This window comes from Oceaniradius stylonematis, assembly GCF_965223445.1.
GTDB classification, from domain to species: Bacteria; Pseudomonadota; Alphaproteobacteria; order Rhizobiales; family Rhizobiaceae; genus Roseitalea; species Roseitalea stylonematis.
The window spans coordinates 904,356-1,015,742 of the sequence record NZ_OZ244994.1 but is presented as its reverse complement, the minus strand read 5'-3'; the positions used below and the strand labels follow the sequence as shown (position 1 = coordinate 1,015,742).

The window sequence follows — 111,387 nt, the reverse complement described above, 5'->3', positions numbered from 1 at the left end:
TTTGCCCTTCATATGGGGAGCGCGCGGCGCGGGGCAACGATCGGCTGGTGCGAACGCGCCGAACCGGTCAGTTGGTCGAGATGGTGCCGCGCACGCAGTTTTCCGGCTCGGCGCCGTCGGGCAGGGGCGGCGCTCCGGGCGCGCCCGGCGTTTGGTTGATCTGCCGGCATTCCTCGACGCTCGTGCCGGCCTGACCGGTGATCGTCGGCGCGGCGGGATCGCCGGGCAGCGCGGCGGGGTTGGTGGTGCCGATGCGGGTTGCCAGCGTGCGGCTCGACGAGGTGGCGATCACATTGCCCTGGACGGGCGGCAGCGGTTCGGTCGACCCGCGATCGAACGGATTGAGATCGGAAACGGCGTTGCAGCCCGCGGGCAGCGCGAGTGCGGCGATCAGGATGGCCGTCCGGCCGGTTCTGGCAAGCATGGTCAATTCCGGTTTGTCTCGTGCTTCCGACGTTAATCGGCAAAGGGCGGGCGATCAATGCGGCGCAGCGTGCAGGCGCCTTGCCGCACTGGTGCCGTCAGTCATAATAGATTTCGTTGTCGTCCAGATAGATATTGCTCGCCGCGCAAATGTCGATGCTGATCGGCTCGTCGAGCACCTCGCCCCCGTCGGTGCCAAGCCAGCCGACCTGGAAAACCTGGTCGCACGGACCGGTGTCGGCGGTGAACCTTGCCGTGGCGCTTTGGCCGGGGTCGACGGCATCCTGCAGCCAGTTGTCGCTCCAGCCGGATCCGTCATTGGTGTAAAAGCCGACGACGACGTTGCCGCCGGTGTTGTTGTAGACCTCGAAATAGCCTTCCGAGCCGGTGCCCTGGGCGAGGGCGAGCGATGCCGTACCCGCCATGATGGCGGCGAAAACCGTTGTCCGAAGAAGCATTTGACTGGTTCCTTGTGTCGCAATGAGATGTCGCGCGCGCCCCAATGTCGACCACGATATGGAACTTTCGGGCCGTTGGCGACTTCTTCCTGCACCACCGCATGCGGTGTGACCAAGCGCACAAGCCCGCGCCGGCAGCGGCGATAGGGTGATCGCAAGGAGGCGGAAGACATGATGACTTCCGGAAAGCACATGATGTACAATGGCTCGCACATTTCGGGTTCGCCCGTTTCGCGGACGACGCCCCTGACGGAACTGGCCATGCAGACGCGGCGGGCACCGCGCCGCCGCGACGCCATCGCAGTCCTCGCCGCCCAACTGGCCGCCGTCGCCGCCCTCATCTGGCTGGTCGCCGGAACCGTGACGGCCCAGGCGGGCGATCTGGATGCGCTGGACAGTGGCGAGCCGGCCGTCCTTGCCTATGCCGAGCCGGCGCCCGAGCGCTTCGCGGACCCGTTCGCCGGGCAGCGCGGCCTCGAAAACCATGACGCCCATGACGGCCACCCGCTGAACGATGCGTGGATGGGCCTGAACGCGGTGACCGCCGATGGCGTGGTCGCCGGCTATGTCAGCGACGCTTTCGTCAATCCCGACGGTTCGATCGACGAGGTGATCATCACGCCCGCGCCGGGAACCGCGCTGGCCCACCCGGTCTATGTGCCGGTCGATGCAGTCCAATTCGACGGTGCCGAGGTCGGCCTGACGATGACGATGGCGGTCCTGGCCACGCAGGAGCCGGTGACCGAGGATTTCGCCGCCTACGCGGAATAAGCGCACCCCTCCAGTCAATCGATGCGCGCGAAGACACGGTGCCCCTTCTCAGGGCGCCGTGTCTTTGACAATGCGGCCGTCTTCCATGGTCACGATCCTGTCGGCCAGTTCCAGGATGCGGTTGTCATGGGTGACCATCATGGTGGTCGTGCCGCGCTGGCGGCCCAGTTCCTTGAGCATCCGCACCACGGTCATGCCGCTTTCCTTGTCGAGCGCGGCGGTCGGCTCGTCGGCGAAGACGACCGCCGGATTGCCGACAAGCGCGCGGGCGACGGCGACGCGCTGTTTCTGGCCGCCCGACAGATTGCCGGGCAGATAGTCGAGCCGGTCGCCCAGGCCCAGCGCGCCCAGAATGTGCGCGGCAGCCTTGCGCTGGGTGGCTTCGTCCCTGTGGCCGTGCACCTGCAGCCCCATCATGACGTTCTGCCGCGCCGTCAGGCTGCCATGCAGATTGTGGGCCTGGAAGATGAAGCCCAGCCGGCGGCGATAGAGCACGAGATCGGCCTCGCGTGCGCCGTTCAGTTCATGACCCAGAAGTTCGACCGAGCCGTCCTGCACCTCGCGCAGGCAGCCCATCAGCGTCAGCACCGTCGTCTTGCCCGAGCCGGACGGCCCCATCAGCACGGTCAGGCTGCCAGGGCGCACCGTCAGGTCGACGTCGAACAGGGCCTGCTTGCGCGCTTCGCCCTCGCCGAACCAGTGGTTCAGCCCGGCAACGCGGATCGCCGGCACTTCGGCAACGGCGGGCAGGGCGGGATTTCTGGCCGGCGCATTCATCTCAGAAAAGGTCCGCCGGATCCGCGGCCGCCAGGCGGCGCGTGGCGATGGCGCCCGAGACCAGACAGGCGATGATGGTCCCGACGAACACGGCGGCGGTGGTCGCAAAGGTCAGTTCGACCGGCAGGCCGGTCATCGCGCCAAGCATTTCGTAAAGCAGCCAGGAGACGGCGATGCCGGGCACGAAGCCCAGAATGCCGAGGATCACCGCCTGCTCCAGCACGATTCCCAGGAACATGGACTGGCCGTATCCCATCGCCTTGAAGGTGGCATATTCGGCCAGATGGTCCGCCACGTCGGTCGACAGGATCTGGTAGACGATGACGATGCCGACGAGCACGCCGATGACGACGCCGAAGCCGAAGATGAGGCCGGTCGGGCGTTCGGTGGTCTGGTAATCCTGATCCTCGAGCGCGGCGTCCGCGAAGCTGCGCACGCGCAGGCCGGTGCCGTCGAATTGCGCCTGAAGCGCGGCGAGCACGACACCGGGGTCGGCGTCCGGGGCGATCTTGATCAGGATGTGGTCGGGCGCGCCGGTGGAGCGGTTGGGGAAGATGCGGTGGAAGGTCTGGTCGGAGACCAGCATGTAGCCGTCGCCGGCAAATCCGCCGCCCGCGGCGAAGCTGTCGATGGCACTCAGGGTCACGCCGCGCACCTCGAACCGCAGCGGATCGTCCGGCCCCAGCGTTTCGAGCGCCGAGGCATCCATGTTGCGGGCGAGGCGGTCGACCACGGCGCTGTCGCGCAGCCTGAGGCGCGGGGCGAAGGGCGCAAGCCCGGCATCGAGATAGTCGCCCTTTTCGGGGTCGATGCCGAAGGTGACGAACGCCGTCGAAGTCCCGTCGGCGCGCTCCCAGTCGGCGGTCGCGACATAGAACGGCATGGCGCTCTGGACGCCGGGCACGCCGAGCGCCTGGAACATGCGCTGGCGGGCGACATTGTCGCCTTCGGTCAGCGTGTTGGCGTTTTCGGCCGAGATCATGATGTCGGCGTTCAAAAGCCCGTAGGAGATCAGGATCGAATTGTTGAGCGAGCCCATGATGCCGAGCTGGACCAGCACCAATATGTTGGCGAAGGCGACGCCCGCCATCGCCGCCGCAAGGCGCGTTCTGGAGTGGATCAGCTGCAGCCAGCCGATCGGCAGACGGCCGATGAGCGCGCCCAGAAGAGCGGTCATGGCGTGGCCCGCGCGTCCGTTTCGATGCGCGCCAGCACCTCTAGATTGATGAAGCGGGCGGCGATCTGCGAGGATTCCTCGTCGAGATCGACATTGACGGTGATGACGCGCGCATCGGTGTTCGCCGCCGGATCGTCGCCGACGATGGTCTGGCGACCGACTTCGAGGCCGATGTCGGCGACCGTGCCGGTCAGTTCGCCTTCGAACGCGTCGGCGGTCACGATGACGCTTTGACCAAGGCTGACGCGGCGGATGTCGGACTGGTAGATCTCGACCTCTGCCGTCATGGCGGAAATGTCGCCCAGATCGAGCACGCCCGACGTGCCCGGCTTTTCGCCCTCGCGCACATGGATGGCGATGACCGTGCCGTCGGCGGGCGCGCGGATGAACGCCTTTTCGAGATCGGCGCGGGCGCGCTCGAGATCGGCCAGCGCGGCGTCCAGATTGCGCTTGGCGACGGCGACATCAACCTGATCGTCGGTGCCGTTGCGCTCGTAGCGGCTTGCCGTGGCGGCCGCGCGCTCGACCTCCTGTGTCGCCTGATCGAGTGTAGACCGGCGCTGGTCAAGCGCTGCGCGCGTGACGATGCCGCGTTCGAACAGGGTCTGGTAGCGGTCGAACTCGGCCTGCGCATTGGTCAGCGCGGCCTGCGCCTTTTGCAGGCCCGCCTCGGCTTCGGCGGCTGCGCTTTCGGTGTTGCGCCGGGTCTGGGCGAGCGTCGCCGTGCGCACCTCGACATTGGCGCGGGCGGTGGCGACCGCCTGTTCGAGCGCGCCGCGATTGTCGAGCACGGCCAGAACGTCGCCGCTCGCCACCTGGTCGCCTTCGCGCACATTGAGTTCGGCAATGCGCGCATCGCCGGCGCCGAATGGCGGCGCCAGCGTGCGGATGTCGGTCTGCGGTACCAGCCGGCCAAGCCCGACGACCATCGGCACCGGCGCTGCCGCGTCACCTTCGGGCGGGCGCTCGACCGCGATCGCGATCGGCGTTTCGGTGCCGCCGCCGGGCGTCAGGCCGAAGGTCTGGAAGAAGCGCTGCAGGCCGGTCGGCTGGAAATACATGCCTAGAACGCCACCCGTCGGGATCAGCAGCAGGACGAGCGGCAAAAGGAAAATGGGGCGGAAGCGGCGTCGGGGCCGTTTCCTGTCCGCGTCCGGCGCCCGGTCGATCACTTCGAGCGGCAGAATGATTTCACCTGCCGGGGCGTCCGCCGGCTTTTTCGTGTCGGTGTCGGCCATCGGTCTCGTCTTGACTTCGATCCTGGCGGCCGGGGACGTGCCGCGAGGCATTCGCCCGTGCCGCCGATTTGTACGACCCGGTACCACGGCTCACAAGGCCGGGCACGTTAAATCTGGGTCATGTTGGCCGTCGCGTCCGTTTACCGGCGCTTAACCACTTCTCCGAACGGCCCGTTCACCTTGCCGGCGTAGCCTCGCTGCGGGAGCGGACGTCCGAGGACGGAGTGGTGCGATGAGCGACAAACACGAACCAATTGGCGGATCGGCGCCTTGGCGCACCGGCGTGCGGCTGGCGGCCGTGGTTGCCGGCGGCCTGGCTTTGGCGTCGTGCAGCTTTCTCGACTGGGGCTTCATGGGCGGCGGGTCGAAAGCGCCGCCGACCGCCGTCGATCCCTCGCCGACGCGCTCGGTTTTCTCGCTGCCGCGGATGGGCTTTCCCGGCCTCGGGCTCGGCGGGCGCGGCGGCGTGATGTCGGCGAGCGAACGCCAGTGCCGGGCCGCGCTCAGGCGGCGCGGCGTCGAATTCACCGATCTGGCGCCGATCCGCGATTCGGCCGCCTGCGGCATCGACCATCCGGTGCGCGTGTCGACGCTGGCGCGCGGGGTCGCGCTCAAGCCGGCGGCGACGTTGAACTGCCAGACGGCGCTGGCCGCCGCCGAATGGCTGCAAAAGGATGTGGGCCCTGCCGCGCGCAAGCGCTATCTGACCGGCATCGCCGAAGTGAACAACATGTCGTCCTATTCGTGCCGGCGGATACGCGGGACCAGCCGCTGGTCCGAGCATTCCAGGGGCAATGCGCTCGATATCGGCTCGTTCACGCTGAAGAACGGCCATGTGATCGACGTGTCGCGGCAGAGCCTTTTCGCGATGCGGGCGCGCGGCTTCCTGCATGCGGCGCGGGCTGGCGCGTGCGACGAGTTCTCGACGGTGCTCGGGCCGGGCAGCGATGCCGACCATGCCGATCATTTCCATTTCGATTTGCGCCAGCGCCGCACCGGCTATCGCCACTGCGACTGATCGCGATCAGGTCTCGGGCGGGATGGCGGTCGGCTTTCCGCTGCCGTCGAGCGCGACCATGGTGAAGCGCGCAAAGGTGACGCGCTCCATGTCCTCGCTCAGATAGCGCTGCGCCCAAGCCTCGATATAGAGCACCATGGAGGTGCGCCGGACGCTTTCCACGCGGGCGTGGATCGACAGCGTGTCGCCGATCCGCACCGGGCTCCTGAACGCCATCTCGTTGACGGCCGCGGTGACCACACGCCCGCGCGCGCGTTCGGCGGCGGCGATGCCGGCGGCCAGATCCATCTGCGCCATCACCCAGCCGCCGAAAATGTCGCCCGCCGCATTGGCATCGCCCGGCATGGCCAGCGTCCTGAGCGTCGGCGTGCCCGCCGGCGCGGACAGATCGGTGTCATTCATCGAAAGGTCCCCATCGCCATCAGGGGCTCTGGTTGCCGTGAACGGCCCTGTCCGTCAACCCGCCGCTGCAAGGTCCGGGGCTTCTGCCGGCCAGACCGGAACCGGCAGCCGCTCGAGCTCCGGACGGGCGAACAGATAGCCCTGCATCAGGGTCACGCCGAGATCGCGAAGCACGCGATATTCCGCCTCCGTCTCGATCCCCTCGCAGACCAGCTCCACGCCCAGATCGGCCAGCATGCGTATCATGTGGCGCACGATGCCGCGTTTGACCGGCTCGCTGTCGATGTCGCGGATCAGCGCCATGTCCAGCTTGACGAAGTCGGGCTGAAATCGCGACAGCAGCTCAAGACCGGCATAGCCGGCGCCGAAGTCGTCGATCGCGGTGTGAAACCCGAGCGAGCGATAGGCGCGCAGAATGCCCAGAAGATGCTCGGCATCGAGCCGCTCGACTTCGGTGAACTCGAACATGATCTTGTCGAGGGGAAAGCCTGAGCGCTCCGCCGTTTCCAGCGTCATGCGGATGCAGGCGCGCGGCTCATAGACCGCGTTGGGCAGGAAGTTGATCGAAAGCAGGGCGTCGGTTGCCGCAAGCCCGGCCGCCGTTGCCACCTCGATGGCCGTTCTCCGGCAGGTCTGGTCGAACACGTAGCGATTGTCGTCGGAGACCTGCGCAAGTATCCATCCGGCGCCGGCGCCGTCCTTGCCGCGCAACAATGCTTCCTGCGCCAGAACGATTCCCGTTTGCACATTGACGATCGGCTGAAACGCCATGGTCAACGGTATGTCGAATGTTGCCCCGTTTTTGCATGCATCACATTTCATGCTGGATTTCATTGGTGTCGCCCGCAGCTTATGTTCGGGTTGCGGATTGTAGATTTCCGGACTTAACAATTTGTTTTGCGAGCGGCCGCGGTTGCAGGATGGTCCGTTTTCGGGCAGTCGGCCCGTCTTTTCAAAAAGCCGACGCGGCATGTCGCATCGGCAGAATTTTCCGCGGCCGGAGGCGCGTTTAGATGGCGGCCTGATGCCATGCCGGGGGAGGGCAGGCCATGCCGCAGACAATCCGTGCCGCCGTCTGCCGCGCCTTCGGCGAACCGATGCGCATCGAAGATGTCACGCTCGCCGATCCGGGGCCGGACGAGGTGCTGGTCGCCGTCAAGGCGTGCGCCATCTGCCATTCCGACATCACCTATGCCGACGGGGGCTGGGGCGGCGATCTGCCTCTGGTGCTCGGCCATGAGGCGGCGGGTCTGGTCGAGGCCGTGGGCGACAATGTCAGCCATGTCAGGCCGGGCGATACGGTGGTCGTCACGCTGATCCGCGCCTGCGGCGCCTGCCATTATTGCAGCGCCGGCCGGGACTATCTGTGCGAGACGGTCTTCGATCTCGACCGGCGTTCGCCGTTGACCGACGCATCGGGCGCACCGCTCGGCCATGGCCTGCGCACCGGTGCGTTCGCCGAAAAGCTCGTCGTCGAGAAAAGCCAGCTGGCGCGCGTCGATCCGGCCATTCCCTTCGAGTCGGCGAGCCTTCTTGCCTGCGGTGCGATTACCGGCGTCGGCGCGGTGACCAATACCGCGAAGATGCCCCGGGGCGCCCATGCGGTGGTGATCGGCTGCGGCGGGGTGGGGCTGAACGCGGTGCAGGGCGCGCGCATCGCCGGTGCCGCCTCGATCATCGCCATCGACCTGTCGCGCGAGAAACTCGATGCCGCAGAACGGCTTGGCGCGACGGCCACCATCGACCCGATCCACGAGGATGCCGTCGACAAGGTGCTGGCGGCGACCGGCGGGCGCGGCGCCGACTTCGTGTTCGTCGCCTCGGGCGCGCCCGCCGCGCTTTCAAGCGCGGCCAGCTATGTCGGCAAGGCGGGCACTGTGGTGATCGTCGGCATGCCCCACAGCGATGTCACGATCGGCTACAACCCCTCCAATGTGGCAAGCTGGGGCCAGCGCATCCTCGGCTCGAAAATGGGCTCGGCCTGCGTGTGCCGCGACGTGCCGCATCTGGCCGGGCTTTATGGCGACGGGGTGCTGCAACTCGATTGGCTGGTTACCGCCCGCTACACGCTCGATCAGATCAACGAGGCGATCGCGGCGACCAGGGCTGGCCAGGGCCTGCGAAATGTGATCGTGTTCTGACCATGCCAACGATCACCGACATCGAGACCTTCATCGTCGGTACGCCGGAGGGCACGCCGGGCGGGCGCTACTTCATCTTCGTCAAGCTGACCGATTCGGACGGCGGCGTCGGCTACGGCGAAGCCTATGGCGCGACCTTCGGCCCCAAGACCATGGCGGCGATGATCGCCGACGCCGCCGAACGGCATCTGGTGGGCCGCGATCCGCACAATATCGAGGCGCTGTTCCGGCGCTGCTATTCGTCCGGCTTCACGCAGCGGCCGGACGTGTCGATGATGGGCTGCTTCTCGGCGCTGGAGATGGCCTGCTGGGACATTGTCGGCAAGCATGCCGGCCAGCCCGTGCACCGGCTGATCGGCGGTGCGGTGCAGACCCGGCTGCGCTCCTACACCTATCTTTATCCCGCCACCGGCTCGATCTATCCGGCCGAGACGGACGGCCGGAACGTCTACAACGATCCCGACATGGCCGCCGAGGCGGCGCTGCAATGGGTCGAGCGCGGCTTCACCGCGGTCAAGTTCGACCCGGCCGGGCCCTATACGATCCACGATCCGCACCAGCCGCTTCTGGCCGACATAGAGCGCTCGGCGGCGATGGTGGCCGCGGTGCGCGAAGCGGTCGGCACGCGGGCGGACATCTTGTTCGGCACGCACGGCCAGTTCACGCCTTCGGGCGCGGCACGCATGGCGAAAGCCATCGAACCCTATGATCCGCTGTGGTTCGAGGAACCCGTGCCGCCCGACATGCCCGAGGCGATGGCGCAGTTTGCGGCGAAAACCACGATCCCGGTCGCCACAGGCGAACGGCTGACGACCAAATACGAGTTCGCGCGGCTGCTGGCGCTCGGGGCCGCGCAGATCGTCCAGCCCGACCTCGGCCGTTCGGGCGGCATTCTGGAGACCAAGAAGATCGCGGCGATCGCCGAAACACATCACGCGCTGGTCGCGCCGCATTGCTATTGCGGGCCGATCGCGGCGGCAGCCAACATCCAGCTTGCCGCGACGCTGCCGAATTTCCTCATTCTCGAAGCGATCAGGGACTGGACCGGCTTTCACGCCGATCTTCTGGACCGGCCCCTGGTGTTCGACGATGGCGATACGCTGGTGCCGACCGAGCCGGGCCTCGGCGTGGCCCTGAACGAGGATGTGGCCCGCGCGCACCCCTATGAGGGGCCGGACCTGCATCTGGTGATGGAGGATGCACCGGTGCGCCCGTGACGGACGTTCAGGGACGGCGCGGCGGAGGCATGCTCCGCCGCGCGCTCATGACTTACTGGACGACGATCTCGGTGATCTCGTTGGTTGCATCATCGACGGTGATCATCACCGCTGCGCCTTCTTCAAGCGCGCTCAGATCGACGCCTTCGGCCACGGTCAGTTCCGAATCGTCCTCCAGGACAACGAGCCGGCTGTCGGCATCGACGCTCTGGATCACGGCTTCCATCTGAGCGGCGAAGGCGCCGGCAGTCGCGGCCAGACCGGCCGCAAGGGCAATGAAGAGTTTCTTCATGTTCATGACTTCCATTGGTGCACCCGGTCTCAGGAGGCTGCGGCGCAAACCGTCAGCGCTGCCGGGCCATGAATCAGTATGCGGGCAAATGTGGCGGAGCAAGCGGATTCGACGCCGTATGCGACGACGCAAGTCTCTGAAATCATTCATTGAAATTTGCCGTCCCCGAATCCCGCCCGGCGATTGTGGCGGACCGGTTCTGCCAGCTCTCCGGCGATGGCGCGGCGTGGCGCCAAGCCCATCGCGCCGGCGCGGTCGCCGCGGCTCCGGACGGGCTTTTTGCCGCCCGTCCGGAGCCGTCCCTTGGCCCGTCCGGCCTTACTCGACCCTGGTGACCTCGGTCAGCGTGGTGGTGCCGTCGGTGTAGACGACGCTGATCGTGTCGCCGGGCGCAAGGCCCGCCAGTTCGACCTCGTCGGCGGCGAGCCAGCTCGAACCGTCCTCCAGGACGATCATCCGGGTTTCCGGATCGATCGAGGCGATCACGCCCTGTCCCTCGCCGGCGATGGCGAAGATGGTCGAGGCGAGCAGGGCGCCACCTGCCAGTGCTGCGGTCAGTTTGTTGGTCATGGATCGTATCCCTTTCTGTCTCCCGTTGGTGCCACCGGCGCCGGCGGGGAAGGTGCCGTTTGCGCGGCGTGCCGGCGCTGGTGACGGGCTGAAACTGGCGAGCCGGCGGCGGCGGCGCAATTCACGTTCGGTTGCCAAAAGTCAGCAAAAACAACGACATAATTCGGCCATGATCGGCCGACGCATGCCACAATTGGCTTCGGGCGCAATCCAAGTTGCGGTTCGGCCAATCTTTTTCGAACCCGCTGCGGACATCGAATGGGGCAGGCCGTGCGACGCGTCGCGACGGGCGCGGTAACGCGGGGCGGGCCGGGATGCGAATTTGATCGCTGTCAGGGTTCGTGAGCGGCGGTTCTATGCGCCGGGCGCAGCATCGGCACCAGTTCGACGGCAAGGATCGCCACGAAGATCAGCGCACAGCCGAAAATGCCGATCGCCGGAATGCGCTCGGCGAGGAACAACGCGCCGAAGAGGGCCGCAAAAGGCGCTTCCGTCGACATGAAGATCGCCGCTTGGGGCGCGGTGGTGTGGCGCTGGGCGACGGCCTGGATGGTGAAGGCGATGCCGCCCGAGACGATGCCGGCAAAGGCGATCTCGGGTGCGGCGGCAACGATCAGGTCCAACGATACGGGCTCGATGAACGGTGCGATGGTGCAGCCGATCACGCCGCAGACCGCAAATTGCGTAAAGGCCAGCGTGAAGGGACGCGGCGCGCCCTTGACGAAGCGGCCCAGAGCGATGACGTGGCAGGCCCACAGGACCGCGCACAAAAGCGTCCACAGATCGCCCTCGGTGAGCCCGGACAGCGCGCCGCCCGACAGGAGCCAGATGCCGCCGAGCGTCAGCGCGGCGGCGGGCCAGACCACCGGATGGGGAAACTCGCGCAGCGCCAGCACGGCCAGCACCGGCACCAAGACCACATAGGTGCCGGTCAGAAACCCCGAATTGGTGACCGTCGTCGTCAGGAGCCCGATCTGCTGGGCGGCGAGCGAGGCGAACAGAAGACAGCCGAGGATGGCAAAGCTGCGCCATTGCCGGGGCGTCAGCGGCGGCGTGCCGGCGGCTTTGGCACGCCGTGCCTCCCACAAGGCCAGAGGCGCGACAGCCAGCGCAGCGGCGAAAAAGCGCACGCCGGTGAAGAAGACCGGCCCGATCGCGTCCATCGCCGTCGACTGGGCGACGAAGCCCATGCCCCAAACGGCACCGGTGACGAGCAAAAGGGCGTTGGCGGTCGCGCGCTGCATGGTGCGCCCGTGCCACGGCGGCGCCGGCCGGGCAAGCGGCAAACATGTCACCGTGACAAGCTTGCCAACGCCCCGGGCGCGCGGCACATTCGCGCCGATCACGGGATTGCGCAGACGGGCACCCTTATCATGGCCGGTGGACAGCCTATGTTAAGCCCAGGAAAATCGAACGGGAGTTCCCCCTTGCGTCAGCAGTCTTTCCGATCGCCGTTCGGCGCTCTTGCCTGCCTTTGCATGGCCCTGGCCGGCCTTCTGGCAACCGCCATGCCGCTGCCGGCGGACGCCAGCCAGTTCAAGCGCATCCGCGACGTCAACGTATCGTGCAACGATGCACTGCGTTGCGACCTGTTCATCACCAATGCGCGCGTCACGCTGTTCACCGTCGGCTTCCGCCGGGCCGCGGCATTCGATGCGCCGGTCGCGCTTTACATGACGATGCGCGAGCCGCTGGCCGCCGGATCGGACGTGCGCTTTTCGATCGACGGCGCCGAGGTGCTGACGGTGCCTTCAGGCGCCTTTTCCTATCGCGCCGCGATCTCCGAATATTCCTATGCCAACCAGGACGAGGTGCGCGCGCTGTTCGGGGCCACCAAGGCCGGCGAGCGGCTTCAGGTGACGTTCCGCACCCGCTCGGGCCAGTCGACCGCGCCCTATTCGCTTTCGGGCGTCGTCGCCGGGGCGATCTTCATGGACGAGGTGCAGGGCCGGGTCGGCCGCGAGGACGCGCTGGCTGCGATCGGCGCGGTGCCGGCGCCGGCCGACGAAGGCCAGATGGCGGCGATGGATGCCGTGCCCGCCGGGTTGCGCCGCTATTATGAGGGCGAAGGCGCGCCATGCGCGGATTTCGACGGCACCGTGCCCGATCCGCTGGGCGGCTTTTCCGCCGATATCGACGACGAGGTGCGGCTTGTCGGCCTGCGCTGCGGCTCTGGCGGGGCCTACAACGCGCCGTTCGCCTTCTGGACCGAGATCGACGGGACCTATTACAGGCTGCCGCTGCCGGTGATGACCGATGACGGCCCCGGCGCGGTGATGGTCGCCTGGAACGCGATCTGGGACGCCGAGGCGCGGCAGGTCACATCCTTCTTCAAGGGACGCGGCATCGGCGATTGCGGCACCGTCACCAGTTGGAACGTCGGCGAGGTCGGCTTCGGCTATGGCTTCGTGCTCGCCGAAATGCGCGTCAAGGACGAGTGCGACGGCGTCTTCGACGAGACGCTGGAAAGCTGGGAGCGCGTCTGGCCGGCGGCCGGCGACAAGTCGTGACAGGCGACATCGGCGCGCGGCTGGCGTTCGTGCGCGAGGTGGAGCGGATCAAGGACACGCTGCGCTCGGGCATCACGGCATCGGGGCGCGCCGAGAGCGTTGCCGAGCATTCCTGGCGGCTGTGCGTGACGATCCTTTCCTTCGCCGATCTGCTGCCGGCGGAGATCGACCGGCTCAAACTGCTCAAGCTGGCCATCATTCACGATCTGGGCGAGATCTATGAGGGCGATGTGCCGGCGATCCACCAGAATGCGGACGATGGGCGCGATGCGCGCGAGCGGGCCGATTTCCACAAGCTGACGGCCGTGCTGCCGGCCGCGCTGCGCGACGAGTTCCGCGCGCTCTACGACGAATATGCCGCCGCCGCGACGCCCGAGGCGGTGCTCGCCAAGGGGTTCGACAAGCTCGAGACGATCCTGCAGCACACGCAAGGCGCCAACGCGCCCGATTTCGACTACCGGTTCAATCTCGCCTACGGCAAGGCGCGGACGGATGCCCATCCGCTGCTCGCCGAAATCCGGGCGCTGATCGATGCGGAGACCGAGGCCCTGGCCGACGGCCGCAAGGCGTGGACGGGGTAGGAGGTCAACCCTCTCCCCGCTTGTGGGGACAGGGAAAAGCGCTCACTCGATCGCGCCGGTCCAGCGGGTGAGGCGTGCGCGGTTGTTGCCGGCATCGGAATAGCCGACCTGCGCGCGGGCATAGGCGACAAGGCCGCTGGTGCCGTCGCCGAGATCGACGGCCAGGAACTGGTTGGTGTCGGGAAAGCGCATCGTGTCGGTCCAGGTGACATAGCGCAGCGCGCGCGGGTCGGCGCCGTCATCGACGCGCTCTTTGCGCTCGGGCTGCGTCTCGATGGCGGTGCCCAGCGCTGCGATCAACGCCTCGGGCGTCATGGCATAGACCGGCAGTTCGCCGTCGGTCTTGACGCCGTCGCACAGGCCGGGCGAGCACAGGAGCGCGTCGTTGGGCCGGCCGGCGCGCTGCGGCGCGGCCAGGTCGAACGGGCCCAGATCGGGATCGCCGGCGACCATCTGCCAGGTCTGCTCGCGACCGATCAGGAGGAATGCGCCGGTCGCCACGATGGCGAGCGCGACGATCAGCAGCAAAAGGCCGACGAACCAGTTCATGGCAAATTGTCCGGGATCGGGAGTGATTAGGATGCGGGATCGCGCACGATCCTTACGATCCGGCCGGGATCGGCGTCAATGGCCACCAGCAGCGAGCCGTCCGGTGCGATCTCGACGTCGCGGATGCGCCCAAGATCACCCTCGAACAGCTGCTCCTCGCCGATGATCGCGCCGCTTTCGTCGCGGTCGAGCCGCGACAGAAGCTGGGCCCGCAATGCGCCGACCAGAAGGTCGCCCTCCCATTCGGGAAACATTTCGCCCCGATAGACGGCGAGGCCCGACGGTGCGATCGACGGGTCCCAATAATGGAGCGGCTGCTCGAAGCCCGGCGCCGCGGTGCCCTGGCCGATGCGCATGCCCGAATAGTGGCGGCCATAGGAGATTTCCGGCCAGCCATAATTGAGCCCGGCTTCGGGCCGGTTGATCTCATCGCCGCCGCGCGCGCCGTGTTCGACCGTCCACAAAAGGCCGGTCTCGGGATCGATGTCGGCGCCCTGAATGTTGCGATGGCCCTTGGACCAGAGTTCGGGCGCAGCGCCCGGCTGGCCGACGAACGGATTGTCGGCGGGAATGGTGCCGTCGCGATTGATGCGGATCACCGCGCCGGCATGATCGCCCATCACCTGGGCGCGGGGCCGTTCGCCGCGGTCGCCGGTCGTCACATAGACCGTGCCGTCGGGCCAGAAGCCGGTGCGCGAGCCGAAATGGCGTCCGCCCGAGGATTTGACGTTCATCGAAAAGATCGTCTCGGTGCCCTCGAGCGCCGGGTTGCCCGTCGTCTCGCCGGTCAGGACGCCCCTGGCGAGAGCCGTGCCCGAACCGCCCGGACCGGGTTCGGAGAAAGTGAAGAAGACCTCGCGCGTTTCGGCGAAATCGGGCGCCAGCGCCACATCGAGCAGCCCGCCTTGGCCGCCGGCGGCGATCTCGGGCAGGCCGGAGACGGGTGCGGACAGGGTGCCGTCGCGGACGATGCGCATCGTGCCGGGCCGTTCGGTGACCAGAAGCGCGCCGTCGGGCATGATCTCGACAGCCCATGGGCTCGAAAGCCCGGTTGCGAGGGTTTCGGTGCGAAGCGATATGCCGTCGGCGGTGGTGGCGGTGCGTTCCTGCGCGGCGGCGGCAGTGGCCGTCAGCGCGGTCGCGGCGGCGAGGAGGGCGGCGGACAAGAGGTTCGGGCGCATGATTTCTCCGGGCGTTGAGGCTCTGCCGATCATGTAGGCCGCATGCCTGCCCGACCAAGGGCGGCAGCCCGGAAAAAGGGTGCGTGGCAGCCTTGCGTCAGCGGGTGCGGCGGACCGGCGCGTTCTGCCAATCGGCGGAGAGCCCGCGCCAGAAGGCGAACGCGCCAGCGCTCATGCCGACCAGGCCGAGGCTCATCAGGGCCAGCAAGGCCTCGCGGCCGAAGAGCGGGGCGGGCAGGGTCAGTTGCGGCGCGGCCAGCATGGTCGCCAGCGCCGCTGCGTCGAGCGACGAGGTGTAGGTGGCGGCGTGTGCCGCCGACGACAGGCCGAACAGGGCGATCACGGTCGCGAACGCAAAGACGCCGGCGATCGCGGCGAACGCCTTGGCGCTCGATTGGCGCCATTGGGCGCGCCGTGCGGTGTAGTCCATGAACATGGTCCGTGCTCCCGGCGGGGCGTTGTCCGAAACTGCTATGGTCACGGATAGTTGCGCTTTGGGGCACGATGTGGATCGGATTGGGCCGCGCACGGGGAAAAAGTGCGGCGATTTCGTGGCAACACGCCTGTTTTTGCGCTCAGACCGCGTCCGGCAGCCACTCCAGCGGCACATGGCCCGGTTCGGCCGCAACCCGCTCGATCCAGCGGTTGACCGCCGGGAAACGCTCCATCTCGAACCCGCCCTTGTCGCCGGCCGAATGGGTGTAGGCGTAAAGGCAGATATCGGCGACCGACAGGGGGTCCCCGGCAAGAAATGGCGTGGCTTCCAGTTGCCGCTCCATCAGGCCGAGCGCCGCATGGCCCTTTTCGAGAAGCGGGTCGAGCACGTCCGGCGTGCGCAGATGAGCGCGGTCGTCATAGGTCAGGATGCCGGCGCGCACGGCAATCGCCGGCTCGTGGCTGTATTGCTCGAAGAACATCCATTGATGGACGAGCGCGCGGGCGTAGCGGTCGTCCGGCACGAAGCGCGTGCCGTCGCCGAGATAAAGCAGGATGGCGTTCGATTCGCGGATCGTCCGGCCGTCTTCCAGAACCAGCAGCGGCACCTTGCCGGCCGGGTTGATCGCACGGAATTCGGCGCTCGTGGTCACGCCCGAGCCCTGTTCGGCCGGCACATGGCGGAACGGCAGGCCCAGATGCGCCAGAAGCAGGCGCACCTTGTAGGAGTTGCCGGAGGAGGGCATCGACCAGAGAGTCAGCATGCGCGTTGCGTAGTCGCGGGCGGCGACCCTGTCAAAGCAGTTTTGGTGAAGCGGCGTTCAACCGCGTTGAACCGGCGCGCTCAGTTCCAGGCGGCGATGCGTCCGGTGTACGGTTCGTTGCGGCTGGCGGCGATCAGCGCGGTGAAGTCGCCGGGCGCGGCCTGCGGCGGGGCCAGTGCGAACCCTTGCAGGAAATGCGCGCCGGTGCGCCGGGCCAGGTCCACCTGGCGCATCGTCTCCAGGCCCTCGATGACGCAGCGAATGCCCTGGCGGCGGAACGTATCGACAATGCGCGACAGTTCATTGAAGCCGTCCTCTGAGTCCAGATGGCGGCGGGCGAGCGCGCCGTCCAGCTTGACGATGTCGGGCGTCAGCCGGGCGATGCGGTCGGGATCGGAAAAGGCGGCGCCGAAATCGTCGACCGCGATCAGAAAGCCGCGGGCCCGCAGCGCATAAACGAAATGGCGCAACGCGTCGGGCGCGGTCGCTTCATGCTCGGTGAACTCACAGACCAGATCGCGCGGCGAGATGTCCGCCTGGCGCAGATCTTCGCCAAGGGCGGCGAGCGCGGGCTCGAACGTGGCCGGCGCGTTGACGGCGGCCGGATGGAAATTGAGGAACAGGCGCTTGGCGCCATGCGGCAGGGATTTGGCGTTCTGGACGTGGATGTGGCGGATGAGCGCCTCGACGCTGCGCAACTCGCCCGGCGCGATCTGGCCGAAATAGCTCTCCGGCAGCAGCGGAACGTCGCCGCGAAACGGGCGCGCCAGCGCCTCGAAAGCGACGGGGACGATGCGCTCGCCCTGACAGCGGAAGACGGGCTGAAACGCCGAGCGGACAAGCACCATGCCGTCGACGGCGCTGAGCGTGCCGTCCTCATTGCGAACCGAACGGCGTCCGCCGGCGGTGCCGTCCCTGTCTGTCATGATCATGTGTGCCGTCTCCGGGGCGCTGTCGCGTCAAGGTAACGATTATTAACCATCGTGGTTAATGGATTGTTGCGCGATCTGGCCACATGGTTAACGCCACGGTGCCGTCCGACCGTCTTGCGCATGGGCGCCGATGGCGCAATAACGGCGCCGCCGGCGCCACGGTCGCGCCGGGCTGCCCAACGGAGTGATGACATGGCCTTTCTTTCCGATACGCTTGCACGGGTGAAACCATCGGCGACGATCGCCGTCACCGCCAAGGCACGCGAACTCAAGGCCGCCGGCCGTGACGTGATCGGCCTGGGCGCCGGAGAGCCCGACTTCGACACGCCCGACACCATCAAGATGGCCGCGATCGAGGCAATCAACCGGGGCGAGACCAAATACACCGCCGTGCCCGGCATCATCGAGCTGCGCGAGGCGATTTCGGCCAAGTACAAGCGCGAGAACGGGCTGGACTATGCGCCCGACCAGATCATCGTCGGAACCGGCGGCAAGCAGGTGCTCTACAACGCGTTCGCGGCGACACTAAACCCGGGCGACGAGGTGCTGATCCCGGCGCCCTACTGGGTCAGCTATCCCGACATGGTGCTGCTCAACGGCGGCGAGCCGGTGTTCGTCGAAACCGCGCTCGAGGACGGCTTCAAGCTGACCGCCGAGGCGCTGGACGCGGCGATCACGCCGAAGACCAAATGGCTGATCTTCAACTCGCCGTCCAACCCGTCGGGCGCCGCCTATACGCGCGACGAACTCAAGGCGCTGACCGACGTCCTGTTGAAGCATCCCCATGTGTGGGTGCTGACCGACGACATGTACGAGCATCTTTGTTACGGCGACTTCACCTTCACGACGCCGGCGCAGGTCGAGCCGTCGCTATACGAGCGCACGCTGACGATGAACGGCGTGTCGAAAGCCTATGCGATGACCGGCTGGCGGATCGGCTATGCCGGCGGCCCGGTCGAGCTGATCAAGGCGATGACCAAGGTGCAGGGCCAGCAGACGTCCGGCACATGCTCGATCGCGCAATGGGCGGCGGTCGAGGCGCTGAACGGGCCGCAGGACTTCATCGCCGAACGGCGCGCGGTGTTCGAGGAGCGGCGCGATCTGGTCGTCTCGATGCTCAACCAGGCGAACGGCATCCAATGCCCGATGCCCGAGGGCGCGTTCTATGTCTATCCGTCCTGCGCCGGGCTGATGGGCAAGACCGCGCCGAACGGCACAAAGATGGAAACCGACGAGGACTTCGTCACCGCGCTTCTGGAGGCCGAGGGCGTGGCGGTGGTGCACGGTTCGGCGTTCGGGCTGGGGCCGAACTTCCGCATCTCCTATGCGACCTCGACCGAGGCGCTGACGGAAGCCTGCGAGCGCATCCAGCGTTTTTGCGCGGCCTGCACCTGATCGGGCAGGACGCATTCACAGCGCTTTGGAACGAGGAACGGCAGCGTGCGGCGAGCACGCTGCCGTTCGGTCTTTTTTATGTTGTGATTGGCGCGGCTGGCTGAGAGGATCAGCGCCCCATCGATCATGGTGATCCCCCGCCGCGCGTCTTCCTGTTACTGGCTGGCGGGCCGCATGGTCAGGTATCAGCAGGTTACAACCGGTTACACGACACCTGTTACGCGGGCCGAATGCGGCCAGTGTTGCCGGCCTGCACTGGCATGACCGCGCCGGGCCGGTCTAAGGTCGGACGGGCTAATACGTTGGCACAGACGGGCGCATTGAAGATGGTCGGTACAGCGATGACAGCGCGTGCACTGGCGGCGTTTGCCGTGTTCATCGTGCTGGCCGGTTTCGCGCCGGCGCGGGCCGACAGCCTCTACGACCGCGCCTTTAAGGCCCGCCTGACCGACTATGCCGACCCGGCAACGCTGGGCGCCTTCGTCGGCCAAGCCGTCCGCACCGGCCAGTACGACCAGGCGATCTCGACGCTCGAACAGGTCATATTCCAGGACCCGGGCGATGCCGGCGCGCGGCTGACGCTGGCGCGCCTTTATTTCCATGTCGGCTCGTTCGATCTGGCGATGGGCCATGTCAACGAGGCGCTGGCGCTGGGCGTGCCGTCGCTGGAGGTCTCGCTCCGACAGCTCAAGGCACGCATCGAACGGGCCCGCCAGCCGGTGCGCGCCCATCTGGACGTGACCGCCGGCGGGCAGATCGTGCATCGGCGCGCGGCCTTCCCGACCGGCTTTGCGGCCGGCACGAGCCAGACCAATGTCGGCGGCTATGCGATGATCGACGGGCGGGTCGTCTTCGATCCGGACACGGCGACCCGCGACCTCGTCCTGCTGGATGCGGGAATATCGGTCGACCGGCCGTTTCTCGACACCGATTTCAACGGCACGGGCGACGGCTTCACCGCGCTTGCCGGCCATGGCGCGCTGACCCTGTCCAAGGGGCTGCCGGACGTCATCGACACGCTGCGCGCCGATCTGACGCTGTTCGGCGACTATGAGGATCTGGGCGGCGGCCGCGACAAGCGCGAACTGGGCGTGCGCACGCGCATCGGCTTCAGGCCGAGCGTCGAGACGCAGATCTATCTGGATGCGTCCTATGGCTGGCTCGGCGAATCGCGCGCGCTGTTCGCCGACGGCCAATGGTCGGTGGGGGTCGGCGCGCGCTATCGCATCGCGCCGGGCTGGACGGCGGACGGGTTCGTGCGCCACTACCAGCGGCGCGGCACGGTGCCGGCGGCGGTGCTGGGCGGAACGGCGTTCGGCTATCGTACCCAAGGCACAGAAGGCGGGGCGGCGCTGACCCATCTTCTGCATGTGTTCGAGGACGGGCGCGCCTGGTTCCAGACGCTTGCGGCCAGCTATGCCGACGACACGATCCTCGATTATGGCGCGGTCGGCGCCGGGCGCGGCGCGCTGGTCAAGGGCCGGCAGGTCTGGCGCGTCGATTGGGATCACACTGTGCAATTGAGCGCACAGGGGCGCCTGCGTTTCGGGGTAGGCTATCATCACGAACGCATCGGGCCGGGCGGCACCAGTTCCCGGACAGACGCATGGACCGGCCGGCTGCGCTACACGTACCGGTTCGACTAGGATGCCCGCCATGAGACCACATTCGCGCACGATTGCCGCCGGCCTCGCCGCCCTGGCAGCGTGCGCGGCGATGCCCGCGGCGGCGCAGACGGTCGGCACGATGACCGCCGAACGCGCGGCGGTGACCCGCGATGGCGGACGGGTGCGGGCGGGCGATCCGATCGCGCTGGGCGACCGGCTGCGCAGCAATGCGTCGGGTGAGGGGATCATCGTCTTCCAGGACGAATCGAGCGCCCGGCTCGGCCCCAATGCCGACCTGACGATCGACAGTTTCGTCTACGATACGCAGCGCCGGAACGGCACGGTGCGCCTGTTGCAGCGCGGCGGCACGGCGCGCATCTTCGGCGGCCAGATATCCAAGCGCGGCCGGTCCGAGGTGCGCACGCCGCATATCGTGCTCGGTCTGCGCGGCGGCATCGCCGACGTGACCGTCGGGCCCGGCGGCTCGTCGGGCACGCTGCTCGCCGGTACGATGACGTGCGAAGCGGGCGGCGAGCGGCGTACGGTGACCAATCCGGGCTTTTCGTGCGTGTCGGACGGATCGGGCGTGCAGACCGTCCGGCTTGGCGGCGGCGATAGCCGGTTCGTCGATCCGGCGGGCGGGCAGGGCGGTAGCGGGTCGCGGACGGTGTCGAACCATTGCGCCTCTGAGGCGGGCATGGGTTCGCCGGCCTGCGCGACGCGGGACGGCCGACTTCCCGGCCCGCAATCGGGTTTCGGCGCATCGCCGGCCGGCGGCGCGCCGGGCGGGTCTCCGCCCCCGCCGCCCGAGCCCCCGCCACCTCCGCCGGAGCCGGACCAGCCCGATCCGCCGCCCCCGCCACCTCCTCCGCCGCCGCCCCCGCCGCCGGGGCAAACGACCGCCGATCCGGTTGCCGACTGCATCGCGGCGGGCGGGTTCTGGGATACCCAGACGGCGACCTGCGGTCCCTGAGCGGAGATGGGGTCAGTCCGGCTGAGCCATCCCGTTGCGGTCGCCGCGCTCGCCCTGGCGGTCGTCCTCGCCGCCATGGCGCCGTTCGGTGCGCTGCGCGAGCGCGGGTTCGATCTCTACCAGACGCTGTGGCCGGGCGACGTGCCGCTCGACCGGGTGGCGATCGTCGCCATCGACGAGGCGAGCCTTGCCGCCGAGGGGCGCTGGCCGTGGCCGCGCGCGCGGATCGGCATGTTGGTCGAGACCATTGCCGAAAGCGGTGCGGCGGCGATCGGGCTCGATCTCTTGTTCCCCGAGCCGGACGCTTCTGCCGATGGCGCTGCCAGCGATGCGGCGTTCGCCCAAGCCCTGACGCGGACACCATCCGTCCTGGCGATGACGCTCGCCGCCGATGCGCCGCCGGTGCGCGCCGAACCCAAGGCGGGCTTTTCGTTCATCGGCGCGGGCGCGGACGCGTTCGATCGGGGCTATGGCGGCGGCGTTGCACCGATCGCGCCGCTCGCGGACGCCGCAGGCGGCCTCGGCGTCATACGCTCCTTTGCCGATGCGGACGGGCGGATGCGGGCTATCCCGCTCGTCTGGGCCGAACAGGGGCCGGGGGCGCCGTTGCGCCATTGGCCGGCCTTTTCGGTGGAGATGCTGCGCGTCGCGCAGGGCGAAGCGGGCCTTGCGGTGCGCCTGCGCGGGCTTGGCGATGACGCGCTGCGGGTCGGCGCGGCCATCGTGCCGCTGGGAGACGGGCGGCTGCGGCTGATCGACGTGCCGGCTTCGCCGATGCGCGTGTCGGCCGCCGACCTTCTCGCCAATGGCGCCGACGCTGCATTGGACGGCCGGATCGTCGTGCTGGCGGTCGATGCGGCCGGGCTCGACCGCTACCATCTGACCGCGCGCGGCGAGTTGCGCCTTGGCGCCGATCTTCATGCCATCGCGGTCAGCCAGATGCTGGCGGGCCGGTTCCTGCTCGAAATGCCCGGCGCGCGGCTGGCCGAGTTCGCGCTTCTGGCGGTTGGCGGGCTCGCCATTTTGCTGGCATTGGCGTTTCTCGCGCGACGGCCTGCGCTGGCCGCCCTGACCGCGCTGGGCATGATTGCCCTGCCGCCGGCGATCGGTTTCGCCGCCTATGCGAACGGGCTGCTGATCGATTGGACCCAGCCGTCGGCGGGGCTTTTTTTCGTCGCGCTGGCCGGTGGATACGGGCTCTACCGGCAGGCCGAGCGCCGCCGCCGGACGCTGCAGACCCAGTTCGCGCAGTTCCTGTCGCCGGAGATCGTGCGGCGGCTGGCCGAAACCGACGCGCGCGCCGCGCTGGCCGTCGAGGACCGGCCGATCACGGTGATGATGGTCGACATTCGCGGCTTCACCGCGCTCACCGGGAGCTGGCCGGCGGACAAGACGGTCGCCGCGCTCAACCATTTCCTCGCCATCGCCAATGCGGAGATCTTCGCGCGCAACGGAACGATCGACAAATATCTCGGCGACGCGGTGCTCGCCTTCTGGAACGCGCCGGTCGAACAGCCCGGCCATGCCGATCTGGCGATTGAGGCGGCGCAGGCCATCGTCGCGCGGGTCGAACGCGAGAACGCATCACTCACCACAAAGGGCCTGCCGGCGCTGTCGGTGGTCGCCGCGGTCGAGACCGGCACCTGCTCGGTCGGCAATATGGGCACCGCCGACCGCGTCGATTTCACCGCCATCGGGCCGGCGGTCAACATCGTGTCGCGGCTCGAACAGCAGTGCAAGCAGCTTGGCGAACCGGTGCTGGCCGGGCCGGCCTGCGCGGCGGCGGCGAGCGGGGCCTTGCGGCGGGTCGCAACGGTGAAGCTGCGCGGCATTGACGGGCCGACCGAGGTGTTCGCACCGCAACAATGACCGGCCGTCCGTGCCGGACTTGTTAATTGAACGGTATGCAGCGATCTGTAGGGTGGCGCGAATGGACGGCCGAAACAGTGGGCAACGGGACCGGATGGACAGGACCGAGATCGACCGGGACGCATGGCAGCGGCTTCCACTGGCGCGGGTGCCGCGGCGCGGACCGACGCGCGGCAAGAACGCGCAGTTGCGCGCCAAGCTGAGAAGCCTTGTCGCCTTCGTCTATCCCGACGAGGACGCCGATGCGCTGGTGCAGTCCATGTGCGACGCGTTCTGGCCGGACAATCTCAAATCGCGCCAGCGCGGCCGCCAGCCGAGCAACACGCTGTGGTCGGAAGAGGACGCGATCGTCATCGCCTACGGCAACAGCTTCGTCGACGGCACGCACAAGCCGCTCGACCTGCTGAACGATTTCATGCACCGCTATATGAGCGGCACGGTCAATGGCGTGCATATCCTGCCGTTCTTTCCGTTCACCTCCGATGACGGGTTCGCGGTGACCGACTACCGCGCGGTCAATTCGGCGCTTGGCGACTGGGACGACATCCGCCGCATCGCCGCCGATTTCTCGCTGATGTCGGATCTCGTGCTCAACCATGTCTCCAGCCAGAGCGCATGGTTCAACGAATATCTGCAGGGGCACGAGCCCTATGACGGCTTTTTCGTGGAAGCCTCGCCCGAGGACGATCTGAGCCAGGTGGTGCGGCCGCGCGCCCACGATCTGTTGCGCGAGGTGGAGACCGCCAAGGGCACGCGCCACGTCTGGTGCACCTTCTCGCACGACCAGGTGGATCTCGATTTCGCCAATCCAGAGGTGCTGCTCGAATTCATCCGGATCATGCGGCTGCATGTCGACAATGGCGTGCGGATCATCCGGCTCGATGCGGTCGCCTTCATCTGGAAGCAGGTGGGCACGCCGTCGATCCACATGCCGCAGACCCATGCGATCGTCCGGCTGATGCGGGTTCTGGCCGACTATGCGGCCGAGCCGATCGTGCTCCTGACCGAAACGAACGTGCCGAACACGGAGAACCTTTCCTATTTCGGCAACCGCAACGAGGCACACGCGGTCTATAACTTCCCTCTGCCGCCGCTTGTGCTGCACGCAATGTGGTGCGGCTCGTCCGAGCTCTTGAACCGCTGGCAGATGGCGATGCCGCCGGCGCCGCTGGGCTGCGCCTACCTCAACTTCACCGCCTCCCATGACGGGATCGGCGTGCGCGGCGGCGAGGGGCTGATCACCGAGCCGGACCTCGAACGGATGACCGAGACGGTCGAGGCGTTCGGCGGCAAGGTGTCGATGCGGGCGATGCCGGACGGCACGCGCCGGCCCTATGAACTCAACATCACCTTCTTCGACGCGATGGCCGGCACGTTCGCCGGCCCCGACCAGTGGCAGGAAGAGCGCTTCCTGTGCAGCCAGACCATCCAGATGGCCCTCGAAGGCATGCCGGCCTTCTACATCCATTCGCTGATCGCCACGCACAACGATCAGGCCGGGTTCGAAAAGACCGGCCAGAACCGGGCGCTGAACCGCAAGCGCTGGGACTATCCGGAATTGCGGGCGCTGCTCGACCGGCGCGAGGGCGACAACGTCCATGCGCGCATTCTCGAACGGCTTTCGGCGCGCATCCGCATCCGCTGCGCGCAGCCGGCCTTCCACCCCAATGCGACGCAGTTCACCATGCAGTTCGGGCCGAAGCTGTTCGGCTTCTGGCGGCAATCGCTGGACCGCGACCAGTCGATCTTCGCCATCCACAATGTCAGCGCCGAAAAGGTGACGATCCCGGTCGGCGCGATCAATCTGATCGGCGGCGACCACTGGACGGACCTGTTGTCGGGCGAACATGTGCGCGCGCACGGCACCGACGTTCTGGCCGGCGACCGGGCGCGCTCCAAGGGCGACATCGGTTTTGCGCCCTATCAGTGCCGCTGGATCTCCAACCGGGCCTGAGGCGCCGTCTTTCTACCGCGCCACCACGTCGACGCGGCGGTTGAGCGCCTTGCCGTCGGCGGTGTCGTTGCTGGCGACGGGCTCAGCCTCGCCGATGCCCTGCGGCGTCAGCCGGCCCGCATCGATGCCGCGTTGGGCAAGCCAGGCGACGACAGACCGCGCGCGCCGGTCCGACAGGTCGAGATTGTACGCGTCTTCGCCGTCCGCATCGGTGTGGCCCTCGATCACAACGTTCAGTTCGGGCGCGCTTTCGAGCGCCTCGGCGAGCTGTTCGAGCGCGGCGGTGGCGGACGATTTGGGCACATCGCTGTCATGGTCGAAATGGATGCCGTAAATGCGCGCCTCGCCGGTTTCCTCAAGCGCGGTGACGATCGGGTTAGCGGGTTCCGTGGCGCTGCAGGGCGTTGTCGTGCCGTCGGGCGCGGGCGGTCCGCCCCAGGCGCTGCGGCTGCGCTGACGGTAGCGCACGCCGGCGAGCGCGCCGGTGCTGTCGATGGTGGCGAGCGCGGTGCCGGTGATGCCCTGGTCGGAGGTCCAGTTGAGCCGCGCGACGCCTTCGTCGACCGCGCCCGACAGCGTGCCGTTGGTGCGGCCGCCATTGTCCAGATAGCAACCGCTGACCGAGCTGCCGTCTTGCCGAAGCTCGATGAAATCGGCGCGGCCGCTCTGGAAGATGCCGGTGAAGCGGCCCTCTTCGTCCGGTGGGGTGACCGCGCCATGGGCGATGGCTTCGGCAAAATAGACCCAGGCGGCGTCGGCGCCGATCGGGCCGTCGACGGTGAAGCGCAGCCAGCGCACGGGCGTATCGATCGTGCTCGCCGCCATGGTTGCGCCTTCCGGCCCTGCCTCAAGGGTCGCCATGGGCGCGAACCCGGTGCCCGGGCCTTCCGCCGAGGCTTCGACACTGACAGGGCCGGCCGAGCCGCCGGCGACGCCGCCGGGCCGCTCGCCGGCGCCATGGATGCCGACCGCTTCTATCGTGGCGGGGGCGACCAGTTCGAAGACGAACGTATAGGGCGGCGGGTTCTTCGCCGTGCCGGTGCTCCAGTTGCTCGCCGGATTTCCGTCGGTCAGCGCCAGCGCGGCGTTGGGATCGACCGAGGCGGAGACCAGAACCGCGCCCTTGGCGAGCGTCAGAAGATCGTCCGGCGGCGGCGGATCCTGCGCAAACGCCGTGGATGCAGAGAGGGAAAGGCCCAAGGCCCATCCCGTCATTGTCGCCGCGTGCCGCACATCGCCCTCCTGCCGCCGGGACCATCTTGAAACGCTAGCGGTTGGGCGGCATCGCGGCAAGCGGGGGGGGGTGGGCCACCAAGGGCCGGCCCCACTCCCTCACAACAAACTGTCGGGCATTTTCTGTTCGGCCGCGGTGTTGGCGCGGCGGAAGACCAGCGTGACGAAGGTCGACACGATCACGATGAACAGCGAATAGAGCGCCGGCACGGCCATGACCGCCTGCTGCTGTTCGGCCGGAAACGAGAAGATGACGATGGCGATCGCCAGCGGGCCGTTCTGGATGCCGGTCTCCAGCGCCACGGTGCGCGCATTGCGCGGATGCAGCCTGAGCGCCTTGGCGAAGAAATACCCGATCGTGATGCCGACAAGGCCCAGGCCGATCGCCGCCACATAGGTCGAGGGCGTCGTGTCGCGCAGGAACTGCCAGTTCTGCGGCACCCAGGTCGCCATGATGAAGACGATGAAGAACAGCGCCAGGATCGAGCCGCAAAACTCGATCACCGCGCCGGCATTGGCGTTCATCTTGCGGATGCCCATGCCGATGGCGACCGGAACCAGCAGGACGATCAGCACGGCGACGATGTCCTCGCGCGGGATTTGCAGGTCGAGCGCGGCCGCATAGAGAAGAAGGATCAGCGGGATCATCACGACGCCCGCGACGGTCGAGGTGACCGTCATCAGGACGCTCAGCGCCAGATTGCCCTTGGAGAAATAGGTGAAGATGTTCGAGGTGGTGCCGCCGGGCATGCAGGCCATGATCAGGATGCCGATGGCGATCGTTTCGGGCACGGCCAGCGTCAGCGCGAGCATGAAGCCCAGAAGCGGCATGATGCCGTACTGGCTGATGACGCCGATGGCGAGGCCATAGGGGCGGCGCAGCGCCAGATAGAAGTCGCGCGGCGTCAGCGAGGCGCCCATGCCGAGCATGATGATGGCGACCATCAGGCCGAGCAGCGTTTGTGTAAACTCATCAACCATCGAGGCTTACTCCGCTGCCAGTTGCGCCATCTGTTCGGCGCGCAGTTCTTTTCGAAGGATCTTGCCGACATTGGATTTCGGCAGTTCGTCGCGGAATTCGACCAGCTTGGGCACCTTGTAGGCGGTCAGGTGCTCCTTGCAGAAGGCGCGCACGGCGTCAGTGTCGAGGCCCGGATCGGCGCGGACGATGAAAGCCTTGACCGCTTCGCCCGCCGCATCGTCGGGCACGCCGATCACCGCCGCTTCCAGCACGGCCGGATGGCCGGCGAGCACGTCCTCGACCTCGTTGGGATAGACGTTGAAGCCCGACACGACGACCATGTCCTTCTTGCGGTCGACGATGCGGACATAGCCGTCCTCATCGATCACGCCGATATCGCCGGTCAGGAACCAGTCGCCGGCCATGACCTTTTCGGTCTCGTCGGGTTTCTTCCAGTAGCCCTTCATGATTTGCGGTCCGCGCGCGCCGATCTCGCCGGTTTCGCCGATCGGCAGGCGCTTGCCGTTGTCGTCGAAGCAGGCGATCTCGGTCGACGGCACGGGAATGCCGATCGTGCCCTCGCGCGCCTTGCCCAAGGGTTCGAACGTCAGCACCGGCGAGGTCTCGGTCAGCCCGTAGCCCTGCAGAACCTCGGTGCCGGTGATCTCGCGCCAGCGGGCGGCGACCGAGGATTGCAGCGCCATGCCGCCGGCGCCGGCGAACTTCAGATGCTTTGGCGGCGTGTCCCGGAACCAGATCTCGTTGGTGAGCCCGTTGAAGAGCGTGTTCACGCCGCTCATCCAGGTGATCCGGTAGTTCTCGAAGGCGCGCTTCAAATTGGACAGGGGGCGCGGATTGGGGATCAGGATGTTGCGCCCGCCCAGCCAGTAGAACGCCAGCAAATTCACCGTGAAGGCGAAGATGTGATAGAGCGGCAGCGCCGTCAGCACCACTTCTTCGCCCTTTTTCAGATCGCCGCCCAGAAGCTCCATGGCCTGTTCCATATTCAGGATCAGGTTGCCGTGGGTGAGCATGGCGCCCTTGGCGACGCCTGTCGTGCCGCCGGTATATTGCAGCACAGCGATGTCGTCATGGGTGATCGCCTGATGGTAGGCATCGACCTCCACATGGTCCCTGGCGATGTGGCTGCGGCCGGCGTCGAGCGCCTCGGGCAGGCGCAGATGGGCCACCTCGACCGGCTTGACGGACTGGTCCCAATATTTCTGCACCAGACCGACAATGCCGCGCGGCATGACCGGGAAGAATTCGGCGATGCGGGTGACGATCACGTTGGGGATCGGGTGGCCGCGGGTGGCGGCGGGGATCTTGTCGGCGAACATGTCGACGATGATCAGCGCGTGGGGCTCGGCGTCGGTGAACTGCCGCTCCATCTCCTCGGCCGTATAGAGCGGGTTGACGTTCACCAGAACGCAGCCGGCCTTCAAAATGCCGAAAACGGCGACCGGAAAGCTGAGGCAGTTGGGCATCTGCACGGCAACGCGGTCGCCGGCCTCAAGCCCGGCCACCTCGCGCAGATAGACGGCCAGCGCATCGGACATCTCGTCGACCTGCGCGTAGGTGAGCGTGCCGTTCATGCCGTTGGGCAGGCAGCAGGTAAACGCCTTGGCATTGCCATAGGTCTCGGCGACCGAGCGAATCAGATCCGGCAGGTTGCGATAGGATGCGGCCTCGATGTCGGTGCGGACGCCAGGTCCGTAAAATGCCGTCCACGGCCTGTCCGGTTGAGCCATGTTCCTCCCCAATCTTGCTACCGTTGCACGGTCTTTTGGCCGTGAACCCGCGAAGGTGGAGCATCAACCGAGATTTGCGCAACTTATTTTTGAGTTTGGCGGGAAGGTTTTTGGGGGAGGGTGGCGCCGGTTGGTCATTCAGAGCGGGCGTGCCCTTGTTCGTTGACTGACGCGGTTCCTGCCCTGGCGGTCGCATTGCCGCGACAGGCGCTTTGCCGAGCGCGGATTTTCCGGCCAGGCATGCGGCGCGTCCTTGCCACGGCGAAGGATGCCGACAGGGGCATGCCGGTCAACGCATCACGCCCGGTCGGCGAAGATCGCGACCATGGCCGCGACGATGGCTTCGGGCGCATCTTCCTGTACCAGGTGGCCCGCTTCGGGCACGGCGACCAGCCGGCCGCCTGTCATCCTTTCGGCCAGCGCATGACCGCGTTCGATCGGGATCCATGTGTCCTGCTCGCCCCAGAGCAGCGTGACCGGAAAACCGGTGGGGCCGTAGCGCGGCTCGACCTCGTCGGTGAAACGCCGGTCCATCTGGGCGATCTGGCTGTAGAAGGCCGCTTGTCCGGCCTTGCCGAGCCAGGGCGCCATGTGGACGGCCAGCGCGTCTTCGTCGAGCGGCCGATGGGCGGCGCCGGCAATGTAGGTGGCCAGCAGCGCTTCATGGGCATAGGCGGGCAGTCCGGCAAAGGCGGCTTCATGTTGCCGGACATGGGAGACGAAGGGCGAGCCCCACGGCGCGACGGCGAGGGGATCGACGAGCGTCAGTGTCCGGTAGGCCAACCCGTCGAGATAGTGCGCGCGCAGCGCCGTCGCGCCGCCGAAATCGTGGGCCAGCACGTCCGGACGGTCGAGTTGCCATTCGCCGAACAGTGCCGCCATGAGGCCGTTCTGCACGCCGAGGGAAACATCGAGGCCGGCGCCCTTGTCCGAGGCACCATAGCCGATCAGGTCGAACCAGTAGACCGTCCGGTGCCGCGCCAGAAGCGGTGCGATTCGGCGCCAGACCTGCGAGGAAAAGGGCGTGCCGTGAACCAGCACCAATGGCGGCCCCTCGCCGAGGCGACCCCAGGCGACGCTGGCGCCGCGATGTAGGAAACGGTTGGGCAGGTCGAGCACGGACATGAGCGGCACTCCCGGATTGTCAGGCTTTGGCTGCCGTTACCGAGCATTGAGCAGCCGTTTCGGCCAGCCAAAAACGCTGAACGGTCCTTTAAGCGCGATTGACCGTGTTGGCCGCCGATACCGGGTCAGACCGCGGCGGGTTGTCTGTGTAGAGGTCGGGCGCCCCTATCCGAACTCCTCGTCGTCCGCCTGCACCGCCTCGAACAGATCCCGCACCAGGTCCGGGTCGGCGGCCTGGACGCGCGACCAGGCGGGAATGAAGGGCGTTTCCATCGGGTTGTCGAGGAAGGTCTTGCCCGCATCGACGATGTTGCCGGCGAACAGCTCGACCGCGCGCTCCTCCTTGTGCCGGTCGACATGCAGGCCGTTCATGCGCGCATCGTTGTAATACGCTTCGACGAAGTCGAGCGCGGTGCGGTAATAGCTCGCCTTGAGCGCGCGGAAGGTCTCCTTGGAGAACACCGTGCCGTCGGTCGCCAGCTTCCGGTAGAGCGCCTTGCAGATGTCGGTCGACATGCGCGACAGGCCCTTCTTGGCATCGTCCTCGGACAAAGGCTGGTGCTTGTGGTCATAGGCGTCGGAAATCTCCACCTGACAGACCGCCCGCGGGGCGAGATTGCGCCATGCTTCGGACAGCGTGCCGATCTCCAGCCCCCAGTCGGACGGGATGCGCATGGCCGGCAGGATCGAGGTGCGCATGGCGAACTCGCCGGCGAGCGGATAGCGGAACGAGCGCAGATAATCGAGATAGTCGCGTTCGCCGATGGTCTTGCGCATGGCTTCAAGCAGCGGGGCGACCAGAAGCCGGCTGACGCGGCCGTTCATCTTGCCGTCGGCGGTGCGGGGGTAATAGCCCTTGCAGAACTGGTAGGCGAATTCGGGGTTGGCGACCGGATAGACCAGCCGCGCCAGCATCTCCTTGGAATAGGTGAGGATGTCGCAATCGTGCAGCGCGATCACGTCGCTTTCGGCGCGCGCCAGCGTGTATCCGATGCAATACCAGACATTGCGGCCCTTGCCGGGCTCGGTCGGCGACAGGCCGGCGCTGGCCAGGCGCTCGTCGATGGCGCGCAGGCGCGGCCCGTCGTTCCACAGAACCGAGTGGGGCAGTTCGAGCCGGTCGAAGAACTTGCGCGCGGCCTTGTATTCCTTCCTGGTCGCGCGATCGAGGCCGATCACCACATGGTGGACGAACTTGACCGTGTTGAGTTCGTCCAGAATGGCGGGCAGGGCGGGGCCTTCGAGTTCGGAATAGAGCGAGGGCAGGATCAGCGTCACCTTCTGGCGGCCGGTGATGGTGATCAGTTCGCGCTCGAGATCCTCGGGCGTGCGGGTGCGCAGATTGTGAAGCGTGGCGACGGCGCCGTTCTGGTGAAAATCTGCCATGGGTCCGATCGCACTCCGGTTACACTTGCATTGTTCAGGCGCCGCCCGCCTGGGGCCAGGCCGACACTAGCGGCAGCACGGCGTCATTCCAACCGGCGGGACCGGGTTCGGCGGTGCGGCTGATGGTGCCATCTGTCTCGCCGGCAAGGTGCGGCAGAGGCGTGCCGTGCGGGTTGGCGACGATGAAGGCGCGGTCGGCCGCCTGAAGCATCTCGGTGTCGTTGGGCGCATCGCCGAGCGCGACGATGAACGGCAGGCGGGCGCCGAACAGGGCGGCGGTGATCTCGGTCATGCGTTCGGCCTTGGTGCCCCCGAAGGAGAGCGTCAGGAAGCGGCCGCCGGACCGGGCCTTGACCCCCATTTCCGCCAGCGCTTCGACGAAACGCGCCTTGTCGCCGTCCGTTCCCGCCCAGAGGCCCGGCTCGGAAAAGCGGCGTTCGGCGGCCAGCCGCGCGCTGCGGTCGTCGAGCCCGGTCGCGGCGGCGATGCCGACGGTGCCCAGATCGCCGAAGCCGGAAAAATGCCGGCGCAACCTGGCCGGCACGCGGTCGAGCGCAGCGCGCAGCTCCGCATAGCGGGCTTGCCCGTCGCCAGCGTCTTCGCCCTCGGCGGGCAGGATGCCGGCGCCGTTCTCAACGACGGCCGGGCAATGCGCAAAGCCCAGCCCGGCCCGCAGCGGCGCGATCTCGGCGGCGGTCTTCGATGAGGCGAGGATGAGCGGGATGGCGCGCTCACGCAGGGCGGCGAGCGCCGGTTCCGCCGGCCGCCAGTCATAGCTCTCATGGTCGAGCAGCGTCCCGTCCAGATCGGAGAACACGATGAGCGGGCGGTCGGGCGCGGCGGCGGGCATGGCGGTGAACAAACGCAACTCTGTTACAGGGATGCGACAAGGCTAACACTTTTTGTGCGCCGCACCCAAGGCCGGGCCGCGCGAAAGCCGGACGTGCTTGTGCCGGCGGCCGGAGCGCCCTATGGATCGGGCCGTTGCCAACCCGCCGCGTGTATCAATGTCCGTCGTTCTTGAAAATGTGCACAAGAGCTTCGGCGCCGACCGGGCGGTCGCCGGCGTCGATGCCGAGATCGCGACGGGCGAATTCTTCTGCGTCCTGGGTGCTTCGGGTTGCGGAAAATCAACGCTTCTTCGGCTGATCGCCGGGCTGGAAATGGCCGATCAGGGCCGGATCGCGCTCGGCGGCCAAACCATGTCCGGTCCGGACCGGCATGTACCGCCGGAGGATCGCCGGACCGGCTTCGTCTTCCAGTCCTATGCACTATGGCCGCATCTGTCCGTGCGCGACAATGTCGCCTTTCCCGGAGAAGCGCAGGGGCTTGGCAAGGCCGAGGCGCGCCGGCAGGCGATGGACCATCTTGAAACCGTGTCGCTGACCGGGTTCGCCGACCGCAAGCCGGCGGCCCTTTCGGGCGGGCAGCGGCAGCGCGTGGCGCTGGCGCGGTGTCTTGCCGGCGGCGCCCGCACGATCCTGATGGACGAGCCGCTCGCCAATCTCGACCCACATCTGCGCGCGGTGATGGAGGAGGAGCTGACGCGCTTTCACCGCGCCTCGGGCGTGACCACCGTCTACATCACCCATGACCAGCGCGAGGCGATGGCTGTCGCCGACCGGGTGGCCGTGATGGAAAAGGGTCGATTCCTACAGGTCGGCACGCCGCGCGAGATTTACGAGCGGCCGGCCAATGCGGCGGTGGCGCGCTTCATCGGGCGCGGGACGCTGGTGCCGGTCACGGTCGATGGCGGCCGCGCCACGGTGAACGGGCATTCGGTCGCGGTTGACGGAGAGCTTGCCGACGGGCCGGCGACGGCCTTCATCCGGCCCGAACATGTGACGCTCGGCAATGCGGGCGGCATGGAGGGGCGTGTCGGCGCTGCGCTCTATCGGGGCGGGCACTGGGAGGCGACGCTGCTGCTGCCGGGGATCGATACGCCGGTGCATGCAACGAGCACGGAGCCGCTGGCGGCGGGCGAGCCGGTGCGCGTGGCGTTCGACAAGGCGTGGGTGCTGCCTGATTGAAGGATTGAGTGTTTCTAGCCGCCTACTGCCCGAGCCACAAAAAGATTCCGGCGATCATCGAAACCAAGAGGATGGCAAGAATGCCTCTGGCCTTGAACCGCGCGCCAAAAATTCGGACGTCGAACTCGGAGTCGTTTAGAATGTCGATGGTGCGACCAATGATTGGTCGGCTGCCCTGACTTGGTTTCTTGCTTTTTGGTGATTCGCCCATGAGCGGAGTCCCAGCTTAAGAAATGCTTCTTGCTGCGAACCGCTGATTATTGGTTTGCCCAAACGAGCGTGCACGTCAAGAGGAACAAGGCGAGTCCCGAATCGCAAAATCAACTTGACTTCATTTTCTAAATGGAAGGGGACAAGATATTCTTCTTTTGTTCCTCTTGACAGTCAAAAAATCCAGCTTGCTCCTCGTAGGAGTAGGTGTTGGCCTCTGAATGGAGATGCATGCGCCTAACGCAAACACTCTCTCCCTCCATTCTCGCGGCTTAAATCCGCCAGGGCACCACACCCGGCGGCAGGCGCTTGCCGAAGCGGTCGAGCGCCACCATCAGCGCGATCGTGGCAACAACCGTTACCGCCGACATGGCTGCGGCCAGCGTCGTGTAGCCGCCATCCTCGTAATTGTAGATCGTGGTGCCTATGGTCTCGTTGCCTGTCGACCACAAAAGCGCCGAGACGGTGATCTCATTGTAGGCGGTCAGGAAGACGAGGATGGCGCCGGAGGCGGCGGCCGGCGCGATCAGCGGCGCGAAAATGCGGCGCATGCGCATGAAAAAGCGTGCGCCGGATATGCGCGCGGCCTCGTCGAGCGCCGGGTCGAGCTGGGCGCAGGCGGCCGTCACCGGTTTGAGCGCGATCGACAGGAACGCGCAGACATAGGCAAGGCCGATGATGATCAGCGTGTTGTAGATCGACACGTCGATGACAGGGATCGGCCGGATGAAGGCGAGGATGAAGGCGATCGAGATGACGAGGCCGGGAATGGCATAGGTCGTCTCGGCAAGGGTCGCGAGCGCGGTTCCGGCGCGCCGGTAGCCCTTCTGCCGCGCATTGAGAAAATGGCCGACGGCCATGGCGATCACCGCGAGCATCAGCCCGGCAAGGCCGGCGACGAGCGTCGAATTGGCGAAGGCCCTGAGCGTGACCTGCTGGCGGAACAGCACCTCGGCAAAGTTCGCAAAGGTGATGGTCGTCAGGTTGAACGGCACGCCATAGGTCGGGATCAGTGCCGTGGTCGTCAGCGCGACAACCGGCAGGACCAGCGTTGCGGCGACCAGAAGGGCTAGCAGCGTCTCGACCAGCGGGCGCCGCGCGCCGAGCCGGATTGCGAGCGGCGGCTGGGGCGGGCCGATCAGCGGGCTGCGGGTGCGCGCCAGAAGCGTCATCTGGACGGCGATGATGGCGATGGCGATGGCGGCCAGAAGCGCGGCGATGGCAGCGACCGAGGTCAGGACATCGGGGCCGAAACTGGCAAGGCGCTGCCACAGCAGCACCGGGAGCGTGGTGTAGCGTGCCGGAATGCCGAGCAGCGCCGGAATGCCGAAGTTGCCCAGCGCCGAGACGAAGGCGAGCGCGAAGGCCGAGATGAGGATCGGGGCGAGCAGCGGCAGAACGATGCGCCGCAGCACGGCGAGCGGCCTTGCGCCCGCGATCCGCGCCGCCTCGATCATCTCGCGCGGCAGGGCGCGCAGTGCGGCCAGCACGACGAGGAAGACCAGCGGCATGTGCTGGATCGACAGGAGCGCGATCACGCCCCCGCGCGAATAGAGCGGATGGGTGGAACCCGGTTCGGGCGCGATGCCGAGCATTTGCAGCAGCGGGCTCGACGGCCCCATCGCCTGGATCCACGCGATAGCCGTCACATGCGGCGGCACCATCATCGGGATCAGCAAGAGGAAGGTGAAGATGCCCTTGGCGCGCACGTCCGTCAGCCCGATGACCAGCGCGATCATCGTGCCCAGGACCAGCGCGATCAGGCCGGAGAAGAAAGCGCTGTCGAGCGAATTGATCAGCGCGCGCGGCACCGAGCGGCTGTCGAGCGCATCGAGGATGGGCTGGAGCGTCACGGCGCCGTCCAGCGTCAGCCCGGCGCGCGCCAGAAGCGCCAGCGGCATGACGAACAGGACCAGCGCCACCGCAATGACGATGGCGAGGGTCAGCCCCTCGCCATCGGGTCTTGGCAGGATGCGTTCGCTCAAGGGTCAGCCGCCGAAAATGTCGACGAACCGTTCCTTGTTTGCGGCATCGTTTTCAAGGGCTGCGGCGGGATCGAAGTCCATCAGCTTGATCTGGTCGCGGGCCGGAAAGCCTTCGGGCGGCGCAATGTCCGGATGGGCGGCCAGATAGCCCTGGTCGGCGGCGAGTTGCTGGCCTTCGGGCGACAGGAGGAAGTCGACAAAGGCCTTGGCGGCTTCCGGGTTCTGCGCGGTCGACAGGATGGCGACCGGCTCGGTGACCGCGGAGACGCCCTCTTCGGGGAAGACGAACTCCACCGGCGCGCCGTTGGCCTTTTCGCGGATCGGCAGGAAGTCGACGACGAAGCCGTACAGCTTTTCGCCGCCGGCGATCGCCCGGTAGGTGCCGCCATTGCCGCCCTGCGGGTTGGCGCCCTGGTCGGCCAGACCCTCATAATAGGCCCAGCCGAGATCGGGGTTGGCGGTCAGCGCCGCCATGTGGATGGTCGCGGCGCCCGAGGTCAGTGGCGAAGGCATGGCGATCCTGTCTTTCGCCGCCTCGTCCAGCAGGTCCGTGTAGGAGGTGGGGACCATCTCGGCGGCGGTGTTGTAGACGATGCCGGTGGTGATCAGCTTGGTGGAGAAATAGAATTTCTCGTCGTCCATGATGGCCGGGTCGTAGGCGGAGATGTCGGCGCCTTCATGGGCCATCAGCCGGCCTTCGGCCTTCAGCCCTTCCATGGTGACCATGTCGGCGATCAACAGCACGTCGGGCTGCGGCGCGCCGGCCTCGAACTCGGCGGCGAGCTTGGCCATGACCTTTGTCGTGCCGTCGCGGATCCACTCGACCTCGACATCGGGGTGCTTGGCCGTGAAGGCGTCCACTGTTTCCTGGGCGTCCTCGTTGGGCTGGGAGGTGTAGAGCACCAGCTTGCCCGAGGCGGCAAGGGCCGGGCCGGAGAGCATGGTGGCGATGGCAAGGGCGGACAGAAGCGTGCGCATGGGTGAGGTCCTCTGATGGGTGGGAGACAGGGCGCGGCTAACAACCCAATGTGACAGCGGTGTAAAAGTCCAGATCACCATCGGGCCAAGCCGATGGATTCCGGTGAAAATCGCACTGGATGCCGCCCTGGCCGGGTTTTCGCGCCAATGGTGTTGCGGCATGTGCGCAAGTGCACAGGGCCGCGGGCCGTGCAGCGCTAGCGTTGCGGTTGAGGGCGCACCGGACGCGCCGCACAGCACAGAGGATTTTTGCCATGACCCGTCTTTCCAAGTTTGCCGCCCTTGCCGCCGGCGCCGCGCTGATCGCCACGGCGGCCACCACCGCCGGCCATGCCGGCATGAAGCGCCACGGCATTGCCGCCGCCGGCACCATGCAGCTGGCTGCCAAGGCCGGAGGCGGGTCGGCCGCCGACGGCTATCCGACGCCGGGCAAGGCGTTCGAGGCCTGCGGCGGCGCCGGCAATGTCTTCGTGATGTATGACGAACTGCCCGACGGTACCCGGACCAACCATTCCTACCACTGCGTCGACGAATGATCGGGGCGATGGGGCGCGGGAGCGGCCGCCCGTGGCGGCCGCTCCCGTAAACGGGCTTGCCAAGCGATGGCGCCCACGTGCGCTATGATGCTGAAAAATGGTGCTGCTAGTGAGATTTGAACTCACGGCCTCTCCCTTACCAAGGGAGTGCTCTACCCCTGAGCTATAGCAGCATTGGCGGCGGTGTCCGCGACGGGCGGCTTGTGCCACAGCCCATTTCGCATATCAAGGCGTCAATTGCCCGCGTCAAGCGATATTGACCGCATGCGCGATACGGACATCATGGGCGGCGGATGGCCAGTCCGGCGCATGTCCGGAGCGAAGCGGCGGACCGATGCGCCGCGCGGCGCTGGCGGCAAGGAGGCGAAGGCCGATGGCAAAGAACGAAAGCGCCAGGGCGCGGCAGGAACGGCTGGCGGCGGAACTGCGCGCCAATCTGCAAAAGCGCAAAGCCCAGGCGCGCGCCCGCCGGGCGGGCGATGCCGATTGCCGTGACGAGGGCATTGCCGCCGCCAAGGACACCAAGCCGGGCGCCGAAGGCGGCGAGGGCGGCTAGCGCGGCGCGCGAGGCGGGCGTCGGGCGGCGCCGCCGCTGCCGCAGAGCCGTCCGGATGGCCGGTTCCGTCAAATGCGGCCGTTGCGGTCAACCATGCGTTAACCATCCCTTCAATCCTGTTTGGCACACATAGGGTTCGCGTCCGCCCGCCGTGTTGACCGCCATGGCGGCTTTGGCGGCGCAGGGGCGCCTGCCTTGAACCGGCCCCGATCATCGTCTAGAGGGCGCCGATGCCGCGGACCGGCGGGTTCCGGTGCAGGGGCGCACGCAGCAAGGGGACCAGTTTCCAGATGGACAGCATTCGCATCGTCGGCGGCCATGAACTGAACGGCACAATTCCGATTTCGGGCGCCAAGAACGCGGCGCTGCCGCTGATGATCGCCTCGCTCCTGACCGACGATACGCTGACGCTGGAGAACGTGCCGCATCTGGCCGATGTCGAGCAGCTGATCCGCATTCTGAGCAATCATGGCGTCGACTATGCGGTGAAGGGCCGGCGCCGGGCTGAGGGGCAGGGCTATGCCCGCACGGTCGATTTCACCGCGCGCGACATCGTCGACATCACCGCGCCCTACGAGCTTGTCTCGAAGATGCGCGCCAGCTTCTGGGTGATCGGGCCGCTTCTGGCGCGGATGGGCGAGGCGCGCGTGTCGCTGCCGGGCGGCTGCGCCATCGGCACCCGGCCGGTCGATCTGTTCATCGAGGTGCTCGAGGCGCTCGGCGCGCAGATCGAGATCGAAAACGGCTATGTGCATGCGACGGCGGGCAGCGGGCTGACCGGCGCGCATTACCGCTTCCCCAAGGTTTCGGTCGGCGCGACCCATGTGGCGCTGATGGCGGCTTCGCTCGCCAACGGCCAGACGGTGATCGACAATGCGGCCTGCGAGCCCGAAGTGGTGTGCCTGGCCGAATGCCTGAACGCCATGGGCGCGAAGATCGAAGGCGCCGGCACGCGCACCATCACCATCGACGGCGTCACCTCGCTTTCGGGGGCGCGGCACCGGGTGATCGCCGACCGGATCGAAACCGGCACCTATGCGATGGCGGTCGGCATGACCGGGGGCAACGTGCTGCTCAAGGGCGCCGAAGCGTCGAGCTGGCAGACGGCCGTCGACGTTCTGGGCGAGACCGGGATCGACATCACGGCCGAAGAGGACGGCCTGCGCGTCTACCGCAACGGCAACGGGCTGAAGGCGGCCGATGTGACGACCGAGCCCTTTCCGGGCTTTCCGACCGATCTGCAGGCGCAGTTCATGGGGCTGATGACCAAGGCGAACGGCGTCTCGCACATCACCGAGACGATCTTCGAGAACCGGTTCATGCATGTTCAGGAGCTGGCGCGGCTGGGTGCCGACATCACGCTGAACGGCCAGACGGCGACCGTGACCGGCGTTCCGGTGCTCAAGGGCGCGCCGGTGATGGCGACCGATCTGCGCGCTTCGGTGTCGCTGGTCATTGCCGGCCTTGCCGCCGAAGGCGAAACCCGTGTCAACCGGGTCTACCATCTGGACCGGGGTTTTGAGCGCCTGGAAGAGAAGCTGGGCGCCTGCGGCGCGGAAATCGCCCGCGTTTCGGGCTGATTGCGGCAGCGCTCCTGTTGCACCGCGAAAGCGAAAGGCGTAGCAGTCGATCAGACCCTTTTCCCCGACCGGCAGGCGCGTGACGGACCGATGGACGGCTTGAAACTGATGGCGCTGGACGCGTCCGATCTGACGGTGATCTCCGCGCAGATGCAGGACGCGATCACCAAGCCCGACCAGATCGACTACGCGCCGGGCGCGAAGCGCTTGACCATCGTCGCCAACCGGTTCGCATGGGATGCCGAAAAGGGCGGCGGCTCGGCCACGCATGAACGGCGCAAGACCGCGCTTTCCTTCGCCCGCGTCACCGGTGTCCGGACGATCGGCATCCGGCGCGGCGATGACAGCCAGGCGCTGTCGCTTCTGGCGATCCGCTTTCATCCCGGCGAGGCGCCGGCCGGCACGATCGAACTGATCTTTGCCGACGACGCGGCGATCCGGCTCGATGTCGAGGTGATCGAGGCGCAGATGGCCGATCTGGGCGCTGCGTGGGAGACACGCTTCAAACCCCGCCACCCGGCCGGCTGACAACAGGATCGTTCGCCGTGCCGCATTTTCTCGACAGCGCAGACCGCGATTTTCCCGCCCGTTTCGGTGCCTTTCTGGGGCTGAAGCGGGAAGTGTCGGCCGATGTCGAAGCGACAGTGCGCGCGATCATCGATGATGTGCGCCAGAACGGCGATGAAGCGCTGGCGCGGCTGACCAAGAAGTTCGACCGGCTGGATTTGAGTGCGGTGCCGATGCGCGTCGGCGCCGACGAGGTGGCTGAAGCCGTCGCCGGGATCGACGCCGAAACGCTGGAGGCGCTGACCCTGGCGCGCGACCGCATCCGGTCGCACCATGGCCGGCAGATGCCCAAGGACGACATTTACACCGACGCGATCGGCGTGACGCTTGGCGGCCGCTGGACGGCCGTCGAGGCGGTCGGGCTCTACGTTCCCGGCGGGACGGCGGCCTATCCCTCGTCCGTGTTGATGAACGCGGTGCCAGCGGTCGTCGCCGGCGTCAAGCGCATCGTCATGGTCGTGCCGTCGCCCGACGGTGTGCTCAACCCGCTGGTGCTGGCGGCGGCCGATCTGGCCGGCGTCACCGAGATCTACCGGATCGGCGGGGCGCAGGCGGTGGCCGCGCTCGCCCATGGCACGGAGACGATTCCACCCGTTGTCAAGATCGTCGGACCGGGCAACGCCTATGTGGCGGCGGCCAAGCGCGCCGTTTTCGGCACGGTCGGCATCGACATGATCGCCGGCCCCTCCGAAGTGCTGGTCGTCGCCGACGGCGACAACGATCCCGACTGGATCGCCGCCGACCTTCTGGCCCAGGCCGAGCATGACGCAAACGCGCAATCGATCCTGATCACCAACGATGCGGGCTTTGCCGACGCGGTGGCCGGCGCGGTCGAGCGGCAATTGACCACGCTGGCGCGCGGCGAGACCGCGGCGGCGAGCTGGCGCGATTTCGGCGGCATCGTCACGGTCGACGACATCCATTCCGGCGACACGCTCGCGCTGATCGACCGCATCGCCGCCGAACATCTGGAACTGGCCTGCGAGAACGCCGACGATCTGGCGAACCGGGTCACCAATGCGGGCGCGATCTTCGTCGGCCGGCACACGCCCGAAGTGATCGGCGACTATGTGGGCGGCTCCAACCATGTGCTGCCGACGGCCCGGTCGGCGCGTTTTTCGTCGGGACTTTCGGTGCTCGATTTCGTCAAGCGCACCTCGATCCTGAAACTCGGCCCGGACCAGCTTCGCGCGCTCGGCCCCGCCGCGATCCGGCTCGCCGAGGCCGAGGGTCTGGGCGCCCATGCGCGCTCGGTCGCCATCCGCATGAACCCGGGAGGGCCCGATGGCGGATGAGACCGATTTTGCGCCGGAAGACCGGCTGAGCGATCTGACGCTGGACGACTCCATCGGCAGGTCGACGCCCGATGTGGAGCATGAGCGCGCCGTCGCGATCTTCGACCTGATCGAGGAAAACCGGTTCAAGCCGGTGGGCGATGCGGGCAATGGCCCCTACACGCTGCATCTGTCGGTGATCGAGGGAAAGCTGGTCTTCGCCGTCAAGCGCGAGGGTGGCGAGGACGTTGCCACGCACATCCTGTCGCTCGGCCCGTTCCGCAAGATCGTCAAAGATTACTACATGATCTGCGAGAGCTATTACGAGGCGATCAAGAGCGCGACGACGAGCCAGATCGAGACGATCGACATGGCACGCCGCGGCGTTCACAATGACGGCTCGGAAACGCTGATGGACCGGCTCGACGGCAAGATCGCCATCGATTTCGACACCGCCCGGCGCCTCTTCACGCTGGTCTGCGTGCTGCACTGGAAGGGGTGAGGGGCGGATTTCCGCTGGGGCGGGACAATCAACGCCCCAATACCGATCATCGACAAACACAAGCGCCAATCGATCGCGAGCAGTTGTCATTTACCGGCTTGGCCAGAGTTGGATGGCAGGCGCCTTGTCGACTCGCGCAGATCGAACGCCATTGGATTCTCGTTTTTCGTTTATCTGTTCTGCGACTTGGAACGAATAACTGGAGTTTTCCGGAAAATTGTCTACAATGATGGTGGTCCGGAGCTTCTGGAATTTTTTGCCATGTTTGCAAATTTCTCAAGAGCCTTTGTGATTTGCGCGGTGTCTGCTCTTGCAGCTGGCGGTTTAACTGTGAGTTCGGCCGTTGCGGCGGAACGAAGCAATGGAGAGACAGGTGTTCTTGTTGATTCATTGCTCTATCAGGTTCGCGACACGCTTATTCGCGTTCGTGAGGGCACCAATGATGGTCTGCGGTTAACGAATGCGCGCCTGAGTTTATCGACCGTCTACCGGCAGGAAGCTGGCGGCAAGCTGTCTCTTTGGGTCGTGTCGGCTGGCGGCTCGGTTGAGGAAGCCAGCACTCAGTCATTGGTCATGAATTTGCGCCCGCCGGCTTCGGGTGACGACATACCGGTTGCCGATGTCGGCGATGCGTTGGCACAGGCAATTATCGAAGCGCATGGTGCGGTTGCATCGGCCGAACTGAGCGACCCGCCGCTCCGGCTGGACAGCATAGAGTCCACGTTGAAGTTCATCGTCGAGCTAGACGGGACTGCTGGCGCCGGATTCAAAATTCTCCCGCTGACGGTTGATGTATCAGGCGGAGTTTCGAGTGTAAAAACTCATGAGATTCATTTGAAATTTTGCTCTAGTGAATGTTAGAAAATGGTCATGAGATCATTTTTTTCCAGATTCTCTTTTTTGCCATATCTTCTTGTTGCATTTTTTTTCACAAGTAATGATGCGCATGCCGACGAATGCGCCTTCTTCTTCGGTAAGCGCGATTTGAGCCCATCTGAGATGGAGCAGCGTTACGAAAAATCACTTCTATATATAAATGACAATGATGCCCGAGGGACCGCTTTCCTTATCGATGCCGACGGCTTGTATCTGACTGCTGCGCATGTCGTCATGAAGCGCGTGGAGCAAAGACGTGCCAACGGTCAAGCTCCTTTTGTCTTCGCGCGCAACCCGCTCGTTGGCGAAGGGCGCCTCAAGCTTGAACTCGTCGATGTGTTTGCCGGCGGCCAGAGTTCGGATGACGGGCAGCTTGCATATCAGGTTGATGACCTAGCGCTTTTGAGGCTGATCGATTTTGAGCTTCCTGCCGACGCCAATCCGCTGGAACTGGCCATCCGCAAGCCGAGGTCACGGCCGGAACGCGATCGTGTCCGCTTTACGGGATACGGTATTGTGAGGCCCGAAGCGCCCGTGGCGCCGCGCATAATCGACAACAGCGAATGGGATTTGGCCCGGCTCGAAGAGGGCGTCTACAGGATTGCGGCATCGGTTGACGGTGGAGACAGTGGCGGGCCCGTCTTTCTGCGCAATGGCAACGTCATAGGACTGGTGTTGCGGCAGATGGGTTCGGGTCAAGCGTTGGTTCATCCCATGTATCGCTATGAGGATCGACTGATAAACGTATTCCGCTTGGAGAATGATGTGTCGAGTTTCGTCGAGAGACTGGTCAGTCATTCCAGCGGCAATTCGATCGAGCGGCGCGAAATTGCCATGCTTTTCCAGGATGGCAGCGTATCCAACATTGAGTGGGTGACGGCCATCAGAGAGATGAAGCTGAAAAACTCTATCAGTCGACTCGATAGAGAGTTGCTTTCATGCCCCCTCATCAAAGCTGCGGAAGAGCGAGAAATTGGTCAGTACGCAAGCATCATGATCGCCGAGTTTCTGAGCAGGCAATGGGCGGACCTGCCGGCGCCGGAGATTTTGAACCGAGCGGTTTCTCTTGAAGCTGGCGGTGATCTTGCCGTGGCGGCTGCTGCCTACGACCTTGCGGTTGATGCTTACCGTCGCGAGCTTGCCTCCATCTTGGGCGAAGGCGGGGCCCAGCGCGCGTTTGCAGGTTTGCTTGCGCGAGCAAGCTCGGGTGACCGCTCTCTTGAATATGAGAGCGAGCTGGCAGCACTTGCTGGCAGGTTGGGTGTAAAGTCGCCTGACAACATTGTTGTGAACGTGTCGCCCGAGAACATCGACCGTTTCAAGACCTATACGTCTGATCGGTTAGCCGTTGCTTTGCACGATTTTGCGCGCGCTGCGTCCAGAGGACAGTTTGTCACCGATGCTATGTCGGGTTCGGGGCATGCGGACTATTTCCTCTTTTCGGAAGGCACAACTGACGCGGCGATAACTGCCGCGGCAGTGGGTTCGGCTGTGGGCACCAGCCCACAATGGCGTGCGCTCAACGCTGATACGCTGTTTTACGCCGCGTCGGGCAATCCGGATATTGCTGAGCAGTTGAGTAACGGCGTCCCGAGCGAGCAGTTTTTGTTCGATCTGGCAACTGGACAGTCCAGCTAACAATACTCGGATCTTTGAACCGCACCGCAAGCGCCCGCCTGCGAGGGGCGGACGCCTCGTCCGTTTCAGCCGAGCCCGATGGTGAGATCGGCAAGCGCCACCCACAGTGGGATCGACAGGATGGCGATCGGCGTTCCGATGCCGGTCGACGTTCCCACATAGGCGGACGGGTTTGCCTCGGGCAGTGCGCCGCGCAGCGTGGGCGGGCCCGAAATGTCCGAGCTCGATGCGGCGATCACCGACAGAAGGATCACGCCGCCGGGCGAAAACCCGGTCAGATGGTGGGCGATCAGCCCCGCGCCGAAGCCGACGAGCCCGTGAATGATCGGCGCCGAAAGGCCGTAGACCAGATAGGCGTGGGCAACCTTGCGCAATTCCGACAGCCGGGCCCAGGCCTCCATGCCCATGATCAGCATGAGGATGGACAACAGCCCCCGGAAGAGCGGCTCGTAGAAGCTCTGATAGACGCTTTCGGGTTTCGACAGCAGGCCGATCGCAAGGCCAAGGAAAAGCGCCGAAATGGCCGGGCTGCGCACCGTGTCCAGAAGAATGGTCTTCAGAAGACCGGGTTCGCCCGGCTGGCCCGGCGCAGCCGCCGGCCGTCCGCCGCCAAGCACCATCGTGCCGTCCGGCGAGACGCCGGCGGCGGCCACCCGCCGCGCTGTCGCCATGCGCGCCAGCACGATCGCGGTGATCAGCGCGGCGACATCCATGAAGGGGTAGAGTGCGCCGATGAAGCCCTCATAGGCGATCCCCTCGGTCTCCAGCACCGCCATGCCGGCGGCCAGCGTCGAGGCGGAGACCGCGCCGAACAGGCCCGCCGTCGCATAGCCGTCGATGGGCGCGACGCCGCGAATCCGCGTCAGCGTTACGGTGCCGAGCAGCACGATGCCGACGCCGACGGCGATCGCCAGGACCGCCGGGACGAGCAGCGCCATCAGATCGGCGCTGCGCACCGACATGCCGGCGGACATGCCGACCTTCAGCAAAAGCAGCGCGACGATGAACTTGTAGATCGCCTCGGGCACTTCCAGCCGGCTGCGCGCCGCGGCCAGCACCATGCCGCCGATCAGAAAGGCGAGCGTGGGCTTCTGGAACTGGTTGAGGATCGATGATGCGATGTCCGACACGGTTTCCATGCGGCGTCCCTCCATTTGTTGACGCCGCACCCGATACAGGCCGCCTTATCCTCAGAAAAACATATCTTTTTTCACATTTCGTTCTATTTTTAAGAACATGGACCGGCTCAACTATCACCATCTGCGCTATTTCCGGGAGGTCGCCCATGAGGGCAATCTCAGCCGCGCGGCCGAACGGCTGAACGTGGCCCAGTCGGCGCTGTCCAGCCAGATCAGGACACTGGAAGCCCGTCTTGGCCATGCCCTGTTCGAGCGCGTCGGCCGGACGCTGGTCCTGACCGAAGTGGGGCGCATCACGCTCGACCATGCCGATCGCATTTTCGGCGTCGGCGAGGAGCTCTTGGCAACGCTCGACCGGTCGGGTTCGGCCGAGCCGCCGCTGCGCGTCGGGGCGCTGTCGACCCTGTCGCGCAACTTCCAGATCGCCTTCCTGCGGCCGGCCATGGCGCAGGGCGGCGTCGATATCGTCCTGCGGTCGGGCAGCCTGCCGGTGCTGCTGGATGGGTTGAAGACATTGTCGCTCGACGTCGTTCTGACCACCCAGGCGCCGGTCGGCGACGACGATGCCGGGTTCGCCGTGCAGCGGCTCGACGAGCAGCCTGTGCGCGTGCACGGCGCGCCGGCCCGTGTCGACCGGCATGCCACGCTGACCGACCTTCTGGCCAACGAACCGCTCATCGTGCCGACGGGCGGCGACATCCGCCAGCAGCTCGAAGGGCTGTTCGCACGGCACGGCGTGACGCCGCGCATCGCCGCCCTTGTCGACGACATGGCGATGGTCCGCCTGCTGGCGCGCGAGGATGCGGGCCTTGCGGTGGCGCCCTCGGTCGTGCTGGCCGACGAGATCCGGACGGGCCGCGTGAAGACCGCGCCGTTCGCGCTCGACATCGTCGAGCCGTTCTATGCGGTCACCGCGCCGCGCAAATATCCCCACCCGGCCTTGCCGCGGCTTCTGGCGCGGTCCGATGCGGGCGTGCCGTACTGATGGCCGGGCAACGCGCCAGCCCCGGAAAGCCCGATTGCGCCGCCCCTTCAAAGCCGCTGTTCAAATCACCATCTTTGCGCTAAAGACCCGCCCATCCGGGCGGCGGGGTCCGGCCGCCGCCGGGCATTCCCCTCCAGCCACATGAACAGGGATCGAACAGGATCGCATGGCGAAAGAAGAACTTTTGGAGTTTCCCGGTGTCGTTACGGAGCTTTTGCCCAACGCCACCTTCCGCGTACAGTTGGAAAACGAGCACGAAATCATCGCCCACACCGCCGGCAAGATGCGCAAGAACCGCATTCGCGTGCTGACCGGCGACAAGGTGCTGGTCGAAATGACGCCCTATGACCTGACCAAGGGCCGCATCACCTACCGCTTCAAGTAACCAGACCCGCCATGGATGCGCCGCAGACACTGGTTCTGGCCTCGGGCTCGCCGCGGCGCGTGGAACTTCTGGCACAGGCCGGCATCGAGCCCGAGCGGCTTTTGCCCGCCAACATCGACGAAACGCCCTTCAAATCGGAGCATCCGCGCTCGCTGGCGCGCCGGCTTTCCGGCGAGAAGGCGCACAAGGCGCGCGCGCTGATCGACGAAGAGCGCAAGGCGCTGCCCGAAGACGAGCGCGGTGCTGCGCCCTATGTGCTGGCCGCCGACACGGTGGTCGCCGTCGGCAGCAACATCATGCCGAAGGCCGAACTTCTGGACGAAGCCTCGCAATGCCTGCGCATGCTGTCGGGCCGGGCGCACCGCGTCTATACCGGGCTGGCGCTGGTCACGCCCAGGGGCCAGATGCGCCAGCGCGTCGTCGAGACGCGGGTCCGCTTCAAGCGGCTGACCCGCGAGGAACTGGAGAGCTATCTGGCGTCGGGCGAATGGAAGGGCAAGGCGGGCGGCTATGCCATTCAGGGCTTTGCCGGCACGTTCGTCGTCAAGCTGGTCGGCTCCTACACCAATGTCGTCGGACTGCCGCTGGCCGAGACCGTCGCGCTTCTGACAGGCGAGGGCTACCGGGTGCATTTCAACTGGCTGTCGGGGGGCGTTTGAGCCATGTCCGCCACCGTCGAACCGCTGCGCCCGAAGCGCAAATGCCCCGAATGCGGGCAACCCTCGTCGCGCGAGACCTATCCGTTCTGCTCGACGCGCTGCAAGAATGTCGACCTCAACCGCTGGCTGTCGGGGGCCTATGTGATCCCGGCGCGCGACGATGAGGACGAGGACGTGCCGTCCGGCTCGGCCGATCCGCAGCCGTAAACGGTTTTTTCGCTGATCGGCGCTAGCCTTCGGTCCTGATCTGGGGACCGGTTCATGCGCTTTGCGATCATCGGCACGGGGTTCGTCGCCGACTATTACATGACGACGCTCGCCAACCATCCCGGCCTCGACCTGGCCGGCGTGTGGGACCGCGACGATGCGCGGCTGGCGCAGTTCTGCGCCCACTGGAATGTGCCGGCGTTTGGGTCGCAGGCCGCGCTTCTGGCGGACGAAACGGTCGAAACGGTCGCGGTCCTGACCAATCCCGAAAGCCATTTCGAGATCGGCATGGCCGTGCTCGGCGCCGGCAAGCATCTTTACTGCGAAAAGCCGTTGGCGATGTCCTTCGACGATGCGCGGACACTGGCCGGGATGGCCGGAAAGGCCGGGCTCGTTCTGGCCGGCGCGCCGGCCAATGCACGGTCGGACGCGTTCGCGCTGATGCAATCGACACTGAACGCTGGTGCAATCGGTGCGCCCAAGCTCGTCTATGCCGAGATGGAGGACGGGCCGGTGTTCCGCCTCAACTGGCGCGACTGGCGTTCGGTCTCCGGCGCGCCATGGCCGGGCGCGCACGAGTTCCGCATCGGCTGCACGCTCGAACATGCGGGCTACGCGCTGACCTGGCTGATCGGCCTGTTCGGCCCGGTGCGGCGCATCACGGGCCAGTCCGGCACGTTCTTCTTCGACAAGGGCGCCGGCATTCCGGCCAATGAGATGGCGCCGGATTTCTCCTGCGCGCTGCTGGAGTTCGACAATGGCGTGATGGCACGGCTGACCTCGGGCCTTGCCGCGCCGCGCGACCGGGCGCTGACCGTGATGGGCGAAACCGGTACGCTGACCGTCGCCGATCTGTGGGACAATCGCGCGGCGATCCATCTCGAGGCGGCCGGAAAGAAGGCCGCGTTCGGCCATCGCATCGTCCGGCGGCTCGAACGGCAATTGGGGCGGCCGCTGCCGCTCCGGCTGGCGGCCGGCCGCAGGCTGGCCTATCGCGCGCCAGCCAACCGATCCCATCTTCCGGCCTATCCGTCGCAGATCGACTTTTGTGCGGGGATCGCCGCGATCGCCGATTGCATCGCGGCCGGCGGGGAAGGGCGCACGCGGCTTGCCGCCGAGGCGCTGCATGTCACCGAGGCCGCGCTCGCGCTCAACCGCCTTGCCGACCATGGCGGGCGCTATGCGATGCAGAGCGCGCTCTGACCGTTCGGGCGCGTTGCGGTCGGGCGTTGGTTCAACTACATACGATCATTGCCAGTCGGCCGGGCAGCCGCGGCGTTCCAATGCCGAAAGGCGGGCGTCGAGGAAAGTCCGGGCTCCAGGGAGCAACGGTGCCGGATAACGTCCGGCGGGGGCGACCCCAGGGAAAGTGCCACAGAAAGCAAACCGCCTTCGCATTTGCTGCGCAAGTTGCTGAGGTAAGGGTGAAAGGGTGGGGTAAGAGCCCACCGCGTGGCCGGTAACGGTCATGGCAGGGTAAACCCCACCGGGAGCAAGACCGAATAGGGACGGCGCGGGCCTTGGCCCGGTGGCTCCGCACCAGTCGTCCGGGTGGGTTGCATGAGGCGGTCAGCGATGGCCGTCCCAGATGAATGGCTGCCGGGCCGCTTTGCGGCTCACAGAACCCGGCTTACAGGCCGACTGGCAATATTCGGCTCTGGCGCGGGCCGCCGTCCGCACTTCAACCATTCCTTAAGGTTAACCGTGGATAAACGGTGCGGTTGCGCCGAAGCGTCCGTTCGCGCGGCTCGAACCCGCTTCCGGGTTGCTTGATCCCGTTGACGCCCATGCCAGCCCATGTTACCCCAAACAGCAACGGCGTATTCGTTCTTTCAGCGTTTTGTGATGCGGCATGCAGCCCATGTCCGGAGACCCCGGGCGTGCGCGAACGCGCAGGTGCATCACAGCAAAAGGCGCAACGGAACGATGCCGTTGCAGCGGCCGGCGGGGCCGCCGGCGGATCGGGATCCGCGGTGAAGGGGACAGGTTTGGCAATGGCTCGTGGCAGGGCTCTTGGCCGGACGGAAACAGCGGGTGTCGTGCGTGGAGCGGTTTCTGTCGAATGCGGTGAACCGGATCGATGCGAAGGGGCGGGTGTCCGTTCCGGCGCATTTCCGCTCCGTGCTGCAGGCCAGGGGGCTGACGGATCTGTACGCACTGCAATCGATCGACATGGCGGCGATCGATGCGGGCGGCATGGACCTTCTGGAACGGTTCGAGCAGCGGCTGGCGGACGACGATCCGTTCATGCGCGCCTCCGACGACATGTCCTTTTACTGTCACGGGGATGGCGCGTTCCTGAAACTGGACGGCACCGGCCGGATCACGGTCACCGATTTCATCCGCGAGCACACCGGCATTTCGGACGAGGTCCATTTCGTCGGGCGCGGCCAGTTCTTTCAGATGTGGTCGCCCGAGCGCTTTGCCGAGCATCGAAAAACGGTGCGGGCGCGGCTTCTGGCTCAACGCGAGGCGCAGGCCGGGACGCAATCGCCGTGAGCGCCGACGCGCCGCACATTCCCGTCATGCTGGCCGAGGTTCTGGCCGCGCTCAATCCGGCGCACGGCGAGACCATGGCCGACGGCACGTTCGGCGCGGGCGGCTACACGCGGGCCATTGTCGATGCCGGGGCCGACGTTGTCGCGTTCGACCGCGATCCCGATGCCATTGCCGCCGGACATGCGCTCGTTGACGCCAGCGACGGCCGGCTGCGGCTGGTCGAAGCGCCGTTTTCCACCATTGCCGATCATGTCGAGCCGGCCTCGCTCGACGGGCTGGTGCTCGATATCGGCGTCTCGTCCATGCAACTCGATCAGGCCGGGCGCGGCTTTTCGTTCCGCCAGGACGGTCCGCTCGACATGCGCATGGCGCAGTCCGGGCCGAGCGCTGCCGACATCGTCAACAATTTCGGCGTCAAGGATCTGATCCGGATCATCGGCATTCTGGGCGAGGAGCGCAACGCGCCGAGGATCGCCCACGCCATCGTCCGCGCACGAGAGGAAGCGCCCTTCGAGACGACCGGCCAGCTCGCCGCGCTCATCGAAAAGGCGCAGCCGCGCAAGGCGAAAGACACCATCCATCCGGCGACGCGGACGTTCCAGGGCCTGCGCATCTTCGTCAATGACGAACTGCGGGAGCTGGCCCGGGCGCTGTTTGCCGCCGAGACCTGCCTGAAACCGGGCGGGAGGCTCGTCGTGGTCACCTTCCATTCGCTGGAAGACCGGATCGTCAAGCGCTTCATCGCCGACCGGACCAGCCAGGCATCGGGCTCGCGCCATCTGCCGGCGGCGGAGCCGCGTGCTCTGACATTCGAGGTCAGGGGCAAGGCGATGGTGGCGGCGGGGCCCGCGGAGGTCGAGGTCAATCCCCGCGCGCGCTCGGCCAAGTTGCGCGCGGCCACCCGCACCGAAGCGCCGGCCCGCGACGCCGACATGGCGATCTTCGGCCTGCCCGACCTGCCCTGGCCGGGCGATGGCGAACAGGGAAAGCCGACCGCATGATGCGTCTTGTCAACATCGCGCTCATCGCGCTGGTGATCGCGACCGCCACCTGGACCTATTCCGTCAAGCACGAATCCGAGCAGCGGCTGGCCGAAATCCGCAAGCTCGAACGGCTGATCGCGCTGGAACATGAGACGATCGACCTGTTGCGCGCCGACTGGGCGCATCTGAGCCACCCGCAGCGCCTGCAGGCGCTGGCCGAGCGCTACTCCGAAGAGCTCGGCCTCGAAACGCCGGATGCCAGCCAGTTCATCACGGCCAGCGAACTGCCCGGTCCGCCGCAATTCGATCCCGGCGACGCGGTCGGCGACATCATTGCCGGTGAACCGGATGACGCGCTGACGACCGGCTCGATCGGCGGGGAGCGGTGAGAATGGCGCTGACGCTTCCCCGTTTGCGGTTCGGCGGTTTCGGCGGTGGCCCGGCACGGCCGCCTCTGCGGCGCAGCGATGCGCTTTTGCGCATGGGGCGCGGCCGGCTCGGCATCGCGATTGTCTGTTTCGTCGCCGTCTATGCGCTGATCGGCGGCCGGCTCGTCCAGTATGGGCTGACCGATCTGGACCACGCCCGAAACTATGGCGTCAACGACCGTATCCTCGCCGCGCGGCCCGACCTGATCGACAGGCGCGGCAAGCTGATGGCGACCGATATTCGCGTGCCCGCGCTTTACGGCGAACCGCGCCGCGTCATCGATCCCGACGAGGCCGTCGAGGCGCTTGCCAGCGTCCTGCCGGATGTCGACTATCAGGACTGGCACCGCAAACTGTCCTCGGGCGCGGGCTTCGTCTGGCTGCGGCGCGAGATCACGCCCAAACAGCAGGCCGACGTGATGGCGCTCGGCATTCCGGGCATCGGCTTCCGCAACGAGACGCGGCGCTTTTACCCCGGCGGGGCAACCGCCTCGCACATTGTCGGTCTGGTCAATGTCGACAATGCCGGCACGGCGGGCATCGAGAAATATGTCGACGATCAGGGGCTGGGCACGCTGCAGGATCTGGGTCTCGACCAGTCCGACGCCCTGGAACCGGTGCGGCTTTCCATCGACACGGGCGTCCAGCATGTCCTGCGCGACGAACTGGTGCAGGCGATGCAGCGCTACCAGGCGATCGCGGCGGGCGGGGTGATCCTCAATGCAAAGACGGGCGAAGTCGTCGCCATGGTCTCGCTGCCCGATTACGATCCCAACAATCCGTTCAACGCGCACGACAAGGACCGGCTCAACCGCATGTCGGCGGGCACGTTCGAGATGGGCTCGACCTTCAAGGCGTTCACCACCGCGATGGCGCTCGACAGCGGCCGGGTCAATCTTCAAAGCCGGTTCGACGCGCGCAATCCGATCCGATACGGCCGCTTCACGATCGATGATTTCCACGCCAAGCGGCGCATCCTGTCGGTGCCGGAAACCTTCATCTACTCGTCCAACATCGCCACGGCGAAGATGGCCGAGGTGGTGGGCATTGAGGGGCACCGGGAGTTCCTTGCCCGGCTCGGCCTTCTGGACCGGATGGACACGCAATTGCCCGAGGTGGCGCGGCCGACCGAGCCGTCCGAATGGAAGCAGCTCAACTCGATCACCATCTCTTTCGGCCATGGCGTGTCGACGACGCCGCTGCAGACCGCCGTCGCCGCCGCCGCGCTCGTCAATGGCGGCAAGCTGATCCCGCCGAGCTTCCTGCCAAGGTCCCAGGCGCAGGCCAACGCCGTCGCCGCCCAGGTGATCAAGCCCGAGACCAGCGCGATGATGCGCTATCTGTTCCGGCTCAATGTCGAAAACGGGTCTGGCCGGCGCGCCGAGGTGGACGGCTTCTTCGTCGGCGGCAAGACCGGCACCGCCGAAAAGGTGATCAATGGCCGCTATTCGAGCGATCACCGGTTCAACGCGTTTCTCGGCGCCGTTCCGATGGACGACCCAAAATATGTGGTCCTGGTGATCATCGACGAGCCCAAGCCCGAGGAGGGCCAGCAAAGCGCGACGGCCGGCCTCAACGCGGCGCCCACGGTCGGCCGGGTGATCCGCCGCGCGGTGCCGCTTCTGGGGCTGACGCCGCGTTACGAGGCGGACCGTGACGCCTTGCTTGTGTCGTATTAGGCGCTAACAAGGAGCCCGATTCTGACGGAACGGCATATGAGATTCTCCGATTTGACCGCCGTCGCCGGCCTTGCACCGGATGCCCTGCCCGAAGGCGGGTTTTCCGGCGTGACGGCGGATTCGCGGCTCGTGGCGGCAGGCGACCTGTTCGTGGCGCTGCCCGGGTCGACGACCGATGGCGCCGCCTTTGCCGCCGATGCCGCCGCCAAGGGCGCGGTCGCCGTCCTGTGCGGCCCCGATGCGGCCGTTTCGGTCGATATGCCGGTAATCCGAACCTTAGACCCGCGCCGCGCGCTGGCGCTGATCGCGGCGAAGCTTCACCGCCCGCAGCCCGAAACCATGGTCGCGGTGACGGGCACCGCCGGCAAGACCTCGGTCGCCGCCTTCACGCGGCAGATCTTCGCACAAGCGGGCCTGAAGGCCGCCGCGATCGGCACGACGGGCGTGATCGCGGCGGGCATGTCCATCGAGGGCGCGCTGACGACGCCCGATCCGGTCAAACTGCACCGCATTCTCGCCGACCTGTCGGCGGCCGGCATCACGCATGGCGCGATGGAGGCGTCCAGCCACGGGCTCGACCAGCGGCGCCTCGACGGCGTCGAACTCGCGGCAGCCGGTTTCACCAATCTGGGCCGCGACCATCTCGACTACCATCCGGACATGGAGAGCTATTTCGCCTCCAAGATGCGCCTGTTCGACACGCTTCTCGGCGCCGGCAAGCCGGCGGTCATCTTCGCCGACGATGCCTGGTCGGCGCGTGCCATCGACGCCGCGCAGGCCGCCGGCTGCGACGTTCTCACGGTCGGCCGCAAGGGTGCGTTCATCACGCTCAAGCGTGTCGAACACGAACAGCACAAGCAGGTGGTCGAACTGACCCATGACGGCGAAACCCACCGCATCGTGCTGCCGCTCGCCGGCGATTTCCAGGTCGCCAACGCGCTGGTCTCGGCGGGGCTGGCGATCGCCGCCGGCGTCGCGCCGAAGACCGCTTTCGGCGCACTCGAGCACATCGAGGGCGCGCCGGGCCGGCTCGACCTGATCGGCACCGCAAGGAACGGCGCGGTGGTCTATGTCGATTATGCGCACAAGCCCGAAGCGCTCGAACAGGTGCTCGAGGCCGTGCGGCCCTTTACGACCGGCAAGGTCGCCGTCGTTTTCGGCTGCGGCGGCGACCGCGATCCCGGCAAACGGCCGATCATGGGTGAGATCGCCTCCCGGCTGGCCGATCTCGTCTATGTCACCGACGACAATCCGCGCTCTGAAGATCCGGCGGCGATCCGCGCGGCGATCATGGAAGCCGTGCCCGGCGCCACCGAGATCGGCGACCGGCGCGCGGCGATCCGCACGGCGGTGGCGGCGCTTTCGACCGGCGACACGCTGGTGATCGCCGGCAAGGGCCACGAGACCGGCCAGACCACGGGCGGCGTCACACGGCACTTCTCCGACCATGAAGAGGCGCGGGCGGCCCTGTCCGAGGTGGCCGCATGAGCGCGGAGATAGAACCAACCCCGCTGTGGACCGGCCAGGACATGCTGGACGCGATGGACGGCCGGCCGGTCGGCGGTGTTGCCGATGCCGTCACCGGCATCTCCATCGACACGCGCACGCTCCAGCCGGGCGACGCGTTCTTCGCCATCAAGGGCGATGTGCATGACGGCCATGCCTTTGCATCCAAGGCGGTGGCGGCCGGCGCATCGTGCCTTGTCGTGCAGGAGGGCAAGCTGGCCGCGCTCGGCGGGCTGACGGTGCCGCTGCTGGTCGTGCCGGACGTTCTGGAAGGCTTGCGCCAGCTTGGCCGGGCGGCGCGCGCGCGCACCAAGGCGCAGATCATCGCAGTGACGGGATCGGCCGGAAAGACGACCACCAAGGATGCGCTGCGCCATGTGCTCGGCCGCTGCGGCAAGGTGCATGCCTCTGTCGCCTCCTACAACAATCATTGGGGCGTGCCGCTGACACTGGCCCGGATGCCAGCCGACACCGATTATGGCGTCTTCGAGATCGGCATGAACCATGCCGGCGAGATCACGCCGCTGGTCAAGCTGGTGCGGCCGCATATCGGCATGATCACGCTGATCGCCGCCGCCCATCTGGGCAATTTCAAGAATCTGGACGGCATCGCGCACGCCAAGGCGGAAATCTTTGCCGGCGTGGTGCGCGGCGGCACGGCGCTGATCAACCGCGACGACAAGCGGTTCAAGCTGCTTGCCGACCTTGCCGGGCAGGCCGGCGTCAACAAGATCATCGGCTATGGCGCCGACAAGAAGGCCGATGCGCGGCTGGTCAACGCCAAATATCACGCCGACTGTTCGACCGTAACGGCCAGGGTCTTCGGCGAGGAAGTCGCCTTCAAGGTCGGCCTTCCGGGACGCCACGTGGTGCAGAACATGATGGGCGTCCTGGCCGCCTGCCATCTGATGGGCGCGGACATGACCACGGTTGCCCATGCGCTGGCGGACTTGCAGGCGCCGGACGGCCGCGGCCGGCAGTATGCGTTCGAGGCGGGCGACGGGCCGTTCACGCTGATCGACGAGAGCTACAACGCCAATCCGGCGTCGGTTGCCGCCGCGCTCGAACTTCTGGCCGCGCTGGAACCCAAGTCGGGCGGGCGGCGGATCGCCGTTCTGGGCGACATGCTGGAGCTGGGCAGCCATTCGGCGCGTCTGCATGAAGGGCTTGCCGAACCGGTCGGCAAGGCCGGGATCGACCGGCTCTATCTGGCGGGCGAGGAAATGCGCGCGCTGGCCGCCGCAATCGGCCAGGACGGGCCGGTCACCGACCATTTCGACGATGTCGACGCGCTTGCCGCAGCGCTGCGGAGCGACGTATCGGCCGGCGATGTCGTCATGATCAAATCATCCAACGGGATCGGCTTTTCGCGGCTGGTGTCGATGTTCGAGAACGCCAAGCCGCGCGCCTGAGCGGCCCGACCTGAGGGAACCGACCATATGCTTCACTGGCTGACGCAATTTTCCGATCAGGTCCAGTTCTTCAATCTGTTCCGCTACATCACGTTCCGGACGGGCGGGGCGCTTCTGACCTCGGCCTTCATCGTCTTCCTGGCCGGACCGCGCATCATCGATGCGCTGCGCCTGCGCCAGGGCAAGGGACAGCCGATCCGCGCCGACGGGCCGCAGACCCATTTCAAGAAGGCCGGAACACCGACGATGGGCGGGCTGATGATGCTGTTCGGCATCATCGGCGCGACGCTCCTGTGGGGCAATCTGACCAACCCTTACGTATGGGTGGTGGTCGCGGTGACGCTCGGTTTTGGCGCGATCGGCTTTTACGACGATTATCTGAAGGTCACCAAGCAGACCGACAAGGGCTTTTCCGGCCGCGCCCGGCTGGCGATCGAGTTCGTGATCGCGGGGCTTGCGGCCTATGTGATCATGCGGGCGGGCGCGACGCCGTTTTCCTCGTCGCTGGCCTTTCCCTTCTTCAAGGATTTCCTGATCAATCTGGGCATCTTCTTCATCCCGTTCGCCGCCTTCGTGATGGTATCGGCGGGCAATGCGGTGAACCTGACCGACGGGCTGGACGGGCTGGCGATCGTTCCGATCATGATCGCGGCCTCATCGTTCGGCGTCATCGCCTACCTGTCGGGCAATGCGATCTTCGCCGACTATCTGCAGATCCATTTCGTGCCCGGCACCGGCGAACTTGCGGTGGTTCTGGGCGCGGTGATCGGCGCCGGTCTTGGCTTTTTGTGGTTTAACGCGCCGCCGGCGGCGATCTTCATGGGCGACACCGGCTCGCTGGCGCTGGGCGGGCTGATCGGCGCGGTCGCCGTCGCCACCAAGCACGAGATCGTCATGATCATCATTGGCGGGCTGTTCGTCCTGGAAGCCATGTCGGTGATCATCCAGGTCGCCTATTTCAAGATGACGGGGCGCCGCGTCTTCCTGATGGCGCCCATTCACCACCATTTCGAAAAGCTCGGCTGGACCGAAAGCCAGGTGGTGATCCGCTTCTGGATCATCGCCGTCATCCTGGCGCTGGTCGGCCTGTCGACGCTGAAGCTCAGGTAGGCCGATGATCCCGGTGACCGCATTTGAGGGCATGCACTGCGCGCTGTTCGGGCTCGGCGGCTCGGGCATGGCGACCGCGCGTGCGCTGGTGGCGGGCGGGGCGCGGGTCACCGCATGGGACGACAATCCCGACACGGTCGCCAAGGCGGCGGATGCGGGCATTGAAACAGGCGACCTCGCAACGGCCGACTGGGCGGCGTTCGACGCGCTGGTGCTGGCGCCGGGCGTGCCGCTGACCCATCCCGAGCCGCACTGGACCGTGCACAAGGCCAGGGCCCATGCGGTTCCGGTGATCGGCGACATCGAACTGTTCTGCCGGCAGCGCGACCGGATCGCGCCCGGCGCCCCGTTCGTTGCGATCACCGGCACCAACGGCAAATCGACGACCACGGCGCTGATCGCGCACATATTGCGCGAAGCGGGCCGCGATGTGCAGATGGGCGGCAATATCGGCGTGCCGGTGCTCGAACTCGAACCGCCCGCCGCGACCCGTATCCATATCGTAGAGGTGTCGTCCTACCAGATCGATCTGGCGCCGGGTCTCGATCCCGGCATCGGCATCCTTTTGAACCTGTCGCCCGACCATCTGGACCGGCACGGGTCGATGGAGAACTACGCGCTGGTCAAGAAGCAGCTCGTCAAGCGCGCCGACACGGCGATCATCGGCACGGACGATGTCTGGTGCGCGTCGATCGCCAACCTTCTGGAAAAGGACGGCCGGGACGTGACGCGGATCAGTGTCGCGACGGATCGCGATGCGGTCGATCTGTCCGGCGCGCCGGCGCTGCGCGGCGACCACAATCTGCAAAACGCGCTGGCCGCGTTGCACGCCTGCCGAATGCTCGGTCTCGATGATGAAGAGATCATGGCCGGGATGGCCTCTTTCGGCGGGCTCGCGCACCGGATGCAGATCGTCGCGCAAAAGGGCAAGGTGCTGTTCGTCAACGATTCAAAGGCCACCAATGCCGACGCGGCGGCGCGGTCGCTCGCCAGCTTCGATGCGATCCACTGGATTGCCGGCGGCCTGGCCAAGGAAGGCGGCATCGCGCCGCTTGCGCCGCTGTTTGGCCGGATCGCAAAGGCTTATCTGATCGGCGAGGCGGCGCCCGCTTTCGCCGCCACGCTCGGCAGCCATGTGCCGTTCGAGATCGCCGCGACCATCGATGTCGCCGTGCGTCATGCCGCTGCCGATGCGGCGCAAAGCAAGGCACCCGAACCGGTCGTACTGCTGGCGCCTGCGGCCGCCAGTTTCGACCAGTTCGCCAATTTCGAGAAGCGCGGCGCTGCGTTCACCGTGGCGGTCGAAGCGCTTGAAACCGATGCCGCGCCGGCGCGCGCCGCGCAGGGAGGACAGTGATGCACCGACGCAGCGACAGACGGCCTGTCACCGAATGGTGGCGCACGGTGGACCGCTGGTTCCTGTTCTCGTTTTTCGCGCTGATCGCCTTCGGCATCGTCCTGTCGTTCGCGGCCAGCCCCGATGTCGCCCAGCGCATCGGTCTGGACACGTTCCACTTCGTCGAGCGGCACGCCATGTTCATCATACCGGCGATCGCGGTGATGATCGGAATTTCCTTTCTCGAAGACCGGCAGGTGCGCCGTGTGGCCTTGGTCGTGCTCCTGGGATCGATGGCGCTCATGGTGGCGACGCTGTTCTTTGGCGTCGAGGTGAAGGGATCGCGCCGCTGGGTCCGTCTGGCCGGCGTCTCCATTCAGCCGTCGGAATTTATGAAGCCGGCCTTCGTGATCATCTGTGCCTGGCTGTTCTCGGAGCATTTGCGGCGCCCCGACATACCCGGAAACCTGCTTGCCGGCGTTCTGTTCGCGGCGATCGCGGCGCTGCTGGTCGCGCAGCCCGATCTGGGCCAGACCGTTCTGGTCGCCGCCACCTGGGGAGCGATGTTCTTCATGGCCGGCATGAGCTGGCTGTGGATCGTCGTCCTTGGCAGCATCGGCATACTGGGCCTCGCCGGCGCCTATCTGACGCTGCCCCACGTGGCCAGCCGGATCGACGGGTTCCTGTCCGGCGCCGGCGACACGTTCCAGGTGGACACCGGGCGCGAGGCGATCGTGCGCGGCGGCTGGTTCGGCCAGGGGCCGGGCGAGGGCACGATCAAGCGGGTCCTGCCCGACAGCCACACCGATTTCGTCTTCGCAGTTCTGGCCGAGGAATTCGGCATCCTCTTGTGCATGGTTCTGGTGGCCGTGTTCGCGCTGATTGTCCTGCGCGGCCTGACACGCTCCTTCCGCGAGGACGACCATTTCCGGCGGCTTGCCGTTGCCGGTCTCGTCACGCTGATCGGCCTGCAATCAATGATCAACATCATGGTCAACCTGCAACTGCTGCCGGCCAAGGGCATGACGCTGCCGTTCGTGTCCTATGGCGGGTCGTCCATGCTGGCGGTGGCGATCACCGCGGGCTTCGTGCTCGCGCTGACACGGCGCCGGCCGGCGACCCGGTTCGGCCACGTGCGCTTTTCCGGCGATACCGCGATGCAGGCCGCCGAATAGATGGCGGTGGTCGGCGGCACGGTCCTTCTGTCGGCGGGCGGCACGGGTGGGCATCTGTTTCCCGCCGAAGCGCTGGCGCACGAGTTGATCGCGCGCGGCTGGTCCGTCCATCTTGCGACCGACGCCCGCGCCGAGAAATATGCCGGCCGTTTCCCGGGCCCGATGCACGTCATCCGTTCCGACACGCCTTCGGGCAAGAACCCGCTCAGGCTGATCGGCGCGGGGCTCTCGCTTTTTGCCGGCATGCGGCAGTCGCGCCGCCTGCTGGCCGAACTCAAGCCCGGCGCGGTGGTCGGCTTTGGCGGTTATCCCACGGTGCCGCCCGTATTCGTGGCTGCCGGGACATTCCCGACGATGATCCACGAGCAGAACGCGGTGATGGGCCGGGCCAACAGGATGCTGGCCGGCCGGGTGACGGCCATCGCCGGCGGGTTTTTGAAGGCCGATGGCCCGATGGCCGACAAGATCGTCGTGACCGGCAATCCGGTCCGCCCGCCGGTGATCGAGGCGGCCGCAATGCCCTATGATGCACCGGACGCGGATGGTCCGGTCCGGCTCGTCGTCTTCGGCGGCAGCCAGGGCGCGCGCTTTTTCTCCGAGGCGATTCCCGCCGCGCTTGCCCTTTTGCCCGAAGAGCTGCGCGCTCGCATCGAGATCACCCAGCAGGCACGGCCCGAGGATGAGCGCGACGCCATGTCCGCCTATGAGGCGCTCGGCGTGAAGGCCGATGTGTCGCCGTTCTTTGCCGATCTGCCGGCGCGGATCGGCGCCGCGCATCTGGTGATGGCGCGTTCGGGCGCCTCGACCGTCTCCGAGATCGCCGCCATCGGCCGGCCGGCGATCTTCGTGCCCTATCCTTACGCGCTCGATCACGATCAGGCGGCCAATGCCGAGGCGCTGGCCGATGCCGGCGGCGCGCTGGTCCGGCGCCAGTCGGAGCTGACGCCGCAGGTCATCGCAGACCTTTTCGCAGAGCTTCTGGGCGATCCGCCGGGACTTTCGGAGATGGCGGCCAGGGCGAAAGCGGCGGGGCACGCCGATGCGGCCGCCTTGCTTGCCGATCTGACCGAGGCTATTGCGGAAGGTCAGTCGCCGGCCGACTTTCGAGCCCGGCACGGGTGAAACACGACAGGAACAACGCTGATGAAAATGCCGCAAAACATCGGAACGGTGCACTTTGTCGGCATTGGCGGTATCGGCATGAGCGGCATCGCAGAGGTGCTGCACAATCTGGGCTATTCGGTCCAGGGCTCCGACCAGGCCGATGGTGCCAACCAGCAGCGCCTGCGCGACAAGGGGATAAAGGTCTTTGTCGGCCATGACGCGGCCAATCTGGGCGATGCCGAAGTCGTGGTCGTGTCCACCGCCATCAAGCCCGACAATCCCGAACTCATCGCCGCCCGCGAAACGCTGCTGCCGATCGTGCGCCGCGCCGAGATGCTGGCCGAGATCATGCGGTTCCGCAACGCGATCGCCATCGGCGGAACGCACGGCAAGACGACGACCACCTCCATGGTCGCGACGCTTCTCGACGCGGGCGGGCTCGATCCGACCGTCATCAATGGCGGCATCATCAACGCCTATGGCACCAACGCCCGCATGGGCGAGGGTGACTGGATGGTCGTCGAGGCGGACGAAAGCGACGGCACGTTCCTGAAGCTGCCGGCCGATGTCGCCGTGATCACCAACATCGATCCGGAACATCTGGATTTCTACGGCACATTCGATGCGGCGCGCGCGGCCTTCCGGCAGTTCGTCGAGAACGTCCCGTTCTATGGTTTCGGCGTCTGCTGCATCGACCATCCCGAGGTCCAGGCGCTGGTCTCCCGTGTCACCGACCGGCGGCTCGTCACCTATGGCCGCAATCCGCAGGCCGATGTGCGCTTTACGCCGCGCGGCATGGATGGCGCGACCTCGCTGTTCGACGTCGAGATCCGCGACCGCAAGAGCGGCAGGACGATCGCGCTCGACGGGCTGCGCCTGCCCATGCCGGGCGCGCACAATGTCTCCAACGCCACGGCAGCCATCGCGGTCGCCCATGAGCTCGGCCTGACGCCGGCGGCGATCAAGGAGGGGCTTTTGGCGTTCGGCGGCGTCAGGCGCCGCTTCACCCATACGGGCGACTGGAACGGCGTGCGGATCTTCGACGACTACGGCCACCACCCCGTCGAAATCGAGGCGGTGCTGGAGGCGGCGCGGCAGGCAGCCGGCACGGGCCGCGTCATCGCCGTCATGCAGCCGCATCGCTACACGCGCCTTCGCGACCTGTTCGACGAGTTCGCCGCCTGTTTCAACCAGGCCGACACGGCGCTGGTCGCACCGGTCTATCCGGCCGGCGAGACGCCCATTGAAGGCGTCGATTCCGACGAGCTTGTCAGCCGCATGAAGGCCGGCGGGCATCGCGACGCCCGCACCATCGCCGGCCCCCAGGATGTGGCGCCGATCGTCCGCGCCGAGGCCAAGGCCGGCGACTATGTGCTTTATCTGGGCGCCGGCAACATCACGCAATGGGCCCATGCGCTGCCCGGCGAACTGGCCGGCGAGGCGGCCGCATGAGCACGGTCGACGGTGCGGCGCTGCTGGCGCGGCTCGAACCGCTGATGCCCGATCTGCGCGGCCGGCTGAAGGCCAACGCGCCGATGAGCGAGATCACCTGGTTCCGCACCGGCGGGCCGGCCGAACTCCTGTTCCAGCCAGCCGATGCGGACGATCTGGCCGCCTTTCTGGCCGCGGTGCCCGCCGATGTCCCGGTGCTTGTGGTCGGCGTCGGCTCGAACCTTCTGGTGCGCGACGGCGGGGTCAGGGGGGTGGTCATTCGCCTCTCGGCCAAGGGGTTCGGCCAGATCGACGTGCTGGACGGCCACCGCATCCGTGCCGGTGCGGCGGTGCCTGACAAAAGGCTGGCCGCCGCCGCGCGCGATGCGGGCATTGGCGGGTTTCACCATTATCACGGCATTCCCGGCTCGGTTGGCGGCGCGCTGCGCATGAATGCGGGCGCCAATGGCGTTGAAACGCAGGAGCGGGTCGTCGAGGTGCACGCGGTGGACCGTCAGGGCCGCCAACATGTGCTGACAAATGAAGACATGGGCTATGCCTATCGCCATTCCTCCGCGCCGGCGGACTTGATCTTCACCGAGGCGATCTTCCAGGGCTATGCCGAGGACAAGGCGGTCATCACAAAGATGATGGACGAGGTGCAGGAGCACCGCGAGACCGTCCAGCCGATCCGGGAAAAGACCGGCGGCTCGACCTTCAAGAACCCGCCGGGCAGTTCGGCCTGGAAGGAAGTGGACAAGGCCGGCTGCCGCGGGTTGACCATCGGCGGCGCGCAGATGTCGCCGATGCACTGCAACTTCATGATCAACACCGGCAGCGCATCCAGCCATGACCTCGAGATGCTGGGCGAGACGGTGCGCACGCGCGTCCTCGACCATTCCGGCATCCGGCTCGACTGGGAGATCAAGCGGATCGGCGAATATGCCGATGGCGAAGAACCCGTGCAGCCGTTCCTGGGGCGGCTTTTGTAGCCTGCCCGAAAAGCGACCTTGAACGCCGCTTTCTGAAATCGACAAAATCGCAATTCGGCAGCCTGATGGGCCGATGCGGATGCTTCTGCCCGCATGTGCTTCCGGGTGGCCCATGAACGTCGAACAGCCCTTTTCCTCGTCGAACCGCAAGATCGACCCGTCGCGGCGGCGGGCGACGCAATTGTTCAAGCCGGACGGCACGCCGCTCGACCCCGACCGGCTCGAAATCGGGCCGACCGATGTCGCCTTTGCCGAATGGGAGGCGCTGGGAATCACGCCGCCGAACGTCGAGCGGATGCGCAAGGTGCGGCTCGACCGCACCGTCGCCGAGATCAACAGGCGCGGCTATGGCGGCTGCCTGATGTTCGATCCGCTGAACATCCGCTATGCGTCGGACTCGTCCAACATGCATGTGTGGATCCTGCACAATTGGGCGCGGGCCTGCTTTGTCGGCGCCGACGGCCACATGGTGGTTTGGGACTACAAGCGCTGCGAGCACCTGTCGGCGCATCTGCCGCTGGTCAACGAGGTGCGCGTCGGCGCGGGCATGTTCTATTTCGTCGCCGGCGACCAGGAGGACGCGATCGCCGCCGAGTTCGCCGCCCAGATCGACGATCTGATGCGGGCTCACGGCAATGGCTCGCGGCGGCTGGCCATCGACAAGATGGAACTGCACGGCGCGCGCGCCCTGACCGCGCGGGGGCTCGCGATCGGCTCGGGCCAGCAGGTGATGGAGCATGCGCGGCTGATCAAGTCCGACGACGAGATTAACGCCATGCGCTGTGCGATCGCCACCTGCGAGATCGCGATGGCCAAGATGGAAGAGGCGTGCGAGCCCGGCATCGCCGAGACCGAACTCTGGGCGATCCTGCACGCCGAGAACATCAAGCGCGGCGGCGAGTGGATCGAAACGCGGATTTTGAGTTCAGGCCCGCGCACCAATCCCTGGTTTCAGGAGGCGGGGCCGCGCCGGCTGCTTGAGGGCGATCTTCTGGCCTTCGACACCGACCTGATCGGCCCCTATGGCATGTGTTGCGACATGAGCCGGACCTGGTTCGTCGGCGACGGCGCGCCGACCGCCGAGCAGCGTGAGGCCTATCGCGTCGCCCACGACCACATGTTCGCCAATATGGACCTTTTGAAGCCCGGCGTGACCTTTTCGGAGCTGACCGCGCAATGCGTGCATCTGCCCGAAGCGTACCGGGCGCAGCGATATGGCGTCTTCATGCACGGGGTGGGCCTGTGCGACGAGTTCCCCTCGATCTACTACCCGGAAGACTTCGTCGAAGGCGCGTTCGACTATCCGCTCGAGCCGGGCATGGCGCTGTGCGTCGACGTCTATGCCGGCAAGGTCGGCGGCAGCTGCGGTGTGAAGCTCGAAGACCAGGTGCTGATCACCGGGACGGGGTTTGAGAATTTGTCGAACTATCCGTTTGAGGAGAAGTTGCTGGGGCAGGGGTGGAGAAATCGTTCTAGTTACTGGCATCAGTCCCGTCGGAACTCCAGCGAGTCGTTCGTGTCTTGACGCTGAGTGTAGTTTCGCTCAAAATTCGCCATTCAGTTTCAAGAACTCAGCTCCATCAATCCTGATGATTTCGAACTCAGTGCCACCGCTATCGCCAGTGGTATTCGAGCAGACGCGCCGGTTGACACCTGTTCTGTTATATATCTCTTGATTATTCTTTAGAATTCTATAATCAATACTTGATTCACCTCGCAAATTATGGCAAAGGATTCGGAATTTGAAAGCCCGACTGCGGAGAAAAGCCTGAAATATCTTTGTCGCTCGCCTGGTGTTGCCGCCCCTGATAAATGTGCCAGCTAGGTTGTCATGGAAAAAGTCGGTCAAATTGACAGACCTGTCTGAGCTGTTCCCAGCCGACCCATATGCGAGCACTCGGGTGTCAACCGTGACTTTTCCGCCACGGAGCTCGATCGAGTCTATCGTGACGATCGCTCCGTCGTCTGCACTTGCTATTTCGACGACCCAGTCTGCATGGTCGGTGTAGCTTTGGACCAGAGCGTGAAGTCTGACTTGGTTGAGCGTCAGTTCGTTGGAGGGGCTTTGCGCCCAGCCGGACGAGGTCGATGAGATTAACAACGCTGCGGTTGCCTGAAGCCACGTGGAAAGTCTCAACTCCATAACGCCCTCCCGGCTGCAACCGTTCATTCTGGGAATGTCGAGCGCATGATGACGCGAAAGCTAGTTCGTTGCACCTTATCGAATTCGATAGTAAATCACGGGACTATCCAGCCATCGCGGACGGCGATTGCAATTGCCTGCTCTCGGGTCCGTGCATTCAGCTTTCTACGTATCGAAATTAGGTGTTTTCGCACCGTCACTTCCGCAATGTTTGCTCTGTATGCGATTTGATCGTTGCGGAGCCCACTGGCAAGCCAGAGCAGTATGTCCCTTTCCCTCGGTGTAAGAACTTGATTTCTTAGCTCAATGCGTTGACTGGACAGTGGCTCCGGCCTTGCATCGCGGATGTTTGCAGCAATGAACGCGTTGATAAGCTGGACATTGCCTATTCCAGCCAATGCATCGACTTCATGGAGACGATAGCGGCTGCAGAAGACGACCATCAGTCGTTCTCCACATCCAAAGTCGCCAAATGCGCTTGATAGGAACGAGCCATAGCCGCCCAGGGCCAGATTGTGATTGAGCTCAAATGCCCGATCGTGCGTCTGCTCTGAACGCGTCAGTGTACCAGCGTCGATGCGGAATGTGCTTTCTCCCCTTCGAAAGCTGGCGAGAAACGGGTCAGCGCGCTGATAGTCGTTGGCCTCATATTCGTCGAGCCAGCACCGTTCCATAGAGCTACGGGCCCACAACAACTGTTTCGTTTGGGAGTTCATGCTCACGGCGTTCAGCGCGCTTCCGCCAACTTCGGTCACGGTATCCAACGCTATGTCCCATGCGCTTCGTCCGTCGGCAGCATTGCTCCGGGAGAAGCGCTCACAGAGTTGGCCGAATAACTCTTCTCTTTTTTCCATTGGAATCGAGACACTCTTCTGCGGCAGATCGGATGAAGACGAAAAGAATCGAATATTTGCTTTGATTTGTGTGCAACGGTACCGCCTTCTCTTTGTAACAGCCACGATACGTGACGGCACAAACAGATCAACAATAATCCCCAACCATCGCCCAATGCTTTCCGCCTTCCCCACCATGTCATTTCATGCTGCAATGCAGCATCGCAAGCATAGGTAAGGGAAGCGCGCCATGAATGAAGTCTATCGCCCCATCAAAGTCGAGTTTCCGTCCGGAGACGTTTCGCAATGGTTCGAGCAATGGACCTCGATGTTCACCGCGACCGGCAGCCAGGTCGGGCTGATCAACGTCAATTTCGGCCGGTCGAGCGCGCCGGAAGTCGAGCAGGCGGTGCTTGACGAGGTGGGCTCATACGGCAAGCAGCTGGGGCGCATGGGCGATGTGCTGACGGTCCTTCTCAGGCACTTCAAGCCCGATGCGGACCTGACCGAGGATGAGCGCCACGCGATCGAGGATCTTTCGGTGATGCTGCGCGAGATCGCCGGCATCAAGGAACGGCACGACCGCAGCGCGCTGCGGCCGTGACCTGTCGACCTTTCCAATGACAGGTCCCCGGGGGGGCTCGAGTTTGGCCTTCGGTTGATTGTCTTGGCGGCGCGCCCGTCAGTGCCGGTCTTGTTTGTCCGACCGGAAAACCGACAGGGCAAGCGTCAACAGGTCCCTGACGAGCAGCGGCTCTTCGCCTGCCGCCCGCAAGACGAGTGCAAGGGTGATTTGCGACATCATGTAGCGGGCACCCAGCCGAGTCGGGATCGACTCGGGTGCATGGCCCGTGCGCCGGGCATCCGTCAGAAGGGCAGCGTAGGCTTCCTCGGCGCCGGCATCTATTGCGGCAATCAGCGCTTGCGTTTTTTCCCCGAAGCGGTGGGTGGCGGCCTGCATCTTCACATAGAGGCAGCCATTGTCCGAGAGTACGTCTTCGCTCGCGTAACGGATGAGATCCTCGACTTTTTGGTCGAAGCTTTCCGGGCCCGTGACGATCCTCAGCACCTGGCTCAGCACGGCGTCCGCGTAGGCCTGAAGGACCGCAGCGGTCAGTCCATCCTCATCACCAAACTCACGGTAGAGCGACGGTTTCGCAACGCCGGCGCGCTGGCAGATCGAGTTAAGGGAAACCTCTGCCGGTCCCTCGCGCCAATAGGCGTTCATGGCGAGGTCAATCACCTCTTGCCTGCTCAGACTTTTTGGGCGGCCCCTGCCGCGTTTCGTACCGTCTCCAGTCATTTTTATACCATCCGGTATTTTTTTCTTGACGTCGTGTGCCACTTATTCGTACCTATTGGTAACAAATTGTCTAACCACGGGCGCGGCCCACATTTCGGCCAGCCAATCGATCTGAAAGGACCTTTACCATGAGAAAGACTCTTGCTGCCGCCCTTGTCTTCGCCGCCCTCGGCAGCCCGGCCCTGGCATCCGACCAGGAAACCGTACGTGCATTCTATACCGATGTGCTCACCGACCCGGCCGGGACCACGGAAGAGCGGTACTACGAGCTGTTCTCGCCCGACGTTGTCTCAATTCCCGCACCGCCCGGCGGCGAGGGCGCGCAGGGCATGCTGAACACCATCGCCTTTCTTGGCCAGGTGGTGCCGGATTTGGTGTGGGAACCACAGGAAATCATCGATCTCGATGACGGGCGGTTCGTCGTGCGCAGCCTGTTCCGGGGGACGCCTGTAGGTCCGTTCTTCGGTGTTGACCCGGCTACGGGCAAGAGCTTCGAAGCCATGTCAATCGACATACTGACCGTCGAAAATGGCCGCATTGTTCTGACCTATCATCTTGAAGACTGGACATCGGTTGTCGCCCAACTGACGGCGGAGTGAACGCCCACCGGGGCAAGTTCTTGCGGACTTCAAGCATCGATCGATCAGAGCGCCAAGCACCAACAATAAGCCCCGTCATCGGCGGGGTTTTCTTGCTTGAGCGGCCCTGCCAATCTTTGTCCCGGTCACAACAATTGGCTTGGCAGGGCACGGCGGCGGGCGTAGAGGCGGGCGATGAGCACAGCATCGCACAGCCTCGGCTCGGCGCCCGCGCCGATGAGCTGGTCCGCCCACGCGCGGGCGACGCTGGCGCTCGGCGTGCCGCTGGTGGGTTCGCAGCTAGGCGGCATGGCGATGAACACCACCGACACGGTGATGCTCGGCTGGTACGGCGTGACCGAACTGGCGGCCGGCTCGATCGCAACGCAGCTTCTCTTCACCATCATGATGTTCGGCGCCGGCTTTGCCTATGCGGTGCTGCCCATGGCGGCTGCCGCCGAGGGGCAGGGCGATCAGCGCCAGGTGCGCCGCTCGGTGCGCATGGGGCTGTGGGTCGGCGCGCTCTATTGCCTGGCCGTGATGCCGGTCCTGTGGTTCATCGAGCCGATCATGCTGGCGCTCGGCCAGGACACGGCGGTCGCCGAACTGTCGCGCGTCTATATGCGCATCGCGCAATGGTCGATCTTCCCGCTCCTTTTGTGGTGGACGCTGCGCGGCTTTCTGACGGTGATCGAGCGCACGCGGATCGTCTTCTGGGCGACGATGGCCGGCGTCGTGCTCAACGCGCTTTTGAACTGGGCGTTCATCTTCGGCAATTGGGGCGCGCCGGAACTGGGCATGCGCGGCGCGGCGATCGCGACGCTGGGCACCAATCTTCTCGTCTTCGGGCTGCTGGTCGCCTACGCGGCGCTCAACGAGCGGGCGCGGCCCTATGAACTGTTCGTGCGGTTCTGGCGGCCAGACTGGCCGGCCTTCGGCGAAGTGTTCCGCATCGGCCTGCCGATCGGAACGATGATCACCGCCGAGACGGGCCTGTTCATCTTCTCGTCGATCTTCATGGGCTGGATCAGCGTCGTCGCGCTCGCCGCGCACGGCATCGCGCTGCAGCTTGCCTCGCTCGCCTTCATGGTGCCGATGGGCATGGCGCAGGCGGCGACCGCGCGCGTCGGCCACTATCACGGCCGTGGCGATGCGCTTGGGCTCGACCGGGCGGCGAAGACCGTCATGGCAATGTGCCTGGCCTTCGCCGCGACCAGCGCGCTCCTGTTCTTCACCATTCCCGAAACGCTGATCGCGCTGTTTCTGGACCAGAGCAATCCGGACACGGCGGCGGTTCTGGCCTATGCGGTGCCGCTTCTGTTCGTCGGTGCCTGCTTCCAGCTTGTCGACAGCGCCCAGGCGATCGCCGCCGCGCTGCTGCGCGGGCTCAGGGACACGCGCGTGCCGATGATCATCGCGGTCTTCGCCTATTGGCCGGTCGGCCTGTTCTTGGGCTGGCTGCTCGCCTTTCCGCTCGGGTTCGGCGGCGTCGGCGTCTGGGTCGGCATGGCGCTCGGGCTTCTGGTCGCGGCGATCCTTCTCAGCCACCGCTTTTTCGCGCTGCGGCCCAATATCGGCCTTTGACGGCAGGCATTCAGCGGTCCCGCCATTCCAGCGTGCGTCAAGTTTCGCAGCCTATGATTGCGCCGTCCGGTGCCGTGCGCCGGCGGTGCGCGCAAGACCGGAGAGACCATGCCCAACAAACACGTCGCCGTCCTTTTGGGCGGATTTTCCTCCGAACGGCCTGTGAGCCTTGATTCCGGCAATGCCTGCGCGGACGAACTGGAAAAGGTCGGCTATCGCGTCACGCGCGTCGATGTCGACCGCAACGTGGCCCAGACACTGGCCGATCTGAAGCCCGACGTTGCCTTCAACGCGCTGCACGGCCCGTTCGGCGAGGACGGCACGATCCAGGGGATTCTCGAATATCTCGAAATCCCCTACACCCATTCGGGCGTTCTGGCGACGGCGCTCGCCATGGACAAGGAAATGTCCAAGCGGCTGGCGAAGACGCACGGCATTCCGGTCGCCGAATCCAAGGTCATGGACCGGCATGCCTTCACCTCCAAGCACCCCATGCAGCCGCCCTATGTGGTCAAGCCGGTGTCCGAAGGGTCGAGCTTCGGCGTCGTCATCGTCCAAGCCGACCAGGCCCATCCGCCGCAGATCATCACCTCCGACGAATGGGCCTATGGCGACCGGGTGATGGTCGAGCGCTACATTCACGGACGCGAACTGACCTGTGCCGTTATGGGCGATGTGGCGCTGGGCGTGACCGAAATCATACCGGTCGGCCACCAGTTCTACGACTATGATTCAAAATATGTTTCAGGCGGTTCAAAACATGTCTGCCCGGCGGAAATTTCACCAAATATTTACCAAACGATAACGAAACTGGCGCTGAAAGCACATCAGGCGTTCGGGTGCCGGGGCGTGACGCGTTCGGATTTTCGCTACGATGACCGGTTCTCCGCCGACGGGGAGCTGATCTGGCTGGAAATCAACACGCAACCGGGGATGACGGCGACTTCGCTGGTTCCGGAGATCGCCCTTCATGCCGGTCATTCGTTCGGTGAATTGCTTGAGTGGATGGTGGAGGACGCAACTTGCATGCGTTGACGTCAGATCGGATCGGAGCGGGAGCCGGCGCGGCCTCGGCGAAGCGCGGGTCACGCACCCGCGTGCTGCCGCGCGCGCTGCGCCGACCCGTCCGGTTCATCCAGCGTCTGGTCTCCGGCGATGTCAGCGTGCCGCCGCGCACCGAAACCATGCTGTTCGGCGCGGTGATCGGCGGGGCGATCCTTTATGGATCGGTTCTTGGCGGCCAGTTCGGCCAGGCTGTCGAGCAGACGACCGCGGCGATGGGCTTTGCCGTCGAAGAGATCGAACTGTCCGGCAACACCTATACTCCGGTCGACGACGTCTTTGCCGCGCTCGGGCTCGACGGGCGGCGGTCGCTGGTCTCGATCGAGCCGGCCGCCGCACGCTCCGCGCTGACCGACCTGCCGTGGATCGCAAGCGCCCGGATCGCCAAGGTGTATCCCTCCAAGCTCGTCGTCGAAGTGGGTGAACGGTCGCCGTTCGCGGTCTGGCAGACCGGCGAGGCCCTGTCGGTGATCGAGCAGGACGGCGCGGTGATCGGCGGCTATGCGGCCCATCCGCGCCTTGCCGCGCTGCCGCTTCTGGTCGGCAAGGGCGCCGCCGAGACCGGCGCGGGCTTTGTCGCCACCGTCCAGCAATACCCGATCGTCGCCGACCGCGTGCGCGCCAATATTCGCGTCGGCCAGCGGCGCTGGGATCTCAGGCTCGACAACGGCATCACCGTCCGCCTGCCCGAGACGGGCGTCGAGCGGGCGCTTGAACGTCTCGTCACCATGCAAGACGAACTGGACGTGTTCGGCCGCGATCTGGCCGCCATCGACATGCGGCTGGAGGATCGCACCCTTTTTGCGCTGACCGGCAACGCCCTTGAAGCGCGTCAGGCGCTGATCGAGGCGCGCGATGCGGCCCGCGAACAGGCACGGCGGGGGAACCGCATCTGATGGCGCCCGCCCGCACCCAGGAAACCGGCAAGCGCAGCCGCCGGACGGCGACCGTCACGGTGCTCGATCTGGGCAGCACCAAGACGGTCTGCATGATCGCCAGGATGATGCCGTCCGAGACCGGTCGTTTCCTGTCGGGCCGCACCCATCAGGGCGAAGTGATCGGCATCGGCCACACCCGTTCGCTCGGCATCAAGTCGGGCGTTCTGGTCGATCTGGACGCCGCCGAACGGGCGATCCGCCATGCGGTCGAAGCCGCCGAACGGATGGCCGGCGTCACCGTCGATTCGATGATCGTCAATCTGAGCGCAGGGCGGCCGAAATCATCGACCTGCACGGCGACACTGCCGCTCAAGGACAAGCCGGTCTCGCCGCGTGAAATTGAACAGGTGCTGCGCGCGGCGATCGCGCGGGCGGCGCGCGTCGACCGCCACGTCGTCCACCTTCTGCCGATCGACCACATGCTCGACGGCGAGCGCGGCATCGTCGATCCGCGCGGCATGATCGGCAACGAACTGGCGCTGAACATGCACCTTCTGACGGCCGATGCGGCGCCGGTGCGCAACCTCGAACTGGCGATCAACCGCGCCCATCTGACCATCGAGACGCTGGTGGCCACGCCCTATGCGAGCGGCCTTGCGACGCTGGTCGATGACGAACTGGAACTGGGCTGCGCCTGCGTCGACATGGGCGGCGGCACCACCTCGATCGCGATCTTCTCCGAACGCCGTTTCGTGCATGCCGAGTCGATCCCGCTGGGCGGCCATCACGTGACGATGGACGTTGCGCGCGGGCTCAACTGCCGGCTCGAGGATGCCGAGCGGCTCAAGGTCATGCAGGGCTCGGTGATCGCCACCTCGGTCGATGACCGCGACATCATCCAGGTGCCGGCGATGGGCGAGGACGGCGACGAGGGCGGACACCAGATCCCGCGCAGCCTTTTGAACCGCATCATCGCTGCGCGCGTCGAGGAGACGCTGGAAATGCTGCGCGAGCGCATCAATGCGTCCGGCTATTCGTCGGTGGTCGGCAAGCGTGTCGTGCTGACGGGCGGCGCGGCGCAACTGGGCGGGCTGACCGACATGGCGCGCAGGATATTGGGGCGCAATGTGCGAATCGGCCGGCCCTTGGGCGTGCGCGGGCTGCCGGCTGCCGCCAAGGGTCCGGCCTTTGCCGCCGCCGTCGGCCTGATGGTCTATCCGCAGGTGGCGGCCAATGATCACTCAAGCGAACGTTTTCGTGGAACCGCGTCGGTCAGGCTGACCGGAACAGAAGGGCCGCTCGGGCGGATGACACAATGGATAAAAGAGAGCTTCTAGACACGGACGAAGGCAACAAGGCCCCAGCGCCGCAGGCCGGTCTGGCACACACAGAGGATGAAACCATGACAATCAATCTCCAAAAGCCGGACATCACCGAGCTCAAGCCGCGGATCACCGTGTTCGGCGTGGGCGGCGGCGGCGGCAACGCGGTCAACAACATGATCACCGGCGGGCTCGACGGCGTCGAGTTCGTGGTTGCCAACACCGATGCGCAGGCCCTGTCGATGAACAAGGCGGGCCGGATCATCCAGCTCGGCATGGGCGTCACCGAAGGGTTGGGCGCCGGCTCGCAGCCCGATGTCGGCCGCGCGGCGGCCGAGGAATGCATCGACGAGATCAACGATCACCTCAATTCGACGCATATGTGCTTCGTCACCGCTGGCATGGGCGGCGGCACCGGCACCGGCGCGGCGCCGGTCGTCGCCCGCGCGGCGCGCGAGCGCGGCATCCTGACGGTGGGCGTCGTCACCAAGCCGTTCCACTTCGAAGGCCAGCGCCGGATGCGCACCGCCGATGACGGCATCGAGGAACTGCAGGCCAATGTCGACACGCTGATCGTCATCCCGAACCAGAACCTGTTCCGCATCGCCAACGACAAGACCACCTTCGCCGACGCGTTCGGCATGGCCGACCAGGTGCTCTATTCCGGCGTTGCCTGCATCACCGACCTGATGGTCAAGGAAGGGCTGATCAACCTCGATTTTGCCGATGTGCGCTCGGTGATGCGCGACATGGGCAAGGCGATGATGGGCACGGGTGAAGCGTCCGGCGAAGGCCGGGCCATGACCGCCGCAGAAGCTGCGATCGCCAACCCGCTGCTTGACGAAACCTCGATGAAGGGCGCGGGCGGCCTTCTGATCTCGATCACCGGCGGCCGCGACATGACCCTGTTCGAGGTGGATGAGGCGGCAACGCGCATCCGCGAAGAGGTCGATCAGGACGCCAACATCATCCTGGGCGCGACGTTCGACGAGTCGCTTGAAGGGCTGATCCGCGTATCGGTCGTCGCGACCGGCATCGAATCGGGTGTTGCGGCTGCTGCGCGGCCGGCGCCCTCGTCGATCCCGCGGGCCGTGACCGGTGCGGCAGCGCCCGCCGCAAAGCCCGACAGCGGTGCCGACAAGCCGTCCGTGCTGCGGCCCGCCGCGCGCAGCCAGCCGGCTCCGGTGCAGACCACCGTTTCGACCCCTGCAGCCGCGCCGGCGGCACCGGCTCCGTCTGTCAGCGACGACGTGATCGCCGAGACCGAGCGCGACATGGCGGCCTTCGAGATGGCGTCCACGACGACCGGCGCCGCCGCCCCGGCGCAGGCCGACAGCGAATTCCGGCCGCAGAGCCGGCTGTTCCAGTCCCCGCCGCAGCCGATGCCGGCCCGCCCGGCAACCGACCTGCCAGCGTCCGCAGCCGCCAGTGCGCCGGCCCGGCCGGCACCGATGCCCGAAGCACCGACGGCCGAAGCGCCTGCACCGCAGCCGCGCATGCCGCAGGTGGAGGATTTTCCGCCCATGGTACAGGCGGAAGTGGAAGCCCGCGACACCGCGCATGACGATCACGACGCCCATGACGAGCGCGGTCCCCTGGGCCTGCTCAAGCGGCTGACGCACGGCCTGTCGCGCAAGGACGAGATGGATGCGCCCGAGCCGCCGCGCCTGCGCCCGGCCGGGTCGATCGAGCAGGGAGCCGGCCAGCCGCGCCGCACGCTCGGTGCCGATGCGGCGCTGTATGCGCCGCGCAAGGGCCATCTCGACGACCATGGCCGCGCCCAGGCGCCGTCGCCGGTGGCCGACAGCGACGACCAGCTGGAAATCCCTGCCTTCCTGCGGCGCCAGGCCAACTGACTTCGGCTCCGGCCGCCGGCTCGTCGCCAACCTGCTCACGGGGCGCCGCAAGCGCCCCGTTCGCCAATTGTTAAACCACTGATTGTACTCGTGAATGTACATAACCGGCGGGCCATGCGCGTTACATATGGTAACCATCCGTGATTTGGCCGTTTCGCCGACTCGCGACTAATGTGCGGCGCGAAGTGGAGAGGGTGTCCCTTCGTCAGACGCTACGAAACAGGTCCGGGGAACGGGACGTTTCGCACAACAATAAGAGCAGGGATAGCTCATGGGGACTGATCTGCGGGCCTATCAGGCATCACTGCGCAAAGCGGTAAGCCTGTCGGGAATCGGGGTGCATACGGGCGCGGAAGTGTCGATCACGCTGCATCCCGCCGAGCCCAATACCGGCGTCGTCTTCCGGCGCATTCTCGATGACGGCTCCAAGGTCGATCTTCCCGCAGTGGTTTCGCAGGTCGGCGCCACCGATCTGTGCACCATGCTCGGTGACCCCGCCGGCGTCCACGTTTCCACCATCGAACACATCATGGCCGCCTTCTCGGCGCTGGGGCTCGACAATGTGATCGTCGAGATCGACGCGTCGGAGGTGCCGATCATGGACGGCAGCGCGCGTATCTTCATTGCCGCGATCGAGGAAGCGGGCATCGAGCACCATCTGGTCAAGCGCCGCTATATCCGCGTCAAGAAGACCGTGCGTGTCGAGCATGGCGGTTCCTGGGCCGAGTTCCGCCCGCATGAGGGCACGCGCTACGAGATCGTCATCGATTTCGAAAGCAAGGCGATCGGGCGGCAGGAATTCCGCGACGAGATCGATGGTGACGTTTTCTGCGCCGAGCTGGCCGATGCGCGCACCTTCGGCTTCATGAAGGACGTCGAGCGGCTCTGGGCCTCGGGCCATGCGCTCGGATCGTCGCTGGGCAATTCTGTCGTCATCGGCGATGATCATACGATCGTCAATTGCGAAGGCCTGCGCTATGCCGACGAGTTCGTGCGGCACAAGACGCTCGATGCGGTCGGCGATCTGGCGCTCGCCGGCGCCAATTTCATCGGCTGTTTTTCGTCCTATCGCGGCGGCCACCGGCTGAACGCGATCGCGCTGCGCGCGCTGCTGGCCGATCCGGCCGCTTACGAGATCGTCGAAACCCCGGTGCCGCACGCCATCGTCTATGCCGGCGATCTGGTCGCCGTGACCGGCCAGGTCTACGCGCCTTGGGCGGTTTGACGGGCGGCGGCAGGCGCCGTTAACGGCAACCGCCACAAAATCGCGCCAATTCCTTTGCAGGCGTTGCCGCAGGGTTCCCGAACGGGTAAACGGGCGGGTGTTCGCGCGGCGGGGAAAACCTGCTGCGCGCAGTAGGAGACGGGCTGGTTCATGAGCGCCAATCGAGTATCAGCATCGCGCACCGTGCGCATCGGCACGATGATGGCCCTTGTCGCGCTGGCCGCGACGGGCGTCAGCGGGTGTGCCCGCGACAACGACTCCGTCGATCTGTCGAGCTATGTCGACACGATCGAGCCCGCCGACGTGCTCTACAATCAGGGTCTGGCCAATCTGAACACGGGCCGGCTGCGCGAGGCGCAGCGCAAGTTCCAGGCCGTCGACCGGCAGCATCCCTATTCGGAATTCGCCCGCAAATCGAACGTGATGGCCGCCTTCACATCCTACCGGATGGGCCGGTTCGACGAAGCGATCGCGGCCTCGCGGCGCTTCGTCAATCTCTATCCGACCCATGAAGACGCGGCCTACGCGCAGTACATTATCGGGCTTTCCTATTTCAACCAGATGCCCGAAGTGACGCGCGACCAGCGCGACACGCAGCTGGCGATCCAGAATTTTAACCGGCTGCTGGAGAGCTATCCGGGCTCGATCTACGAGGAAGACGCCAAGGCGAAGATCCGTGCCGCGCGCGACCAGCTCGCCGGCAAGGAAATGCAGGTCGGCCGCTATTACCTCGAACGGCGCGAATTTGCCGCCGCGCTGCCGCGCTTCCGGCTGGTGGTCGAGGAATATGGCAATACACGCCACGTCGAAGAAGCGCTGGCGCGGCTGACCGAGACCTATTTCGCCATGGGCCTTGCTTCCGAGGCGCAGACTGCGGCGGCGATCCTGGGCCACAACTTCCCCGACAGCCAGTGGTATGCCGATTCCTACGCGCTGCTGGCGACCGGCGGCCTGGAGCCGCGTCAAAACGCCGGCTCGTGGATTTCCCGTGCGACGCAGAACGTGCTGGTCCGCCCGGCCGGCGGCTGACCCGGACATCTTGCAATGCTCAGCGAGCTGTCGATCCGCGATATCGTGCTGATCGAAAGGCTGGCGATCCGCTTCGAGGCGGGCCTTGCGGTTCTGACCGGCGAGACGGGCGCCGGCAAATCCATCCTTCTCGATGCGCTTTCGCTGGCCCTTGGCGGGCGCGGCGATGCCGGTCTGGTGCGCCAGGGCGCGAAAGACGGACAGGTGACGGCGGTGTTCGATCTGGCCGCCAGCCATCCGCTGCATGGCCTGTTCGAGGATGCGGGCGTCGCCGTGGAGCCGGGGGAACCGGTGATCTTCCGCCGGGTGCAGAGCGCCGACGGGCGCACGCGCGCCTTCGTCAACGATCAGACGGTCAGCGTTGCCATCCTGCGCGACGCCGGCCGGCAGCTTGTCGAAATTCACGGCCAGCATGACGACCGGGCGCTGGTCGACACCGCGTCCCACCGCGATCTGCTGGACGCCTTTGGCGGCCTTGCATCTGATGCTGCCCATGTGGCGAGCCTGCACCGGACGTGGAAGGACGCGGAAGCGACGCTTGCCCGGCAGCGCGCGCGCATCGAGGCGGCGGCGCGGGAGGCCGATTTCCTGCGCGCCTCGGTCGATGAACTGACAAAGCTCGCGCCGGAAGCGGGCGAGGAAGAGGCGCTTGCGGAAAAGCGCTCCGCGATGATGGCCGCCGAAAAGGTGGCCGGCGATCTCAACGATGCGAACGAAACGCTGGGCGGGCCAGCCTCGTCGGTGCCGGAGATTGCCGGGCTGCTGCGGCGGCTGGAGCGCAAGGCGCCCGAAGTTCCGGGGCTGCTCGACGATGTCAACGAGCATCTGGCCGCAGCGCTGGATCATCTTGCCGAGGCGCAGAACCGCATCGAGCAGGCGATCGCCGACAGCGACCACGATCCGCAGGCGCTCGAACGCACCGAGGAGCGGCTGTTCGGCCTGCGCGCGGCGGCCCGCAAATATGATTGCGCGGTCGACGATCTGCCGGCGCTGGCCGTGACGATGGCCGACCAGCTTGCCGATCTCGATGCCGGCGAAGCGGCGCTTTCGGGCCTCGAACGGGAAGCGCGCGAGGCGCTTGTCGCCTATGACCGGGCGGCGGCCGACCTGTCGGCCCGGCGCGCCGAGACCGCAGAGGCGCTGACCGGCGCCGTGATGGCCGAACTGCCCGATCTCAAGCTCGACAAGGCCGAGTTCATCGTCCACCGCACGACGGACGCCGACCGCCGCACGCCGGCGGGCATAGACGAGGTCGAGTTCTGGGTGCGCACCAATCCGGGCACCCGCGCCGGCCCGATGATGAAGGTCGCCTCGGGGGGCGAACTGTCGCGTTTTTTGCTGGCGCTCAAGGTCGCGCTGGCCGACCGGGGCTCGGCGCCGACACTGGTCTTCGACGAGATCGACACGGGCGTCGGCGGCGCGGTGGCCGATGCCATCGGCGGGCGGTTGAGACGGCTGTCGGACGGCGTGCAGGTGCTGTCCGTGACGCACGCGCCGCAGGTGGCGGCGCGCGCCGCGCACCATTTCCTGATCGAAAAGAGCGGCGGAAACGGCAGCGGCGTCGTGACCTCGGTCACCGAGATGGATCGCGATGCGCGGCGCGAGGAAATCGCCCGCATGCTGGCCGGCGCAGAGATCACCGCCGAAGCCCGCGCGGCGGCCGAGCAGCTTCTTGCGGGGGCTGGGTAGTTGAACGTGTCACCTCCCCCTTGAGGGGAGGTCGGCGACTGCCGAATGCAATGAGGCAGAGCCGGGAGGGGGTGTTTCTGCAACGGCCGGGAGAGTTGATACCCCCACCCGGATCAGCTTCGCTTCGCTTGCTTCTCCGACCTCCCCTCAAGGGGGAGGTGGGTGCGCGACGGGCCTTTCCGCGCCCGGCAAATCCCGCTAATCCTGCGCTGTCGTATCTACAGCGGACACTGCCATGACGGCTGAAACCAAATCCGTCGAAACCCTCACCGAAGCCGAAGCAGCCGCCGAACTGGCGCGGCTGGCGGACGAGATCGCGCGGCACGACATCGCCTATCACGGCAAGGACGCGCCGGTCATCTCCGATGCCGCCTATGACGCGCTGAAACGCCGCAACCTTGCCATCGAGGCGGCGTTTCCGCATCTCAAGCGTGCCGACAGCCCAAGCGAACTGGTCGGCGCGGCGGTCTCCGAGAAGTTCGAGAAGATCGCCCACCGCGTGCCGATGCTGTCGCTGGACAATGCGTTTTCCGATCAGGACGTCCACGACTTCGCTGCGCGGGTGCGGCGCTTCCTGAAAATGGGCGAGGACACGCCGCTGGCGCTGACCGCCGAGCCGAAGATCGACGGGCTGTCGCTGTCGCTGCGCTATGAGGATGGCCGGCTCGCCTATGCGGCGACGCGCGGCAATGGCGCGGTCGGCGAGAACGTCACCGCCAATGCGCGCACCATCGCCGACATTCCCGAAACGCTCGCCGGCGACCCGCCAGCGGTGTTCGAGGTGCGGGGCGAAGTCTATCTGACCAAGGACGATTTCGCCGAACTGAACCGCCGGCAGGAGGAGGCGGGCAAGCCGGTCTATGTGAACCCGCGCAACACGGCGGCCGGCTCGCTGCGCCAGCTCGACGCGTCGATCACCGCGTCCCGCCCGCTCAAATTCTTCGCCTATGCGTGGGGCGAAGTCAGCGCCATGCCGTCGGACACGCAGATGGGCATGGTGGAAAAGTTCGACGAATACGGCTTCGTCACCAATCCGCTGATGGGCGTGTTCGACGATGTCGAGGCGCTGCTCGCCCATTACCGGCGGGTCGAGCTGGAGCGGGGCGAACTGCCCTATGACATCGACGGCGTGGTCTACAAGGTCAACGATCTGGCGCTGCAGCAAAGGCTCGGTTTCGTCTCGCGCTCGCCGCGTTGGGCGATCGCGCACAAGTTTCCCGCCGAAAAGGCGATGACGGTGCTGAACGCCATCGACATCCAGGTCGGACGCACGGGGGCGCTGACGCCGGTGGCGCGGCTCGAACCGGTGACCGTCGGCGGTGTGGTGGTCGAAAACGCGACGCTCCACAATGCCGAGGAGATCGCCCGGCTCGGCATCAAGATCGGCGACACCGTCATCGTTCAACGCGCTGGCGACGTGATCCCGCAGATCCTCGGGTTCGTGCCAGAGAAGCGGCCGGCCGATGCCGCCGATTTCGCCTTTCCCGAGACATGTCCGTGTCCGCTCAAGACGCCGATCGTGCGCGAGGCGACGGCCGGCGGCAGCGAGGGGGTCGTGCGGCGCTGTTCGGGCGAGTTTGCCTGTCCGTTCCAGCGCAAGGAGCATCTCAAGCTCTTTGTCTCCCGCAAGGCGTTCGACATTGACGGCCTCGGCGACAAGCAGATCGACTATTTCCACGATCTGCCCGAGGACGACCCGCTGCGCATCCGCGCACCGGCCGATATCTTCACGCTCAGGGCGCGCGACGATGCCGCCGAACTGACCGCGCTGAAGAACCGCGACGGCTATGGCGAGGTCTCGGCCAGGAACCTGTTCGACGCGATCGAGGCGCGGCGGACGATCCCGCTCGAACGGCTGATCTTCGGCCTCGGCATCCGCCATGTCGGCGAGACGACGGCGCGGACGCTGGCGCGCGCCTATGGATCATGGGCCGAGTTCGATGCGGCCGCACGCAGGATCGCGGCGGGCGATGAAGGCGCGCGCGAGGACATGGATGCCATCGAGGATATTGGCGGCGCGGTGGTGGATGCGGTGGCGCGCTATTTCGGCGAGGACCACAATCTCCAGATGGTCGGGGATCTTGTCGGCCAGCTCACTGTCGAGGACGCCGAGCGGCCCGCCACGGAAAGCCCGTTCGCCGGCAAGACCATCGTCTTTACGGGATCGCTCGAACGGATGAGCCGCGACGAGGCCAAGGCGATGGCCGACAGGCTGGGCGCCAAGGCGTCCGGCTCGGTTTCGTCCAAGACCGATCTGGTCGTGGCCGGGCCGGGTGCCGGCTCCAAGCTGAAAAAGGCGACGGAACTGGGCATCGAGGTGATCGACGAGGACGAGTGGTTCAACCGCACTGAAGGGCTGTGAGCGGCGCCGGGCGTCGATGTCCGGTCACGACCGACCGGGCGCGTCCTTCGGGCGCCGTGTGCGGCTGAAACGCATCTTGTGGGCGCCCATGTCCTGCGGTTCGGCGGTCCAGGCATAGGCGAGCAGGCAGGGCTCGTTCGCCGAGGTACGGATGGTGTGCGTCGTGCCCGGCGCGTTGAAGATCATCGAGGGCGCGCGGAAGACGCCGATGTCGTTCTGCGAACAGGCGCCCGACAAGACGATGTAGCTCTCGGTGATGCCGTCATGCTTGTGCGAGGGATAAACGCAGCCGGGCCCGAACAGGACGAAGCCGAGCGCGATGTCTTCTGCCCGCACCAGCCCGCCCGGACCCAGAATGTCCGCATAGCCGTATTTGCGCGCCAGCGCCGCCGGCATCTTCTCATAGCCGTGTTGCCAAGCGAACCGGTCGGCCATCTTGGCTGTGGCGCGCACGAAACCCTCGGCGGCGTCCTGCTGGCCATTGTCGAGCGCACGGGTCATGTGCGCGTTGACCGGCACGCGCGACGGTACGGTGAATTCGACGGCCGGATTGTCCTTCAGCACCCGGCTGATACGCTCGCGGACCCGGCGCATGTGGGCGCGGATCGCCGCGCTGCCGCCATGGGGCGCGTAGCGATAGGCCACATCGAATTCGCGGAGCAGGTAGAACAGGTCGGCGTCGTCACTGAGATGATGCGTCATGGCGGTCTCGCTTCACCGTGAACCCTATCGCGGCCGTCCGGCCCGCGCTTCGCCGTTTGCGACGGCCGATGCGACGCGGCGGAGACCGCCTTTCAGCCACGCTGATTGTCGCGGTGACAAAAACTGACGTGACACCCCGGCCCGCCGCGCGCTAACCGGAGGATCGGAGATCTTCATGACAGCGACTCAGTCGGACTTTTGGCGCGGCGTGCGCGACGCGGTGCCCATCATGATCGCGGTGGCGCCGTTCGGCCTCCTGTTCGGCGCGCTGGCCGCCGAGAACGGGCTGACGCCGTTCGAGGCCACCTTGATGAGTGCGACCGTCTATGCCGGCGCCAGCCAGATGGTCGGCATCGAGCTGTTCGGCGCCGACATCGCGCCGTGGATCGTCGTCTTCTCGATTCTGGCGGTGAATTTCCGGCATGTTCTCTATTCGGCGACGATGGGTCAGACGATCGGCGCCTATTCGCGGATGCAGAAGGCGCTGGCCTTCGCGCTGATGACCGATCCGCAATTCGCGACGACCGAACAGAAGGCGGAGAAGGGCATTGCGACGCCCTTTGCCTGGTATCTGGGGCTTGCGCTGCCGGTTTATGCGCTATGGGTGGCAGAAGCCTGGCTGGGCGCGGTGTTCGGCAGCCTGATCGACGATCCGGCCGCCTATGCGATCGATTTCCTGCTGCCGCTTTACTTTCTTGGCATGGTGATGGGCTTTCGCGGCCGCGCCAACTGGCTGCCGGTGGTGGCAGCCAGCGCAGTCGCCTCGGTCGCCGCCTATCATTTCGTCGGCAGCCCCTGGCATGTCAGCCTTGGCGGGCTGGCCGGCGTTGCGGTTGCCGCCATCATCGGCGTCAGGCCCGGCCACAAGCTGGTGGTGTGAGGCGATGGTGCTCTCGGCGACGGCCTGGGTGATCCTTGCGGGCGCGGTTGCGACCTATCTGACGCGTGTGGGCGGCCACGCCGTGCTGTCGCGCTTCGAGCGTATCCCGCCGCGTGTCGAGGCGGCGCTGAACGCGGTGCCGGCAGCCGTCCTGACGGCTATCGTCGCGCCCTACGCGGTGTTCTTCGGCCTTGCCGAGGCGATCACCATCGCCGCCGCCATCGTGCTGGCCCTGCGCCTGCCGACGCTTGCCATGCTGGGCATTTGCTGGGCACTGGTCTGGCTGCTGCGGCAGGCGATCTAGCTGCCGCTAAGTGTTGCCCCCACCCTTCATCCCTCCCCCATGAATGTGGAAGGGAAGACCTCGGCGGCGCAGCGTACCTGCGGTTTTTGAACCCGGCCCGACCCTTGGAGAGAGTGGCGGCGGTTGATGTCCTCCCTCCCACGCTTGCGGGGGAGGGATGAAGGGTGGGGGGCGTTTGACGCGGTCCTGCAAGTTCAGCGCACGGGCGCGGTTGCCTGCTCAAGCCAGTCGAGAACCGCCCGGTCGTCGATCAACGGCGACAGTTCGCGGCGGACGCGCGCATGATAGCGGTTCAGCCACCGCCGTTCGGGCGGTTCGAGCATTTTGGTCTCGATCAACCGCCGGTCGATCGGACACAGTGTCAGCGTCTTCAGCCCGTGCACCGCGATGTCGCCGCCCTCCGGCACCTTGGCCGGTTCGACCATGACGAGGTTTTCGATGCGAATGCCGTGGCTGCCCTCGGCGTAGTAGCCCGGTTCGTTGGAGACGATCATGCCGGCTTTCAGCGCCGCCATGCCGCGCCGTGAGATGTTCTGCGGACCTTCATGGACGCCCAGATAGGAGCCCACGCCGTGGCCCGTGCCATGGCCGTAGTCGAGGCCCGCCGCCCACAGCGCGCGGCGCGCCAGAACATCCAGATCGACGCCGCGCGTGCCCTCGGGAAAACGGGCGAGCGAGATGGCGATCATGCCCTTGAGCACCAGCGTGAAATGGCGGCGATGTGCGTCCGACGGCGCGCCGGTGGGCACCACGCGCGTGATGTCGGTGGTGCCGTCATCATATTGCGCGCCCGAATCGATCAGGATCAGCTCGCCCGGCGTGACCTTGCGGTTGCTGCTTTCATCGACCCGGTAATGAACGATGGCGCCGTTGGGGCCGGTGCCGCAGATCGTGTCGAACGAAATCTCCCGCATGGGCTTGCCCAGGCGCCCGGCGGTCTCGACGCGGATCGTTTCCAGGCGCTTGACGATGGCGATCTCGTCCAGTTTGGCCGGATCCTGTGCGTCCAGCCAGGCGAGAAAGGCGACCATGGCGGCGCCGTCGCGGCGCTGCGCCTCGATGGCGCCCTTTCGCTCCACACGGTTCTTGATGGCGCGCGGCAGGATGGCCGGGTCGGTGCCGGCGACGGTGCTTCCGCCAGCCGCTTCGATGGCGTCGGCGATGGCGGCGTTGGCACGCGCCGCATCGAGCATGACGGGCTTTTTGGCCGAACGCCCGAGTTCGGCGAGCGCCTCCTCCAAGGTGTCGGGGGCGGCCAGGTTCGCGTGGTTCCGCAGATAGGCGGTGACATCGCCGGAATGCTTGCGCGGATCGACGAAAAGCGTGGGCCGCCCGCGCGCCGGGACGATCGCCCATGCCATGGTGAGCGGCGTGTGCACCACGTCGGAGCCGCGAATGTTGAACGCCCAGCAGACCGAGGCCGGATCGGTGAGCACGGTGGCGGACGCACCCTTGTCGCGCACGGCCCTGGCGAGATCGCGCAGCTTTGCCTTGGCGCTGCGACCGGCATGTTCGGGCCGGTGGACACGGATCGGCGTCGCCGGCGGGGGCGGCGCATCCTGCCAGGCGGCATCGACAGGGTTGACCGCGCAGCGGACCAGCGTCGCGCCCGCCGTGTCACAGGCTTTGTCCAATCGCCGCGTATCGGCGATGGTGTGCAGCCACGGATCGATCCCGACGCGTGTGCCGGCCTTGAGATTGTCGGCCAGCCATTCGTGCGGCGGCGTATCGACGAGGCTTTCGGGCGCGAACAGGCCGGTATCGACCTGATTGCGCACCTGCAGCGTGTAGCGGCCGTCGACGAAGACATGGGCCGCATTGCGCAGAATAACGGCGATGCCCGCCGACCCGGTGAAACCGGTCAGCCAGGCCAGCCGTTCTGCGTGGGGCGGCAGATATTCGCTCTGGTGCGCGTCGGCATGCGGCACCAGAAACACGTCCACGTCCATCGCGGCCATGCGCTCGCGCACCGCCTTCAGGCGCGGTTTGCCGGTCGATGGATCGGATGGCGTTTTGAAGGACTGAAACATGAAACCCGGGGCTCGTGTGTTGCCGCCGGACGCTAGCCGCCCGCCGCCGCTTCTTCAACGGGCGTCCCGCCGCAAACATGAATATTGCGTTGCAAAACCGATTGTTCGCATATGCGAAAAACGCATGGCCGCCCTGCGTTTTCCGGCCTACCGGAGAACACCGGCATGGCCCATCTTGGCGGTGTCACAACGCTCCAAAGGAGACACGACATGGCCAACCAGAACCGCAAAAGCTTCTTTCGCTCCGCGCTCGACGCAATGATCGAAGCGCGTTCGCGCCAGGTGGCCGGATATGTGAACGGCACGCTTCTGATGCTGGACGATGAAACGCTGAAGGCGAACGGCTACGACCGCGAAACCCTCAAGCGCCGCCCGCATTTCACCTCGCCCTTCTGACCGGCGTCTGAGAAAAGTCCATCAAGGCAGTCCGCAGGGTGTGTCCCGGGGCTGCCTTTTTGTTTGGTTTGCGTTTTTATTGTATATGCAATTTGCTTTCGTTGTCGCTTTATCCGTGCTAGGTTTCTGAAGTGGAGATCGAGTTCGACCCTGAGAAGGATCGTCGTAATCTCGAAAAGCGCGACATTTCATTGGCTCGGGCAGTCGATTTCGAGATTCTGGCATTCATCGAGGACACGCGGTTCGACTATGGCGAAACGCGATATCGTGCTTGGGGCCTGCTTGATGGTGTCTACCACGCATTGGCCTTCACGATGCGCGGCGACCGCGCCAGAGTGATTATGCTGCGCCGCGCGCATGAAAAGGAGATCGGGCGATATGTTGCCAGCCGATCCTAAAACCAAAAACGACGATTGGGCCGAGAAGGAATGGACCGACGCCGATTTTGTGCGCGCCAAACCTGCTGCCGAACTGCCGCCGAAAGTGCGCGACGCTTTCCCAAAGACGCGCGGACCGCAAAAAACGCCCAAAAAGGTTCCGGTCTCGATCCGGCTAAGTGCCGACGTGGTTGAGCATTTTCGCGCGACGGGCGCTGGATGGCAGTCGCGGATCGACGACGCACTCAAAAAAGCAATCGAAGAGGGCTGAGACTGGACTTCGCTAGCGCAGGTGCAGCGTCACCCAGCCGGCGCGCTCGATTGTGCGGCAGTGAAAAAGCCCCGCCTGACGGAACGCGGCCAGCACTTTCCACCGTTGTTCGGTGAGAATGCCCGACACGATGACGTCGCCGCCGGGTGACAGATGGCGGGCAATGTCGGGCGCCATGACCATGAGCGGCCGGGCCAGAATGTTGGCAACGATCAGGTCGAACGGGCCGGTTTCGGCGAAAGCGCGGTGGCCGAATCCCGTCGCAGTCTCGCAGCGCACCAGCGCGTGGACGCCGTTGAGCCGCGCATTTTCGGCGGCGACGCGGGTCGCCACCGGATCGATATCGGTCGCCAGCACCGGCGCGCGCGCCAGCCTGGCGATGGCGATCGCCAAGACCGCGCTGCCGGCGCCCAGATCGAGACTGATTTCGGGTTTGCGCCGGGCGATCAGCCGGTCGAGCATGATCAGGCAGCCGCTCGTCGTGCCGTGGTGGCCGGTGCCGAAGGCCTGTCCCGCCTCGATCTCGATGCCGATCGTGCCGGCGCGAACCGCATCGCGCTGGTGGCCGCCATGCACGATGAAGCGGCCGGCTTCGACCGCCGGCAGGCATTCGAGCGATTTCTGCACCCAATCGATATCGCCCAGTTCCTCCATGCCGAAGTCGGGCGTTGCCGCATCGGCGCCAAAACAGCCGGCGATGGCCGTTCGTGCGGCCTCGGCCCGGTCGGCTTCGACATAGACGGACACCTCGAACACTCCGCTGTCTTCGCCTGTTTCGGAGATGGCGACCGGCCAACCCTCATCCTCGAGTGCCGCCTCGATCGCCGCGAACATCGGTTCGGCGACGGCCTTTGCGGCGGTGAAGTGGACGCGGACCTGGCTCATCGGGGCTGGGGTCACGCGTCGGGAAGATCGGGAACGGGCTTGGCCGTACTGGCCGCCGGCACATCCTTTTTCGGGCGCGGCGGGGCAAACGACAGGATGACGTCGTTTTTCTGCGGCTTCTGGTCGGCGGCCGCAGCGGCAAAGACAAGCCGGCCGCCGGGCTTGCGCCACAGGATCACGCGGGTGTCGACCGACCGGGTGCCGACGAAATCGTCATGGGTGAACTCGTCGGTCAGCCGGGTCGACTGGAAGGTCCAGCCCTGCCTGACACGCCGGTCGAGTTCGTGAATTTCGAGGCCGGGCGAAAAGAGCTGCTTGCCGCCCAGCGTGAAGCTGAGCGTCTGGCGCTCGGTGCGCTGGCTGTGGTCGCCGATCTGGAAGATGTTGGTGCGGCCGATGTCGGGTCCGAAATCGGTACAGACAAGCGCGTTGTAGGCGTCGTTATCGGTCGCCGCGAGCAGGGCGCCATAGCGGTTCAGGTCGAGATGGTGGTGGGCGTGCTCCGACAGGATCTCGCCGTAATGGACGGGGATCGAGGCAAAGCGGGCTTCGCTCAGATGGTTCCAGTTGGGATCGGAGATCCGGACCGGCACGTCCATCTCGTGCAGCTTGCCGGCAAGCGCGGTCGTCCAGCGCGAGCCGCCGACGATCAAAAGGCCGGGCTCCTCGGTCGAGCGCAGACCGAGCCGGCGGGCGAGGGGGCCGAGCGAGAAGCCGTGCAGGATGATCGAGGCGACGACGACCGCGAAGGTGAAGGCGATCATCTTGGTGCCGTCCTCGATCCCCAGATTGACGAGCGAGGTGCCGAACAGGCCGATCACGGCAACGGCGACGATGCCGCGCGGCGCGATCCAGCCGACCAGCAGGCGTTCCTGCCAGCTCAGCGGACTGCCGATGGTGGCGATGAAGACGGCCAGCGGGCGCACGACGAACAGAAGCAGGGCGACGAAGGCCGCCGCGCCCCAGTCGAGGCTCCGGATCGTCGGCCAGTCGAGCGCTGCGGTCAGGAGAATGAACAGGCCCGAGACCAGCAGGATCGTCACGGTTTCCTTGAAGCGGCGCACTTCGGTAAGGGATGCAATCCTGGAGTTGGCCAGCGTGATGCCCATGATGGTGACCGTCAGCAGTCCGGATTCCTCCAGCAGCAGGTTGGACAGGGCAAAAAGGGCGATGACGGTGGCAAACAGCACCGGCGCCTTGAGGTAGTCGGGCACATGGCCGCGTCCGAATGCCCAGGCCAGCGCCCGCCCGAGCCCGTATCCGGCGATGATGGCAAAGGCGAAGGCCACCGCGATGTCGACGGCGATCTGCGCGGCGCTGGTGGCGCCCTGCCAGACCAGGAACACTTCGAAGGCGACGACGGCGTAGAGCGCGCCGATCGGGTCGTTGATGATCGCTTCCCAGCGCAGGATCGCGCCCGGACGGGATTTGAGCTTGGCCGAGCGCAGGAGCGGCATGATGACGGTTGGGCCGGTGACGACCAGCACCGCGCCCAGGATGATGGCGGCCGGCCAGCTCAGCCCGCCGGCATAGTGGGCGGCCAGCGCCGCGCCGATCCAGACGAACAGCCCGCCGGGGAAGATCACACGCCGGACGGTCTGGGAGGTTTCCCTGATCTCGCGGAAGTTGAGCGTCAACCCGCCCTCGAACAGGATGATCGCGACGGCGAGCCCGACCGCGGGCTTGTAGATCTCGCCGAAGTCGCGGACCGGATCGATGAGACCGGTGGCCGGCCCCATTGCAAATCCGGCGGCCAGAAGCAGCACGATGGCCGGCAGTTGCAGCCGCCAAGCCAGCCACTGGGCGGCAATGCCTGCCGCGCCGATGGCGGCGATCTTCATCGCGATCAGTTCCAAGCGGATGTCCCTTCCGCGCAGCGTGGCGCCAGCCAATCACATGGCAGCTTGTGCGCCAACGTCAACCGCCCAGAGGCCTGTCGGTTCCCTGGAGCCTGCACAAAGCTCAGGTTCCGGCAAGGTCGCGCAGCTTTTCGACTGCCGTATCGGGGTTTTCGCCATAGGCGATCGTCTTGCGGAAGGCGCCAGCCGAATCGAGCAGGAAGATCGAGGCGGTGTGGTCCATCGTATAGTCGCCATCGTCCAGTTCGACGCGCTTGAAATAGACGCCGAAGCCGCGCGCCATCTCGCGCACCGCATCGGGATCGCCGCTGATGCCGCGCACCCGGTCGGTGACCGAGGCCACATAGTCGCCCAGCAGTTCGGGCGTGTCGCGCTCGGGGTCGATGGTGACGAAATAGGCGTCGATGTCGGCGCCCTCCTCGCCCAGCTGCGCGAACCAGCCGTCCAGTTCGTAAAGCGTGGTCGGGCAGATTTCCGGACAGTGGGTGAAGCCGAAAAAGAGCGCGGTCGGCTGCCCCCTGAAGGCGGCCTCGGTGATCGGCGCGCCGTCCTGGTCCACGAGCGCGAACGGCACGCCATAGGCGGCATCGGGTTCGCGCTGGTTGACGATCGAGAAGGTCAGCGCAAACAGCGCGATGCCAAGGGCAACGACAAGGGCGGCGAACAGATAACGCATCGGACGGGTCCATGTTCGGGGATGGATGCCGTCCTTTTACGCACGCGGCGCCCCGATTTCACCTGCGCATTTGCGCGCAGGCGGCGGCGTCAATTCCGACCGTGAGGCGTCAGAAGCACCACGCCATTCCGGTTTCGATCAGCGCGACGAAAAGCGCCGCGCCCCGGTCCGAAACCGCGTAAACACCCGAAAGCCCCGCCGCGAGGATGGCGGCGGTGATGGCGACCGGGGCGAAAAGGGCGGTCTTGGGCCGGCTGGGGGCGGTTGCGTCCATGGCTCCAGACTAGCAAGACGAGACCGGAATGGCCAGCGCGGGCGGCGGGGGGTAGTGTCTCAGTTTGAATTTGTTATCGTCGGCCAGATCGCAGCGATCATTTGGCACGCACTGCCGAGGTCATTGGTGCGCCGCGTGTTGGAGTTGGGCGCGACGAAAACCTCTCCGTGCTGAATGTCGATGGACATGCAGAGCCGATTAGCCGGATCGCGGTTGGTTGTGATGTTTTGATCGGTATGAAGTCTGGCGAGCGTAGCTGCGTAGAGCCCCATATTACGGCGTCGATCTCGCGCAACTTCGCTGTCTGCATCGTCCATGGTCATTCGCAGGAGGGCCGATCCAATTTGCTCCACGCCGCGCGACGCGCCATGAACAAGCAAATCTGCTCGCACCGAAACAGTCACCCCGCCAAGATGTAGAGGGGCTTGCTGCGTCGGCGCCACCCGGAAGTCGTATCCTGCAAGTCGGTTTTGCATGCCCTGAACTGCATGGAGCACGTCAATCGAATGGGCGGCATCATCTCGCATCAAAGGGCTGGTAGAAGGGTCATCTATGCGCTGCCGCAACGTATCTTCTACAACCAGGAGATGATTCACTGAGCGATTCTGGTCTGCTAGGTAGGCACAGATGGATCGCCGCGCGTCCCGGTAACGGATTATTGGTGGTGCTTGCGGAAATTTGGCCCGTCGAATGATGCCGATTCGCGCAGTTTCGGAGGACACCATGAACAGCGCCAAATCGTTTACTGATATTCTAGGTTCCGTCCGTTCGGTTGCCGGTTGACGCGCCATGGATGGAATCCTTGCATCATATGCGATTGATGACCACCGCAGTATTCATATCGCAGAACTCGCCCGTCAAACAATAATTGACGCTGGGGCTGAGCACCTTGGGTTTAGCGGTTACTTCCTTTTTGAATCTAATGACGCGCCAAACGTGAATGGCATATCGGTTCTTGGCAAAGCCTTATCGCTGGACGCGGCCTTTCGAATGGCGGAAATTTGGGGGGGGCGACCCGGCCCTGACTAGTCGGCATTGCGCTTATAGCGTTTCGGCCGTTTTGGCTTAGGCGCACGCGCGTCGATCAGCCCGACGATCCATTCCATATCGCGCAGCGTGTCGGACACGCCAGCAGCCATTGCGGGCGACATGCGAAGGCTCTTGTGCATCCGGCAGAAATTGTAGTGCACGAAATAGAGCGACAGCATGTGCAGATGGTTTTCGATCTTCTTCGAAAACGCATTGGTCAGCCGTGTGAAGCGGCGATTGCCCATGCGGATGTTCAGGTTCATGCGCTCGACGTAGGACGTGCTGATATGCGCTTCGTCGGGATCGCCTTCGACGGGCGTCTTGCGAGCACCAATACACTCTGCCGGTGAATAGCGGCCCTTCGCGGCATCCGGCGCTGTGCCGTAAAGCTTGACCAGTTGGGCGAAATCCACGTCCGCACCGAACGCGCCTTCGACCGCTTCAAGATACGCCGCATGACCATCTGTCGTCAGTTGCACACGATTGGCCAGCCGCTCGGCAACATCTGCAATGAACGCGTCCGCGTATTCAGCGCTGCGCCCGCCAACCAGATACGACACGATCAGCTTGCTATCAGCATCAAGCGCGGTCCACGTCCAAACGTCGCCGGCACCGTCCACCGGCTCTTTCATCGTCTCGACGTTTTTCTGCTTGGCCGCAACGAACGACCAGATTTCATCGCACTGGACGCGCTCGGCTTTGACGTTGCGAACCGTCTTGTCGTGATACTCGGCGCAAGCCTCGCCAGCATCGACAAGCAGTTTCGACACGGTGTTGATTGAAACGTCGGCCATCCGAGACGTGGCTCGCATGGAATTCCCTTCTACCAGCATGTGAAGGATTTGAGCGCGCTTTGCAGTGGGTAGGACGTTTGCCATACCCATTTCATACTGAACTTATCGCTCAATATCAAGCATTATTTTCATTATCAGTCAGAGAACAGATATTTCACGGCAATAGCCCCCAACGCGACAATCTGCAAAAATGTCTCAATCGTTACTGCAGTAACGAACCATTGATAGTTGGTAAAATCCAAGCAGCCCAGCCCTACCAAAAGCGTCAAGATCACATTGAAGGCAATGAGCGCCGTAATCCAACCGATCATCCAGTTTGACCAACTGGACCTCAGTTGAAAGAACTTCCTCCTACCATCTAACTCGACTCGCTCTGCCTCGGCAGCGGAAACGCCCCTTTCTTTTCGATCGGAGGTTTCCGTCTCAGTTCCGGAACGAACCTTTACGCTCAAGATGACTACTCGGCGAGTGAGGGATATCTTCGCAATACGTCAAGGCGAAAACGTATCGTGTCCTCGGAAACAAAGAATAGGCCCGCAAGCTCTCTGACGCTGGCAAACTCCTTGTATTTCTTTAACATATTCAGAGGTACAAGTAAATTTGCTGCAAACTGATCAGCCTCTGTCTCCTCTTTCGGTTTTCCGTTCGGATAGTTATTGTTCCTTGGCATTGGAACATAGTTCTGGGATCGAATATATTCTTGGTGTAGTACATTATGCGCAAGCTCGTGCGCAATCGTAAACGTAATTCGATTATCCGAAATTTCGTTATTGACGAAAATACTATTCTTCTTCATGTCGAAAAATCCAGACACGTTCTCATTATCTGGATATTCAAAATCAGCGTAAAGAACTCGAAGCCCTTCCCCTTCAGCAATCGCCTCCGGGTCGATTGGCGGCTTGCTGAAGTGGTACTTCTTGAGAAGCTTTTTTGCTTCACGACTGCATCGGTCGAAGTCTGGTTTTACCATCACCCCCACCTCGCGTTCGCCGCCTTGCGCGCAATCTCGCTGCGTTCTTCCGCGCTGAGATTCTCCGCGCGCGCCTTCGCTCCGGCCTTGCCTGAGTTGACACGACCCGATTTCTGATTGTCCTCGATCTCGCCCGTGGCGATCTTGCCGACCATGACCGACATTCCGATCAGATCGGCTGGGCGCTTCTCGCCCCTCGGCCCCTTTGGCATCTGTTGTTCCTTTCATAAGCGCGGCACGATCGCCGCCTTTCCTTCGGCCAAACGGCCAAAGCGGACGTGATTCGAAATCGCGCCCGTTGCCGGAAATATAGGGCAAATTCCCATAATTCACAACGAAGGCCGTTCTCATGAGCGCCCGCGCGACCATTCGGCGATACCTGGGCAGCATCGTCAACCCCGCCTATTTTCAAACTGAGACACTACCCGGCGGGGATTGCGCGCAAATCGGCGGCGGGCGCCGGTTATGCTTGATTTCGGCAGGCGAGGGCGGGCATGATCGCGCCGGGTCGGTCGGTTGGGAGACCTACGATCCACAGACTGGCAGGGAGGACGCCATGTCGACCACGAAAACGGACAATGGCAACGGCGTTGCCGGCACAATGCCGGCCGTCAACACGTTGACCGCCAAGGACATTCGCGAAGCCTTCAATGCCGGTTATGCCGATTTTCTGAAAGCGCCTCTGTTCGGCTTTTTCTTTTCCGGCGTCTACGTCATCGGCGGCCTTCTGATCGCCCAGTCGCTGTTCGTCTGGGACATGCCCTGGATGATCTATCCGGTGGCGATCGGCTTTCCGCTGATCGCGCCGTTTGCCGCCGTCGGGCTCTATGAAGTCAGCCGGCGCCTTTCTGCGGGCGAGCCTCTGGCCTGGAACGAAATCCTGTCGGTCATCCGCTTTCAGTCCAAGCGCGAACTGGCGTTCATGGCGTTCGTCGTCCTGTTCATCTTCTGGATCTGGATGTACCAGGTGCGGCTGCTGATCGCGCTGATCCTGGGACGCATGTCGTTTTCGACGCTCGAGCGGTTCACCGATGTCGTCTTCACGACGCCTGAGGGCTGGCTGTTTCTCGCCATCGGCCATGTGGTCGGCGCCGTGCTGGCGCTGGTGCTGTTTTCGGTGACGGTGGTGTCGATCCCGATGCTGCTCGACCGCAACGTCGATTTCGTCACAGCGATGATCACTTCGGTGAAGACAGTGGCGGCAAGCCCCATGGTCATGCTGGGCTGGGGCGTCATCGTCACGCTGATGGTGATCGCCGCGATGATTCCGGTGTTCCTGGGGCTTCTGGTGGCTCTGCCGGTGCTCGGCCACGCCACATGGCACATCTACAAGAAGGCGGTGCAATAGAAAGCGGGCATTGAACCGGCGCGGGGAACCCTCCATCTGACCGTGGCGTTTGCCACAGATGACAAAGAGGTTTGCCATGTTCTTTCGTCCGCAGATTGTTGCCCTGTCATGCGGGGCCGTTCTTGCAGCGGCGGTCGCCTCCATGGCGCCGGCCGCCGCCGAACAGGTCGGCGAGGTGGGCGTCGACTGGTTCGGCAACGACATCATCATCGACGCGATCAACGATCCCGATGTTCAGGGCGTGACCTGCCACATCTCCTATTTCGAGCGCGGCCTGATCGACCGGCTGCAGCAGGGCAACTGGTTCGAGGACCCGTCCAACTCGTCGATCGCGTGCCGGCAGACCGGCCCGATCACCATCGGCGACATCGCGCTGGACGAGGATGGCGAGGAGGTTTTCCGCGAGGGCCGCTCGATCATCTGGAAGCAGCTCGTCGTCAAGCGCATCTATGACGCGCAGAACGAAACGCTGATCTACCTGTCCCATTCACGCCAGGTGCAGGAAGGCTCGGCCAAGATGAGCCTGTCGACCGTTCCGCTCTACGGTCAGGACGTGACCTGGGCCAACGGCGCGCCGGAGTAGACGCAGCGATGAGGGACTTGTCCTTCGCCGGCGTGATCAATCCGGGCGCGTCGACGCTCAAGTCCGTGGAGATCGACGCCCTGAAGGCGCGGATCGCCGAGGCGCTGGCGGCGCAGGGCCACCGGATCGATTTCAGCGATCAGGACAAGGATGCCGCCAAGGCGTTGCGCGAGGCAGCCGCCGACCGCACGACCGACGGGCTGCTGGCGGCCGGCGGCGACGGCACGGTATCGCTCGCGGCGGGGCTTGCCGTCCGCCACGGCAAGGCGCTGGCGGTGGTGCCGGGCGGCAACATGAACTTGTTTGCCCGCTCGCTGGGCCTGCCGGTCGATCCGTTTGCCGCCGCCGAAGCGCTGTCGGGCTGCGATGTGCGCAAAGTCGACATCGCATATGCCAACGACCGGCCGTTCATCCACGAATTCTCGCTGGGTCTTCATCCAGAGCTGATCGCCGACCGCGACCGGGTGAAGTACGGCTCCCGGCTGGGCAAGCTGGTGGGTACGGCGCGTGCCGCGCTGCGCCTGATCGCAAGGCCGCCGCGCGTGCGGCTCTGGCTCGACCAGGACGGTGTGGAGCGGCCGGTCGCGATGGCCGCCTTGTTTGTCTCCAACAACCGGCTCGGGCCGGGGCATCTGCCGTTCGCCGACCGGCTCGATGAGGGCGTGCTTGGCGTTTACGCCATCCGGTCACGCGGTTCGGCGCATGTTGCAAGGCTGGCCGCGGCGATCCAGACGGGCAGCTGGCAGGAGCTGCCGTTCGTTTCGGAAACGACGGCGACGGCGCTGAGGCTGACCCGGCGCGGGACGATCCGTGCCGCAATCGATGGCGAACTGGTGAAAATGCGCAGCCCGGTCGATATCCGGATCGATCCGGGGGCCCTGGAGGTGCTGGCGCCGGAGGTGCCGCCGGGCGTCACGCAAACGGGTTGACGACAGTGACGCCAGCGACGTTACGTTTGTGATCCATGTCTTCGCTCAGCAGCGTGTCGCAGCCGCCGGCTTTCGCCGCAGCGATGATCATGCAGTCCCACATGGAATAGTTGGTGGTGCGGCGCAGTTCGAGGCCGGTGAGCACGAGGTCTGTCGTTCCCGGCACAATGTGGAAGCGCGAAAACGCCCGTACATATTGCGACGCTCTTTCCGGTGTCAGCGCCCCTGACCGGTTTCGGCGCGTCGCCTGGTGACAGAACTCGGTCAGGACCTGGTAGGACAACACGAGATCGTCACGGCGAAGCATGTCTCTGGCGATATGCCTTTTTGCCCGCTCATGTTCCTCGCCGACAATGGCGTAGATCAGCACATTGGTGTCAACGAAAGCGGGCATCACCCTTTTCGCTATAGATTTCGTCGCGGCTGAGGTTTTCGGCGGGGTCGAGGCCTGTCTCGGTGGCCAGCAGGTCTTCCTGCAACTTCAACAACCGCTCGAACTCATCCTTCTGCCGCGTTTTCTCCTCCAGATAGGCGCGCACCATAGCGGTCACCGTCGTGTCCTCCTCGGCGGCAAGGATGCGGGCGCGGCGGTAGAGATCATCGTCCAGCGATATGGTCACATTCTTCATGTCGACACAGTATCACAGTTTCACAGTGACAGCGAGTGACCCTCACACCATCTCCACGAACCCGTCCAGCACCTTCTTCTCGCCGGCCTTGTCGAAGGCGATGGTCAGCTTGTTGCCCTCGATGGCGGTGATGTTGCCATTGCCGAACTTGAGGTGGAACACCCGGTCGCCAACGGCAAAGGCGGAGGGCTCGTCGGCGACGGATTTGGCGATCAGCTCGCCCTCGATCACCCGGCCCTTGACCGAACCCTTGCCGGCGCCGAAGCCTGAATCCGTCTCGCCATAGCCGATGCGCTCCACGGCGATGCCCGAGCGCGAGCCCCAATTGCCGCGCGTCGCCTCGGTCTGGTTGGCCTGCGCGCGGCGCCAGCCGGGCGATTCGCGCCTGGTCGAGAACGTATCGGCGCGGTCAAAGCGCGACTGGCCGTAGCCGCCATGACCGCCATAGGAGGTGGGCGGTTCGGCAACGTCCACATGGTCCGTCGGCAGTTCGTCGAGAAAGCGCGAGGGAATGGTCGACTGCCACAGGCCGTGAATGCGCCGGTTGGAGACGAACCAGATGTGGCAGTTGCGCTTGGCGCGGGTGAGCCCGACATAGGCGAGGCGCCGTTCTTCCTCGAGGCCCGACCGGCCCCCTTCGTCGAGGGCACGCTGGTGCGGGAACAGGCCTTCCTCCCAGCCGGGCAGGAAAACCGTGTCGAATTCGAGCCCCTTGGCCGCATGCAGCGTCATGATCGACACCGCGTCCATGTCCTCGTTCTGCTCGGCATCCATGACCAGCGAGACATGTTCGAGGAAGGCGCGCATGGATTCGAACTCTTCCATCGAGCGGACCAATTCCTTGAGATTCTCCAGCCGTCCCGGCGCGTCCGCGGAGCGGTCGGCCTGCCACATGGCGGTGTAGCCGCTTTCCTCGAGGATGGTCTCGGCCAGTTCGGCGTGTGGCGTGCTGTCGAGCCGTTCCTGCCAGCGGGCAAAGTTCTCGACGACGCCGCGCAGGGCGGCGCGCGGCTTGGGCTTCATTTCCTCGGTGGCGACGATCTCGGCGGCGGCGGCCAGCATGGGCATGCCCTTCCTGCGCGCGTAATCGTGCACGAGACGCACCGAGGCATCGCCGAGGCCCCGCTTGGGCGTGTTGACGATGCGCTCGAAGGCCAGATCGTCGGCAGGCTGGCAGACGACGCGGAAATAGGCCATCGCGTCGCGCACCTCCATGCGCTCGTAAAAGCGCGGGCCCCCAATGACGCGATAGTTGAGCCCCAGCGTGACGAAGCGGTCCTCGAATTCGCGCATCTGGAAGGAGGCGCGCACGAGGATCGCCATGTCGTTGAGATTGTTGCCGTCGCGCTGGTGGCGCTCGATCGTCTCGCCGACGGCGCGCGCTTCCTCCTCGGAGTCCCAGGCGGCATGCACATTGACCTTGGGGTCGTCCGGGTCGGCTGCGTCGGTGAACAGGGTCTTGCCGAGCCGGCCTTCATTGTGGCCGATCAGGTGGGAGGCGGCGCCGAGGATATGAGCGGTCGAGCGGTAGTTGCGTTCCAGCTTGACGACGGTGGCGCCCGGAAAATCCTTTTCGAAGCGCAGAATGTTGTCGACGTCGGCCCCGCGCCAGCCATAGATCGACTGGTCGTCATCGCCGACGCAGCAAATATTCGGCGGTGCAGCGTTTCCACCTCCCCCTTGAGGGGAGGTCGGCGAGACAGTGTCGAGCCGGGTGGGGGTATCGGCACCCATGTCACCCCCACCCGGATCAGCTTCGTTTTGCTCGCTTCTCCGACCTCCCCTCAAGGGGGAGGTGGGGGCGCTCACCCGCCGCTGCGCCAGAAGCCGCAGCCACAGATATTGCGCGGTGTTGGTGTCCTGATACTCGTCGACGAGGATGTAGCGGAACTTTTGCTGATACTCGGCGAGCACGTCGGGATTGGCCTTCAGGACGCGGATCGGATGGCACAGAAGGTCGCCGAAATCGCAGGCGTTCAGTGTCTTCAGGCGGTTCTGGTAGGCGGTGTAGAGTTCCCGGCCCTTGCCGTTGGCGAAAGCGCGCGCGTCGCCCTCGGGAATGTCGGCGGGGCCGAAACCCTTGTTCTTCCAGCCGTCGATCATCATCGCGAACTGGCGCGCCGGCCAGCGCTTGTCGTCCAGCCCCTCGGCCTGGATGAGCTGCTTCAAGAGCCGGATCTGGTCGTCCGTGTCGAGGATGGTGAAATCGGACTTCAGGCCGGCCATCTCGGCATGGCGGCGCAGCATCTTCACGCCGATCGAATGGAACGTGCCGAGCCACGGCATGCCCTCGACCGCACCGCCGACCAGAAGGCCGATGCGTGCCTTCATCTCGCGGGCGGCCTTGTTGGTGAAGGTGACGGCCAGCACCTGGCTTGGCCAGGCGAGCCCCTGGGCGAGAATATGGGCGATGCGTGTGGTCAGGACCCGCGTCTTGCCGGTGCCCGCGCCGGCAAGCACCAGAACAGGGCCTTCGGTGGTTTCGACGGCGCGGCGCTGCTCGGGGTTCAGGCCTGTCAGATAGTCCGGCTGCTGCCGGGCGCCCATGGCGCGCGCGGCGATGCCCGAGCCGCCGCCTGCCGGTTTTGGCGCGGGCGCCGCGCCGTGGGCGTCGTCGAAGGGAATATCGTCGAACGGATTGCTCATTGATTCGCAATGTAGGGATTTGGGGGGCGAAAGGAAGCGGCGCTGGTCTCCACCTCCCCCTTGAGGGGAGGTCGGCGACTGGCGAGCCAAGCGAGACAGAGCCCGGTGGGGTCTTGTTCGGATGCCTCGGACAATTGATACCCCCACCCACTCGACCATCGCTCCGCTTGGTCTCGTGTGCTTCCCCTCAAGGGGGAGGCGGGGGCCCTTACTTATGCTCTTCCTCGCTCGCCTTGATCAGCGCCTTGTTGAAATAGCTGAGCGCGCGCACCTGGGTCGCCCAGGCGATGATCGTCGTCGGATCGCGCGGATCGACCACCGGCAGGCGCGCATGGCCGCCGGAATCGAACTGGCGCAGCGCATGTTCGAGCGTGTCGCCGGGCTTGAGCGCCGGCGTGTCCTTGTCGGGATCGATGGTTTCGCGTCCGGCGTCCCCGGCGACGACATCCATGAAATCCATGACTTTCTTCGTGCGCATCAATTGCCGGTGCGGCCCCTGATGGTCGAACAGGCCGCGCATTTCGAGCTGCCAGTGGAAATAGGAATGGCCGTGCACCGCCTGGTTGACGCCGTGCGCAATGGCCACCGTCAGCAGGAGCGCGATCGAAAGCGCGTAGCCGCCGGTCAGCTCGAAGACGATCACCGTCGTCGAGATCGGCGCGCCCAGCACCGCGCCGGCCACCGCGCCCATGCCGAGGATCGCGTAAAGCCCCTCGGACGAAGCCATGTCCGGGAAGGCCGAGCCGGCGATCAGCCCGAAGGCGCCGCCGGTCAGCGCGCCCAGATAGATGGCCGGCGAGAAGATGCCGCCGCCAAACCGCGCCGCCAGCGTGATCGCGGTCGCCGCCGTCTTCATGACGATCAGCATGATCAGCAGCGACAGCGGCAGCTGGTTCCACAGCACCTTGTCGGTGACTTCGTAGCCGACGCCCAGAATGTGCGGAAAGAAGATGCCCATGACGCCGATGATCGCGCCGCCGACAACCGGCTTGTAGCGCAGGGGAATGGTGACGGAGCGGGCGACATAGTCGGCCGAAAACAGCGCGAACTGGAATGCGATCGCAACGAGCGCGGCGACGACGCCCAGAAGCGCGAAGGCGGGAAACTCCCAATAGGAGGTGATCTGGTAGTCCGGGATGATGAAGGCGCTCGCCTCGCCGAACCAGATGCGCGAGATCACCGAGCCGACGGCCGAGGCGATGACGATCGGCACGAAGGACCGCATCGAATAGTGCTGCAGGATCACCTCATGGGCGAACAGGACGCCGGCAATCGGGGCGTTGAACGAGGCGGAGATCGCCGCCGCGACGCCCGAGGCCAGAAGCGTGCGCGCGCACCATTCGGGCAGTTTGCGGCGAGATGCGATGACCGAGGCGAGCGTCGCGCCCAGATGGATGACGGGTCCTTCGCGGCCGGCGCTGGCGCCCGAACCCAGCGAGATCGCCGAAATCGCCGCGGACCAGAGCCCGTCGCGCAGGCCGAGCGGCCGGCCGGTCAGCGCGCGCGCCTCGATCACGTCGGCGACATTGCCGGCGCGGCGCGCCGAAACCCGCTCCAGCAACCGGCCGACCACCAGACCGCCGACGATGGGCGCGGCCAGCACCCAGTACCAGCCGACATTCTGCGCCGCCGTCAGCGTCTGTTCGGTGGTGTTGCGCAGCCACCAATATTGCACAAGACCGATCGCCTCGCGGAACATGACGGCGGCGACCGCCACGGCCGCGCCGATGATCAGCGACAAGAGCCACAGTTTCGGCGTGCGGGTTTCCCGGAAGGTGCGCAGGTTCGGCCGCACCCAGCGCCACATCACATCGGCCCAGAAGCGCAGGCGCTCGACGGGCGTCATGGCGCCACCTTCGGCCGGCGCCTTATGCCGATCGGCCGGCCGACGCCGTCGGGGACCGGCAAGCCGGCATGGCTGGCCGCCAGCGCTGCAACGCGTTCCATCACGTCGGCCGGAAAGGGGCAGACTTTCGGCCCTCCCATGTCGATATGCAGCGTCAGCGTTTCGCAGGTGGCGGCAACCTTGCCGTCGCCGGCATGGCGCAGTTCCTGGAACGCATGGATGCGCTTTTCGTCGTGATCGAGGATCTGGTAGGTGGTGACCAGATCGGCGTCCCGGTGCACCTCGTTGAGATAGGCGATCCGCGCATCGCCCGTATAGGTGGTCATCCGGCGGGTTCGCGCATATTCGGCGCCCATGCCAAGATGGTCGGCGACGACGTCATAGCCTCTGTCGAACAGGACCAGATAGTAGGCCATGTTCAGATGGCCGTTATAGTCTATCCAGCCGGGCTCGATACCCGCTACCGGACTGATGAACTGCGTTGTGTGACTGTCTGCGTTGCCCACCGCGACTTCCGGCCGCCTCCTGCGACTCGGGCCGCTTGTTTGCGACCGGCTCCCACATTACGGTCTCAGCGCATCGCGGCAAGGTGATCGCCCAAATTTGATGCAGACTGTTAACACGAGCCCGTTGCCCGACAATGCCCATGCCGCAGGAATACCAGCTCGCCACGCAGCGCTTCGATGCGTTCCTGGCCGATTCGGGCGACGCGCTCGGCCTTGCGACGCGCAACCAGACCTACACCGTCGTCCAGGCGGTTCTGCTCGCATTTCGCCGTCGTCTCGGGCCCGACGAGGTGCTCGTCTTCGCCGACGCGTTGCCAGCCGTTTTGCGGGCGATCTTCGTTGCCGGCTGGACGGCAAGCGAACACAGCGCCGACTTTCCGGCGCGCGATGCGCTGGAGGCGGAGGTGCGCGCTCTGCGTCCCGACCACAATTTCGCGCCGCATGGTTCGATCGCGCTGGTTGCCGCCACGCTGCGGCGTCACGCCGACGGCGACCGGTTTGACAAGGCCATGGCCAAGCTGTCACCTGACGCACGGACGTTCTGGGAGCACGGACATGGCGTTGAAGGATCTGGCGCGGGTGGCGCGCAACGATGACGGCATCGCGCTGGTGCTCGGCATCCTCAAGCAGCGCTTCGGCGAGCGGTTCCAGACCGGCACGGCGCTGCGCGGCCAGCATGCGCACACGACGACCTACATTCCCGCGCAGATGCCGGACGGCGTGCTGTTCGCGCAATCGGCCGACGATGTGCAGGCGGCGGTCGAAGTGTGCGCGGCACACCGGGTGCCGATCATTCCGTTCGGTACGGGCACATCGCTCGAAGGTCAGGTAAACGCGCCCGGCGGCGGCATTTCGATCGATGTCAGCCAGATGAACCGCATCATCGAAGTGCATGCCGAGGATCTCGACTGCGTGGTCGAACCGGGCGTCACGCGCAAGCAGCTCAACACCCATCTGCGCGACACCGGCCTGTTCTTCCCGATCGATCCGGGTGCCGACGCCAGCCTTGGCGGCATGGCGGCGACGCGCGCCTCGGGCACCAATGCGGTGCGCTACGGCACCATGCGCGACAATGTGATCTCGCTGGATGTCGTGTTGCCCAGTGGCCGCAAGATCACCACCGCCAAGCGGGCGCGCAAGAGTTCGGCCGGCTACGACCTGACGCGGCTGATGATCGGCTCGGAAGGCACGCTCGGCATCATCACGCAACTGACGTTGCGGCTCGCCGGACAGCCCGAGGCGATCACCGGCGGCGTCTGCCCGTTTCCGACGCTGGAGGCGGCGGTCCAGGCGGTGATCACGACCATCCAGATGGGCCTGCCCGTGGCGCGCATCGAACTGGCCAACACGCTGCAGATGCAGGCGATCATCGACTATGCCTCGCTCGATCTGCCGGTCGGTCCCTGCCTGTTTCTGGAGTTCCACGGCACCGAACGGGGCGTTGCCGAACAGTCCGAAACCTTCGGCGAGATCGCCGGCGATCTGGGCGGCGGACCGTTCATCTGGTCGGCGCACGAGGAGGACCGCTCCAAGCTGTGGCAGGCGCGCCACGATGCCTATTGGGCGGCGCTGACGCTGAGACCGGGTGCCAAGGGCATTTCCACCGATGTGTGCGTGCCGATCTCGCAGCTTGCCGACTGCATCGTGGATACCGAGACCGACATTGCCGAGCACGATCTGGTGGCGCCCATCGTCGGCCATGCGGGCGACGGCAATTTCCATGTGCTGCTGCTGATCGACGATACCAGCCGGGAGGAGATCGCCGCCGCGGAAAGTTTCGTCGAGCGGCTCAACCTGCGGGCGCTGGCCATGGGCGGCACCTGCACGGGCGAGCATGGGATCGGCCAGGGCAAGATGGCTTTCCTCGAGATGGAGATGGGCGGCGCGGTCGACGTGATGCGGTCGATCAAGCGGACGCTCGATCCAGACAACATCATGAACCCCGGCAAGATATTGCGTCTGTGACGGCGCGCCCTGCGTCTTGATCTTGTCGCTTTGAGGCCCGACAACAGGCGCATGCCGCCCTGACCCCGGGGCACGCTGGCTTGAAAGCGCAGGAGAAACGGCACTTTGCGCCTTTTCGTTGTGATCGGAGGGCTGATCGTCGCGGTGCTGTTCGCCGCGCTTCTGGCGCCGCTGTTCGTCAACTGGTCCGACTATAAGGGGCGCTTCGAGGCAGAGGCGTCACGGCTGCTGGGCCAGCCGGTGCGCGTGGCCGGCGAGGCGAGCGCGCGCATCCTGCCCTTTCCCTCGGTCAGCTTTTCCGATGTCGAGGTCGGCCCGCCCGAGGCGCCACTGATCACCGCCGCCGAATTCTCCTTCGATGCGGAACTGGCGCCGTTTCTGTCCGGCGAAGTGCTGATCTTCGATCTGCGTGTCGCCGACCCCGTCATGACCGTCACGCTGGACGAGACCGGCGCGCCGATCTGGCCATTGCCCGAGACAGGCCCGATCGATCCGGCGCAGATCACGCTTGAAAACGCGGCGATCAGCAATGGCCGGCTGGTCGTGCTCGACCCGTTCGACGAGCGGCGCTGGACCGTCTCGGGCATCGACATGGCGGTCTCGGCCAACAGCTTTTTCGGGCCCTGGCGCGCCGAGGGTACCGCGCGCATCGATACGCTGAACACGCAATTCACCATCGGAACCGGGACGCTCGAACGCGACGGGTTTTCGCTGCGGGTTGCCGCCAACCTGCCAGACCAGCTAGTGCGCATCGTCACCGAGGGGCGCATCGCACCCGACGCCGACAGCGGCGAGATGGTCTATGCGGGCGGGCTGACGCTCATGCCCCACGGCATCGACCAGACCTATCGCGTCGACGGCGATTTCGCCGCCACGGCGCGGCGGCTCGATGTCGCCGAATATCGCGCGGCCTTCGGCGATCCGGCGGACCCCTATGTGATCACCGGCACGGCATCGGTGTTCGGCGGCACAAAGCCCGGTTACACGCTCAACGCGCGCGGCACCCAGGTCAACGTGCCCACCGGTGCGGAAGCCGCGGAAGGCGATGCGGCGGGGCTCGCCGAGCGGATGGCGGCGATCAACGCGATGTTGGCCGGCCTGCCGCTGCCCGCAGTGCCCGGCACGGTCAATCTCGACCTGCCGGCGATCGTCGCCGGCGACACGACCATCCGCGACGTTCAGGTGCTTGCCCGGCCCGAGCCGCGCGATGCGGACCGGCGGCGCTGGCGGATCGACCGGCTCGACGCCCAGTTTCCGGGCCGCACCGCGCTGGAAGCCGACGGCGTTCTGACGCTGCCGCGCCCGGGCGAGACGATGGAGACAGCATCGTTCGCCGGCAATCTGGTGGTTGCCTCACGCCAGCCTTCCGGCCTTGCGCGCTGGCTGGCAGGCGATGTGGACGAGGCGATCCGGCAATTGCCGGGCGCGGGGTTGAGCGCGCGGGTGACGCTGGGCGCCGAGCGCCAGCTTGCCGAAAATGTCGAGTTGATCATCGGCGGCACGCAGCTGACGGGACGCATCGCACGGCGCGGCGGCGCGCTGTCGACGCCCTATCTGTCGGTCACCTTGGCTGGCGAGACGATCGGCCGGCCGACGCTCGATGCGATGGCGAGCGTGTTCGGCGCGGGGCAGGGCGGGGGCGGTCTTGCCGGGCACGATGTCGACCTGTTGCTCGATCTGCGCGACGTCGATGCGGGCGGGATCACGCTGGAGCAGCTCGACACCGCAATCCGCACGCGCGGCCTCCGCACGGAGATCGACCGGCTGGTCGCGACCGGCGTCTTCGGCGCGTCGGTGACGGGGGCCGGTTCCGTCGAGCGGTTGGGCGCAGGCGATCTGGCGGCGGCTTTCGATGTCAGCGTGATCGGCGCGCGCGGCGCACCGTTCTTCACCGGCATTGCCCGCCGGTTCACCGGCCACGAACTGCTCGATCATCTGGCCGGCGTCGCCGAACGCGATCCGGCGGCGGTTGCCGACATGCAACTGACGCTGGTCGGCTCGGCCCGCACCGCCGACGGTGGCGCCCGAACCGAGGCATCGGCAAGCCTTTCAGGCATGTTGGGCGGCGCCAACGTGTTTGCACAGGCGAACCTCGCCGACACCGGCGCGACCGAAGGGATCGACCGGCTGGCCGTCGACGGTTCGGTCGCCCATGACGACGCGCTGCGTCTTTTGCCGCTTGCCGGCATCGTGCCCGCGGTCGCCGATGGCGCGACGGTGGGTCTTGGCGCCTCCGGTCAGGTGGCGATCACCCTGCGGCGCGCCGAGGGCGGCGACGATCTGGTGTCGCTGACCGCGACCTCCGGCGCCGACCGGCTGGACTTTGACGGCACGCGCGACGGCGCCGATTTCGCCGGCGATGCGGTGCTCGCGCTGTCCGATGCCGAACCGTGGCTGTCGGCGCTTGGCCATGTGCTGCCGGGCACCGGGCTTGGCACGCCGCTCGATCTTTCCGCCACCATCGGCAGGGCCGGTACGCAATGGCAATTCGATGAACTGGAAGGCGCCGTCGCGGGCACCGGGATGGCCGGCGCACTGACCTTTTTGGACGACGCGCTGCTTGGCCGGTCGCTGCGCGGACGGCTCGATCTGGGCGCATTCGATGCGATGCTGCTTGCCGGGCTTCTGACCGGTCACGTCGATGCGATCGGGGCCGATACGGGCTTCGGCGCGCCGATCTATGACGGCGTCGCGGTCAATCTGGACTGGTCGGCGGACCGGCTGTTCGCCGGCCCCCTGACGCTCGAACAGGCCGACGGCACGCTGGTGATGAACGGCGGGATGGCCACGGTGCAGGACATGACCGCGCTTTCAGGCAAGGACAGCCAGTTCGCAGCGACGATGCGTGTGCAGAATGCCGGCGGCGCGGTGAGCCTCGGCGGGGAGGTGGAGCTTGCGGCGTTTGCGCTCGGCGATCTGGTGGCGGTGCCTGTGCCGGTTACCGGTACGGCCGATCTGGCGCTGTCGCTGACCGGTGGCGGCCGCACGTTCTGGGATCTTGGGCGATCGCTGACCGGGACGGGCGTCGTCGCCGTGGACAATATCATGGTGGAGGGGCTCGACCCCGACGCGTTTTCGGCGATCGTTTCACGCGCCGACGCGATCGGATTCGGCATCACGCCGGCGCAGATCGAAGCGGTCGTGCGCGAGGCGCTGTTTGCCGGGCAGACCGGGCTGGGCGCGGCCGAAGCCCCGCTGACGGTCACCGGCGGTGTGGCGCGCGCCGCCAATCTCTCCGTCGGCGACCAAGACGGCAGGCTGCGGCTGACCGGCGATGTGACGCTCGATCTCATCGAACGGGCGCCGGCCGGCGCGCTGACCGTGACGCTCGATCCGGGCGCCGAGGCGATCGCCGGCATGGCGCCGGCGGTCGATCTGTCGTTCGGCCCGGGCGAAGCGGACACGCTTGCCGCCGAGATCGGCTATCAGCCGGTGACCGCCTATCTGACGCAGCGCGCGCTCGAAATCGAACAGGCGCGCATTGAGCGGCTGCAGGCACGCCTTCTGGAGCGCCAGCGCATGCGGCGCGAATTGCGATATGCGCGCTATCTGCGCGCCGAGGACAATGCAATGCGCGAGGAGAGCCGGCTGCGCGCCATCGCCGACGAGCGTCTTGCGGCGATCGAGGCGCGGCGGGCCGCCGAAGCGGAAGCTGCGGCAATCGAGCGGATCAATGCGCCGGCGCCGCCGCCCGCGCCGCTTCTCGCCGAGCCGCCTGAAACGCCGACGGCCGAAAGCGCGCCCGAAGAGACCGTCCAGCCTGCCGATACCGCCATGCCGGCGCCCGGGACCATAGACGGCGACGGCGTGGTGCGCGCGCCGCTGCCGCCCGTTTCCGGGGAGCCTGCCGCACCCGCGCCCGGCATCGACTTCAGCGAGGACGCGGTTCGTTCGCTGATCGAGGGATTGGGCCAGTAAGCCGGCCGGCAATCGCCGCATCCAGCACGAATAGCCGCAGCGCAGAGGACAGGTTGGAATCGGTCGGCTTTTGCGCATCGATGCGGGCGATCAGCCTGGCGAGCGACAGGCCTTCATCTTCCGCCAGCGCCTGAAGCGCATCCTGGAACGGGTCCTCGACGGAATAGCTGGTGCGGTGGCCTGAAATGGAGACCGAGCGCTTGCGGACAGCCATGGGATGGATGACGCCGCGCGCTACTTCTTCTTGCGGAAGGCGTCGAGCGAGACGACGTCGGCGGTCCCGTCTTCGTCCTCGCCTTTGGCGGCGGGACCTTCCTTGACGGTTTCCGATTCGGCCGGCATCGGGCTCGCGCCGGACGGATCGTCGGCATTGGCGGCCCCTTCGTCGACCGCGTCCGCGTCGCCGTCGGCGACGTCGAACTCCAGCTCGAAATTGACCGAAGGATCGTAGAAGCCGCGCACCGCCGCATAGGGCACATAGAGCTTTTCGGGCACGTCGGAGAAGGACAGGCCGATGCCGAAGCCGGTTTCGCCGATCTCAAGATCCCAGAACTGGTGCTGCAGCACGATCGTCATCTGCTCGGGATATTGCTCGCGGATGCGGTTGGAAATGCGCACGCCGGGGGCGGTCGTCACGAAGGTGATGAAGAAATGGTGGTTGCCGGGCAGGCCGGTTTTCTCCACCTCCGACAACACCTTGCGGATCACGCCGCGAAGCGCGTTCTGCACCAGGATGTCATATCGGATAATGTCTTCGCTCATCAGCCGGTTTTCCCACCGTTGCCAAGATGGCGTAGATGTGCGCTGTCGCCGCGCGCAGGTCAAGTGGCCGGCATGGCTGTCGGGCGGACGGAAGCCGGATCGGATCGGGCGTGAAGGGCGAATGCGGGCAGGGGGAGAAGTGGAGGCTTCTGTTGCCAGGTGCCTCCGGACCCCGCCTAGCCGAGCAAACCGGCTAGGAGTTCAGGTGAAGCTGTCGCACCGCCATTAGGCAGCGAGACGTGCCTCTGCGTAGTTGTCGTTTGCAACTAACATTGTGACCCGATAACGGCGGTATCATGCCGGGCAAAAGTACGGTTTTTACACCCTCGTCGATCCTGTTTCGCCCCCATCAGCAGCGCTGCGATCGGCTGCAGCAGCGTTCCTGGTGGAGGCGCCGGGTACCGCCCCCGGGTCCGAATGGCTTATTGTACCGCCCGTTTATTGCCATAGCCGGCGAACCGGCACGCCCAATATAGGATGAAAGCCGCGACGATTCAAAGGCCGAACGCCTGTTTGCCGGTTGACAATGGTTATGGCGTTGAGAACAGTCGTGCACGAGAGCGGTGCAGGGCTCTGGTCCGGAATGCCTTGCGCCGGCGCTAACTGGAGGGGGAATGCCCATGACCGACTATCTCGCCGATGTGAAGAAATACGATGCGGGCGCCGACGAGGCGACCGTCAACAAGATCGTCAAGCATCTGGGCATCGCATTGCGCTCGCGCGACGCATCGCTCGTTTCCTGCTCCGATCCGTCGGAACTGGAGCGGGTGCGCGAGAAATGGTGCGCCAAGAAGCTGGGCGTGACCGACCAGGCAGCCGGCGACGAGGTGGTCGCCAAGGTGTGCGAGGAGATGAAGGGCGACCGCTCGAAGGCGCGCGTGACCTTCTATTACCTGGTTGCCAAACACCTGGGCAAGCTCGGCGACCTCTAGCCGCCCCGTCATCGCGAATTTCGAAAGCCCCCGGCCACGCGGTTCGGGGGCTTTTCCTTGGGGCAAGCGCGGTGCGCGGATGGACGCCTGCGCCGGAATCGGCCCATAAGGGCGCATGCGCCAATATCACGACCTGATGCGGCTGGTGATGGACAATGGCACCGACCGGGCCGACCGGACGGGCACGGGCACGCGGTCGGTCTTCGGCCACCAGATGCGTTTCGATCTCGCCGATGGCTTTCCGCTGGTGACCACCAAGAAGCTGCACATCCGCTCGATCGTCATCGAGCTTCTGTGGTTCCTGCGCGGCGACACCAACATCGCCTGGCTCAAGGAAAACGGCGTTTCGATCTGGGACGAATGGGCCGACGCGAACGGCGATCTCGGCCCGGTCTATGGCGCGCAGTGGCGATCCTGGCCGGCGGGCGGCGGGCAAACGATCGACCAGATCGAAAAGCTGGTCGCGGGGATCCGGACCAATCCCGATTCGCGCCGGCATATCGTCTCGGCCTGGAACCCGGCACTGGTCGATGACATGGCGCTGCCGCCCTGCCACTGCCTGTTCCAGTTCTACGTCGCCGACGGCAGGCTCTCCTGCCAGCTCTACCAGCGCTCGGCGGACATCTTCCTCGGCGTGCCGTTCAACATCGCCTCCTATGCGCTTTTGACGCACATGATCGCCCATGTGTGCGATCTCGAGGTCGGCGATTTCGTGCACACATTCGGCGACGCGCACATCTATGCCAACCATTTCGAGCAGGTCGAAACCCAGCTTGCGCGCGAACCGAGGCCGCTGCCGACGCTCAAGATCACGCGCGCCGTGCCGTCGATCTTCGATTTTGCGTTCGAGGATTTCGAAATCTCCGGTTACGATCCCCACCCGCACATCAAGGCCAAGGTGGCGGTGTGATGCAGATGTTGCGATATCTTCTGGCGTTCGGGCTGCTGGCGGGTTCGACCGGTGGCGCGACGGCGAACGATTCGGTGGCCGAGATCGGCGCGGGCGGGCTGGTGCTCGGCCGGTCGGACGTCGTTTCCATCGAAAGCGAGACGCTGTACCTCTCGATGGACCAGGTGCGGGTCGACTATCTGTTCCGCAACAATTCGGCTGACGATGTCGAGACGGTCGTCGCCTTCCCGATGCCCGACATCGCCTTCAATCCGTATGAGGGCAACTCGATCCCGGTCGAAGACGACAATTTCCTGGGCTTCACCGTGGAGGTGGATGGTATGCCGGTGACGCCCGAACTTCAGCAGCGGGCGGTGAGCGCCGGCGGGATCGACATTACCGGCCTTCTGACCGGGGCGGGCGTCCCCATTGCGCCCTATGACGCCTATGAGATCGACATGTCCGGCGTTGCGCCGGCGGACCTCGCGACCATGAAGGCGGCGGGCGCGGTGGAAATGGCCGTCGCCACGGACGGCACCACGCCGACCGGCATGGCCTATCCGCGCTGGACGGTGGAATCGGCCTACCATTGGACCATGACCTTCCCTGCCAATGCCGAGGTGAAGGTCCGCCACACCTATACGCCGGCGGTCGGCGGCGCGGCCGGCGTCTTCTTCCTGATGGAGGGCGCAGGCAGCGCGCTCTATGCGGACTATGAAAAGCGCTACTGCATCGATGCGCCCTTCGTGAACGGGGCCAAGCGGCGGCTCGAATCGGCCGACGCCGACAGCGGGCCCTACTACACCGAGTCCTGGCTCTCCTATGTGCTGACGACGGGCGCCAACTGGGCCGGGCCGATCAAGCGCTTCCGGCTGGTCGTCGACAAGGGCTCGACCGGCAATCTGGTCTCGTTCTGCGGCGAGGGCGTCAGCAAGACCGGGCCGACGACGTTCGAGATGGTCAAGGACGATTTCTGGCCGGAGCGCGATCTCGACGTGCTGTTCATCGTTGCCAACCGGTGATGGCGGCGGACGCGCCGGTCATCGCCGTCATCGTAGCGGTGTCGAAGAACGGCGTGATCGGCCGGGACGGCGCGATGCCCTGGCGCCTGTCGACGGATCTCAAACGCTTCAAGGCGCTGACAACAGGCCATCCGGTGATCATGGGCCGCAAGACGTTCGAAAGCGTCGGCAAGCCGCTGCCGGGCCGGCTCAACATCGTCGTCACCCGCGATCATGACTGGCACGCCGACGGCACCATGGCCGTCTCCTCGCTCGGCGCGGCGCTGGAACTGGCGAAAGCACATCTGGAAAGCTTCGAGCCGGACCCGGACGATCCCGACGCCGAGCCCCCGGATACGATCTTCATCGCTGGCGGCGGCCAGATCTACGCGCAGGCCATGGCTTTGGCCGATGTGCTCCACGTTACCCATGTCGACGCCGAGATCGAAGGGGACACGGTTTTTCCCGATATCGACCCGGGGGTGTGGACGGTCACGCACGAAGAAGGTGTGCCGGCGGGGGAAAGAGACAGCCACCCCACGCGCTATGTTGTGTGGGAGCGGGGGCTCTGAGCCCAAACCGATCAATCCCGCGCTGTGTACGAATGACGGCTTACACAGATACTTGCGCCTGCGTTGTTCGAATACGAACGGCGCGGACGGCTTGAAAC

General features: G+C 65.8%; 109 protein-coding genes, 1 tRNA gene, 2 other RNA genes and 2 pseudogenes (1 of these 114 cut by a window edge). 65 read left to right on the top strand and 49 right to left on the bottom strand.

Going from position 1 to position 111,387, the window contains the following annotated elements:
* Positions 1-67: 67 nt before the first annotated feature.
* Together ACOQOU_RS05050 and ACOQOU_RS05045 are read right to left on the bottom strand one after the other, a co-directional pair.
* Complete coding sequence (locus tag ACOQOU_RS05050; RefSeq protein ID WP_109768212.1) at positions 68-424, bottom strand: hypothetical protein; 357 nt, start codon at positions 422-424, stop codon at positions 68-70.
* A gap of 97 nt (positions 425-521) precedes the next feature.
* The gene (locus tag ACOQOU_RS05045; protein ID WP_109768211.1) at positions 522-881 is read right to left on the bottom strand and encodes a hypothetical protein; all 360 of its coding nucleotides are present in this window, start codon (positions 879-881) and stop codon (positions 522-524) included.
* Positions 882-1,052: 171 nt separating this feature from the next.
* Here ACOQOU_RS05045 and ACOQOU_RS05040 point away from each other — a divergent pair, with 171 nt between their 5' ends.
* The gene (locus ACOQOU_RS05040) at positions 1,053-1,652 is read left to right on the top strand and encodes a hypothetical protein (RefSeq protein ID WP_306026516.1); all 600 of its coding nucleotides are present in this window, start codon (positions 1,053-1,055) and stop codon (positions 1,650-1,652) included.
* A gap of 48 nt (positions 1,653-1,700) precedes the next feature.
* On the opposite strand, the gene ACOQOU_RS05035 is transcribed toward ACOQOU_RS05040, so the two are convergent.
* From ACOQOU_RS05035 to ACOQOU_RS05025, 3 genes are read right to left on the bottom strand one after another with little or no spacing between them, the layout of a single operon-like run.
* Positions 1,701-2,429 carry an ATP-binding cassette domain-containing protein gene (locus ACOQOU_RS05035; RefSeq protein WP_306026515.1) on the bottom strand — a complete coding sequence of 243 codons (729 nt, stop codon included), beginning with the start codon at positions 2,427-2,429 and terminating at the stop codon, positions 1,701-1,703.
* A gap of 1 nt (position 2,430) precedes the next feature.
* Positions 2,431-3,606 carry an FtsX-like permease family protein gene (locus ACOQOU_RS05030; RefSeq protein ID WP_109768208.1) on the bottom strand — a complete coding sequence of 392 codons (1,176 nt, stop codon included), beginning with the start codon at positions 3,604-3,606 and terminating at the stop codon, positions 2,431-2,433.
* Positions 3,603-4,844: an HlyD family efflux transporter periplasmic adaptor subunit gene (locus tag ACOQOU_RS05025; protein WP_306026514.1), complete on the bottom strand. Its 1,242-nt coding sequence runs from the start codon at positions 4,842-4,844 to the stop codon at positions 3,603-3,605. The genes ACOQOU_RS05030 and ACOQOU_RS05025 overlap by 4 nt, the downstream gene beginning before the upstream one ends.
* A gap of 232 nt (positions 4,845-5,076) precedes the next feature.
* Between ACOQOU_RS05025 and ACOQOU_RS05020 the strand changes: the two genes are divergently transcribed.
* Positions 5,077-5,862 (top strand): extensin family protein, encoded by a 786-nt coding sequence (locus tag ACOQOU_RS05020; protein WP_306026513.1) that lies wholly within the window; start codon positions 5,077-5,079, stop codon positions 5,860-5,862.
* 6 nt (positions 5,863-5,868) lie between these two features.
* Here the strand turns inward: ACOQOU_RS05020 and ACOQOU_RS05015 are convergent, their stop codons facing one another.
* The gene (locus ACOQOU_RS05015; protein WP_306026512.1) at positions 5,869-6,264 is read right to left on the bottom strand and encodes an acyl-CoA thioesterase; all 396 of its coding nucleotides are present in this window, start codon (positions 6,262-6,264) and stop codon (positions 5,869-5,871) included.
* A 54-nt stretch (positions 6,265-6,318) separates the two neighbouring features.
* Positions 6,319-7,236, bottom strand: a complete 918-nt coding sequence (locus tag ACOQOU_RS05010) for an EAL domain-containing protein (protein WP_420578847.1) — start codon at positions 7,234-7,236, stop codon at positions 6,319-6,321.
* A gap of 77 nt (positions 7,237-7,313) precedes the next feature.
* Here ACOQOU_RS05010 and ACOQOU_RS05005 point away from each other — a divergent pair, with 77 nt between their 5' ends.
* Complete coding sequence (locus ACOQOU_RS05005; RefSeq protein WP_306026511.1) at positions 7,314-8,405, top strand: zinc-binding dehydrogenase; 1,092 nt, start codon at positions 7,314-7,316, stop codon at positions 8,403-8,405.
* A gap of 2 nt (positions 8,406-8,407) precedes the next feature.
* Positions 8,408-9,622: a mandelate racemase/muconate lactonizing enzyme family protein gene (locus ACOQOU_RS05000; protein WP_306026510.1), complete on the top strand. Its 1,215-nt coding sequence runs from the start codon at positions 8,408-8,410 to the stop codon at positions 9,620-9,622.
* Positions 9,623-9,674: 52 nt separating this feature from the next.
* Here ACOQOU_RS05000 and ACOQOU_RS04995 read toward each other — a convergent pair whose 3' ends face one another.
* The 3 genes from ACOQOU_RS04995 to ACOQOU_RS04985 form a co-directional block, all read right to left on the bottom strand.
* Positions 9,675-9,914 (bottom strand): DUF1344 domain-containing protein, encoded by a 240-nt coding sequence (locus ACOQOU_RS04995; RefSeq protein WP_158585283.1) that lies wholly within the window; start codon positions 9,912-9,914, stop codon positions 9,675-9,677.
* Between the two features lie 318 nt (positions 9,915-10,232).
* Positions 10,233-10,484 carry a DUF1344 domain-containing protein gene (locus ACOQOU_RS04990; RefSeq protein ID WP_306026509.1) on the bottom strand — a complete coding sequence of 84 codons (252 nt, stop codon included), beginning with the start codon at positions 10,482-10,484 and terminating at the stop codon, positions 10,233-10,235.
* Positions 10,485-10,816: 332 nt separating this feature from the next.
* Positions 10,817-11,728 (bottom strand): DMT family transporter, encoded by a 912-nt coding sequence (locus ACOQOU_RS04985; protein ID WP_306026508.1) that lies wholly within the window; start codon positions 11,726-11,728, stop codon positions 10,817-10,819.
* A gap of 183 nt (positions 11,729-11,911) precedes the next feature.
* Here ACOQOU_RS04985 and ACOQOU_RS04980 point away from each other — a divergent pair, with 183 nt between their 5' ends.
* On the top strand, positions 11,912-12,994 hold the full coding sequence (locus ACOQOU_RS04980; RefSeq protein ID WP_306026507.1) for a DUF1176 domain-containing protein: 1,083 nt from the start codon (positions 11,912-11,914) through the stop codon (positions 12,992-12,994).
* The gene (locus tag ACOQOU_RS04975; RefSeq protein WP_306026506.1) at positions 12,991-13,575 is read left to right on the top strand and encodes an HD domain-containing protein; all 585 of its coding nucleotides are present in this window, start codon (positions 12,991-12,993) and stop codon (positions 13,573-13,575) included. Before ACOQOU_RS04980 ends, ACOQOU_RS04975 begins: the two co-directional genes overlap by 4 nt.
* 42 nt (positions 13,576-13,617) lie before the next feature.
* On the opposite strand, the gene ACOQOU_RS04970 is transcribed toward ACOQOU_RS04975, so the two are convergent.
* From ACOQOU_RS04970 to ACOQOU_RS04950, 5 genes are all read right to left on the bottom strand, one after another.
* Positions 13,618-14,124 carry a DUF1499 domain-containing protein gene (locus ACOQOU_RS04970; RefSeq protein ID WP_109768198.1) on the bottom strand — a complete coding sequence of 169 codons (507 nt, stop codon included), beginning with the start codon at positions 14,122-14,124 and terminating at the stop codon, positions 13,618-13,620.
* 26 nt (positions 14,125-14,150) lie between these two features.
* Positions 14,151-15,305, bottom strand: coding sequence for a PQQ-dependent sugar dehydrogenase (locus tag ACOQOU_RS04965; protein WP_306026505.1), 1,155 nt, complete (start codon positions 15,303-15,305; stop codon positions 14,151-14,153).
* Positions 15,306-15,402: 97 nt separating this feature from the next.
* Positions 15,403-15,735, bottom strand: a complete 333-nt coding sequence (locus ACOQOU_RS04960; RefSeq protein WP_147393336.1) for a hypothetical protein — start codon at positions 15,733-15,735, stop codon at positions 15,403-15,405.
* A 145-nt stretch (positions 15,736-15,880) separates the two neighbouring features.
* A complete protein-coding gene (locus tag ACOQOU_RS04955; protein ID WP_109768196.1) occupies positions 15,881-16,504 on the bottom strand; it encodes a glutathione S-transferase family protein in 624 nt (207 codons plus the stop codon).
* A gap of 80 nt (positions 16,505-16,584) precedes the next feature.
* The gene (locus tag ACOQOU_RS04950; protein ID WP_306026504.1) at positions 16,585-17,436 is read right to left on the bottom strand and encodes an EAL domain-containing protein; all 852 of its coding nucleotides are present in this window, start codon (positions 17,434-17,436) and stop codon (positions 16,585-16,587) included.
* Positions 17,437-17,628: 192 nt separating this feature from the next.
* Between ACOQOU_RS04950 and ACOQOU_RS04945 the strand changes: the two genes are divergently transcribed.
* From ACOQOU_RS04945 to ACOQOU_RS04925, 5 genes are all read left to right on the top strand, one after another.
* Complete coding sequence (locus ACOQOU_RS04945) at positions 17,629-18,831, top strand: pyridoxal phosphate-dependent aminotransferase (protein ID WP_306026503.1); 1,203 nt, start codon at positions 17,629-17,631, stop codon at positions 18,829-18,831.
* 341 nt (positions 18,832-19,172) lie between these two features.
* A complete protein-coding gene (locus tag ACOQOU_RS04940) occupies positions 19,173-20,477 on the top strand; it encodes a tetratricopeptide repeat protein (RefSeq protein WP_306026502.1) in 1,305 nt (434 codons plus the stop codon).
* A 10-nt stretch (positions 20,478-20,487) separates the two neighbouring features.
* Positions 20,488-21,411, top strand: coding sequence for a hypothetical protein (locus ACOQOU_RS04935; RefSeq protein ID WP_420578846.1), 924 nt, complete (start codon positions 20,488-20,490; stop codon positions 21,409-21,411).
* A gap of 6 nt (positions 21,412-21,417) precedes the next feature.
* Complete coding sequence (locus tag ACOQOU_RS04930) at positions 21,418-23,280, top strand: CHASE2 domain-containing protein (protein WP_306026621.1); 1,863 nt, start codon at positions 21,418-21,420, stop codon at positions 23,278-23,280.
* Positions 23,281-23,374: 94 nt separating this feature from the next.
* Complete coding sequence (locus ACOQOU_RS04925; protein ID WP_306026622.1) at positions 23,375-25,234, top strand: sugar phosphorylase; 1,860 nt, start codon at positions 23,375-23,377, stop codon at positions 25,232-25,234.
* A gap of 12 nt (positions 25,235-25,246) precedes the next feature.
* Here ACOQOU_RS04925 and ACOQOU_RS04920 read toward each other — a convergent pair whose 3' ends face one another.
* The 6 genes from ACOQOU_RS04920 to ACOQOU_RS04895 all read right to left on the bottom strand — a co-directional run bounded on the left by ACOQOU_RS04920 (position 25,247) and on the right by ACOQOU_RS04895 (position 32,558).
* Entirely contained in the window at positions 25,247-26,434 is a 1,188-nt protein-coding gene (locus ACOQOU_RS04920; RefSeq protein WP_306026623.1) for an OmpA family protein, read from the bottom strand.
* A gap of 132 nt (positions 26,435-26,566) precedes the next feature.
* Positions 26,567-27,448: a bile acid:sodium symporter family protein gene (locus tag ACOQOU_RS04915; RefSeq protein WP_306025677.1), complete on the bottom strand. Its 882-nt coding sequence runs from the start codon at positions 27,446-27,448 to the stop codon at positions 26,567-26,569.
* A gap of 6 nt (positions 27,449-27,454) precedes the next feature.
* Positions 27,455-29,179, bottom strand: coding sequence for an AMP-binding protein (locus tag ACOQOU_RS04910; protein WP_306025678.1), 1,725 nt, complete (start codon positions 29,177-29,179; stop codon positions 27,455-27,457).
* A gap of 297 nt (positions 29,180-29,476) precedes the next feature.
* Entirely contained in the window at positions 29,477-30,304 is an 828-nt protein-coding gene (locus ACOQOU_RS04905) for an alpha/beta fold hydrolase (RefSeq protein ID WP_306025679.1), read from the bottom strand.
* 165 nt (positions 30,305-30,469) lie between these two features.
* On the bottom strand, positions 30,470-31,690 hold the full coding sequence (locus ACOQOU_RS04900) for a glycosyl transferase (RefSeq protein ID WP_109766442.1): 1,221 nt from the start codon (positions 31,688-31,690) through the stop codon (positions 30,470-30,472).
* A gap of 34 nt (positions 31,691-31,724) precedes the next feature.
* The gene (locus tag ACOQOU_RS04895; RefSeq protein ID WP_245412928.1) at positions 31,725-32,558 is read right to left on the bottom strand and encodes an HAD-IIB family hydrolase; all 834 of its coding nucleotides are present in this window, start codon (positions 32,556-32,558) and stop codon (positions 31,725-31,727) included.
* Positions 32,559-32,697: 139 nt separating this feature from the next.
* Here ACOQOU_RS04895 and ACOQOU_RS04890 point away from each other — a divergent pair, with 139 nt between their 5' ends.
* Positions 32,698-33,720: an ABC transporter ATP-binding protein gene (locus ACOQOU_RS04890; protein ID WP_306025680.1), complete on the top strand. Its 1,023-nt coding sequence runs from the start codon at positions 32,698-32,700 to the stop codon at positions 33,718-33,720.
* 22 nt (positions 33,721-33,742) lie between these two features.
* On the opposite strand, the gene ACOQOU_RS04885 is transcribed toward ACOQOU_RS04890, so the two are convergent.
* From ACOQOU_RS04885 to ACOQOU_RS04875, 3 genes are all read right to left on the bottom strand, one after another.
* The gene (locus tag ACOQOU_RS04885; RefSeq protein WP_306025681.1) at positions 33,743-33,931 is read right to left on the bottom strand and encodes a hypothetical protein; all 189 of its coding nucleotides are present in this window, start codon (positions 33,929-33,931) and stop codon (positions 33,743-33,745) included.
* Positions 33,932-34,202: 271 nt separating this feature from the next.
* Positions 34,203-35,915, bottom strand: coding sequence for an ABC transporter permease (locus ACOQOU_RS04880; protein ID WP_306025682.1), 1,713 nt, complete (start codon positions 35,913-35,915; stop codon positions 34,203-34,205).
* Between the two features lie 3 nt (positions 35,916-35,918).
* Positions 35,919-36,893 (bottom strand): ABC transporter substrate-binding protein, encoded by a 975-nt coding sequence (locus tag ACOQOU_RS04875; protein ID WP_109766441.1) that lies wholly within the window; start codon positions 36,891-36,893, stop codon positions 35,919-35,921.
* A 254-nt stretch (positions 36,894-37,147) separates the two neighbouring features.
* Between ACOQOU_RS04875 and ACOQOU_RS04870 the strand changes: the two genes are divergently transcribed.
* Entirely contained in the window at positions 37,148-37,429 is a 282-nt protein-coding gene (locus ACOQOU_RS04870; protein ID WP_120222773.1) for a hypothetical protein, read from the top strand.
* A gap of 98 nt (positions 37,430-37,527) precedes the next feature.
* Here the strand turns inward: ACOQOU_RS04870 and ACOQOU_RS04865 are convergent.
* A tRNA-Thr gene (locus tag ACOQOU_RS04865) sits at positions 37,528-37,602 on the bottom strand.
* Between the two features lie 200 nt (positions 37,603-37,802).
* Here ACOQOU_RS04865 and ACOQOU_RS04860 point away from each other — a divergent pair.
* The 7 genes from ACOQOU_RS04860 (at position 37,803) to ACOQOU_RS04830 (ending at position 44,422) form a co-directional block, all read left to right on the top strand.
* The gene (locus ACOQOU_RS04860) at positions 37,803-37,985 is read left to right on the top strand and encodes a hypothetical protein (protein ID WP_109766439.1); all 183 of its coding nucleotides are present in this window, start codon (positions 37,803-37,805) and stop codon (positions 37,983-37,985) included.
* Positions 37,986-38,275: 290 nt separating this feature from the next.
* Positions 38,276-39,565, top strand: a complete 1,290-nt coding sequence (gene murA, locus ACOQOU_RS04855) for a UDP-N-acetylglucosamine 1-carboxyvinyltransferase (protein WP_109766438.1) — start codon at positions 38,276-38,278, stop codon at positions 39,563-39,565.
* 90 nt (positions 39,566-39,655) lie between these two features.
* Positions 39,656-40,093: a DUF2948 family protein gene (locus ACOQOU_RS04850; RefSeq protein WP_306025683.1), complete on the top strand. Its 438-nt coding sequence runs from the start codon at positions 39,656-39,658 to the stop codon at positions 40,091-40,093.
* 17 nt (positions 40,094-40,110) lie between these two features.
* Positions 40,111-41,427, top strand: coding sequence for a histidinol dehydrogenase (hisD, locus tag ACOQOU_RS04845; RefSeq protein WP_306025684.1), 1,317 nt, complete (start codon positions 40,111-40,113; stop codon positions 41,425-41,427).
* Positions 41,417-41,908 (top strand): UPF0262 family protein, encoded by a 492-nt coding sequence (locus ACOQOU_RS04840; RefSeq protein ID WP_306025685.1) that lies wholly within the window; start codon positions 41,417-41,419, stop codon positions 41,906-41,908. Before hisD ends, ACOQOU_RS04840 begins: the two co-directional genes overlap by 11 nt.
* A 108-nt stretch (positions 41,909-42,016) precedes the next feature.
* Positions 42,017-42,769 (top strand): trypco2 family protein, encoded by a 753-nt coding sequence (locus ACOQOU_RS04835; RefSeq protein WP_420578845.1) that lies wholly within the window; start codon positions 42,017-42,019, stop codon positions 42,767-42,769.
* A gap of 9 nt (positions 42,770-42,778) precedes the next feature.
* Positions 42,779-44,422, top strand: a complete 1,644-nt coding sequence (locus ACOQOU_RS04830) for a trypsin-like serine peptidase (protein ID WP_306025686.1) — start codon at positions 42,779-42,781, stop codon at positions 44,420-44,422.
* 65 nt (positions 44,423-44,487) lie between these two features.
* Here the strand turns inward: ACOQOU_RS04830 and ACOQOU_RS04825 are convergent, their stop codons facing one another.
* Complete coding sequence (locus tag ACOQOU_RS04825) at positions 44,488-45,561, bottom strand: sodium-dependent bicarbonate transport family permease (RefSeq protein ID WP_306025687.1); 1,074 nt, start codon at positions 45,559-45,561, stop codon at positions 44,488-44,490.
* A gap of 97 nt (positions 45,562-45,658) precedes the next feature.
* Here ACOQOU_RS04825 and ACOQOU_RS04820 point away from each other — a divergent pair, with 97 nt between their 5' ends.
* The 19 genes from ACOQOU_RS04820 (at position 45,659) to dddP (ending at position 64,977) form a co-directional block, all read left to right on the top strand.
* Complete coding sequence (locus tag ACOQOU_RS04820; protein ID WP_306025688.1) at positions 45,659-46,546, top strand: LysR family transcriptional regulator; 888 nt, start codon at positions 45,659-45,661, stop codon at positions 46,544-46,546.
* 166 nt (positions 46,547-46,712) lie between these two features.
* The gene (infA, locus tag ACOQOU_RS04815) at positions 46,713-46,931 is read left to right on the top strand and encodes a translation initiation factor IF-1 (protein ID WP_109766433.1); all 219 of its coding nucleotides are present in this window, start codon (positions 46,713-46,715) and stop codon (positions 46,929-46,931) included.
* A gap of 11 nt (positions 46,932-46,942) precedes the next feature.
* Complete coding sequence (locus ACOQOU_RS04810) at positions 46,943-47,590, top strand: Maf-like protein (protein WP_109766432.1); 648 nt, start codon at positions 46,943-46,945, stop codon at positions 47,588-47,590.
* Between the two features lie 3 nt (positions 47,591-47,593).
* Positions 47,594-47,797 (top strand): DNA gyrase inhibitor YacG, encoded by a 204-nt coding sequence (yacG, locus tag ACOQOU_RS04805; protein ID WP_109766431.1) that lies wholly within the window; start codon positions 47,594-47,596, stop codon positions 47,795-47,797.
* A 54-nt stretch (positions 47,798-47,851) separates the two neighbouring features.
* Positions 47,852-49,000: a Gfo/Idh/MocA family protein gene (locus tag ACOQOU_RS04800; protein WP_306025689.1), complete on the top strand. Its 1,149-nt coding sequence runs from the start codon at positions 47,852-47,854 to the stop codon at positions 48,998-49,000.
* 51 nt (positions 49,001-49,051) lie between these two features.
* An RNA gene (rnpB, locus tag ACOQOU_RS04795) (RNase P RNA component class A) lies at positions 49,052-49,446 on the top strand.
* Between the two features lie 394 nt (positions 49,447-49,840).
* Positions 49,841-50,296, top strand: coding sequence for a division/cell wall cluster transcriptional repressor MraZ (mraZ, locus tag ACOQOU_RS04790; RefSeq protein ID WP_306025690.1), 456 nt, complete (start codon positions 49,841-49,843; stop codon positions 50,294-50,296).
* Positions 50,287-51,297, top strand: coding sequence for a 16S rRNA (cytosine(1402)-N(4))-methyltransferase RsmH (rsmH, locus tag ACOQOU_RS04785; RefSeq protein WP_420578877.1), 1,011 nt, complete (start codon positions 50,287-50,289; stop codon positions 51,295-51,297). The genes mraZ and rsmH overlap by 10 nt, the downstream gene beginning before the upstream one ends.
* Positions 51,294-51,668 (top strand): cell division protein FtsL, encoded by a 375-nt coding sequence (ftsL, locus tag ACOQOU_RS04780; protein WP_109766428.1) that lies wholly within the window; start codon positions 51,294-51,296, stop codon positions 51,666-51,668. The genes rsmH and ftsL overlap by 4 nt, the downstream gene beginning before the upstream one ends.
* Positions 51,669-51,670: 2 nt before the next feature.
* Positions 51,671-53,386, top strand: a complete 1,716-nt coding sequence (locus tag ACOQOU_RS04775) for a peptidoglycan D,D-transpeptidase FtsI family protein (protein WP_306025692.1) — start codon at positions 51,671-51,673, stop codon at positions 53,384-53,386.
* A gap of 36 nt (positions 53,387-53,422) precedes the next feature.
* Entirely contained in the window at positions 53,423-54,874 is a 1,452-nt protein-coding gene (locus ACOQOU_RS04770; RefSeq protein WP_306025693.1) for a UDP-N-acetylmuramoyl-L-alanyl-D-glutamate--2,6-diaminopimelate ligase, read from the top strand.
* Positions 54,871-56,304: a UDP-N-acetylmuramoylalanyl-D-glutamyl-2,6-diaminopimelate--D-alanyl-D-alanine ligase gene (locus tag ACOQOU_RS04765; RefSeq protein ID WP_306025694.1), complete on the top strand. Its 1,434-nt coding sequence runs from the start codon at positions 54,871-54,873 to the stop codon at positions 56,302-56,304. The genes ACOQOU_RS04770 and ACOQOU_RS04765 overlap by 4 nt, the downstream gene beginning before the upstream one ends.
* A 27-nt stretch (positions 56,305-56,331) precedes the next feature.
* A complete protein-coding gene (gene mraY / locus ACOQOU_RS04760; protein ID WP_109766424.1) occupies positions 56,332-57,414 on the top strand; it encodes a phospho-N-acetylmuramoyl-pentapeptide-transferase in 1,083 nt (360 codons plus the stop codon).
* 4 nt (positions 57,415-57,418) lie between these two features.
* The gene (gene murD, locus ACOQOU_RS04755; RefSeq protein WP_306025695.1) at positions 57,419-58,771 is read left to right on the top strand and encodes a UDP-N-acetylmuramoyl-L-alanine--D-glutamate ligase; all 1,353 of its coding nucleotides are present in this window, start codon (positions 57,419-57,421) and stop codon (positions 58,769-58,771) included.
* Entirely contained in the window at positions 58,771-59,925 is a 1,155-nt protein-coding gene (gene ftsW / locus ACOQOU_RS04750) for a putative lipid II flippase FtsW (RefSeq protein ID WP_109766422.1), read from the top strand. The genes murD and ftsW overlap by 1 nt, the downstream gene beginning before the upstream one ends.
* A gap of 6 nt (positions 59,926-59,931) precedes the next feature.
* Positions 59,932-61,047 (top strand): undecaprenyldiphospho-muramoylpentapeptide beta-N-acetylglucosaminyltransferase, encoded by a 1,116-nt coding sequence (gene murG / locus ACOQOU_RS04745; RefSeq protein ID WP_109766495.1) that lies wholly within the window; start codon positions 59,932-59,934, stop codon positions 61,045-61,047.
* 21 nt (positions 61,048-61,068) lie between these two features.
* Positions 61,069-62,481 (top strand): UDP-N-acetylmuramate--L-alanine ligase, encoded by a 1,413-nt coding sequence (gene murC, locus ACOQOU_RS04740; RefSeq protein WP_306025696.1) that lies wholly within the window; start codon positions 61,069-61,071, stop codon positions 62,479-62,481.
* Positions 62,478-63,452 (top strand): UDP-N-acetylmuramate dehydrogenase, encoded by a 975-nt coding sequence (gene murB, locus ACOQOU_RS04735; protein WP_306025697.1) that lies wholly within the window; start codon positions 62,478-62,480, stop codon positions 63,450-63,452. The genes murC and murB overlap by 4 nt, the downstream gene beginning before the upstream one ends.
* 112 nt (positions 63,453-63,564) lie before the next feature.
* Positions 63,565-64,977: a dimethylsulfonioproprionate lyase DddP gene (gene dddP, locus ACOQOU_RS04730; RefSeq protein ID WP_306025698.1), complete on the top strand. Its 1,413-nt coding sequence runs from the start codon at positions 63,565-63,567 to the stop codon at positions 64,975-64,977.
* 18 nt (positions 64,978-64,995) lie between these two features.
* Here the strand turns inward: dddP and ACOQOU_RS04725 are convergent, their stop codons facing one another.
* Both ACOQOU_RS04725 and ACOQOU_RS04720 read right to left on the bottom strand, forming a co-directional pair.
* Positions 64,996-65,595: a hypothetical protein gene (locus ACOQOU_RS04725; protein ID WP_306025699.1), complete on the bottom strand. Its 600-nt coding sequence runs from the start codon at positions 65,593-65,595 to the stop codon at positions 64,996-64,998.
* Positions 65,596-65,690: 95 nt separating this feature from the next.
* Positions 65,691-66,626 carry a helix-turn-helix transcriptional regulator gene (locus ACOQOU_RS04720; protein ID WP_306025700.1) on the bottom strand — a complete coding sequence of 312 codons (936 nt, stop codon included), beginning with the start codon at positions 66,624-66,626 and terminating at the stop codon, positions 65,691-65,693.
* Between the two features lie 52 nt (positions 66,627-66,678).
* Between ACOQOU_RS04720 and ACOQOU_RS04715 the strand changes: the two genes are divergently transcribed.
* Positions 66,679-67,032 (top strand): hypothetical protein, encoded by a 354-nt coding sequence (locus ACOQOU_RS04715; protein ID WP_306025701.1) that lies wholly within the window; start codon positions 66,679-66,681, stop codon positions 67,030-67,032.
* A gap of 78 nt (positions 67,033-67,110) precedes the next feature.
* On the opposite strand, the gene ACOQOU_RS04710 is transcribed toward ACOQOU_RS04715, so the two are convergent.
* Complete coding sequence (locus tag ACOQOU_RS04710; protein WP_306025702.1) at positions 67,111-67,773, bottom strand: TetR/AcrR family transcriptional regulator; 663 nt, start codon at positions 67,771-67,773, stop codon at positions 67,111-67,113.
* Between the two features lie 86 nt (positions 67,774-67,859).
* Between ACOQOU_RS04710 and ACOQOU_RS04705 the strand changes: the two genes are divergently transcribed.
* From ACOQOU_RS04705 to ligA, 10 genes are all read left to right on the top strand, one after another.
* Entirely contained in the window at positions 67,860-68,330 is a 471-nt protein-coding gene (locus tag ACOQOU_RS04705; RefSeq protein WP_306025703.1) for an ester cyclase, read from the top strand.
* 174 nt (positions 68,331-68,504) lie between these two features.
* On the top strand, positions 68,505-69,893 hold the full coding sequence (locus tag ACOQOU_RS04700) for an MATE family efflux transporter (protein WP_306025704.1): 1,389 nt from the start codon (positions 68,505-68,507) through the stop codon (positions 69,891-69,893).
* A 108-nt stretch (positions 69,894-70,001) separates the two neighbouring features.
* Positions 70,002-70,928 (top strand): D-alanine--D-alanine ligase, encoded by a 927-nt coding sequence (locus ACOQOU_RS04695; protein ID WP_306025705.1) that lies wholly within the window; start codon positions 70,002-70,004, stop codon positions 70,926-70,928.
* Positions 70,929-70,990: 62 nt separating this feature from the next.
* Positions 70,991-71,851: a cell division protein FtsQ/DivIB gene (locus ACOQOU_RS04690; protein ID WP_306025706.1), complete on the top strand. Its 861-nt coding sequence runs from the start codon at positions 70,991-70,993 to the stop codon at positions 71,849-71,851.
* Complete coding sequence (ftsA, locus tag ACOQOU_RS04685; RefSeq protein ID WP_109766413.1) at positions 71,851-73,170, top strand: cell division protein FtsA; 1,320 nt, start codon at positions 71,851-71,853, stop codon at positions 73,168-73,170. Before ACOQOU_RS04690 ends, ftsA begins: the two co-directional genes overlap by 1 nt.
* 65 nt (positions 73,171-73,235) lie before the next feature.
* Positions 73,236-75,011: a cell division protein FtsZ gene (gene ftsZ, locus ACOQOU_RS04680; protein WP_306025707.1), complete on the top strand. Its 1,776-nt coding sequence runs from the start codon at positions 73,236-73,238 to the stop codon at positions 75,009-75,011.
* 271 nt (positions 75,012-75,282) lie between these two features.
* Positions 75,283-76,236, top strand: coding sequence for a UDP-3-O-acyl-N-acetylglucosamine deacetylase (gene lpxC / locus ACOQOU_RS04675; protein ID WP_109766412.1), 954 nt, complete (start codon positions 75,283-75,285; stop codon positions 76,234-76,236).
* A gap of 150 nt (positions 76,237-76,386) precedes the next feature.
* Entirely contained in the window at positions 76,387-77,265 is an 879-nt protein-coding gene (locus tag ACOQOU_RS04670; protein WP_375565705.1) for an outer membrane protein assembly factor BamD, read from the top strand.
* A gap of 15 nt (positions 77,266-77,280) precedes the next feature.
* Positions 77,281-78,954, top strand: coding sequence for a DNA repair protein RecN (gene recN / locus ACOQOU_RS04665; RefSeq protein ID WP_109766411.1), 1,674 nt, complete (start codon positions 77,281-77,283; stop codon positions 78,952-78,954).
* Between the two features lie 235 nt (positions 78,955-79,189).
* Positions 79,190-81,316 (top strand): NAD-dependent DNA ligase LigA, encoded by a 2,127-nt coding sequence (gene ligA / locus ACOQOU_RS04660; protein ID WP_306025708.1) that lies wholly within the window; start codon positions 79,190-79,192, stop codon positions 81,314-81,316.
* Positions 81,317-81,340: 24 nt separating this feature from the next.
* Here ligA and ACOQOU_RS04655 read toward each other — a convergent pair whose 3' ends face one another.
* A complete protein-coding gene (locus ACOQOU_RS04655; protein ID WP_109766409.1) occupies positions 81,341-82,018 on the bottom strand; it encodes a dimethylsulfonioproprionate lyase family protein in 678 nt (225 codons plus the stop codon).
* 175 nt (positions 82,019-82,193) lie between these two features.
* On the opposite strand from ACOQOU_RS04655, the gene ACOQOU_RS04650 reads away from it, so the two are divergent.
* Positions 82,194-82,898, top strand: a complete 705-nt coding sequence (locus ACOQOU_RS04650) for an AzlC family ABC transporter permease (protein ID WP_109766408.1) — start codon at positions 82,194-82,196, stop codon at positions 82,896-82,898.
* 4 nt (positions 82,899-82,902) lie between these two features.
* On the top strand, positions 82,903-83,202 hold the full coding sequence (locus ACOQOU_RS04645) for an AzlD family protein (RefSeq protein ID WP_109766407.1): 300 nt from the start codon (positions 82,903-82,905) through the stop codon (positions 83,200-83,202).
* A gap of 194 nt (positions 83,203-83,396) precedes the next feature.
* Here ACOQOU_RS04645 and ACOQOU_RS04640 read toward each other — a convergent pair whose 3' ends face one another.
* Positions 83,397-85,232, bottom strand: coding sequence for an aminopeptidase P family protein (locus tag ACOQOU_RS04640; protein WP_306025709.1), 1,836 nt, complete (start codon positions 85,230-85,232; stop codon positions 83,397-83,399).
* 210 nt (positions 85,233-85,442) lie between these two features.
* On the opposite strand from ACOQOU_RS04640, the gene ACOQOU_RS04635 reads away from it, so the two are divergent.
* From ACOQOU_RS04635 to ACOQOU_RS04625, 3 genes are all read left to right on the top strand, one after another.
* Positions 85,443-85,628, top strand: a complete 186-nt coding sequence (locus ACOQOU_RS04635; RefSeq protein ID WP_109766405.1) for a hypothetical protein — start codon at positions 85,443-85,445, stop codon at positions 85,626-85,628.
* Positions 85,629-85,759: 131 nt separating this feature from the next.
* Positions 85,760-86,026, top strand: coding sequence for a BrnT family toxin (locus tag ACOQOU_RS04630; protein ID WP_306025710.1), 267 nt, complete (start codon positions 85,760-85,762; stop codon positions 86,024-86,026).
* Positions 86,007-86,276 (top strand): BrnA antitoxin family protein, encoded by a 270-nt coding sequence (locus ACOQOU_RS04625; RefSeq protein WP_109766403.1) that lies wholly within the window; start codon positions 86,007-86,009, stop codon positions 86,274-86,276. The genes ACOQOU_RS04630 and ACOQOU_RS04625 overlap by 20 nt, the downstream gene beginning before the upstream one ends.
* Before the next feature lie 12 nt (positions 86,277-86,288).
* On the opposite strand, the gene ACOQOU_RS04620 is transcribed toward ACOQOU_RS04625, so the two are convergent.
* The 8 genes from ACOQOU_RS04620 to ACOQOU_RS04585 form a co-directional block, all read right to left on the bottom strand.
* Positions 86,289-87,161, bottom strand: a complete 873-nt coding sequence (locus ACOQOU_RS04620; protein WP_109766402.1) for a 50S ribosomal protein L11 methyltransferase — start codon at positions 87,159-87,161, stop codon at positions 86,289-86,291.
* Positions 87,162-87,172: 11 nt separating this feature from the next.
* Positions 87,173-89,017 carry a cation:proton antiporter gene (locus tag ACOQOU_RS04615; RefSeq protein WP_109766490.1) on the bottom strand — a complete coding sequence of 615 codons (1,845 nt, stop codon included), beginning with the start codon at positions 89,015-89,017 and terminating at the stop codon, positions 87,173-87,175.
* 106 nt (positions 89,018-89,123) lie between these two features.
* Positions 89,124-89,696: an SCO family protein gene (locus ACOQOU_RS04610; RefSeq protein WP_109766401.1), complete on the bottom strand. Its 573-nt coding sequence runs from the start codon at positions 89,694-89,696 to the stop codon at positions 89,124-89,126.
* Between the two features lie 109 nt (positions 89,697-89,805).
* Complete coding sequence (locus tag ACOQOU_RS04605; RefSeq protein ID WP_158585278.1) at positions 89,806-89,970, bottom strand: hypothetical protein; 165 nt, start codon at positions 89,968-89,970, stop codon at positions 89,806-89,808.
* A 59-nt stretch (positions 89,971-90,029) separates the two neighbouring features.
* The gene (locus ACOQOU_RS04600) at positions 90,030-90,761 is read right to left on the bottom strand and encodes a hypothetical protein (protein ID WP_306025711.1); all 732 of its coding nucleotides are present in this window, start codon (positions 90,759-90,761) and stop codon (positions 90,030-90,032) included.
* 234 nt (positions 90,762-90,995) lie between these two features.
* On the bottom strand, positions 90,996-91,877 hold the full coding sequence (locus ACOQOU_RS04595) for an IS1 family transposase (protein ID WP_306025712.1): 882 nt from the start codon (positions 91,875-91,877) through the stop codon (positions 90,996-90,998).
* Between the two features lie 50 nt (positions 91,878-91,927).
* Positions 91,928-92,104 carry a hypothetical protein gene (locus ACOQOU_RS04590; RefSeq protein ID WP_306025713.1) on the bottom strand — a complete coding sequence of 59 codons (177 nt, stop codon included), beginning with the start codon at positions 92,102-92,104 and terminating at the stop codon, positions 91,928-91,930.
* Between the two features lie 146 nt (positions 92,105-92,250).
* Positions 92,251-93,132 (bottom strand): ImmA/IrrE family metallo-endopeptidase, encoded by an 882-nt coding sequence (locus ACOQOU_RS04585; protein WP_306025714.1) that lies wholly within the window; start codon positions 93,130-93,132, stop codon positions 92,251-92,253.
* Positions 93,133-93,319: 187 nt separating this feature from the next.
* Between ACOQOU_RS04585 and ACOQOU_RS04580 the strand changes: the two genes are divergently transcribed.
* From ACOQOU_RS04580 to ACOQOU_RS04570, 3 genes are all read left to right on the top strand, one after another.
* A complete protein-coding gene (locus ACOQOU_RS04580; RefSeq protein WP_196780392.1) occupies positions 93,320-94,111 on the top strand; it encodes a DUF2189 domain-containing protein in 792 nt (263 codons plus the stop codon).
* A gap of 142 nt (positions 94,112-94,253) precedes the next feature.
* The gene (locus ACOQOU_RS04575; RefSeq protein WP_306025811.1) at positions 94,254-94,694 is read left to right on the top strand and encodes a CreA family protein; all 441 of its coding nucleotides are present in this window, start codon (positions 94,254-94,256) and stop codon (positions 94,692-94,694) included.
* A gap of 8 nt (positions 94,695-94,702) precedes the next feature.
* Positions 94,703-95,623 (top strand): diacylglycerol/lipid kinase family protein, encoded by a 921-nt coding sequence (locus ACOQOU_RS04570; RefSeq protein WP_109766400.1) that lies wholly within the window; start codon positions 94,703-94,705, stop codon positions 95,621-95,623.
* Here ACOQOU_RS04570 and ACOQOU_RS04565 read toward each other — a convergent pair.
* The 6 genes and pseudogenes from ACOQOU_RS04565 to ACOQOU_RS04540 all read right to left on the bottom strand — a co-directional run bounded on the left by ACOQOU_RS04565 (position 95,607) and on the right by ACOQOU_RS04540 (position 101,250).
* A complete protein-coding gene (locus tag ACOQOU_RS04565; protein WP_109766399.1) occupies positions 95,607-96,017 on the bottom strand; it encodes a PIN domain-containing protein in 411 nt (136 codons plus the stop codon). The genes ACOQOU_RS04570 and ACOQOU_RS04565 overlap by 17 nt on opposite strands.
* Positions 96,001-96,252, bottom strand: a complete 252-nt coding sequence (locus ACOQOU_RS04560; RefSeq protein WP_109766398.1) for a hypothetical protein — start codon at positions 96,250-96,252, stop codon at positions 96,001-96,003. The genes ACOQOU_RS04565 and ACOQOU_RS04560 overlap by 17 nt, the downstream gene beginning before the upstream one ends.
* A 42-nt stretch (positions 96,253-96,294) precedes the next feature.
* Positions 96,295-97,905 (bottom strand): annotated as a pseudogene (locus tag ACOQOU_RS04555) (ATP-dependent helicase); the annotation flags it as partial.
* Positions 97,906-98,054: 149 nt separating this feature from the next.
* Positions 98,055-98,898 (bottom strand): annotated as a pseudogene (locus ACOQOU_RS04550) (ATP-dependent helicase); the annotation flags it as partial.
* A 208-nt stretch (positions 98,899-99,106) separates the two neighbouring features.
* A complete protein-coding gene (locus ACOQOU_RS04545) occupies positions 99,107-100,744 on the bottom strand; it encodes a chloride channel protein (RefSeq protein WP_306025716.1) in 1,638 nt (545 codons plus the stop codon).
* Entirely contained in the window at positions 100,741-101,250 is a 510-nt protein-coding gene (locus ACOQOU_RS04540; protein WP_281004548.1) for a thioesterase family protein, read from the bottom strand. Before ACOQOU_RS04540 ends, ACOQOU_RS04545 begins: the two co-directional genes overlap by 4 nt.
* A 140-nt stretch (positions 101,251-101,390) precedes the next feature.
* Between ACOQOU_RS04540 and ACOQOU_RS04535 the strand changes: the two genes are divergently transcribed.
* The 3 genes from ACOQOU_RS04535 (at position 101,391) to ACOQOU_RS04525 (ending at position 107,133) form a co-directional block, all read left to right on the top strand.
* The gene (locus ACOQOU_RS04535; protein ID WP_346433272.1) at positions 101,391-101,846 is read left to right on the top strand and encodes a DUF2267 domain-containing protein; all 456 of its coding nucleotides are present in this window, start codon (positions 101,391-101,393) and stop codon (positions 101,844-101,846) included.
* Positions 101,806-103,215: an FAD-binding oxidoreductase gene (locus ACOQOU_RS04530; protein ID WP_306025718.1), complete on the top strand. Its 1,410-nt coding sequence runs from the start codon at positions 101,806-101,808 to the stop codon at positions 103,213-103,215. The genes ACOQOU_RS04535 and ACOQOU_RS04530 overlap by 41 nt, the downstream gene beginning before the upstream one ends.
* 105 nt (positions 103,216-103,320) lie before the next feature.
* The gene (locus ACOQOU_RS04525; RefSeq protein ID WP_306025719.1) at positions 103,321-107,133 is read left to right on the top strand and encodes an AsmA family protein; all 3,813 of its coding nucleotides are present in this window, start codon (positions 103,321-103,323) and stop codon (positions 107,131-107,133) included.
* Here ACOQOU_RS04525 and ACOQOU_RS04520 read toward each other — a convergent pair.
* The 3 genes from ACOQOU_RS04520 to ssrA form a co-directional block, all read right to left on the bottom strand.
* Entirely contained in the window at positions 107,087-107,347 is a 261-nt protein-coding gene (locus ACOQOU_RS04520) for a ribbon-helix-helix domain-containing protein (RefSeq protein ID WP_109766392.1), read from the bottom strand. The genes ACOQOU_RS04525 and ACOQOU_RS04520 overlap by 47 nt on opposite strands.
* A gap of 20 nt (positions 107,348-107,367) precedes the next feature.
* Positions 107,368-107,895 carry an SspB family protein gene (locus ACOQOU_RS04515; protein WP_109766391.1) on the bottom strand — a complete coding sequence of 176 codons (528 nt, stop codon included), beginning with the start codon at positions 107,893-107,895 and terminating at the stop codon, positions 107,368-107,370.
* A 138-nt stretch (positions 107,896-108,033) separates the two neighbouring features.
* Positions 108,034-108,397: a transfer-messenger RNA gene (gene ssrA, locus ACOQOU_RS04510) on the bottom strand.
* A 118-nt stretch (positions 108,398-108,515) separates the two neighbouring features.
* Here ssrA and ACOQOU_RS04505 point away from each other — a divergent pair.
* The 4 genes from ACOQOU_RS04505 to ACOQOU_RS04490 all read left to right on the top strand — a co-directional run bounded on the left by ACOQOU_RS04505 (position 108,516) and on the right by ACOQOU_RS04490 (position 111,289).
* Positions 108,516-108,827 carry a DUF2853 family protein gene (locus ACOQOU_RS04505; RefSeq protein WP_109766486.1) on the top strand — a complete coding sequence of 104 codons (312 nt, stop codon included), beginning with the start codon at positions 108,516-108,518 and terminating at the stop codon, positions 108,825-108,827.
* 115 nt (positions 108,828-108,942) lie between these two features.
* Complete coding sequence (locus tag ACOQOU_RS04500; RefSeq protein ID WP_306025720.1) at positions 108,943-109,737, top strand: thymidylate synthase; 795 nt, start codon at positions 108,943-108,945, stop codon at positions 109,735-109,737.
* The gene (locus ACOQOU_RS04495) at positions 109,737-110,738 is read left to right on the top strand and encodes a DUF4424 domain-containing protein (RefSeq protein ID WP_306025721.1); all 1,002 of its coding nucleotides are present in this window, start codon (positions 109,737-109,739) and stop codon (positions 110,736-110,738) included. Before ACOQOU_RS04500 ends, ACOQOU_RS04495 begins: the two co-directional genes overlap by 1 nt.
* Entirely contained in the window at positions 110,738-111,289 is a 552-nt protein-coding gene (locus tag ACOQOU_RS04490) for a dihydrofolate reductase (protein WP_306025722.1), read from the top strand. Before ACOQOU_RS04495 ends, ACOQOU_RS04490 begins: the two co-directional genes overlap by 1 nt.
* A gap of 40 nt (positions 111,290-111,329) precedes the next feature.
* Here ACOQOU_RS04490 and ACOQOU_RS04485 read toward each other — a convergent pair whose 3' ends face one another.
* Positions 111,330-111,387, bottom strand: the 3' end of a protein-coding gene (locus ACOQOU_RS04485) for an ABA4-like family protein (protein ID WP_109766389.1). The gene runs 380 nt beyond the window's last position; 58 of the gene's 438 nt are visible here — the last part of the coding sequence; its start codon lies beyond the right edge, outside the window; its stop codon occupies positions 111,330-111,332.

Coding starts and splice junctions, on each gene's coding strand:
- ACOQOU_RS05030 (WP_109768208.1), bottom strand. CDS start 3,606: ATGACCGCTCTTCTGGGCGCGCTCATCGGCCGTCTGCCGATCGGCTGG.
- ACOQOU_RS04990 (WP_306026509.1), bottom strand. CDS start 10,484: ATGACCAACAAACTGACCGCAGCACTGGCAGGTGGCGCCCTGCTCGCC.
- lpxC (WP_109766412.1), top strand. CDS start 75,283: ATGGGGACTGATCTGCGGGCCTATCAGGCATCACTGCGCAAAGCGGTA.
- ACOQOU_RS05035 (WP_306026515.1), bottom strand. CDS start 2,429: ATGAATGCGCCGGCCAGAAATCCCGCCCTGCCCGCCGTTGCCGAAGTG.
- ACOQOU_RS04520 (WP_109766392.1), bottom strand. CDS start 107,347: ATGGCTGTCCGCAAGCGCTCGGTCTCCATTTCAGGCCACCGCACCAGC.
- ACOQOU_RS04645 (WP_109766407.1), top strand. CDS start 82,903: ATGGTGCTCTCGGCGACGGCCTGGGTGATCCTTGCGGGCGCGGTTGCG.
- ACOQOU_RS04905 (WP_306025679.1), bottom strand. CDS start 30,304: ATGTCCGTGCTCGACCTGCCCAACCGTTTCCTACATCGCGGCGCCAGC.
- ACOQOU_RS04705 (WP_306025703.1), top strand. CDS start 67,860: ATGAGAAAGACTCTTGCTGCCGCCCTTGTCTTCGCCGCCCTCGGCAGC.
- ACOQOU_RS04930 (WP_306026621.1), top strand. CDS start 21,418: ATGGGGTCAGTCCGGCTGAGCCATCCCGTTGCGGTCGCCGCGCTCGCC.
- ACOQOU_RS05010 (WP_420578847.1), bottom strand. CDS start 7,236: ATGCCGCGTCGGCTTTTTGAAAAGACGGGCCGACTGCCCGAAAACGGA.
- ACOQOU_RS04850 (WP_306025683.1), top strand. CDS start 39,656: ATGGACGGCTTGAAACTGATGGCGCTGGACGCGTCCGATCTGACGGTG.
- ACOQOU_RS04775 (WP_306025692.1), top strand. CDS start 51,671: ATGGCGCTGACGCTTCCCCGTTTGCGGTTCGGCGGTTTCGGCGGTGGC.
- ACOQOU_RS04625 (WP_109766403.1), top strand. CDS start 86,007: ATGTTGCCAGCCGATCCTAAAACCAAAAACGACGATTGGGCCGAGAAG.
- ACOQOU_RS04565 (WP_109766399.1), bottom strand. CDS start 96,017: ATGCCCGCTTTCGTTGACACCAATGTGCTGATCTACGCCATTGTCGGC.
- ftsL (WP_109766428.1), top strand. CDS start 51,294: ATGATGCGTCTTGTCAACATCGCGCTCATCGCGCTGGTGATCGCGACC.
- ACOQOU_RS04715 (WP_306025701.1), top strand. CDS start 66,679: ATGAATGAAGTCTATCGCCCCATCAAAGTCGAGTTTCCGTCCGGAGAC.
- ACOQOU_RS04600 (WP_306025711.1), bottom strand. CDS start 90,761: ATGGCGCGTCAACCGGCAACCGAACGGACGGAACCTAGAATATCAGTA.
- ACOQOU_RS04840 (WP_306025685.1), top strand. CDS start 41,417: ATGGCGGATGAGACCGATTTTGCGCCGGAAGACCGGCTGAGCGATCTG.
- ftsZ (WP_306025707.1), top strand. CDS start 73,236: ATGACAATCAATCTCCAAAAGCCGGACATCACCGAGCTCAAGCCGCGG.
- ACOQOU_RS04590 (WP_306025713.1), bottom strand. CDS start 92,104: ATGATCGGTTGGATTACGGCGCTCATTGCCTTCAATGTGATCTTGACG.
- ACOQOU_RS04910 (WP_306025678.1), bottom strand. CDS start 29,179: ATGGCTCAACCGGACAGGCCGTGGACGGCATTTTACGGACCTGGCGTC.
- ACOQOU_RS04505 (WP_109766486.1), top strand. CDS start 108,516: ATGACCGACTATCTCGCCGATGTGAAGAAATACGATGCGGGCGCCGAC.
- ACOQOU_RS04985 (WP_306026508.1), bottom strand. CDS start 11,728: ATGCAGCGCGCGACCGCCAACGCCCTTTTGCTCGTCACCGGTGCCGTT.
- ACOQOU_RS05005 (WP_306026511.1), top strand. CDS start 7,314: ATGCCGCAGACAATCCGTGCCGCCGTCTGCCGCGCCTTCGGCGAACCG.
- ACOQOU_RS04575 (WP_306025811.1), top strand. CDS start 94,254: ATGGCGCCGGCCGCCGCCGAACAGGTCGGCGAGGTGGGCGTCGACTGG.
- ACOQOU_RS04995 (WP_158585283.1), bottom strand. CDS start 9,914: ATGAAGAAACTCTTCATTGCCCTTGCGGCCGGTCTGGCCGCGACTGCC.
- ACOQOU_RS04810 (WP_109766432.1), top strand. CDS start 46,943: ATGGATGCGCCGCAGACACTGGTTCTGGCCTCGGGCTCGCCGCGGCGC.
- ACOQOU_RS04875 (WP_109766441.1), bottom strand. CDS start 36,893: ATGCGCACGCTTCTGTCCGCCCTTGCCATCGCCACCATGCTCTCCGGC.
- ACOQOU_RS05000 (WP_306026510.1), top strand. CDS start 8,408: ATGCCAACGATCACCGACATCGAGACCTTCATCGTCGGTACGCCGGAG.
- ACOQOU_RS04635 (WP_109766405.1), top strand. CDS start 85,443: ATGGCCAACCAGAACCGCAAAAGCTTCTTTCGCTCCGCGCTCGACGCA.
- ACOQOU_RS04725 (WP_306025699.1), bottom strand. CDS start 65,595: ATGGAGTTGAGACTTTCCACGTGGCTTCAGGCAACCGCAGCGTTGTTA.
- ACOQOU_RS05020 (WP_306026513.1), top strand. CDS start 5,077: ATGAGCGACAAACACGAACCAATTGGCGGATCGGCGCCTTGGCGCACC.
- yacG (WP_109766431.1), top strand. CDS start 47,594: ATGTCCGCCACCGTCGAACCGCTGCGCCCGAAGCGCAAATGCCCCGAA.
- ACOQOU_RS04620 (WP_109766402.1), bottom strand. CDS start 87,161: ATGAGCCAGGTCCGCGTCCACTTCACCGCCGCAAAGGCCGTCGCCGAA.
- ACOQOU_RS04955 (WP_109768196.1), bottom strand. CDS start 16,504: ATGCTGACTCTCTGGTCGATGCCCTCCTCCGGCAACTCCTACAAGGTG.
- ACOQOU_RS04535 (WP_346433272.1), top strand. CDS start 101,391: ATGCCGCAGGAATACCAGCTCGCCACGCAGCGCTTCGATGCGTTCCTG.
- ACOQOU_RS04825 (WP_306025687.1), bottom strand. CDS start 45,561: ATGGAAACCGTGTCGGACATCGCATCATCGATCCTCAACCAGTTCCAG.
- ACOQOU_RS04965 (WP_306026505.1), bottom strand. CDS start 15,305: ATGCGCCCGAACCTCTTGTCCGCCGCCCTCCTCGCCGCCGCGACCGCG.
- ACOQOU_RS04770 (WP_306025693.1), top strand. CDS start 53,423: ATGAGATTCTCCGATTTGACCGCCGTCGCCGGCCTTGCACCGGATGCC.
- ACOQOU_RS04885 (WP_306025681.1), bottom strand. CDS start 33,931: ATGGGCGAATCACCAAAAAGCAAGAAACCAAGTCAGGGCAGCCGACCA.
- ACOQOU_RS04605 (WP_158585278.1), bottom strand. CDS start 89,970: ATGGACGCAACCGCCCCCAGCCGGCCCAAGACCGCCCTTTTCGCCCCG.
- infA (WP_109766433.1), top strand. CDS start 46,713: ATGGCGAAAGAAGAACTTTTGGAGTTTCCCGGTGTCGTTACGGAGCTT.
- ACOQOU_RS04765 (WP_306025694.1), top strand. CDS start 54,871: ATGAGCGCGGAGATAGAACCAACCCCGCTGTGGACCGGCCAGGACATG.
- ACOQOU_RS04890 (WP_306025680.1), top strand. CDS start 32,698: ATGTCCGTCGTTCTTGAAAATGTGCACAAGAGCTTCGGCGCCGACCGG.
- ACOQOU_RS04870 (WP_120222773.1), top strand. CDS start 37,148: ATGACCCGTCTTTCCAAGTTTGCCGCCCTTGCCGCCGGCGCCGCGCTG.
- ACOQOU_RS04595 (WP_306025712.1), bottom strand. CDS start 91,877: ATGGCAAACGTCCTACCCACTGCAAAGCGCGCTCAAATCCTTCACATG.
- murB (WP_306025697.1), top strand. CDS start 62,478: ATGAGCACGGTCGACGGTGCGGCGCTGCTGGCGCGGCTCGAACCGCTG.
- ACOQOU_RS04530 (WP_306025718.1), top strand. CDS start 101,806: ATGGCGTTGAAGGATCTGGCGCGGGTGGCGCGCAACGATGACGGCATC.
- ACOQOU_RS04585 (WP_306025714.1), bottom strand. CDS start 93,132: ATGGTCGCGCGGGCGCTCATGAGAACGGCCTTCGTTGTGAATTATGGG.
- ACOQOU_RS05015 (WP_306026512.1), bottom strand. CDS start 6,264: ATGAATGACACCGATCTGTCCGCGCCGGCGGGCACGCCGACGCTCAGG.
- ftsA (WP_109766413.1), top strand. CDS start 71,851: ATGGCGCCCGCCCGCACCCAGGAAACCGGCAAGCGCAGCCGCCGGACG.
- ACOQOU_RS04560 (WP_109766398.1), bottom strand. CDS start 96,252: ATGAAGAATGTGACCATATCGCTGGACGATGATCTCTACCGCCGCGCC.
- ACOQOU_RS04580 (WP_196780392.1), top strand. CDS start 93,320: ATGTCGACCACGAAAACGGACAATGGCAACGGCGTTGCCGGCACAATG.
- ACOQOU_RS04950 (WP_306026504.1), bottom strand. CDS start 17,436: ATGATCATGACAGACAGGGACGGCACCGCCGGCGGACGCCGTTCGGTT.
- ACOQOU_RS04610 (WP_109766401.1), bottom strand. CDS start 89,696: ATGCGTTATCTGTTCGCCGCCCTTGTCGTTGCCCTTGGCATCGCGCTG.
- ftsW (WP_109766422.1), top strand. CDS start 58,771: ATGCACCGACGCAGCGACAGACGGCCTGTCACCGAATGGTGGCGCACG.
- ACOQOU_RS05025 (WP_306026514.1), bottom strand. CDS start 4,844: ATGGCCGACACCGACACGAAAAAGCCGGCGGACGCCCCGGCAGGTGAA.
- ACOQOU_RS04490 (WP_306025722.1), top strand. CDS start 110,738: ATGGCGGCGGACGCGCCGGTCATCGCCGTCATCGTAGCGGTGTCGAAG.
- dddP (WP_306025698.1), top strand. CDS start 63,565: ATGAACGTCGAACAGCCCTTTTCCTCGTCGAACCGCAAGATCGACCCG.
- ACOQOU_RS04650 (WP_109766408.1), top strand. CDS start 82,194: ATGACAGCGACTCAGTCGGACTTTTGGCGCGGCGTGCGCGACGCGGTG.
- ACOQOU_RS04695 (WP_306025705.1), top strand. CDS start 70,002: ATGCCCAACAAACACGTCGCCGTCCTTTTGGGCGGATTTTCCTCCGAA.
- ACOQOU_RS04860 (WP_109766439.1), top strand. CDS start 37,803: ATGGCAAAGAACGAAAGCGCCAGGGCGCGGCAGGAACGGCTGGCGGCG.
- ACOQOU_RS04515 (WP_109766391.1), bottom strand. CDS start 107,895: ATGAGCGAAGACATTATCCGATATGACATCCTGGTGCAGAACGCGCTT.
- recN (WP_109766411.1), top strand. CDS start 77,281: ATGCTCAGCGAGCTGTCGATCCGCGATATCGTGCTGATCGAAAGGCTG.
- ACOQOU_RS04495 (WP_306025721.1), top strand. CDS start 109,737: ATGCAGATGTTGCGATATCTTCTGGCGTTCGGGCTGCTGGCGGGTTCG.
- ACOQOU_RS04960 (WP_147393336.1), bottom strand. CDS start 15,735: ATGGACTACACCGCACGGCGCGCCCAATGGCGCCAATCGAGCGCCAAG.
- ACOQOU_RS04945 (WP_306026503.1), top strand. CDS start 17,629: ATGGCCTTTCTTTCCGATACGCTTGCACGGGTGAAACCATCGGCGACG.
- ACOQOU_RS04820 (WP_306025688.1), top strand. CDS start 45,659: ATGGACCGGCTCAACTATCACCATCTGCGCTATTTCCGGGAGGTCGCC.
- ACOQOU_RS04900 (WP_109766442.1), bottom strand. CDS start 31,690: ATGGCAGATTTTCACCAGAACGGCGCCGTCGCCACGCTTCACAATCTG.
- ACOQOU_RS05045 (WP_109768211.1), bottom strand. CDS start 881: ATGCTTCTTCGGACAACGGTTTTCGCCGCCATCATGGCGGGTACGGCA.
- ACOQOU_RS05050 (WP_109768212.1), bottom strand. CDS start 424: ATGCTTGCCAGAACCGGCCGGACGGCCATCCTGATCGCCGCACTCGCG.
- ACOQOU_RS04915 (WP_306025677.1), bottom strand. CDS start 27,448: ATGGTTGATGAGTTTACACAAACGCTGCTCGGCCTGATGGTCGCCATC.
- ACOQOU_RS05040 (WP_306026516.1), top strand. CDS start 1,053: ATGATGACTTCCGGAAAGCACATGATGTACAATGGCTCGCACATTTCG.
- ACOQOU_RS04830 (WP_306025686.1), top strand. CDS start 42,779: ATGAGATCATTTTTTTCCAGATTCTCTTTTTTGCCATATCTTCTTGTT.
- murC (WP_306025696.1), top strand. CDS start 61,069: ATGAAAATGCCGCAAAACATCGGAACGGTGCACTTTGTCGGCATTGGC.
- ACOQOU_RS04800 (WP_306025689.1), top strand. CDS start 47,852: ATGCGCTTTGCGATCATCGGCACGGGGTTCGTCGCCGACTATTACATG.
- ACOQOU_RS04700 (WP_306025704.1), top strand. CDS start 68,505: ATGAGCACAGCATCGCACAGCCTCGGCTCGGCGCCCGCGCCGATGAGC.
- ACOQOU_RS04670 (WP_375565705.1), top strand. CDS start 76,387: ATGAGCGCCAATCGAGTATCAGCATCGCGCACCGTGCGCATCGGCACG.
- murA (WP_109766438.1), top strand. CDS start 38,276: ATGGACAGCATTCGCATCGTCGGCGGCCATGAACTGAACGGCACAATT.
- ACOQOU_RS04935 (WP_420578846.1), top strand. CDS start 20,488: ATGAGACCACATTCGCGCACGATTGCCGCCGGCCTCGCCGCCCTGGCA.
- ACOQOU_RS04925 (WP_306026622.1), top strand. CDS start 23,375: ATGGACAGGACCGAGATCGACCGGGACGCATGGCAGCGGCTTCCACTG.
- ACOQOU_RS04570 (WP_109766400.1), top strand. CDS start 94,703: ATGAGGGACTTGTCCTTCGCCGGCGTGATCAATCCGGGCGCGTCGACG.
- ACOQOU_RS04500 (WP_306025720.1), top strand. CDS start 108,943: ATGCGCCAATATCACGACCTGATGCGGCTGGTGATGGACAATGGCACC.
- ACOQOU_RS04940 (WP_306026502.1), top strand. CDS start 19,173: ATGACAGCGCGTGCACTGGCGGCGTTTGCCGTGTTCATCGTGCTGGCC.
- ACOQOU_RS04720 (WP_306025700.1), bottom strand. CDS start 66,626: ATGGTGGGGAAGGCGGAAAGCATTGGGCGATGGTTGGGGATTATTGTT.
- murD (WP_306025695.1), top strand. CDS start 57,419: ATGATCCCGGTGACCGCATTTGAGGGCATGCACTGCGCGCTGTTCGGG.
- mraY (WP_109766424.1), top strand. CDS start 56,332: ATGCTTCACTGGCTGACGCAATTTTCCGATCAGGTCCAGTTCTTCAAT.
- ligA (WP_306025708.1), top strand. CDS start 79,190: ATGACGGCTGAAACCAAATCCGTCGAAACCCTCACCGAAGCCGAAGCA.
- ACOQOU_RS04640 (WP_306025709.1), bottom strand. CDS start 85,232: ATGTTTCAGTCCTTCAAAACGCCATCCGATCCATCGACCGGCAAACCG.
- ACOQOU_RS04655 (WP_109766409.1), bottom strand. CDS start 82,018: ATGACGCATCATCTCAGTGACGACGCCGACCTGTTCTACCTGCTCCGC.
- ACOQOU_RS04970 (WP_109768198.1), bottom strand. CDS start 14,124: ATGAACTGGTTCGTCGGCCTTTTGCTGCTGATCGTCGCGCTCGCCATC.
- ACOQOU_RS04545 (WP_306025716.1), bottom strand. CDS start 100,744: ATGACGCCCGTCGAGCGCCTGCGCTTCTGGGCCGATGTGATGTGGCGC.